The organism is Xenorhabdus indica, assembly GCF_014467235.1.
GTDB classification, from domain to species: Bacteria; Pseudomonadota; Gammaproteobacteria; order Enterobacterales; family Enterobacteriaceae; genus Xenorhabdus; species Xenorhabdus indica.
Genome location: NZ_NKHP01000005.1, coordinates 1 through 115,343 on the forward strand (window position 1 = coordinate 1; position 115,343 = coordinate 115,343).

At 42.4% G+C, this 115,343-nt stretch carries 104 protein-coding genes, 1 tRNA gene, 1 other RNA gene and 5 pseudogenes (1 of these 111 running past the window's edge); 58 read left to right on the plus strand and 53 right to left on the minus strand.

Going from position 1 to position 115,343, the window contains the following annotated elements; translation table 11 throughout:
* The first annotated feature begins 346 nt into the window (after window positions 1-346).
* Window positions 347-1,291: a VirK/YbjX family protein gene (locus Xind_RS05350; RefSeq protein ID WP_047684207.1), complete on the plus strand. Its 945-nt coding sequence runs from the start codon at window positions 347-349 to the stop codon at window positions 1,289-1,291.
* Between the two features lie 32 nt (window positions 1,292-1,323).
* Here Xind_RS05350 and Xind_RS05355 read toward each other — a convergent pair whose 3' ends face one another.
* A complete protein-coding gene (locus Xind_RS05355; protein WP_047684149.1) occupies window positions 1,324-1,920 on the minus strand; it encodes a GNAT family N-acetyltransferase in 597 nt (198 codons plus the stop codon).
* A 285-nt stretch (window positions 1,921-2,205) separates the two neighbouring features.
* On the opposite strand from Xind_RS05355, the gene Xind_RS05360 reads away from it, so the two are divergent.
* A complete protein-coding gene (locus Xind_RS05360; RefSeq protein ID WP_187649623.1) occupies window positions 2,206-4,227 on the plus strand; it encodes an oxidoreductase in 2,022 nt (673 codons plus the stop codon).
* 87 nt (window positions 4,228-4,314) lie between these two features.
* Here Xind_RS05360 and sstT read toward each other — a convergent pair whose 3' ends face one another.
* Complete coding sequence (gene sstT / locus Xind_RS05365) at window positions 4,315-5,559, minus strand: serine/threonine transporter SstT (protein ID WP_187649624.1); 1,245 nt, start codon at window positions 5,557-5,559, stop codon at window positions 4,315-4,317.
* Between the two features lie 681 nt (window positions 5,560-6,240).
* On the opposite strand from sstT, the gene Xind_RS05370 reads away from it, so the two are divergent.
* The 5 genes from Xind_RS05370 (at window position 6,241) to Xind_RS05390 (ending at window position 8,685) form a co-directional block, all read left to right on the plus strand.
* Window positions 6,241-6,909, plus strand: coding sequence for a DedA family protein (locus Xind_RS05370; RefSeq protein WP_047684158.1), 669 nt, complete (start codon window positions 6,241-6,243; stop codon window positions 6,907-6,909).
* 206 nt (window positions 6,910-7,115) lie between these two features.
* Window positions 7,116-7,421: an ElaB/YgaM/YqjD family protein gene (locus Xind_RS05375; RefSeq protein WP_047684160.1), complete on the plus strand. Its 306-nt coding sequence runs from the start codon at window positions 7,116-7,118 to the stop codon at window positions 7,419-7,421.
* Window position 7,422: 1 nt separating this feature from the next.
* Complete coding sequence (locus tag Xind_RS05380; protein WP_047684163.1) at window positions 7,423-7,821, plus strand: phage holin family protein; 399 nt, start codon at window positions 7,423-7,425, stop codon at window positions 7,819-7,821.
* A complete protein-coding gene (locus tag Xind_RS05385; protein ID WP_187649625.1) occupies window positions 7,814-8,107 on the plus strand; it encodes a YqjK-like family protein in 294 nt (97 codons plus the stop codon). Before Xind_RS05380 ends, Xind_RS05385 begins: the two co-directional genes overlap by 8 nt.
* 182 nt (window positions 8,108-8,289) lie before the next feature.
* A complete protein-coding gene (locus tag Xind_RS05390) occupies window positions 8,290-8,685 on the plus strand; it encodes a DoxX family protein (RefSeq protein WP_047684168.1) in 396 nt (131 codons plus the stop codon).
* A gap of 60 nt (window positions 8,686-8,745) precedes the next feature.
* Here the strand turns inward: Xind_RS05390 and Xind_RS05395 are convergent, their stop codons facing one another.
* The gene (locus tag Xind_RS05395) at window positions 8,746-9,639 is read right to left on the minus strand and encodes a LysR family transcriptional regulator (RefSeq protein WP_047684171.1); all 894 of its coding nucleotides are present in this window, start codon (window positions 9,637-9,639) and stop codon (window positions 8,746-8,748) included.
* 155 nt (window positions 9,640-9,794) lie between these two features.
* On the opposite strand from Xind_RS05395, the gene Xind_RS05400 reads away from it, so the two are divergent.
* Window positions 9,795-10,508, plus strand: a complete 714-nt coding sequence (locus tag Xind_RS05400) for a pirin family protein (RefSeq protein ID WP_047684173.1) — start codon at window positions 9,795-9,797, stop codon at window positions 10,506-10,508.
* Between the two features lie 67 nt (window positions 10,509-10,575).
* Here Xind_RS05400 and rnpB read toward each other — a convergent pair.
* Both rnpB and rsmI read right to left on the minus strand, forming a co-directional pair.
* An RNA gene (gene rnpB / locus Xind_RS05405) (RNase P RNA component class A) lies at window positions 10,576-10,973 on the minus strand.
* Between the two features lie 60 nt (window positions 10,974-11,033).
* Window positions 11,034-11,906, minus strand: a complete 873-nt coding sequence (gene rsmI, locus Xind_RS05410) for a 16S rRNA (cytidine(1402)-2'-O)-methyltransferase (protein ID WP_047684176.1) — start codon at window positions 11,904-11,906, stop codon at window positions 11,034-11,036.
* A gap of 63 nt (window positions 11,907-11,969) precedes the next feature.
* Between rsmI and Xind_RS05415 the strand changes: the two genes are divergently transcribed.
* The 4 genes from Xind_RS05415 to dolP are packed head-to-tail and all read left to right on the plus strand — an operon-like array spanning window position 11,970 to window position 15,421.
* Complete coding sequence (locus Xind_RS05415) at window positions 11,970-13,781, plus strand: penicillin-binding protein activator (protein WP_187649626.1); 1,812 nt, start codon at window positions 11,970-11,972, stop codon at window positions 13,779-13,781.
* Window positions 13,782-13,813: 32 nt separating this feature from the next.
* Window positions 13,814-14,203, plus strand: coding sequence for a YraN family protein (locus tag Xind_RS05420; protein ID WP_187649627.1), 390 nt, complete (start codon window positions 13,814-13,816; stop codon window positions 14,201-14,203).
* A 40-nt stretch (window positions 14,204-14,243) separates the two neighbouring features.
* On the plus strand, window positions 14,244-14,834 hold the full coding sequence (gene diaA, locus Xind_RS05425) for a DnaA initiator-associating protein DiaA (protein ID WP_047684188.1): 591 nt from the start codon (window positions 14,244-14,246) through the stop codon (window positions 14,832-14,834).
* Between the two features lie 11 nt (window positions 14,835-14,845).
* Window positions 14,846-15,421 (plus strand): division/outer membrane stress-associated lipid-binding lipoprotein, encoded by a 576-nt coding sequence (gene dolP / locus Xind_RS05430; RefSeq protein ID WP_047684191.1) that lies wholly within the window; start codon window positions 14,846-14,848, stop codon window positions 15,419-15,421.
* 174 nt (window positions 15,422-15,595) lie between these two features.
* Here the strand turns inward: dolP and mtgA are convergent, their stop codons facing one another.
* The 3 genes from mtgA to arcB form a co-directional block, all read right to left on the minus strand.
* On the minus strand, window positions 15,596-16,315 hold the full coding sequence (gene mtgA, locus Xind_RS05435) for a monofunctional biosynthetic peptidoglycan transglycosylase (RefSeq protein ID WP_047684194.1): 720 nt from the start codon (window positions 16,313-16,315) through the stop codon (window positions 15,596-15,598).
* Between the two features lie 4 nt (window positions 16,316-16,319).
* Window positions 16,320-16,973 (minus strand): isoprenoid biosynthesis glyoxalase ElbB, encoded by a 654-nt coding sequence (gene elbB / locus Xind_RS05440; protein ID WP_047684196.1) that lies wholly within the window; start codon window positions 16,971-16,973, stop codon window positions 16,320-16,322.
* 236 nt (window positions 16,974-17,209) lie between these two features.
* Window positions 17,210-19,561: an aerobic respiration two-component sensor histidine kinase ArcB gene (gene arcB, locus Xind_RS05445; protein WP_187649628.1), complete on the minus strand. Its 2,352-nt coding sequence runs from the start codon at window positions 19,559-19,561 to the stop codon at window positions 17,210-17,212.
* 687 nt (window positions 19,562-20,248) lie between these two features.
* Between arcB and gltB the strand changes: the two genes are divergently transcribed.
* From gltB to Xind_RS05460, 3 genes are all read left to right on the plus strand, one after another.
* The gene (gene gltB / locus Xind_RS05450; protein WP_187649629.1) at window positions 20,249-24,706 is read left to right on the plus strand and encodes a glutamate synthase large subunit; all 4,458 of its coding nucleotides are present in this window, start codon (window positions 20,249-20,251) and stop codon (window positions 24,704-24,706) included.
* Between the two features lie 9 nt (window positions 24,707-24,715).
* Window positions 24,716-26,134 (plus strand): FAD-dependent oxidoreductase, encoded by a 1,419-nt coding sequence (locus Xind_RS05455; RefSeq protein WP_047684203.1) that lies wholly within the window; start codon window positions 24,716-24,718, stop codon window positions 26,132-26,134.
* 562 nt (window positions 26,135-26,696) lie between these two features.
* Window positions 26,697-27,206 carry a hypothetical protein gene (locus Xind_RS05460; protein ID WP_222941738.1) on the plus strand — a complete coding sequence of 170 codons (510 nt, stop codon included), beginning with the start codon at window positions 26,697-26,699 and terminating at the stop codon, window positions 27,204-27,206.
* Between the two features lie 94 nt (window positions 27,207-27,300).
* Here Xind_RS05460 and sspB read toward each other — a convergent pair whose 3' ends face one another.
* The 5 genes from sspB to zapE form a co-directional block, all read right to left on the minus strand.
* The gene (gene sspB, locus Xind_RS05465; RefSeq protein WP_047686010.1) at window positions 27,301-27,783 is read right to left on the minus strand and encodes a ClpXP protease specificity-enhancing factor; all 483 of its coding nucleotides are present in this window, start codon (window positions 27,781-27,783) and stop codon (window positions 27,301-27,303) included.
* 3 nt (window positions 27,784-27,786) lie between these two features.
* Window positions 27,787-28,428 carry a stringent starvation protein SspA gene (gene sspA, locus Xind_RS05470; RefSeq protein WP_047686007.1) on the minus strand — a complete coding sequence of 214 codons (642 nt, stop codon included), beginning with the start codon at window positions 28,426-28,428 and terminating at the stop codon, window positions 27,787-27,789.
* 358 nt (window positions 28,429-28,786) lie between these two features.
* The gene (rpsI, locus tag Xind_RS05475; protein WP_021323578.1) at window positions 28,787-29,179 is read right to left on the minus strand and encodes a 30S ribosomal protein S9; all 393 of its coding nucleotides are present in this window, start codon (window positions 29,177-29,179) and stop codon (window positions 28,787-28,789) included.
* Between the two features lie 15 nt (window positions 29,180-29,194).
* Window positions 29,195-29,623, minus strand: coding sequence for a 50S ribosomal protein L13 (gene rplM / locus Xind_RS05480; RefSeq protein ID WP_038259580.1), 429 nt, complete (start codon window positions 29,621-29,623; stop codon window positions 29,195-29,197).
* Window positions 29,624-29,894: 271 nt separating this feature from the next.
* On the minus strand, window positions 29,895-31,037 hold the full coding sequence (zapE, locus tag Xind_RS05485; protein WP_047682050.1) for a cell division protein ZapE: 1,143 nt from the start codon (window positions 31,035-31,037) through the stop codon (window positions 29,895-29,897).
* A 192-nt stretch (window positions 31,038-31,229) separates the two neighbouring features.
* Here zapE and zapG point away from each other — a divergent pair, with 192 nt between their 5' ends.
* From zapG to degS, 3 genes are all read left to right on the plus strand, one after another.
* The gene (zapG, locus tag Xind_RS05490) at window positions 31,230-31,634 is read left to right on the plus strand and encodes a Z-ring associated protein ZapG (RefSeq protein WP_047682047.1); all 405 of its coding nucleotides are present in this window, start codon (window positions 31,230-31,232) and stop codon (window positions 31,632-31,634) included.
* A 286-nt stretch (window positions 31,635-31,920) separates the two neighbouring features.
* Window positions 31,921-33,300 carry a Do family serine endopeptidase gene (locus Xind_RS05495; protein ID WP_047682044.1) on the plus strand — a complete coding sequence of 460 codons (1,380 nt, stop codon included), beginning with the start codon at window positions 31,921-31,923 and terminating at the stop codon, window positions 33,298-33,300.
* A gap of 163 nt (window positions 33,301-33,463) precedes the next feature.
* Complete coding sequence (degS, locus tag Xind_RS05500) at window positions 33,464-34,522, plus strand: outer membrane-stress sensor serine endopeptidase DegS (protein ID WP_047682041.1); 1,059 nt, start codon at window positions 33,464-33,466, stop codon at window positions 34,520-34,522.
* A 105-nt stretch (window positions 34,523-34,627) separates the two neighbouring features.
* Here the strand turns inward: degS and murA are convergent, their stop codons facing one another.
* The 7 genes from murA to mlaF form a co-directional block, all read right to left on the minus strand.
* A complete protein-coding gene (gene murA / locus Xind_RS05505; protein ID WP_187649630.1) occupies window positions 34,628-35,881 on the minus strand; it encodes a UDP-N-acetylglucosamine 1-carboxyvinyltransferase in 1,254 nt (417 codons plus the stop codon).
* Between the two features lie 57 nt (window positions 35,882-35,938).
* The gene (ibaG, locus tag Xind_RS05510) at window positions 35,939-36,193 is read right to left on the minus strand and encodes a BolA family iron metabolism protein IbaG (protein ID WP_187649631.1); all 255 of its coding nucleotides are present in this window, start codon (window positions 36,191-36,193) and stop codon (window positions 35,939-35,941) included.
* A 149-nt stretch (window positions 36,194-36,342) separates the two neighbouring features.
* A complete protein-coding gene (gene mlaB / locus Xind_RS05515; RefSeq protein ID WP_081989033.1) occupies window positions 36,343-36,672 on the minus strand; it encodes a lipid asymmetry maintenance protein MlaB in 330 nt (109 codons plus the stop codon).
* 1 nt (window position 36,673) lies between these two features.
* Complete coding sequence (gene mlaC, locus Xind_RS05520; RefSeq protein ID WP_047682063.1) at window positions 36,674-37,303, minus strand: phospholipid-binding protein MlaC; 630 nt, start codon at window positions 37,301-37,303, stop codon at window positions 36,674-36,676.
* Between the two features lie 33 nt (window positions 37,304-37,336).
* Complete coding sequence (mlaD, locus tag Xind_RS05525; RefSeq protein ID WP_047682032.1) at window positions 37,337-37,846, minus strand: outer membrane lipid asymmetry maintenance protein MlaD; 510 nt, start codon at window positions 37,844-37,846, stop codon at window positions 37,337-37,339.
* 4 nt (window positions 37,847-37,850) lie between these two features.
* The gene (mlaE, locus tag Xind_RS05530; protein ID WP_047682029.1) at window positions 37,851-38,633 is read right to left on the minus strand and encodes a lipid asymmetry maintenance ABC transporter permease subunit MlaE; all 783 of its coding nucleotides are present in this window, start codon (window positions 38,631-38,633) and stop codon (window positions 37,851-37,853) included.
* A gap of 33 nt (window positions 38,634-38,666) precedes the next feature.
* Complete coding sequence (gene mlaF / locus Xind_RS05535; RefSeq protein ID WP_047682026.1) at window positions 38,667-39,482, minus strand: phospholipid ABC transporter ATP-binding protein MlaF; 816 nt, start codon at window positions 39,480-39,482, stop codon at window positions 38,667-38,669.
* 227 nt (window positions 39,483-39,709) lie between these two features.
* On the opposite strand from mlaF, the gene Xind_RS05540 reads away from it, so the two are divergent.
* The 12 genes from Xind_RS05540 to rnk all read left to right on the plus strand — a co-directional run bounded on the left by Xind_RS05540 (window position 39,710) and on the right by rnk (window position 48,964).
* The gene (locus Xind_RS05540; RefSeq protein WP_047682023.1) at window positions 39,710-40,678 is read left to right on the plus strand and encodes a calcium/sodium antiporter; all 969 of its coding nucleotides are present in this window, start codon (window positions 39,710-39,712) and stop codon (window positions 40,676-40,678) included.
* A gap of 59 nt (window positions 40,679-40,737) precedes the next feature.
* Window positions 40,738-41,706, plus strand: a complete 969-nt coding sequence (kdsD, locus tag Xind_RS05545) for an arabinose-5-phosphate isomerase KdsD (protein ID WP_047682020.1) — start codon at window positions 40,738-40,740, stop codon at window positions 41,704-41,706.
* Between the two features lie 120 nt (window positions 41,707-41,826).
* Window positions 41,827-42,390 carry a 3-deoxy-manno-octulosonate-8-phosphatase KdsC gene (gene kdsC / locus Xind_RS05550; protein ID WP_047682017.1) on the plus strand — a complete coding sequence of 188 codons (564 nt, stop codon included), beginning with the start codon at window positions 41,827-41,829 and terminating at the stop codon, window positions 42,388-42,390.
* Between the two features lie 19 nt (window positions 42,391-42,409).
* Window positions 42,410-43,003, plus strand: coding sequence for an LPS export ABC transporter periplasmic protein LptC (lptC, locus tag Xind_RS05555; RefSeq protein ID WP_047682013.1), 594 nt, complete (start codon window positions 42,410-42,412; stop codon window positions 43,001-43,003).
* On the plus strand, window positions 42,984-43,532 hold the full coding sequence (lptA, locus tag Xind_RS05560) for a lipopolysaccharide ABC transporter substrate-binding protein LptA (protein WP_047682010.1): 549 nt from the start codon (window positions 42,984-42,986) through the stop codon (window positions 43,530-43,532). Before lptC ends, lptA begins: the two co-directional genes overlap by 20 nt.
* A gap of 6 nt (window positions 43,533-43,538) precedes the next feature.
* A complete protein-coding gene (gene lptB / locus Xind_RS05565; protein ID WP_047682007.1) occupies window positions 43,539-44,264 on the plus strand; it encodes an LPS export ABC transporter ATP-binding protein in 726 nt (241 codons plus the stop codon).
* Between the two features lie 78 nt (window positions 44,265-44,342).
* A complete protein-coding gene (gene rpoN, locus Xind_RS05570; RefSeq protein ID WP_187649632.1) occupies window positions 44,343-45,818 on the plus strand; it encodes an RNA polymerase factor sigma-54 in 1,476 nt (491 codons plus the stop codon).
* Between the two features lie 23 nt (window positions 45,819-45,841).
* On the plus strand, window positions 45,842-46,129 hold the full coding sequence (gene hpf / locus Xind_RS05575; RefSeq protein ID WP_047682002.1) for a ribosome hibernation promoting factor: 288 nt from the start codon (window positions 45,842-45,844) through the stop codon (window positions 46,127-46,129).
* 207 nt (window positions 46,130-46,336) lie between these two features.
* Complete coding sequence (ptsN, locus tag Xind_RS05580) at window positions 46,337-46,804, plus strand: PTS IIA-like nitrogen regulatory protein PtsN (protein ID WP_047681999.1); 468 nt, start codon at window positions 46,337-46,339, stop codon at window positions 46,802-46,804.
* Between the two features lie 97 nt (window positions 46,805-46,901).
* Window positions 46,902-47,753, plus strand: a complete 852-nt coding sequence (rapZ, locus tag Xind_RS05585; RefSeq protein ID WP_038259562.1) for an RNase adapter RapZ — start codon at window positions 46,902-46,904, stop codon at window positions 47,751-47,753.
* 36 nt (window positions 47,754-47,789) lie between these two features.
* Window positions 47,790-48,062 (plus strand): PTS phosphocarrier protein NPr, encoded by a 273-nt coding sequence (gene npr, locus Xind_RS05590; protein WP_047681996.1) that lies wholly within the window; start codon window positions 47,790-47,792, stop codon window positions 48,060-48,062.
* Window positions 48,063-48,553: 491 nt separating this feature from the next.
* The gene (gene rnk / locus Xind_RS05595; protein WP_047681993.1) at window positions 48,554-48,964 is read left to right on the plus strand and encodes a nucleoside diphosphate kinase regulator; all 411 of its coding nucleotides are present in this window, start codon (window positions 48,554-48,556) and stop codon (window positions 48,962-48,964) included.
* Window positions 48,965-49,014: 50 nt separating this feature from the next.
* Here the strand turns inward: rnk and pmbA are convergent, their stop codons facing one another.
* Complete coding sequence (gene pmbA, locus Xind_RS05600) at window positions 49,015-50,358, minus strand: metalloprotease PmbA (RefSeq protein ID WP_047681991.1); 1,344 nt, start codon at window positions 50,356-50,358, stop codon at window positions 49,015-49,017.
* Window positions 50,359-50,549: 191 nt separating this feature from the next.
* Between pmbA and yjgA the strand changes: the two genes are divergently transcribed.
* Window positions 50,550-51,086, plus strand: coding sequence for a ribosome biogenesis factor YjgA (gene yjgA / locus Xind_RS05605; protein ID WP_047681988.1), 537 nt, complete (start codon window positions 50,550-50,552; stop codon window positions 51,084-51,086).
* A 75-nt stretch (window positions 51,087-51,161) separates the two neighbouring features.
* Here yjgA and Xind_RS05610 read toward each other — a convergent pair whose 3' ends face one another.
* A complete protein-coding gene (locus Xind_RS05610; protein WP_187649633.1) occupies window positions 51,162-51,425 on the minus strand; it encodes a BBE domain-containing protein in 264 nt (87 codons plus the stop codon).
* A gap of 160 nt (window positions 51,426-51,585) precedes the next feature.
* Here Xind_RS05610 and Xind_RS05615 point away from each other — a divergent pair, with 160 nt between their 5' ends.
* Complete coding sequence (locus Xind_RS05615) at window positions 51,586-52,539, plus strand: D-2-hydroxyacid dehydrogenase family protein (protein ID WP_047681982.1); 954 nt, start codon at window positions 51,586-51,588, stop codon at window positions 52,537-52,539.
* 125 nt (window positions 52,540-52,664) lie between these two features.
* Here the strand turns inward: Xind_RS05615 and Xind_RS05620 are convergent, their stop codons facing one another.
* The 10 genes from Xind_RS05620 to mreB form a co-directional block, all read right to left on the minus strand.
* On the minus strand, window positions 52,665-52,934 hold the full coding sequence (locus Xind_RS05620) for a barstar family protein (RefSeq protein WP_047681980.1): 270 nt from the start codon (window positions 52,932-52,934) through the stop codon (window positions 52,665-52,667).
* Between the two features lies 1 nt (window position 52,935).
* A complete protein-coding gene (locus Xind_RS05625) occupies window positions 52,936-53,409 on the minus strand; it encodes a ribonuclease (RefSeq protein WP_187649634.1) in 474 nt (157 codons plus the stop codon).
* Between the two features lie 183 nt (window positions 53,410-53,592).
* Window positions 53,593-55,038 carry a metalloprotease TldD gene (gene tldD / locus Xind_RS05630; protein ID WP_187649635.1) on the minus strand — a complete coding sequence of 482 codons (1,446 nt, stop codon included), beginning with the start codon at window positions 55,036-55,038 and terminating at the stop codon, window positions 53,593-53,595.
* Between the two features lie 17 nt (window positions 55,039-55,055).
* Window positions 55,056-55,904: a deaminated glutathione amidase gene (nit1, locus tag Xind_RS05635; RefSeq protein WP_047681973.1), complete on the minus strand. Its 849-nt coding sequence runs from the start codon at window positions 55,902-55,904 to the stop codon at window positions 55,056-55,058.
* A complete protein-coding gene (gene yhdP / locus Xind_RS05640) occupies window positions 55,901-59,734 on the minus strand; it encodes an AsmA2 domain-containing protein YhdP (protein WP_187649636.1) in 3,834 nt (1,277 codons plus the stop codon). The genes nit1 and yhdP overlap by 4 nt, the downstream gene beginning before the upstream one ends.
* 125 nt (window positions 59,735-59,859) lie before the next feature.
* A complete protein-coding gene (gene rng, locus Xind_RS05645; protein ID WP_187649637.1) occupies window positions 59,860-61,329 on the minus strand; it encodes a ribonuclease G in 1,470 nt (489 codons plus the stop codon).
* Window positions 61,326-61,913, minus strand: coding sequence for a Maf family protein (locus Xind_RS05650; protein WP_047681964.1), 588 nt, complete (start codon window positions 61,911-61,913; stop codon window positions 61,326-61,328). Before Xind_RS05650 ends, rng begins: the two co-directional genes overlap by 4 nt.
* 75 nt (window positions 61,914-61,988) lie before the next feature.
* The gene (gene mreD / locus Xind_RS05655) at window positions 61,989-62,477 is read right to left on the minus strand and encodes a rod shape-determining protein MreD (protein WP_047681961.1); all 489 of its coding nucleotides are present in this window, start codon (window positions 62,475-62,477) and stop codon (window positions 61,989-61,991) included.
* Entirely contained in the window at window positions 62,474-63,583 is a 1,110-nt protein-coding gene (gene mreC / locus Xind_RS05660; RefSeq protein WP_047682060.1) for a rod shape-determining protein MreC, read from the minus strand. The genes mreD and mreC overlap by 4 nt, the downstream gene beginning before the upstream one ends.
* Window positions 63,584-63,703: 120 nt before the next feature.
* A complete protein-coding gene (mreB, locus tag Xind_RS05665) occupies window positions 63,704-64,747 on the minus strand; it encodes a rod shape-determining protein MreB (protein ID WP_010847922.1) in 1,044 nt (347 codons plus the stop codon).
* Between the two features lie 768 nt (window positions 64,748-65,515).
* Between mreB and Xind_RS05670 the strand changes: the two genes are divergently transcribed.
* The 9 genes from Xind_RS05670 (at window position 65,516) to fis (ending at window position 73,390) form a co-directional block, all read left to right on the plus strand.
* Entirely contained in the window at window positions 65,516-66,490 is a 975-nt protein-coding gene (locus Xind_RS05670) for an oxidoreductase (protein WP_047681958.1), read from the plus strand.
* A 208-nt stretch (window positions 66,491-66,698) separates the two neighbouring features.
* On the plus strand, window positions 66,699-67,151 hold the full coding sequence (gene aroQ, locus Xind_RS05675; RefSeq protein WP_047681955.1) for a type II 3-dehydroquinate dehydratase: 453 nt from the start codon (window positions 66,699-66,701) through the stop codon (window positions 67,149-67,151).
* A gap of 29 nt (window positions 67,152-67,180) precedes the next feature.
* A complete protein-coding gene (accB, locus tag Xind_RS05680; RefSeq protein WP_047681952.1) occupies window positions 67,181-67,642 on the plus strand; it encodes an acetyl-CoA carboxylase biotin carboxyl carrier protein in 462 nt (153 codons plus the stop codon).
* 11 nt (window positions 67,643-67,653) lie between these two features.
* Window positions 67,654-69,003: an acetyl-CoA carboxylase biotin carboxylase subunit gene (gene accC, locus Xind_RS05685; protein WP_047681949.1), complete on the plus strand. Its 1,350-nt coding sequence runs from the start codon at window positions 67,654-67,656 to the stop codon at window positions 69,001-69,003.
* A 196-nt stretch (window positions 69,004-69,199) separates the two neighbouring features.
* Window positions 69,200-69,454: a YhdT family protein gene (locus tag Xind_RS05690; protein ID WP_047681946.1), complete on the plus strand. Its 255-nt coding sequence runs from the start codon at window positions 69,200-69,202 to the stop codon at window positions 69,452-69,454.
* The gene (gene panF / locus Xind_RS05695) at window positions 69,444-70,889 is read left to right on the plus strand and encodes a sodium/pantothenate symporter (RefSeq protein WP_187649638.1); all 1,446 of its coding nucleotides are present in this window, start codon (window positions 69,444-69,446) and stop codon (window positions 70,887-70,889) included. The genes Xind_RS05690 and panF overlap by 11 nt, the downstream gene beginning before the upstream one ends.
* Before the next feature lie 47 nt (window positions 70,890-70,936).
* Entirely contained in the window at window positions 70,937-71,818 is an 882-nt protein-coding gene (prmA, locus tag Xind_RS05700; RefSeq protein ID WP_047681941.1) for a 50S ribosomal protein L11 methyltransferase, read from the plus strand.
* A gap of 284 nt (window positions 71,819-72,102) precedes the next feature.
* The gene (gene dusB, locus Xind_RS05705) at window positions 72,103-73,086 is read left to right on the plus strand and encodes a tRNA dihydrouridine synthase DusB (protein ID WP_047681938.1); all 984 of its coding nucleotides are present in this window, start codon (window positions 72,103-72,105) and stop codon (window positions 73,084-73,086) included.
* Between the two features lie 7 nt (window positions 73,087-73,093).
* Window positions 73,094-73,390 carry a DNA-binding transcriptional regulator Fis gene (gene fis, locus Xind_RS05710; RefSeq protein ID WP_010847912.1) on the plus strand — a complete coding sequence of 99 codons (297 nt, stop codon included), beginning with the start codon at window positions 73,094-73,096 and terminating at the stop codon, window positions 73,388-73,390.
* A 314-nt stretch (window positions 73,391-73,704) separates the two neighbouring features.
* Here the strand turns inward: fis and Xind_RS05715 are convergent, their stop codons facing one another.
* Window positions 73,705-73,965 (minus strand): helix-turn-helix domain-containing protein, encoded by a 261-nt coding sequence (locus tag Xind_RS05715; RefSeq protein ID WP_187649639.1) that lies wholly within the window; start codon window positions 73,963-73,965, stop codon window positions 73,705-73,707.
* Between the two features lie 1,463 nt (window positions 73,966-75,428).
* Here Xind_RS05715 and Xind_RS05720 point away from each other — a divergent pair.
* A complete protein-coding gene (locus Xind_RS05720; protein WP_047685989.1) occupies window positions 75,429-76,871 on the plus strand; it encodes an SEFIR domain-containing protein in 1,443 nt (480 codons plus the stop codon).
* Window positions 76,872-77,258: 387 nt separating this feature from the next.
* Here Xind_RS05720 and Xind_RS05725 read toward each other — a convergent pair whose 3' ends face one another.
* From Xind_RS05725 to Xind_RS05740, 4 genes and pseudogenes are all read right to left on the minus strand, one after another.
* The gene (locus tag Xind_RS05725; protein ID WP_187649640.1) at window positions 77,259-78,071 is read right to left on the minus strand and encodes a hypothetical protein; all 813 of its coding nucleotides are present in this window, start codon (window positions 78,069-78,071) and stop codon (window positions 77,259-77,261) included.
* A gap of 1,052 nt (window positions 78,072-79,123) precedes the next feature.
* Window positions 79,124-81,456 (minus strand): annotated as a pseudogene (locus Xind_RS05730) (toprim domain-containing protein).
* Between the two features lie 243 nt (window positions 81,457-81,699).
* A pseudogene (locus tag Xind_RS05735) lies at window positions 81,700-82,904 on the minus strand (tyrosine-type recombinase/integrase).
* Window positions 82,905-83,068: 164 nt separating this feature from the next.
* A tRNA-Leu gene (locus Xind_RS05740) sits at window positions 83,069-83,153 on the minus strand.
* Between the two features lie 387 nt (window positions 83,154-83,540).
* Here Xind_RS05740 and ampH point away from each other — a divergent pair.
* Window positions 83,541-84,794 (plus strand): D-alanyl-D-alanine-carboxypeptidase/endopeptidase AmpH, encoded by a 1,254-nt coding sequence (ampH, locus tag Xind_RS05745; RefSeq protein WP_052189369.1) that lies wholly within the window; start codon window positions 83,541-83,543, stop codon window positions 84,792-84,794.
* Between the two features lie 445 nt (window positions 84,795-85,239).
* Here the strand turns inward: ampH and lptG are convergent, their stop codons facing one another.
* Window positions 85,240-86,316 carry an LPS export ABC transporter permease LptG gene (gene lptG / locus Xind_RS05750; protein WP_047678828.1) on the minus strand — a complete coding sequence of 359 codons (1,077 nt, stop codon included), beginning with the start codon at window positions 86,314-86,316 and terminating at the stop codon, window positions 85,240-85,242.
* Window positions 86,316-87,416 (minus strand): LPS export ABC transporter permease LptF, encoded by a 1,101-nt coding sequence (gene lptF, locus Xind_RS05755; RefSeq protein WP_047678831.1) that lies wholly within the window; start codon window positions 87,414-87,416, stop codon window positions 86,316-86,318. The genes lptG and lptF overlap by 1 nt, the downstream gene beginning before the upstream one ends.
* 280 nt (window positions 87,417-87,696) lie before the next feature.
* On the opposite strand from lptF, the gene pepA reads away from it, so the two are divergent.
* The 5 genes from pepA to mazF all read left to right on the plus strand — a co-directional run bounded on the left by pepA (window position 87,697) and on the right by mazF (window position 93,696).
* Window positions 87,697-89,205 carry a leucyl aminopeptidase gene (pepA, locus tag Xind_RS05760; protein WP_047678834.1) on the plus strand — a complete coding sequence of 503 codons (1,509 nt, stop codon included), beginning with the start codon at window positions 87,697-87,699 and terminating at the stop codon, window positions 89,203-89,205.
* 165 nt (window positions 89,206-89,370) lie between these two features.
* Window positions 89,371-89,865, plus strand: coding sequence for a DNA polymerase III subunit chi (locus Xind_RS05765; protein ID WP_047678837.1), 495 nt, complete (start codon window positions 89,371-89,373; stop codon window positions 89,863-89,865).
* 13 nt (window positions 89,866-89,878) lie between these two features.
* A complete protein-coding gene (locus tag Xind_RS05770; protein ID WP_187649641.1) occupies window positions 89,879-92,776 on the plus strand; it encodes a valine--tRNA ligase in 2,898 nt (965 codons plus the stop codon).
* A 159-nt stretch (window positions 92,777-92,935) separates the two neighbouring features.
* Window positions 92,936-93,181, plus strand: coding sequence for an AbrB/MazE/SpoVT family DNA-binding domain-containing protein (locus Xind_RS05775; protein WP_047678843.1), 246 nt, complete (start codon window positions 92,936-92,938; stop codon window positions 93,179-93,181).
* 182 nt (window positions 93,182-93,363) lie between these two features.
* Window positions 93,364-93,696, plus strand: a complete 333-nt coding sequence (gene mazF / locus Xind_RS05780; RefSeq protein ID WP_047678846.1) for an endoribonuclease MazF — start codon at window positions 93,364-93,366, stop codon at window positions 93,694-93,696.
* Between the two features lie 143 nt (window positions 93,697-93,839).
* Here the strand turns inward: mazF and Xind_RS24020 are convergent, their stop codons facing one another.
* Both Xind_RS24020 and Xind_RS05790 read right to left on the minus strand, forming a co-directional pair.
* Entirely contained in the window at window positions 93,840-94,184 is a 345-nt protein-coding gene (locus tag Xind_RS24020; protein ID WP_047678849.1) for an AzlD domain-containing protein, read from the minus strand.
* Between the two features lie 2 nt (window positions 94,185-94,186).
* Window positions 94,187-94,888, minus strand: a complete 702-nt coding sequence (locus Xind_RS05790) for an AzlC family ABC transporter permease (RefSeq protein WP_187649642.1) — start codon at window positions 94,886-94,888, stop codon at window positions 94,187-94,189.
* 281 nt (window positions 94,889-95,169) lie between these two features.
* Here Xind_RS05790 and Xind_RS05795 point away from each other — a divergent pair, with 281 nt between their 5' ends.
* Window positions 95,170-95,943: an amino acid ABC transporter substrate-binding protein gene (locus Xind_RS05795; RefSeq protein ID WP_047678855.1), complete on the plus strand. Its 774-nt coding sequence runs from the start codon at window positions 95,170-95,172 to the stop codon at window positions 95,941-95,943.
* Between the two features lie 156 nt (window positions 95,944-96,099).
* Here the strand turns inward: Xind_RS05795 and Xind_RS05800 are convergent, their stop codons facing one another.
* The 3 genes from Xind_RS05800 to Xind_RS05810 form a co-directional block, all read right to left on the minus strand.
* Window positions 96,100-96,861 (minus strand): enterotoxin A family protein, encoded by a 762-nt coding sequence (locus Xind_RS05800; protein WP_047678858.1) that lies wholly within the window; start codon window positions 96,859-96,861, stop codon window positions 96,100-96,102.
* 61 nt (window positions 96,862-96,922) lie between these two features.
* Window positions 96,923-97,234, minus strand: a complete 312-nt coding sequence (locus Xind_RS05805) for a hypothetical protein (protein ID WP_156115316.1) — start codon at window positions 97,232-97,234, stop codon at window positions 96,923-96,925.
* 634 nt (window positions 97,235-97,868) lie between these two features.
* Window positions 97,869-98,027, minus strand: coding sequence for a transposase family protein (locus Xind_RS05810; RefSeq protein WP_367961226.1), 159 nt, complete (start codon window positions 98,025-98,027; stop codon window positions 97,869-97,871).
* Between the two features lie 402 nt (window positions 98,028-98,429).
* Between Xind_RS05810 and Xind_RS05815 the strand changes: the two genes are divergently transcribed.
* The 4 genes from Xind_RS05815 (at window position 98,430) to Xind_RS05830 (ending at window position 101,485) form a co-directional block, all read left to right on the plus strand.
* Window positions 98,430-99,137, plus strand: coding sequence for an amino acid ABC transporter permease (locus Xind_RS05815; RefSeq protein WP_047684606.1), 708 nt, complete (start codon window positions 98,430-98,432; stop codon window positions 99,135-99,137).
* Window positions 99,121-99,885: an amino acid ABC transporter ATP-binding protein gene (locus tag Xind_RS05820; RefSeq protein WP_047684604.1), complete on the plus strand. Its 765-nt coding sequence runs from the start codon at window positions 99,121-99,123 to the stop codon at window positions 99,883-99,885. The genes Xind_RS05815 and Xind_RS05820 overlap by 17 nt, the downstream gene beginning before the upstream one ends.
* A gap of 78 nt (window positions 99,886-99,963) precedes the next feature.
* Entirely contained in the window at window positions 99,964-100,737 is a 774-nt protein-coding gene (locus Xind_RS05825; RefSeq protein WP_047684603.1) for an amino acid ABC transporter substrate-binding protein, read from the plus strand.
* Between the two features lie 244 nt (window positions 100,738-100,981).
* Window positions 100,982-101,485: a GNAT family N-acetyltransferase gene (locus Xind_RS05830; RefSeq protein WP_187649643.1), complete on the plus strand. Its 504-nt coding sequence runs from the start codon at window positions 100,982-100,984 to the stop codon at window positions 101,483-101,485.
* An 85-nt stretch (window positions 101,486-101,570) separates the two neighbouring features.
* Here the strand turns inward: Xind_RS05830 and rraB are convergent, their stop codons facing one another.
* Complete coding sequence (gene rraB / locus Xind_RS05835) at window positions 101,571-101,993, minus strand: ribonuclease E inhibitor RraB (protein ID WP_047684598.1); 423 nt, start codon at window positions 101,991-101,993, stop codon at window positions 101,571-101,573.
* Window positions 101,994-102,224: 231 nt separating this feature from the next.
* On the opposite strand from rraB, the gene argF reads away from it, so the two are divergent.
* Window positions 102,225-103,238 (plus strand): ornithine carbamoyltransferase, encoded by a 1,014-nt coding sequence (gene argF / locus Xind_RS05840; protein ID WP_047684596.1) that lies wholly within the window; start codon window positions 102,225-102,227, stop codon window positions 103,236-103,238.
* 345 nt (window positions 103,239-103,583) lie between these two features.
* Window positions 103,584-104,699: an alpha/beta fold hydrolase gene (locus Xind_RS05845; RefSeq protein WP_047684592.1), complete on the plus strand. Its 1,116-nt coding sequence runs from the start codon at window positions 103,584-103,586 to the stop codon at window positions 104,697-104,699.
* A 106-nt stretch (window positions 104,700-104,805) separates the two neighbouring features.
* Here the strand turns inward: Xind_RS05845 and Xind_RS05850 are convergent, their stop codons facing one another.
* The 4 genes and pseudogenes from Xind_RS05850 to Xind_RS24030 form a co-directional block, all read right to left on the minus strand.
* On the minus strand, window positions 104,806-105,426 hold the full coding sequence (locus tag Xind_RS05850; RefSeq protein WP_187649644.1) for a LysE family translocator: 621 nt from the start codon (window positions 105,424-105,426) through the stop codon (window positions 104,806-104,808).
* Between the two features lie 494 nt (window positions 105,427-105,920).
* Window positions 105,921-106,706: a nucleotidyltransferase domain-containing protein gene (locus Xind_RS05855; RefSeq protein ID WP_047684587.1), complete on the minus strand. Its 786-nt coding sequence runs from the start codon at window positions 106,704-106,706 to the stop codon at window positions 105,921-105,923.
* Between the two features lie 23 nt (window positions 106,707-106,729).
* A pseudogene (locus Xind_RS24025) lies at window positions 106,730-106,912 on the minus strand (RtcB family protein); the annotation flags it as partial.
* 63 nt (window positions 106,913-106,975) lie between these two features.
* Window positions 106,976-107,191 (minus strand): annotated as a pseudogene (locus Xind_RS24030) (hypothetical protein); the annotation flags it as partial.
* A gap of 400 nt (window positions 107,192-107,591) precedes the next feature.
* Between Xind_RS24030 and Xind_RS21095 the strand changes: the two are divergent.
* Window positions 107,592-107,843, plus strand: a pseudogene (locus tag Xind_RS21095) (MBL fold metallo-hydrolase); the annotation flags it as partial.
* A gap of 88 nt (window positions 107,844-107,931) precedes the next feature.
* On the opposite strand, the gene Xind_RS05870 reads toward Xind_RS21095, so the two are convergent.
* Window positions 107,932-108,684, minus strand: a complete 753-nt coding sequence (locus Xind_RS05870; RefSeq protein WP_187649645.1) for a hypothetical protein — start codon at window positions 108,682-108,684, stop codon at window positions 107,932-107,934.
* A gap of 160 nt (window positions 108,685-108,844) precedes the next feature.
* Between Xind_RS05870 and Xind_RS05875 the strand changes: the two genes are divergently transcribed.
* The gene (locus Xind_RS05875; RefSeq protein ID WP_047684544.1) at window positions 108,845-109,195 is read left to right on the plus strand and encodes a hypothetical protein; all 351 of its coding nucleotides are present in this window, start codon (window positions 108,845-108,847) and stop codon (window positions 109,193-109,195) included.
* A gap of 58 nt (window positions 109,196-109,253) precedes the next feature.
* A complete protein-coding gene (gene pyrB, locus Xind_RS05880; RefSeq protein ID WP_047684541.1) occupies window positions 109,254-110,192 on the plus strand; it encodes an aspartate carbamoyltransferase in 939 nt (312 codons plus the stop codon).
* A gap of 368 nt (window positions 110,193-110,560) precedes the next feature.
* Here the strand turns inward: pyrB and Xind_RS05885 are convergent, their stop codons facing one another.
* The 3 genes from Xind_RS05885 to Xind_RS05895 form a co-directional block, all read right to left on the minus strand.
* Entirely contained in the window at window positions 110,561-110,860 is a 300-nt protein-coding gene (locus tag Xind_RS05885) for a PhzF family phenazine biosynthesis protein (protein ID WP_187649646.1), read from the minus strand.
* Between the two features lie 206 nt (window positions 110,861-111,066).
* Window positions 111,067-112,032 carry a methyltransferase gene (locus Xind_RS05890; RefSeq protein ID WP_187649647.1) on the minus strand — a complete coding sequence of 322 codons (966 nt, stop codon included), beginning with the start codon at window positions 112,030-112,032 and terminating at the stop codon, window positions 111,067-111,069.
* 274 nt (window positions 112,033-112,306) lie between these two features.
* Window positions 112,307-115,343 carry the 3' portion of a cytotoxic necrotizing factor Rho-activating domain-containing protein gene (locus tag Xind_RS05895; protein WP_187649648.1) on the minus strand. It continues 1,778 nt past the right edge of the window, so the window shows 3,037 of its 4,815 coding nt (coding positions 1,779-4,815); its start codon lies off the right edge, out of view — the gene reads right to left on this strand; it ends in the stop codon at window positions 112,307-112,309.

Consider the following 115,343-nt stretch of genomic DNA (forward strand, 5'->3'; position numbering starts at 1 on the left):
TCAGTCCATTTTGGGATTTTTTTGATTTGGCGATTAATCAGATCGCAAAAATTGGACTGAGTTCCCTCCAAGTGATCTACTATTTTGAAAGCTTATTTATAACACTACATATCATTAGCAAATAATGACAAAAATAAAAACATAAAGTTATGGCTAACGAATTAACTTATTCAATGTTCATTGAACAAAAAATAAAACAAAGTAATACTGATAAAATAGAAAAATGAAAATTTAACTGAAAATCAACATAGTAAAGTTAAATTAATCTGTTTTTAATACGTTTTGATATATCCAATAGAAAAATGGTAAAATAATGCGCTGTCTATTATTTTGGATTTTACAATCAATGAAATATCTACAACAATCTAAAACTACAACATATTCAGGCGTGAAACTGTTTACCGATCTTGTCGGACAGCGTGTTTCTCCCGGAGTATATTGGGACTCATCCAGTTATCGTGCAAAGTTCGCTTTACGCAGCCTTTTTACGCCTATCTCTACACTTAAGCTACTGGACAGAATTGCTAATACTCCAATTTATCTGGATATTTTAAAGAAACAGCCTAGCTTACCTTGTAAATTACATCGCCCATATCTGAGTATTAACTTCAAGCGTAATCAGATTGTCGGTGCACTTAGTGAGCATTATAGAATTTTATTTCAACAGATAACACCCACTGTTATTAATAAGATATTTAATACTAATTCTTATTTACTGGCCACTATCCAGGGGAAAAATGAATCATTTAATGTATATATAGATTCTTTAGACAACCTGAATAAAGAAGGTGAACTTGCGCTATATATGACTACAGAAAAAAATGTCACTTTGGCAAAATGTGCATTCACCTTATTAACTATTAATGGCAAACAAACATTGTTTATTGGTGTCTTACAAGGCCCAGCCAAAAGGGATAATTCTCTGGATGTTATCCGTAATGCAACTAAAGAGTGTTATGGCCTGTTTCCTAAGCGTTTATTGATTGAATCTATTTGTCGTTTTGCTGAACATACGAATTGTGAACAAATCTTAGCTGTCAGTAATGAAACACATATTTATCGTAGTATCCGCTACTGGCATAAGAAAAAGCACCTGATGGTAGCGGATTATAATGCTTTTTGGGAGTCTCTGAATGGCATCAGGAAAGAGAATAATGATTTCCATCTGCCATCCAATATCGAAAGAAAATCATTGGATGAAATCCCCAGTAAGAAACGCGCAGAATACCGTCGCCGTTATCAACTACTGGATGATTTAGATAGCCATATCAAAGCTTCTCTCACCAATTAGCCATCATTAGGAAGTCGTTCCTGATGTGATGCTTAGCGGGGCTTCGCCATTAGCCAGATAAGATGGCTTTTTATGGCAGGCCACTCGCTACGAAGAATGCTATATACGCAAGTATCCCGCATTGAACCATCCCTTGTTCGTGAATGGCAACGTAGAATACCATCCAATTTTGCGCCTAAACGCTCAATTGCCCTGCGACTCTGGTGATTCAGGAAGTGAGTTCTGAATTCCACAGCAACACAATCCATTTTTTCAAACGCATATTCCAGTAACAAGAATTTTGCCTCTGTATTAACAGGCGTACGTTGAACTGATTTTGCATACCATGTCGAGCCAATCTCCAGTCTGGGAAGATTGGCATCGATATTCATATAAGTCGTCATTCCAATTGCTACATTCCTTTGATTATCAATAACGGTAAAAGGCAACATCTTTCCCTGCGCATGAAGAGCTAAACGACGCTCAATTTCTGCTTTTACCCCATCCGGCGCTGGCACACTGGTATACCACAATTGATGTAATTGTCCATCTTCAATGGCACGCGCGAATTCATCATGTCGTTCCTGCGTCAAAGGTATTAAAGTGACATTCTTTCCAGTCAGAGTGATCCATTCGGTTATGTTTTGCATCGTGTTACTGTCCTTATCTTAAATAACCATTAAGTTACAACGAAATATTTTTTGTTGCTATAACCTTCGTTTTTCAAATTACTACTTTGTTGACGATATCTTGAAATCTGTTGGGTATAGATGATTTCATGATATCTGTCACAATCAATTAACAAAGTGATTCCAATCGGGCTGGAACCCTCTAAATTTGATAGCAATCTCATCCGACCACTTAGCTAACAGCTAAGTCATATTGAAAACAATAATACTGTGTGTGAGTCGTCAAATTATTCGATGGAGAATGTAATGAGCAATTACCCTCATCTGTTTACCCCGCTGGATTTAGGCTTTACTACCTTAAAAAACCGTGTCTTGATGGGCTCAATGCACACAGGGCTTGAAGAACATCCTAATGGAGCCGAGCGATTGGCCCAATTCTACGCAGAGCGGGCTGCTGGTGGTGTAGCGTTGATAGTCACAGGTGGTATCTCCCCCAATCCGCAAGGCGTTGTTGCAGCAGGAGCAAGCATTCTAAATAGTGAAGATACTTTGCCCCATCATAGGATCATTACAGATTCAGTACATCAGGCTGGCGGTAAGATTGCCCTGCAAATCTTGCATACCGGGCGTTATAGCTATCAGAAAAACCTCGTTGCTCCTTCAGCCATTCAGGCTCCGATCAACCCCTTTATGCCTAAAGAAATGTCCGACGCGGATATCCAACAAACTATCAGGGATTTTGCTCACTGCGCTCAGCTCGCACAACAAGCCGGTTATGATGGCGTTGAGATCATGGGTTCAGAAGGCTACCTCATCAATCAGTTTCTGGTTGTCCGTACTAATCATCGTCAGGACAAATGGGGAGGAAGTTTTGAAAACCGTATGCGCTTTGCCGTGGATATTGTCAAAGCAGTACGCGCTATTGTCGGAAAACGCTTCATTATTATCTATCGCCTTTCTATGCTGGATTTAGTGGAAGATGGCTCCAGTTGGCAGGAAGTCGAACAATTAGCACTGGCGATTGAACACGCTGGTGCTTCCATCATCAATACCGGTATCGGCTGGCATGAAGCCCGTATTCCAACAATCGCCACAATGGTGCCCAGAGCCGGATTTAGTTGGGTCACCCAAAAGCTGATGGGGAAAGTCAGTATTCCCTTGATCACAACGAATCGTATTAATGATCCCCATGTTGCAGAACAAATCCTTAGTGAAGGCTGCGCAGATATGGTTTCTATGGCTCGCCCTTTCCTGGCAGATGCTGAGTTTATTTTAAAAGCTGAACAGAACCGTGCAGATGAAATCAACACTTGTATTGGCTGTAATCAGGCGTGTCTGGACAGAATATTTGTCGGGAAACTGACTTCATGTCTGGTGAACCCACGAGCCTGCCATGAAACAGAATTTATCGCCGAACCGGTGAAACAACCCAAAACTATCGCAGTGATTGGTGCCGGACCGGCTGGCTTATCCTTCGCTGTTACTGCCGCCAGTCGCGGACACCATGTCACGTTATTTGAACGAGAAAACAGAATTGGCGGGCAATTTAATATTGCCAAACAAATTCCCGGCAAAGAAGAATTCCATGAAACACTGCGCTACTTTGAGCGCCAATTGGCATTGAATGGTGTTGAAGTAAAACTGAATCATACCGCAACATCAGACCAGCTTGCTTCGTTTGAAGAAGTGGTCGTTGCCACCGGTATCACGCCACGGACACCGAATATTGATGGTATTGAACATGAAAAAGTGCTGACTTATCTGGATGTATTAAAACATAAACGTGATGTTGGCCCATGTGTTGCCATTATTGGTGCTGGCGGTATTGGCTTTGATACAGCGGAATATCTGAGCCAGAGTGGACAGAGTAGTAGCCTGAGCAGCCACGCATTCAGTCAAGAATGGGGTATCGACCAGACGCTTTCCCATCGTGGTGGATTACAGCCAGAAGGTGCGCACATGGAACCCTCACCACGAAAAATCTATCTATTGCAGCGCAAGGATGCCAAAGTCGGGGAAGGCTTAGGTAAAACTACCGGTTGGGTTCATCGGGCCAGCTTACTGATGCGGGGGGTCACTATGTTAAACAGTGTGCAATACCTGAAAATTGATGATCAAGGGCTGCATATCCTGCGCGATGGTGAGCAACAATGCCTTGAGGTGGATAACGTAATTATCTGTGCCGGTCAGGAACCATTGAAAGAGCTTTACCAACCTCTGCAAGCAATGGGTAAAAACGTATATTTGATTGGCGGAGCCGATGTCGCCGCCGAATTGGATGCCCGCAGGGCAATTGATCAAGGAACTCGACTGGCAATTAAGATTTAGTAAAAAAATAAAAGGCTAATAATAGGGGAACGGTGATAACAACCGAACGGTTCATTATCACCGTCTTATTTCTGCGACTGATACAAATTAACGCTCTGCTAACTGTTCCGATGTTTGTCTTGCTTCTTCTGCCTGACACACCGCAGCCGTAAAAAGTACGTCTGTTGAGGAATTCAGTCCCGTTTCAGCCGAATCCTGCAATACACCAATAATCAAACCTACTGCTACAACCTGCATAGCAATCTCATTGGAGATACCGAACATGCTACATGCCAACGGGATCAACAAGAGTGATCCACCCGCCACACCTGATGCGCCACATGCTGCAATTGCTGAGACTACACTTAACAGTATTGCCATTGGGATATCAATAGCTATGCCCAGGGTATTTACCGCTGCCAGCGTCAATACGGTAATAGTGACAGCAGCTCCCCCCATATTAATCGTTGCTCCCAAAGGAATTGAAATAGAATAAGTATCCTCATCCAGATTCATACGACGGCACATTGCCATGTTAACCGGAATATTAGCTGCCGAGCTACGGGTAAAGAATGCAGTTACGCCACTTTCACGTAAGCAGGCAAAAACTAAAGGATAAGGATTACGGCGTATTTTCCAATAAACAATCAATGGGTTAACAACCAGTGCAACAACAATCATACAACCCAATAGTACAACCAACAGTTGTGCATAGCCAAACAACGTTTCGAATCCTGTTGTGGCGATAGTGGAGGCAACCAAGCCGAAAATACCAAGGGGAGCCAGACGAATAACAACACGAACAACTAGGGTCACGGCTTCGGCCAGATCCTGCACCATTGATTTAGTTGATTCCTTTGCATGGCGTAAAGCGATACCCAGACCAATCGACCATGCCAGAATACCAACATAATTACCTTTCAATATCGCATCAATCGGGTTAGCAACGACGTTGAGCAACACTCCTCTGAGCACTTCAACAATATTTTCCGGTGGTGACATCTGGGCATCATTAGTCGCCAGAATTAATGTTGATGGAAACAGTATGCTGCCGATAACAGCGACCAGTGCTGAGAAAAAAGTTCCGGCAATATAGAGAATCAGAATTGGTCGGATATTGGTTTTCTGACCTTTTTTATGGTTTGCAATAGAAGACATTACCAGAACCCACACCAGGACTGGTGCGACAGCTTTCAAAGCACCAACAAAAAGGGTTCCCAATAGACTGACTGATTGCGCGGCAGAGGGCATTGCCCAGGCCAGTAATACCCCTGCAACTAATCCAATAATAATTTGAGTGACGAGGCTTCCTCGTACAATATACTGCACAAAGCCTTTTTGTTGTTTTTCCATAATCTATCCATTTGATATTTAGGCTTAATAAGCCTGTTGTTTTTATGTTTGCTTTTCCAGTATAGAAAAGTACAGAGAGCGAAAAAGAATAATTAATAAAAATCTACAATCAGCTCAACAATTGATAACAAAATCGTCACATTTGTGTGATCAAAACGACAGATTCGCTGTTTAATCAGATATTGGCGAAATGCAAAGAAAAACAAAAAACTAAAGTTTTTATTTTAATTCAAATGGTTAAATGAATGATTAGTTTTGGGTACAATACTTGTGATCGACATTAACGCCAATATTATTGATGGATTAATTTCGCAATCGGCCGATAAACGATGAATTTTGTATCTGGAAAAATCAGGAATTCAGGCAGATGAAAGAGTAAATAAGTAAATAGTGCGGTTTTGTGAAAATCTCATAAAACAATTAATCAATTGATATACCTGAGTGATTTTATTTCCCCCCCTTATTAATGTTCAATTGCTCACCAAAATTTTCTGTTTCACTACTAATGATTTTGTTAGAGTGTCACTATCACTTATTAATGCCTTCTGAAAGGCATTTAAAGGCACTTTATTGACAATCTTAATATAATGCTTTGTATTTTCTTGCTATATAATAGAAATGCACCATAAACACACCATAAAAGTAAGATGTAATCCTTAACCCGCGTTTTAGGAACATTTGATGGAAATTGTAACAGACCTCATTTATGCACTTTGGCACCAAGATTATGAAACACTCGCTAACCCGTCATTGGTATGGGCAATCTACCTTCTGCTCTTCACAATCCTGTTTCTGGAAAATGGCGTGTTACCCGCAGCATTTTTGCCAGGTGACAGCTTACTCATATTGGTTGGCGTCCTGATAGCCCAAGATGCAATGTCGTTTCCCACCACGTTAATCATCCTTACTACCGGTGCAAGCCTCGGTTGTTGGGTAGGTTATCTTCAAGGAAGGTGGCTTGGTAACACCAAATTAGTCCGGGGCTGGCTATCACATCTTCCTTCGCATTATCATCAACGCGCCCATAATCTGTTCCACCGTCATGGGCTATCAGCCTTGCTAATTGGTCGCTTTCTTGCGTTTGTCAGAACATTGCTGCCTACATTAGCAGGTCTTGCAGGATTGAATAATGCACGTTTTCAGATGTTCAACTGGTTAAGTGGTTTCTTGTGGGTAATTATCCTGACGACTCTGGGTTATGCTCTTGGTAAAAGCCCCTTGTTCCGCCAGTACGAACAATACCTTATGAATTTTCTGGTGTTATTACCCGTAGTTCTGTTACTCATTGGCTTAATTGGCAGCCTGACGTTCATCTGGCGTAAGAAACGCACAAATAACTCTATTCAATAATTCCAAATTTAATAACTCTAACTTCCACATCGCCCTGTAGCATTACGGCAGGTAACTTGTTACAGGGGCTTTCTCCCGCTATTCTTGGTAATCATTTAGGATTAATCTGCCATATTAGATGACAATTTTTCACCATTCAGACTTTAAACTCCGCATAAAAACGTCTATGTTAGAAATTCATCCACCGTATATATGAGGAGAGTTCCATGCCACAGATGAAAAACTCTGAAGAATTACGTGCTGAATTGCAATCCCTTGCGGATACGTTGGAAGAAGTTCTAAACAGTTCCGAGGATAAGTCCAAAGCTGAGTTGGAAAAATTACGCAGCAAAGCAGAAAAAATGGTCAAGGATGCCCGCACAGCTTTTAGTGATGCCAGTGATAAACTGACAGATCAGACAAAAGAAATAGCAAGCTGTGCAAACAGTTATGTCCGTGACAACCCCTGGACTAGCGTAGGTATCGGTGCCGCCGTGGGTATCATATTGGGCGTATTACTGGCAAGACGCTGAAATGACCCAATCATCCCATTCACAAGGTCCGGGAAAAGGAATATTTAATACCTTACGGCGAGTGGTAACTCTGGTTGTCGGTATGGTTGAGACTCGTATTCAGCTTGCAGCCGTTGAGTTGGAAGAGAGTGCAGCCACACTGGTACAATTATTGTTGCTGGTAGGGTTCACGCTGCTATTTGCGGCCCTTGGTATAATATGTCTGTTAATGTTGGTCTTTCTGGCTGTCGATCCGGCCTACCAGACTACAGTCATAGCCATTGCAGCAGGAACTCTGCTACTTCTCGCCGTGTTTGGCACAATTTGGGCTATCAGGAAATCCCGTCGGCTGACTTTTCTCAATGCAACTCGTGAGCAACTCAGGATAGATCGCAAGATGTTGGAGAATGACCATGAATAAATCACGGCGTCAGCAACGAGAACGGAAAAAACAAGCATTATTACAAGAAATTCAGCAGCAAAGACAATCTCTCTCAGCTTATGGCCAGCATTGGCTTACCATCACCCGCTCTTACGATCATGGTTGGCAGACACTACTCTCTTTCAAACCTTATTTTGCTATTGGTAGTGGTATATTACTGCTCTATGGCATTCGTCATCCCCGAAAACTTTATCACTGGTCACGTCGCCTGATTAGCATTTGGACACACACCAATATCCTACGCAATATATTGAACGGGCGTTAATCATTTTTATTGCTTTTGTCCTTCTTCAAATCCCTTTATGTAAATTGGGTTATTTTTTCAAAAAAATTGTACTAAATTGTTAATATTCCTTACTATCAACCCGTAATACCTCTCCTTAGAATACTCTCCATCAAGAAAATATTAGCTAATTGTGCTTTTAGAACACATACCTGGAGATGTTCATGAAAAAATTTGAAGATAGTGGCTTATTAGTAGCGCGTATTTTAATGTCAATCCTGTTTATTATTGCAGGCTATGGAAAATTAGGCAGTGCTTACGCTGGAACGCAAGAATTCATGGAAGCCATGAAAGTTCCTGGAATTCTACTGCCACTCACTATCTTACTTGAACTCGGTGGCGGAATTGCCGTGTTGTTAGGGCTGCTGACCCGCACTACAGCAGTGTTTACTTTTATTTTCTGTATCCTGACTGCAATTCTGTTCCACTCTGATTTTTCAGATGGCATGAACCAGACTATGTTCCTGAAGAATTTCGCTATCGGTGCGGGTTATCTCATGCTGGCAATGATAGGGCCAGGCAAATTCAGTATTGACGGTGTACTGAATAAGAACTGGTAATTGCCTGCTATTACAAAAAAAGCCCCTTGCCTGTTTACCTGTAAGAGGCTTTTTGATTCATTATTTCATAAATAATTTGGGGATTTCTCGCAGACACCAGGTCTTAGCTTCCCCCATCCTGTCACGCCGCCATGCCATAATAATGTTAGTTTCATGGATATATTCCGAACCAATAACCCGCAGACGCCCTTCTGCAATATCATTTTCCACCATCGGATATGGCATTGTTGCAACTCCCAACCCCGCCAACAATGCCCGTCGTTTATCTTCCAGTGAACTAACCGTTAGGCGTGGTTGTTTATCCAAAAGTTGAATTGTCAGTACCGGGCGTTCCCTTGCTGTATCAGCCACGGCTATCCCACGGTACTTAACCCGTGTGGCATCAGATAACGGTTCTGGTTCAAGATGAATAGGATGCTCCACACTGGCAACATAGACGTTTTTTATGGAATAAAGTGCTCGTGAATTGGTTTCCGCAGATGCCCTGAAATGAATATCTGGTGCAATCACAATATCTGCATGGCCCGTTTCCAGTCGTTCCCAGGCGCCAGCCAACACTTCGGTCATTAATGAAAGCTGAGTATGCGCTTTATTTGCCAGCCTATCCACAAGAGGAAATAATGACTCAACGGGAAACAGCGCTTCACAGACAATGGTCAGTTGAGTTTCCCAACCACGGGCAAGAGCTTGTGCATCTGCCGTAAGTTTGTCCGCCGCTTCAAGTAATAGCCTGCCCCGATCAAGCAACATTCTGCCGACATTAGTAAACTTTGTACGATGCCCAGAGCGGTCAAACAACACCACATCCAGCTCTTCTTCCAGTTTCTGCATGGTATAACTTAATGCAGAAGGCACCCGCCCCAATTCATCCGCTGCTGCGGCAAAACTTCCTCTCCGATCTATCGCATCCATCACCCGTAAAGATTCCAGTGTAAGCGCTCGTTCTTTCCCCATGCTCTTTACCTATATAGCTCTCAATCAGTAAATTTGAATATAGAGAACAGATTAACTGGCTAACATTTCAACGTCCAGAGAATTAAGATCAAGTGCAATAGGTCTATAACAAATAAATATATGGCAAGCAGACGTATGGTAAAGAGATAGTTGTCATGATAATAACCAGAACAGCAAATCAATGCGGGAAAGCCGATTATGGTTGGTTAAAAGCCCGTTATACTTTTTCATTCGGCCACTATTTTGACCCAAATTTTTTGAACTATGGCGCACTTCGGGTACTTAATCAGGAGAGCCTTGCCCCAAAAGCAGAATTCAAGCCAAAGGCTTATCCCCATGTCGATATCCTGAATATTATCCTGCAAGGAGCAGCCGAATACCGTGACAGTGCCGGAAACTATACTCAGGCCCGTCAAGGAGAGTGCCTGCTATTCTCTACCCGTCAGGATCTGCGCTACAGTGAGCACAATATCAGTAATAAAGTACCGCTGAACCGCCTGCAACTCTGGCTTAATGCCAATCCACATCAGGCACCACAATCCGTGCAGCGTAGAATGTTATCTGATCAACCCTTGACTCTGTTGGCCTCGCCCACAGCCGAAAAAAACAGTATGTCCCTGCGCCAATCAACCTGGATAAGCTTTCTTATGCTGCAAGCTAATGGCACCCAGACAATACCTCTGCAAGGGGGACAGGCTTATCTGCAATCTATCAATGGTAACGTTGAGATCCATGCTCAGAGCCATACCAGCGACCAGTTTAATGTGAGTATCAAATGTGGGGATGGGATATTTATTCAAGACGAGCCACAACTGCGCCTGCGGGCAATCTCTTCATTTCAGGGCTTGCTAATCGATTTGGGGAGCTAATATCTCTGCCTGAGTATCAGTCTAAAATGAATAAGCCCTATAAAGCAGAGGCTCTATAGGGCTGAATCTGTGGAGTCGGCCGATAAGCCGGGTTCTGTCGTGGACAATCATTCATCTAGGCCAGAACTTACGCGCTGGCTCAAGCAACCTACCCGGGTTCGATACGGGCCGTACCATGTGAACCTCTATTTGGTCTTGCTCCGGGTGGAGTTTACCGTGCCACGAACTGTTACCAGCCGCGCGGTGCGCTCTTACCGCACCCTTTCACCCTTACCTGATCTCAGCTTCTTACAAAGCTGAGCCATCGGCGGTTTGCTCTCTGTTGCACTGGTCGTAGGCTTTCACCTCCCAGACGTTATCTGGCACCCTGCCCTGTGGAGCCCGGACTTTCCTCCCCTTTACTCCTTTACTTCCGAAAGAGACTCCCGAAAGAAACAGTAAAGCAGCGACTGTCTAGCCAACTCCGGCGCGAATTATAAGGGGTTTATCACCTGATGTATAGGGGTTTTCATGTTCCCGCTACTTTCATGTACTTTCTTCGGTTTGCTCAAGAGCATAACGGTATAAAGCATTTTTCTTTACGCCATGAATGTCTGCCGCCAGTGCCGCAGCTTTTTTTAGCGGAAGCTCTTTTTGTAGTAATGCCAGTGTTCGCAAGGCTTCTGGGGAGAGACTATCATCTGCTGGTTTGCGATATCCTTCAACAATCAGCACCATTTCTCCCCGCCGGCGGGTTTCATCTTCTCTGATCCATGCCAGTAACTCTCCAGCAGGCATTCCCTGAATAGATTCCCATGTTTTTGTCAGCTCCCGTGCTAATACCACATAACGATTTGCGCCCCACACTGTGACAATATCTTCTAAACTGTCCAACAAGCGATGTGTGGACTCATAGAAGATCAATGTCCGCGGCTCCTGCGCCAAATCGCGTAATACATCCCGGCGCCCTTTACTTTTTGCCGGCAAAAAACCTTCGTAACAAAAACGATCGGAAGGCAGCCCTGCGGCAGATAATGCCGTAATTGCTGCACAAGGCCCTGGCAATGGGACAACATTAATACCAGCTTCACGGCAACGACGGACAACGTGATACCCCGGATCATTGATCAACGGTGTTCCGGCATCAGAGACAAGAGCAATACTCAGACCTTGCTGCAATTTCGCAATTAATTGATCTGCTTTCTGCTGTTCATTATGATCATGAAGTGCGAACATGCGCGCATTAATGGCAAAATGCTGAAGCAATAAGCCAGTGTGTCGCGTATCTTCGGCTGCAATCAGATCGACATGTTTAAGAACTTCAAGTGCACGCTGAGTGATATCCCCCAGATTTCCAATAGGGGTTGGTACAACATACAGCGTAGATGTCGTAACCACTGCTCGATTGGGTTGATTCATTGTTTCATCCGAATGACCGATTTAAAATTGAGCATCTTTGAAAAAAACATCACTGGATACAGTATGCTTCCCTCAATTTTTGTGCGTTTCAAAACTGGTTTAGTCTGCTCAGCACTGCTGACGACTATGATTATTGCAGGGTGTACCATGCCTAAACCGCAAGGGCAACCACCTTCTGAGCCAAAAGACAAGATCAGCGCAGAGATTAACCACTATCAAGCGATTATTGATGCTGCTGATAACCAGCCTTCTCTGGATGTCATCCGTGCTTATATTGCACTGGAACCACATGCAGTAAATGAAGCTGCACATCAGAAAAACATTGATGATACATGGCAGGTATTGACGCATCTGACTTCACAACAACTGAGCGAACTGGTAATTAATGCCAATGAATATACGCTTCAAGGATGGTTAGATCTGCTCAATGCTTATCAAACCAATAAGCAGGATCAGGATAAACTACGTTCTGCTATTCGTGACTGGCAAATTCGCTATCCGGATAACCCCGCTGCTCGGAGTTTACCTGCTGCCCTGCAACAAATGCTGTTTATCCCCACAGATCGTCAGGCCAGCATAGGGCTGTTTCTGCCTCTGAGTGGTCAGGCAAAAGCGTTTGGTGAGGCGATCCGCCAAGGCTTCCTTGATGCACAAAAAGGCTTACCACAACCCGAACTACCTGTGAATGCAACTGATTCTGCCAATATTAGTTCCGTTAATACCAGTACAGCAGCACAATTTACGATCAGCCCGGTTCCTGTCAATGATCATCCTGTGAAAATCTATGATACCAGCAGCCAGCCTCTGGCTAATCTGTTGGCACAAGCTGAACAGGATGGGGTTACTCTGGTAGTCGGGCCATTGCTGAAACCTCAGGTTGAGCAATTGGCACAGCTCAATACATCATTAGATATTCTGGCGCTTAATAAACCAGACATATTGCAAGCTCATTCTAATATCTGTTATTTCTCCCTGTCACCGGAAGATGAGGCTAAAAGTGCCGCCCTGCATATCTGGCATCAACAGAAACATAATCCACTAGTGTTAGTACCGCGTACGGTATTGGGTGATCGAGTGGCAAAAGCCTTTGCAGCCGAATGGCAGAAATTAGGCGGTTCCGACGCCTTACAACAATCCTTCGGAACAACAACAGAGATGAGACAATCCATGAACCGTGGTGTTGGGATTCGTTTATCCGGCACACCAATTGCTGTCAGTCCTTCTTCCGTCAATACTTCCACTCCTGATATTGACGAACCACAAGCTAATAAGAACTTATCCGTTGCTGTTACCAGCACTTCACGTGAGCAAATTGATGCGGTTTACATCGTTGCGACAACGGATGAATTAGCGCTGATCAAGCCAATGATTGATATGGCAATCAGTTCTCGTGAAAAACCCGCGCTTTATGCCAATTCACGTAGCAATAAAGCAGATGCCGGGCCAGATTTTCGCCTGGAAATGGATGGTATGCAATTCAGCGATGTTCCATTATTAACAGGAACGAATATTCCCCTGATGAAACAGGCTGCAAGTAAATTTGGTAATGATTATTCTCTTATGCGCCTTTACGCGATGGGAATTGATGCCTGGTCATTAGCCAATCATTTTACTCAGTTACAACAAGGTATCGGGTTCAATATGAATGGGGCATCCGGAGAGCTTTCCATCACCGAGGGTTGTACAATATCCCGTCAGCTACCGTGGATGCAATTTAATAATGGACGTATTAAGGTTGAAAGCCGTCTGACGGAAAATAACCCCGCTGACACGACTGACAGCACGATTAACAGTACCTCAGACAGTATTTCTGCCATTGACAATACTTCTGTTCAGAATATAAACAAAAATATTGCTATACAGCCGGTACAATAAATTATTTTTTCCTTTTAACGGGTAATTTCAGGATGAAAAAAAACCAAAATAATCGCTATGCGCAGGGATGCCATTATGAACAGCAAGTTAAACAGTTTTTGCAGCAACAAGGTCTTGTCTTTGTCGCAGAGAATGTGAAAATTCGTGGCGGGGAAATTGATCTGATCATGCGTGATAAACAAACATGGGTCTTTGTCGAAGTTCGTTTCCGCCAAAATGCACAATACGGCGATGCCGTTGCTACAATTACCCGAAGCAAGCGCAGAAAGATATTGCGCACCGCCTCGTTCTGGCTTTACCAGCGTGATGAATGTTTTGAGACTGCGGCTTGCCGCTTTGATGTCTGTGCAATTACCGGTCAAAAATTTGAATGGCTGAAAGATGCTTTTAATTTAAATGAAAACCTATCTGATAGGTTCTGAATTTACTCGATCAATAAAATAGAAATATATAGGTCATAACGTGCTGGATAGAATTAAAGTCTGCTTTACCGAAAGTATTCAAACACAAATCGCAGCAGCAGAAGCATTACCCGACGCGATATCCCGCGCCGCAATGATGATGGTTCAGTCACTGCTGAATGGCAACAAGATCCTGTGCTGTGGTAATGGCGGCTCAGCCGCAACAGCACAACGTTTTGCAGCCAGTATGATAAACCGATTTGAGACAGAGCGACCAAGTCTGCCAGCGTTGTCGCTGAATGCTGATAATGTGGTAATTACTGCTATTGCTGGCAGTAAACAGCCAGAAGAAATCTACGCTAAACAAGTCAGAGCACTGGGGCAGACCGGAGATGTTCTGCTGGCTATCTCTACACATGGAAACAGCCGGGCGATTATCAAAGCAGTAGAAGCCGCTGTTACCCGTGATATGACTATTGTTGCATTGACGGGTTTTGATGGCGGTGAACTGGCAGGGTTGTTGGGGCCACAAGATGTAGAAATCCGCATCCCTTCCCATCACAGTGTCAGAATTCAGGAAGTGCACATGCTGACAATTAACTGTCTGTGTGACTTAATCGATAATACGTTATTCCCTCATCAGGATGACTAAGGAGCCAAATAATGCGGTTATTTTCTCTATTATTGGTATTTTGTAGTGCAATGTTATTACAAGGATGTATTGGTGCTGCCATCGTTGGCTCTGCTGCTATTGCAACCAAAGCAGGCACCGATCCCCGTACAGTCGGGCAACAAGTTGACGATACCACTTTAGAAGCTCGTATCAGTAATGACATCAGCAAAGACCCACAAATTAAGTCCCGGACTCGTATCGTTACGACCGTTTATGAGGGTAAGGTGCTATTAACCGGCCAGAGTCCAGATATGCAGCTAGCGGATCGGGCCAAGCAGATAGCATCAAAAGTTGAAGGGGTTAGTGTAGTTTATAACGAAATCAGACAAGGCAATCCTGTTACACTCAGTACTGCATCTTTAGATACCTGGTTGACAACGAAAGTACGTTCGAAAATTCTGGCCAGTGATGCGGTGAAGTCATCAAATATTAAAATTGTGACTGAAAATGGCGAGGTCTTTTTATTCGGCATTGTTACCAGGCAGGAAGGGGCTGATGCTGCGAAGATTGCCAGTGAAACTGACGGGGTTAAACGTGTAACCACCGCGTTCATTTATCTTGATTAGATTTCGATATTAAAAATAGCGATTAGCACGATACAACTCACGGTATCAACAGTAAAACATCACAGTTAATTTTTTCCAACAAGCTCTGTCAAACAAACTATTCCAAACAAAGCGGCACAAAAAGAGCTGCTTTGTTTGGGTTTTTCTACTGCTTCCTGAGCACTGCATTTCAAATTATTTGCTCAATTTATTTGATCTTAGGTAATTCTGTCCCCCTAATAACTGCATTTGCCGTAAAATCCATCGCTGACGTTGCAAGACATAAGTAGAAGGCATATCAACCCTATAGCGGAGAGGATTAGGTAACACTGCCGCCAAAAGAGCGGCTTCGGAGGCTGTCAATCGACTGGCTGGTTTGCTGAAATAGTGTTGAGCAGCTTCTTCCACACCAAAAATACCATCACCAAATTCAGCAATATTGAGATAGACTGTTAAAATACGTTTCTTCGTCCACAGTAGCTCCAGAACAACCGTCATTCCCGTCTCCAGCCCTTTTCTCACCCAACTACGCCCTTCCCACAGAAAGAGGTTTTTAGCTGTTTGCTGAGTTATGGTGGAAGCACCACGGATTCGCTTCCGATACTTTTTGTTATGTTCCACAGCCATTACTATCGCTGGAAAATCAAATCCCCAGTGTTCCGGAAACCGTTGATCCTCGGCAGCAATCACGGCTAATGCCATATAAGGTGAAATTTGATCTTGATCTACCCAAGTTGAGCGAGAAACATAAGATAAATTAATTGACACTAACGCACTGATTTGTTTTTCCAGCATCACCATAGAAAACGGCACCGGCAGAAATGAAAATGTGATTACAGCAACAAACCACAAAAGAGTGATCATGCCCACAATTTTTTTCAACCAGTGCCATAATATTGAAAAAGGATTTCTCATCCTATTACTCAATCATTTCCAATATTTTTCTGACCAATTTGTCTATCCCAATTTCAGCCTCAGATAAAGATTGAGCAAGCATATAAGCTGGCGTTGTGACAATTTTATTTTCAAAATCAACAACAATGTCATCAACCGGACACGCTATATGAATCCCTCCCATTTTTTCTATCTGTGCTACCGTTTCGGGATCATTACCTATAGTGACTTTTATCGGTTTATCTAATATTTTGGGAACCATAACGGGGGCAATACACATAAAACCCATTGGCTTACCTTTTTGGTGCATATTTTGCACAATTCTTAAAAATTCTTTATTTATTTCACAGTCAGATCCTTTAAATGCGAAATTACATAAATTTTTAGCCACACCAAAACCGCCGGGAACAATCAATGCATCCAAAGTATTAACATCAACTTCAGATAATGGCTGAATATTACCTCTTGTTATACGGGCTGATTCTTCCATTATGTGACGGATTTCTTGTTTTTCTTCTCCATTAAGATGATTAATTACATGATGTTGTGATTCATCAGGCGAAAAAAAAGTCACTTCAGCGCCCAAACGGCTCAAAGAGAGCATAGTTAAAACGGATTCGTGGATTTCACTACCGTCATAGACCCCACATCCACTTAATATAACTGCAACAGATTTCATATTTCTCTCCATTTGTAGTAGATTAATGCTTAACCCCTTAGAGGGTTAAACACCAATCTTCATCACAGATTTTAATGAATCTTGTAACAAAAAATCTTATCTTTGCTATGTTGGTACTTGTATTCTGTGTGGAAGAATTCTTTAATTGCTCGCGCCTAAAATAAATCTTAGATAAGCGGGCAAACAAGTTTCCCTGGTGTTGGCGCAGTATTCGCGCACCCCAACTTCGGTTGGGGTTATTTTTTTGTAGCGTCCGCCAGCCAGTTTCTCAATGTTTCTGTATCATGTTTCCATTCCTGACTCAGCTCATCTACCCACTCCTGCACGTTATCCCACCACGCTGGTAAATCTGGTGACTGGATCTGCTGTGCTAATTGTTGTAAATGACGTAATCCGACAGAACCGACAGCACCCTTGATTTTATGAGCCTCTTCCGTAATTCCTTTTTGATCCTTTGCTGTCATATTCGATTCCAGTAAGGCAAGGTAGTTCGGCATCATATTTTCAAAGATGGTCAAATTATCAGCTATCATCTTCGGACCGACCAAGTCGATATACTGATTGAGCATTTCTAAATCAAGTAGTTCATCAATGAATTCTTCACCCTTTTTCAAGGTCATTGTCTCCGGTAACAACGGTTCAGATTCAGCCGGTTTACCCCAGAATTTGTCCATTACGGCAGTCAGTTCTTTAACAGAAAGAGGTTTATTGAGAACTTCATCCATGCCTGCCTCAAGATATTCTTTTTTATCTTTCAAAACATTGGCAGTCAGAGCGATCAGAGGAGGGAGAGTGTGATTCTGGTAACGTTTATGCAATTCACGAGCAATATCCCATCCAGTCATATCCGGTAATTGGATATCAAGCAGCACCAAGTCATACTCATCGGGATCAAACATTTCCAGAGCATCACGGCCATTCATGGCGACATCTACACTATTACCGAGTTTCTCCAGGACAGAACGGGCAACAATGACATTCAGCTCAATATCCTCAACCAACAGGATATTCAGCGCGGGTAACGGCAGTGAATCTTCTTCTTCCTCTCCTACAGCATTTTCATCAATCGCAGGGGCAATCACAGACAAGGTAAAACAAGATCCCTCACCTACTGTACTCTTAACCGTAATATCACCGTCCATAGCTTGTGCAAGCCGTTTGGATACAGCAAGACCGATCCCTGTCCCCGTGGCCGGACGGCCGCCAGCACTGTCTCTCACCTGATAATACATGGCGAAGATTTTTTCTAGCTCATCAGAGGGAATACCAATACCGGAATCAGTGACTTCAAACAGCAGGCGATCTTCTTTTTCACACCAGATACGCACTCTGATTTCACCTTTCTGAGTAAATTTCACAGCATTGCCAATTAAATTCCACAGAATTTGGCGCAAGCGAGTACCATCAGCCAATACCTTAGTGGGTAATGGCAATTCTGGTTCTAAAACAAACCGAATTCCTTTCGGTTGTGCCAACAATCCAGATAAATTCTCCAAATCAGCCATAAAACCAGTAAAATCAATCGGCTGAGTGTCAAGTTGGATCTTACGGCGCTCAATTTTATCTAACTCAATAATATCATTAAAGATATTACCCAAAGTTATCGCACTGACGTGAATTGTTTTCAGATAGTTGCATTGTTCAGATGTCAGATTCGTATCCATCAGGATACGGCTTAAGCCGACAATGCCATTTAAAGGCGTACGAAGCTCATGGCTAATCGTAGAAATAAAGGTAGTCTTATCCCTGCTGGCGTTCTCTAACGCGTCCTGATAACGTTTACGCTCCGTTATATCGCGTCCAAATCCCATCAGACCATGACGTCTACCGATACGATCATAAAAAGGAACTTTTCTCAGCTCAAAACAGGCCTTGCGTCCATCGGGATAAACCAACCATTGTTCATAAGTCAGCGAGACGTTATGACGAAAAACTTTTTCATCCGTTTCCATCACCTTGCTGGCAATTTCCTTGTCGTAAACGTCTATCGGTGTCAGACCAATCAGTTGTTTTTCGCTTTTGCCTGTCAGCAGTTCCATCGCTCGATTACAGCCAGAAAACTCATTATCTTCATTGCGGTAATAAACTAGATCAGGTGAAGCATCAAGGAATGAACGCAACAGAACCGATTGCTGTTCAAGTTCAATCTGTGTTTTTTCACGGTACTCCATTTCTAATTTCAATTTGTCCAGCAATACCAAATGCGCTTGTTCTGCTTTTTCCCTTTCGCTGATTTCTTGATTTAATTGAGTAATATTGTCTTTTAGCTGCTGATTCAATATTGCATCACGTTGACGCATTTCCTCCAGTTTTGCCACCAAACTGGATAAGCGTTGACGGGACTCTTCAAGTTGCTCCACGACAATAGAGAGAAAATAAACCGCCCACGGCGTAATTAATAAACCAAAAAAGATGGAACGGATTAAATCGATACGTTGTACTTCCCCATGCAAGACAAATGTCACTGCCATTTGCATCGCCATTGCCAAAATCACCAGAACAGATGCCAGTAGTAACGAAAAGCGTACTAATCCCAGTTTCATCATTAAATCAACGTAATATTGGGCAAGCCCCCTGATCAGCTTCATAACAACTCCAAGTAAAATCACCAGATTGAATCATAACTTAAATAAAGCCCAACTTCGTTAAGGGATATTGCTCTTAATCCCCTTAAAAGAATAAAAAATCAAAAAAACAGAATATTAAATCAAACCCGATTTTAGTTACTTATAAAAGAATAAAAATCAATCAATCATTTACTCTTAACGAACACAAAATACACAATAACATGCCAATAAAATTCATAAATAAAGATTAATATTCTAAAAAAAGTCATTTTATAAGCATATTTAAAATACATACTATGGATAAATTAGTGATATAACTCACATCATCTCTAAGTCATGATCTGAGTCACATAATAAGGCAATAACCATATTTTTATTTTAATTCAAAATGATATGTATTTTTCAATGACATAAAACATGATCTGGCATTATTTGACCTGTTTTATTTTTCTCGCTAAGTTGGGAATTCACTGAAAATTACCGGTTGGTTATTTCTCCAACTCATATTTATGCAGTGACCTTATACAAAAACACAATATCATTTCGCTCTGCTGTTTTTATTAACGGTTATGACTGACAAATAGTTATTACCGATAAAACCTAACAAATGGTATTTGACTGAGGGCGCAATTCAGACGCCTGTAGCAATAATAATCTATATCATCTCGTGAGTGATGTAAGAGTCGGACAGAACTTGGGAGCTTTACCATGTTGTATGACAAATTACAGGAAAAAGATAACTGTGGCTTCGGATTAATCGCACATATTGAAGGAGAACCAAGCCACAAGGTTGTGCGCACAGCAATACATGCACTTGCCAGGATGCAACATCGGGGAGCAATTCTGGCAGATGGAAAAACAGGTGACGGCTGCGGCTTATTAATGCAAAAACCTGACCGGTTTTTCCAGATGATTGCCAATGAACAATCATGGCGACTGGCAAAAAACTACGCTGTCGGTATGTTGTTTTTGAGCCAGGATAGCCAGATAGCCCAATCATGCCGCGATATTATCGAACAAGAATTAGAAAATGAAACGCTGTCCATTGCCGGATGGCGAGAAGTCCCTATAAATCGCGATATCTTAGGCAACATCGCACTGTCAAGCCTTCCCCGCATTGAACAAATTTTTGTTAATGCCCCTGCCGGATGGCGATCACAGGATTTAGAACGTCGTCTATTCATTGCCCGTCGCCGTATAGAGAAACGTATTACCGATGACGATTTTTATATTTGCAGCCTCTCCAATCTGGTCACGATTTACAAAGGGCTATGTATGGCGGCTGATCTGCCTCGCTTCTACTCGGATTTGGCAGATTTACGCATGGAGTCAGCGATCTGCCTGTTCCATCAGCGGTTTTCAACGAATACCGTCCCTCGCTGGCCATTAGCACAGCCGTTTCGTTATCTGGCTCATAATGGTGAAATCAACACAATCACCGGAAATCGCGAATGGGCCAAAGCGAGAGCCTATAAATTCCGCACGCCTTTGATCCCTGACTTACACACTGCGGCTCCTTTTGTCAACGAAACGGGGTCAGACTCCAGTTCACTGGATAATATGCTGGAACTATTTCTCAACGGCGGTATGGATTTGATCCGCGCAATGCGCTTACTGGTTCCTCCTGCATGGCAGAATAACCCGGATATGGATGACGATCTGCGGGCTTTCTTCGATTTTAATTCCATGCATATGGAGCCGTGGGATGGTCCGGCGGGTATCGTTATTTCTGATGGGCGCTATGCAGCCTGTAATCTCGACCGCAACGGTTTACGGCCGGCACGTTATGTCATTACGAAGGATAAACTGATCACCTGTGCTTCAGAAGTCGGGATCTGGGAGTACCAACCCGATGAAGTCGTAGAAAAAGGACGTATCGGTCCAGGTGAATTAATGGTAATCGATACCCGGAAAGGCCGAATTCTTCATTCTGCCGAAACCGATAACGATTTGAAAAGCCGCCATCCTTATAAAGAGTGGCTGGAAAAGAATGTCAGGCACCTGATTCCTTTCGAGAAATTACCAGAAGAACAAGTTGGCACCCGGGATTTGGATGATCGCATGTTGGCAACCTATCACAAACAGTTTGCCTACAGTAATGAAGAACTGGATCAAATCATCCGCGTACTCGGCGAGAATGGCCAGGAAGCAACAGGTTCAATGGGGGATGATACACCATTTGCCGTACTTTCCAGCCGCCCACGCATAATCTATGACTATTTCCGCCAGCAATTTGCTCAAGTGACCAATCCTCCCATCGATCCGCTGCGTGAAGCACATGTTATGTCGCTGTCCACCCGCATAGGCCGGGAGATGAATGTCTTTTGTGAAGCTGAAGGACAGGCCCACCGCCTGAGTTTCGCATCCCCGGTACTGCTCTATCCTGATTTTGTGCAACTGACAACACAGCAAAGCTCTTATTATCGCGCAGAAACATTGGACTTAACGTTTAACCCACAAGAAACTAATCTCAAGACCGCAGTTTCAACCCTGTGCGAACAAGCAGAAAAACGTGTCCGTAATGGTGCAGTATTGCTGGTCTTATCCGACCGTAATATTTCTCCAGAAAGATTACCGATCCCTGCCCCAATGGCAGTTGGTGCCATCCAGCACTGTTTAGTGGAAAAAAGTTTGCGTTGTGATGCCAACCTGATAGTCGAAACTGCCAGTGCCCGCGATCCACACCATTTTGCGGTATTGCTTGGCTTTGGTGCTACCGCTGTTTACCCTTATTTGGCGTATGAATCATTGGGCAAAATGGTCGATGATGGCACAATCAATACCCCATATGCCCGTGTGATGCTGAATTATCGCAATGGTATCAATAAAGGGTTATATAAGATTATGTCCAAAATGGGCATCTCCACGATTTCGTCCTATCGCTGTTCTAAGTTGTTTGAGGCCGTCGGCTTACATTCTGAAATAACAGATCTCTGCTTCAATGGGGTTGTCAGCCGGATTGAAGGGGCTGATTTCAACGATTTTGAACAAGATTTGCGTAACCTTTCCAGACGGGCGTGGCTGCACCGTCATACGATCGATCAAGGTGGATTACTGAAATATGTCCACAATGGGGAATATCACGCTTATAACCCTGATGTCGTGAGTACATTACAAGCAGCCGTTCATAGCGGCAAGTACAGTGATTACCAGAAGTACTCACAATTGGTCAACGGCCGCCCTATCACAACATTACGCGATCTGCTGGCAATCGCGCCAAAAGGAGATCCGATTCCCATTGAAGAAGTCGAACCCGCCGAAGCACTGTTCAAACGTTTTGATACCGCAGCGATGTCAATTGGTGCGCTAAGCCCTGAAGCACATGAAGCACTGGCTGAAGCAATGAATACACTGGGTGGTTTCTCCAATTCCGGCGAAGGTGGAGAAGATCCTGCTCGCTATGGTACGAAAAAAGTTTCCCGGATTAAGCAAGTTGCCTCTGGGCGTTTTGGTGTCACTCCCGCTTATTTAAGCAGTGCCGATGTCATTCAAATTAAAGTTGCCCAGGGAGCAAAACCCGGTGAAGGCGGACAATTACCGGGAGATAAGGTAACACCTTACATCGCCAGACTACGTTATTCGATTCCCGGTGTGACATTGATTTCGCCACCACCGCATCACGATATTTATTCTATCGAAGATTTGGCCCAATTAATTTTTGATCTGAAACAGGTCAATCCCAATGCCCTGATTTCTGTGAAATTGGTTTCAGAGCCGGGTGTAGGAACCATCGCTACCGGAGTAGCAAAAGCCTATGCCGATTTAATTACCATCGCAGGCTATGACGGAGGAACAGGGGCAAGCCCTCTGTCTTCTGTGAAATATGCCGGTTGTCCGTGGGAACTGGGCTTAGTAGAAACTCAGCAAGCGCTGGTCGCTAATGGCCTACGCCATAAAATTCGTCTTCAGGTTGACGGCGGGTTAAAAACAGGTGTGGACATTATCAAAGCCGCTATTTTAGGTGCAGAAAGTTTTGGTTTTGGTACGGGACCAATGGTTGCGCTCGGCTGTAAGTACCTGAGAATTTGTCATCTCAATAACTGTGCAACCGGAGTAGCAACACAAGATGAGAAATTGCGTCAGTCTCATTATCACGGGCTGCCTGAACGAGTAATTCATTATTTCCGCTTTATCGCACAGGAAACGCGTGAAATTCTGGCTCAACTGGGAATGCGCAAATTAACAGATTTGATTGGCCGCACAGATTTGCTTGAAATACTGGAAGGTATCTCTTCCAAACAAAGCAAACTCAATCTTGAACCTTTACTGGAAACAGCACAGCCCCATGAAGGCAAAGCCCAGTATTGCACTGAAGATAACCCTTCCTTTGATCAGGGCGTGCTCAATAAAGCTATTATCAATCAGGCCCTGTCTTTTGTAAAAAAGGCGCAGAGTAAAAAATTCTATTTTGATATCCAGAATACTGACCGCTCTGTCGGGGCATCACTGTCTGGCGCAATTGCTGCAATACATGGTGATCAGGGGCTGGCGGGTAACCCAATAAAATTACATTTTACAGGAACAGCCGGACAAAGTTTTGGGGTCTGGAACGCAGGCGGAGTTGAATTGACATTAACCGGTGATGCCAATGATTACGTCGGCAAGGGCATGGCAGGTGGACAGATTGTTATTTTGCCTCCGGTAGGCTCTGCATTCAAAAGTCACGAAGCAACGATTATTGGCAATACCTGCCTTTATGGTGCAACTGGCGGAAAATTATTTGCCGCCGGATGTGCAGGTGAACGGTTTGCAGTAAGAAATTCAGGTGCCATCACCGTGGTTGAGGGTATCGGAGATAATGGCTGTGAATATATGACTGGTGGAATAGTCTGTGTTCTGGGTAACACAGGAGTCAACTTTGGTGCAGGCATGACAGGAGGATTCGCGTATGTTCTCGATGAATCGGATGATTTCCGCAAACGGGTTAACTCTGAATTAGTCGAAGTCCTCTCAATTGATACCCTCTCCATTCATAAAGAACACCTACGCGGATTAATCACCGAACATGTTCGCCTGACCGGCTCACAGCACGGTGAAAGTATTCTGGAAAACTGGTCACAATGGGTCAATAAATTCGCTCTGGTTAAACCTAAGTCCAGTGATGTCAGTGCACTGCTGGGGCACCGCAGCCGATCCTCCGCAGAATTGCGGATTCAGGCGCAGTAGGAGTTAAGAATGAGTCAAAATGTTTATCAATTTATCGATCTACAGCGTGTCGATCCCCCAAAAAAAGCGTTGAAAATTAGAAAAATAGAATTTGTGGAAATTTATGAGCCTTTTTCTGAAATTCAGGCACAGGCGCAAGCAGATCGCTGCCTCGCATGTGGAAATCCGTATTGTGAGTGGAAGTGTCCGGTACACAACTACATCCCGAACTGGCTAAAATTAGCCAATGAAGGCCGCATTATTGAAGCAGCAGAGCTATCCCATCAAACAAATAGCCTGCCGGAAGTTTGCGGGCGGGTTTGTCCACAGGATCGTCTTTGTGAAGGTGCCTGTACACTGAATGACGACTTTGGTGCCGTCACTATCGGTAATATTGAACGTTATATTAACGATACTGCTATTGCGATGGGTTGGAAACCCGATATGTCACACGTGAACACGACAGACAAACGAGTCGCTGTCGTTGGAGCAGGTCCTGCTGGATTGGCATGTGCTGATGTTCTGACACGCAATGGTGTACAGGTTGTCGTTTACGATCGACATCCTGAAATCGGCGGATTGCTCACATTTGGTATTCCTGCGTTTAAACTGGAAAAAGAAGTCATGAGCCGGCGCAGAGAAATTTTTACCGAAATGGGTATCAAATTCTGTCTGAATACAGAGATAGGGAAAGATGTCACACTTGCTGAACTCACAAAGCAATTTGATGCCGTCTTTTTGGGCGTTGGAACTTATCAGTCCATACATGGTGGCCTGGAAAATGAAAATGCCGGCGGGGTATATGATGCTCTGCCTTTTCTAATTGCCAATACCCGTCATTTAATGGGCTATGAAGAATTACCGGAACAACCCTATATTGATATGAAAGATAAGCGGGTTTTGGTTCTGGGTGGTGGTGACACAGCAATGGACTGCGTACGTACTTCTGTTCGTCAGGGTGCAACCGATGTGATCTGTGCCTATCGGCGGGATGAAGACAATATGCCGGGTTCTCGCCGTGAAGTGAAAAATGCCCGGGAAGAAAGTGCTGAATTCCAATTCAACCTCCAACCAGTCAGCATTGAAGTCAATGATAAAGGCCATGTTCGAGGTGTCAAAGTAGCTAAAACACAATTAGGTGCAATGGATGAAAAAGGCCGACGCCAGGCTGAAATCATTCCAGATTCAGAGTTTATCATTGAAGCTGATGCTGTGATTATGGCGTTTGGTTTCAAACCACATACGATGCAATGGCTGGATGAATATCAGGTCAACCTTGATCAACAAGGGCGTATTATCGCTCCCGAATCCAGTGATTTTCCTTTCCAAACCAGCAACCCTAAAATTTTTGCTGGTGGAGATGCTGTCAGAGGTTCTGATTTAGTCGTCACTGCCATTGCTGAAGGCAGGGGAGCCGCCTCCGGCATTCTTGATTACCTTGGGGTTTAATTTCATTTTATCCTAAATTTTTCTCCGGTCTTTTGATCGGAGAAAATCTCACAAAATAGACTCTCACTGCTTTTTTGTTGTCATCCTAAAACCACCTCTTGTTGGATTTAGTGATCATTTTCATTTGATTGATGAACTCTATCAATATATAAATAATTGATCGTTAATACCGATCAATTTATTGATCTTTTTTGATTCATCTGGTACATTTTTTGTGTGTACAGAAAATTGTGCTCTAAAACCACCACCTCCTATGGAGATAGTGATGATTTCCCTTTTACTACCATGATCATTGTATTTTTTTATGTTATGCGACTATTCTTATATCCCAAAAGTAAATATTTGAATTTAATATCTTGGTTAATCTTAAAAATAGGTTTGATTTCTTTTTAAAGAAAGATTTCAGCATATGGTTCCAGGATATAAAGAAGATATGAGGGATTAATGAAATAAGATGATGATTTATACGTAAATTACAGATTTGAAGTCTGCTCTTTCAAGTAAACTAATTAAATAATAAACAATTTAAAATTAATTACATAATAGTAGCCCCGAGAACTAAATGCGTTTACTAACTAAAATACCTCTGCTCTCTTTCATACTCTTAATTAGCTCCCCTTCGGTCGCTGGTTTATCCGCTCCTACAGAAATCAGACAGCAAGTAAAAGAGAGGGGAGTGAATTCCATCGTTGCTGAAATAGGTGAGCAAGGTAAAAGGAATGAAATCGCTCATTATATTACGACCGGAAATCCTGAATGGGTAAAAATCGCTTTTGAATTAACTCCCAACATACATCAAGACTTTTCCAAACAGATTTTTAATTCCTTATCTTTTGCCCTGATTAATAATCCTGTTGAAGTTCTAACACTGGCAAACAAACGCAAACCTTCCTTATCAAGTGATATCTGTAATATCCCACCAACATTAATAGGTTTGGAAAATAAAGAGCAATTTGTTCGAAATGTAGCTAAAAGTTTAAACGCAGCCAAAAAATCAGCAAGCAGAAAGGATAGAGAAAATATAGAGATATGTCAGTGGGAGTTGAACCAGTCTTACACTGAATATTTATAATACAATATTAATAGCTAATAAATACCACTAAAAATAAAGGAGATGAAAATCTCCTTTATTTTATCGGCTTATTAGCACTACATGGTTTATGTGCCTATTTTACCACACGTAATGTCGGGCGGCCTTTTGGTGGTTGAGGTGGTTCATCATCCGGAGAATTATTATCACGCTGTGTTTTCATATCACGAATCAGCACCAGATTATCAGCCACCGGAGAATCGGAATCTTCCTGCCCAGACCCTGCTTCATAGGCTACCTCTGGCTCAAACATCATTCCGGCCCCATTTTCACGAGCATAAACTGCGATCACAGCAGACATAGGAACAGAAACCTGACGCGCAACCCCACCAAAACGAGCATTGAAGCGAACTTCGTCATTGGCTAATTCCAGATTACCAACCGCCCGTGGGGAAATATTCAGGATGATCTGCCCGTTCTGCGCATATTCCAGCGGAACGCTTACTCCATATTGAGTAACATCCACAACGATATGCGGAGTCAAGTCATTATCCAGCAGCCACTCATAGTGTGCCCGCAGTAAATAAGGGCGGCGGGGAGATATTTGAGTCATACCCATACATTAACTCCGTGACTGTAAACGTATTTCACGCTCCGCTTCTGTCAATGAAGCCAGAAACGCATCACGTTCAAATACACGTTGCATATAGACTTGAAGATCTTTGGCGCCCGGGCCAGATAACTCAACACCCAGTACAGGTAAACGCCACAACAGAGGGGAGAGATAGCAGTCTACCAAACTGAATTCATCGCTCATGAAGAAAGGCATCTCTCTGAAAATAGGTGCTATTGCTAGCAACTCTTCAGCAAGCTGTTTCCGTGCAGCATTGGCTTCCTGCATATTCCCTTCCTGAATTTTGTACATCAGGGAATACCAGTCTTTTTCAATTCTGTGCATCATCAAACGGCTGGAGCCACGTGCAACAGGGTATACAGGCATGAGCGGTGGATGCGGGAAACGCTCATCCAAATATTCCATTATGATGCGAGAATCATAAAGAGTCAGCTCACGATCAACGAGGGTAGGAACCGTCTGATATGGGTTCAGGTCAATAAGATCCTGCGGCAGATTGCCTGCTTCAACGTGTTCTATTTCAACGCTGACCCCTTTTTCCGCCAGTACAATTCGCACTTGATGGCTAAAAATGTCGGTCGGGCCGGAAAACAGAGTCATTACCGAACGTTTGTTGGCAGCGACAGCCATGAAAACCTCCAAGTTTATCTAAAAAAAGGAACGAACAGCCCTTCAATGAACAATGGCTATTCTCGCTCATATTCTCATCCGGCTTCGCGCTTATTATCCGAGGATTATAGACAAATCAGGCAAACGCATGGATAAGGCAAAAAATTGTCACTAGTCTACCAGATTTTGAACATTTTGTGGGGAAGTAGATTAAGAATTAATGATGATATATCGGAGTTCAGGAATTTATCTCTGTAATATGCTTTTTTTTCTGGAAAAAAAAGAGTATTCACAAAGGTAGGAAAACCCAAAGATAAAAAACCCGCCATAAAAATGGCGGGTTTCAACATTAATCCAATGCCACCATTGTGGCAAAAAATTAACGCTTGGAGAACTGTGGACGACGACGTGCTTTGCGCAGACCCACTTTTTTACGTTCAACTTCACGAGCATCGCGGGTAACGAAGCCAGCTTTGCGAAGATCAGAACGCAGAGTCTCGTCATAAGCCATCAGTGCACGGGTGATACCGTGACGGATTGCGCCTGCCTGACCAGAGATACCACCACCTTTAACAGTGATGTACAGATCCAGTTTGTCCAGCATGTCAACCAGCTCAAGTGGCTGACGAACAACCATGCGCGCAGTTTCACGACCGAAGTAAACTTCGAGGCTGCGTTGGTTGATGACGATGTTACCGCTACCTGGCTTAATGAAGACACGAGCGGAAGAGCTTTTGCGGCGACCAGTGCCGTAGTATTGATTTTCAGCCATTGCCTATAATCCCGATTAAATGTCCAGAACTTGTGGTTGCTGTGCCGCGTGGTTGTGCTCACTGCCCGCGTAAACTTTCAGTTTACGGTACATTGCACGACCCAGTGGCCCTTTTGGCAGCATGCCTTTAACCGCGATTTCAATGACACGCTCAGGACGGCGGGCAATCATCTCTTCAAAGGTCGCTTGCTTGATACCACCGATGTGGCCAGTGTGGTGATAATAGATTTTGTCAGCACGTTTGTTGCCAGTTACAGCAACTTTCTCTGCGTTAACAATAATGATGTAATCACCAGTATCAACGTGCGGAGTGTATTCCGCTTTGTGCTTGCCGCGCAGGCGACGAGCTATTTCAGTTGCAAGACGGCCCAGAGTTTTGCCATCTGCGTCAACAACATACCAGTCGCGTTTTACGGTTTCTGGTTTAGCTGTAAAAGTTTTCATTAAAGCTTACCCAATTATAAGTTACACGTTGGTGAACGCTCGAGGTTCAGAAACTTTTTTGAGGTTCACACGACTCATGTCCAGCAAACCTACCCCTTCGAATAGCCTATGCCGGCACTAATGCAAGTTTTTCGGGAAATAAAAAATCCTGCTGTAACGTGGGGTCGCAAGATTATAGAGAAGTCGCTATAAAAAATCGACCCCAAATTCAATAATTATCTCACTAGATAACGGTAAGCCTGGCGAAATCTCTCTATAATTTCACCGAATATCAAGGCAGATGCGGGCGCTGCAAATATTCCTCACTCTGCATTTCCTGTAAGCGCGACAAGCAACGCTGGTACTCAAAACGGAGTAATTCTCCCTGATAAATCTCTTCCATTGGTGCTTCTGCATTGATGATCAATTTCACGTGACGTTCATAGAATTCATCGACTAATGCAATAAAACGCCGTGCAGCACTCTCATTCAATACCGTCATCACCGGTACGTCATGCAGCAAAACAGAGTGATAGAGCTTAGACAAAGCAATATAGTCCAATTGGCTGCGGGGTTCCTCACACAACGTCTTGAAATTGATTGCCAACACACCATCAACACTGTTAATCGCAGGCATCTTACGATGGTTAATCTCTAGTACCGGCGTTGGCTCACCTTCCCGCCCGGCCAGACGCAGGAAAACCTGATGCATTTCTTGGTGGGTACTTTCCGACAGTGGCGTCAAATAAAGATGTGCCTGAGTGAGTGTCCGCAATCGATAATCAATTCCGGCATCAACATTCATCACGTCACAATATTTCTTGATTTGTTCAATCGCTGGCAGGAAACGCGCGCGTTGTAACCCGTTCCGATACAGTTCATCTGGTGGGATATTTGATGTTGCCACCAGTGTAATTCCTCGTCTGAACAAAGCTTCTAACAATGTGCCGAGGATCATGGCATCCGTAATGTCAGAAACAAAAAATTCATCAAAACAGAGTACATCCGTTTGTGCTTTGAAACCATCCGCCACAATTTCCAGAGGGTTTTCGTGCCCCTGTAATTCAGTTAATTCTTCATGTACCCGCAGCATAAAACGGTGGAAATGAAGACGTAATTTCCGTTCAGTAGGCAAGCTCTGGAAAAACATATCCATCAACCATGTTTTTCCTCGTCCCACGCCTCCCCACATATAAAGCCCCTGAACCGGACGAATCTGTTCTGTTGATGAACGCTTCAACAATTTACTCAATAGGCCTTTCAATCCGTTTGCTTTCCCGCCATCTGAATATAAGGTACTACTGGCAGAAAACTGCACGAGATCATGATAAATCATATCCAGACGGACAACTGTATTGTGTTGCACTTCATCAGGTTGATATTGACCATCAGACAACGCAATTTGGTAAAGAGACGAAGGTGTAATCGGTGACATTAACGTGGTAATCCTTAAAAATTTTTTATTCCCGGTCTACATACCTTGGGTATAACTCACAACCTATCATGACAAATTCGTATAAAATTAACATCTCAGGTGATATATAAATTAATTAAATAATAATCAATATTCCACTCTGACTGAATTAACGGTTATAGTGATAGCTGTGATGTTAATAAAGGAGTTGCCATGACTTGGGAATACGCACTGATCGGATTAATTATTGGTTTTATCATCGGAGCACTGGCTGTCCGTTTTGGCAGCACAAAATTGCGTCAGCAAAATGCGGTACAAGCAGAACTGGAGAAAAATCGGGCAGAACTTGAAGAATATCGTAAAGAGCTGGTTAGCCATTTTGCCCGCAGCGCCGAATTGCTGGATAATATGGCTCGTGATTATCGCCAGTTGTATCAGCATATGGCTAAGAGCTCCAATGAGTTGATGCCAAACATGCCTGTACAAGATAATCCCTTTAATTACCGTCTTAACGAATCCAAGACCGATTCTAATCAAATCGTCACCGATATGCCTCCGCGAGACTATTCTGAAGGTGCATCAGGCCTGTTTCGTCCAATTCAAGATCAAAAACAATAAATCGCCTTGCCGTGGTAACAACCAGTACCACGGCAAGCTACTTTATCCTGTTATATACGTTTGTTTTTTATTTTTTATTCAGGTAAATCCCTGTAAAGACATTCAACAAAACTACATTATTAGTGAACTTTGCTAAATACTTGGTAGTCATAACTGCAACGAAACAATTATGATTGAGACCTGTCTCAGTTAGAGTAATTTCTTAGAAAGTAGAATTTTCTTATGAGATAGGAATTTTAAATACGATTTTCCTTTTCTGGCTTAGGTATGTAAGAGAACGTATTCAATGAAAAGTAAAAACACATTGCTCAGCGCACTCGCGATCAGTATTGGATTATCTTTGGCTTCGGTTCCAATGGTAAGTAACGCAGCTTTACCTGCTGCCATGGCCTCTCAAGAATTGCCGAGCCTGGCTCCAATGCTGGAAAAAGTTCTTCCTTCTGTCGTTACCATACATGTTGCTGGTACTGAGGTGCAAACCCAACAGCTCCAGCTACCAGAAGACTTCCAGTTCTTCTTTGGGCCAGGTTTTCCGCCAATGGAAAAAAGAAGCCGGCCATTCCAGGGATTAGGTTCTGGTGTCATTATTAATGTTGATAAAGGGTACGTACTTACTAACAATCACGTCATCAACAATGCGGATAAAATTAAAGTTCAGCTAAATGACGGGCGTGAATATTCTGCCAAACTCCTCGGACGTGACCCACAAACTGACATTGCTCTTTTACAGTTAAAAGATGCCAAAAATCTGACTGCCATCAAATTTGCTAACTCAGATCAGCTACGTGTCGGTGACTATGCTGTTGCCATCGGCAACCCATTTGGGCTAGGGCAAACCGTTACCTCAGGGATCATTTCCGCCCTTGGCCGTAGTGGCCTGAATCTGGAAGGTCTGGAAAACTTTATTCAGACCGATGCCTCCATTAACCGGGGTAACTCTGGTGGTGCTCTGATTAACCTGAAAGGGGAGCTGATTGGTATTAATACTGCTATTGTCGCACCAAGCGGTGGCAATGTTGGTATTGGCTTTGCAATCCCAAGTAATATGGCCAAGAACTTAGCCGATCAGCTGATTGCTCATGGTGAAGTAAAACGTGGCCTGCTCGGTATCAGAGGCACCGAAATGTCAGCAGATATCGCCAAGGCACTGAATATTGATGCGCAACAAGGTGCATTTGTCAGTGAAGTCACGCCTAAGTCTGCCGCGGCTAAAGCAGGTATCAAGCCAGGAGATGTATTGGTTTCCATTGATGGCAAAAAAATTAATAGCTTTGCTGAGTTAAGAGCGAAGATTGGCACTACTCTTCCAGGTAAAGAGGTCACAGTTGGTTTACTGCGTAAAGGGAAGCCAATGGAAGTCACTGTCATACTGGAAAACAGTGAAAATCAGACAACTAAAGCGGAAAAACTGAGTATTGCTCTGCAAGGTGCAACTCTCAGCACTGGCATCGTGAATAACACTCCTGGTGTAAAAGTCGATGCAGTTGCCAAAAATTCATCAGCGGCAATGGTAGGTTTGCAGAAGAATGATTTGATTATCGGTGCTAATAATGTTCGAGTTAAAAATATCAATGAACTGCAAAAAATACTGGAAGAAAAACCATCCGTTATTGCCCTGAATATTCTGCGTGGTAGCGATAACATTTACCTATTGCTGCATAATTAATCGATTATACCTCTATGAATTTCAGATTGTAGTGTGACAACAAAACAGTGTGACAACAAACAACCCGAAAGATAAAAGGTATAGAAAAGGCAGACACAGCATAAGCTGTGTCTGCTCGCTTCTGTGCTATGCTTTTTTAACTTATTGATTATTGAATAATGCCATGCTGATCAAATTACTGCGCTCCATATTGGTAGGATTACTTATTGCAGCGATTTTACTGGTTGCCATACCATCACTGCGTCCCAATAAGTTAAATAATTTCCTATACAGCAACGACACAGAAGAACCTTCCAGTTACAGTCAGGGCGTTCGCCGGGCAGCACCTGCTGTCGTTAACATCTACAGCACCAGTATAGGTAGCTTTTCTCATGAACCACGGGAGCTTATCCCTCTGGGTTCTGGTGTCATCATGAGTGAGCAGGGTTATATACTCACTAACAAACACGTCATCAATAAAGTGGGATCTATTATTGTGGCGTTGCAAGATGGGCATTTTTATGAAGCACTGTTGGTCGGCTCTGATGGCCCGACCGATCTGGCTGTTCTCAAGATAAACGCTGAAAATCTCCCGGTGATCCCGATCAATCTCAAACATACTCCCCATGTGGGCGATATCGTGCTGGCAATCGGCAACCCTTACAACTTAGGGCAGACAATTACTCAGGGTATTATCAGTGCAACCGGACGTGTCGGACTCAGCCCGACACGGCGACAAAATTTTCTGCAAACAGACGCGTCAATTAATCAGGGTAGTTCAGGCGGCGCGCTGGTTAATACCTTAGGAGAACTGGTAGGCATTAATACGCTGTCATTTGATAAGTCTGAATTTGGTTCTACACCAGAAGGATTAGGATTTGCTATTCCCACAGGGCTTGCAACAAAAATCATGCAGAAATTAATCCGTGATGGACGAGTTATCAGAGGATATATTGGTATTTCAACAAAAGAACTGCCCAATATTCGTTCTTCAGGGACCAATATCCATCAAATTCAGGGAGTTCGGGTTTTCCAGCTTTTACCGGGCAGCCCCGCCAAAAAAGCAGGCATTCAAGTGGGGGATATCATCATCAGCTTCAACCATCAGCCTGCAATTTCACCTCCCGAAGTCATGGATCAAGTTGCTGAAATCCGCCCCGGTAGCATCGTTCCTGTTACCGTTTTGCGCGATGGTCAAACCCTCACTTTCAACGTTACGATTGAGGAATTTGATGAACACTGAGATCCATCATTAGATGGGAAACGCTCAGGTTTTCAGTGCAATTCTTTCCCTAATTTTCTCTCGCATATTCTCTCCCCCACATATTGGGGGGAGAATATATTTATCCTACTTAATACGTTCGATATTGGCACCCAAACCACGCAGCTTATCTTCAATATGCTCGTAGCCCCGATCAATATGGTAAATACGATCAACGATGGTTGTTCCTTCTGCAATACAGCCAGCTAATACCAAACTGGCAGAAGCGCGCAAATCCGTTGCCATCACCTGAGCACCAGATAATTTTTCTACGCCGTGGCAAAGTACAGTGTTACTTTCAATTTCTGCATGTGCGCCCATACGAATCAATTCAGGGATATGCATAAAACGATTTTCGAAAATAGTTTCGGTGATCATGCCCGCACCTTCAGCAACGATATTCAGTAAACTAAATTGTGCCTGCATATCAGTCGGGAAGCCCGGATGTGGTGCAGTGCGAAATGTGACTGCTTTTGGTCGCTTACCATGCATATCCAAACTAATCCAGTCATCACCTACCTGAATATCAGCTCCGGCTTCACGTAATTTAGCCAGAACAGCATCCAATGTATCTGGCTTAGCCTTGCGACAGATAACCTTTCCGCGGGAAGCCGCCGCTGCAACAAGAAAAGTTCCTGTTTCAATGCGATCAGGTAATACACGATAGACACCACCACCTAAACGCTCGACACCTTCAATCACAATGCGATCAGTGCCTGCACCCATAATTTTTGCACCCAATGTATTCAGGAAATTGGCCGTATCTTCAATTTCAGGTTCACGTGCTGCATTTTCAATGATGGTTTTACCTTCCGCCAGTGTTGCTGCTGTCATGATAGTTACCGTTGCACCAACGCTTACTTTATCCATAACGATGCTGGCACCTTTTAAACGGCCATCTACAGACGCTTTAACATACCCTTCTTCCAGTACAATCTTTGCACCAAGTTGTTCTAGTCCGGAAATATGAAGATCGACAGGACGGGCCCCGATAGCGCAACCACCGGGTAAAGAAACCTGTCCCTGCCCAAAACGGGCTACCAGTGGCCCCAATGCCCAAATAGAAGCACGCATGGTCTTAACCAGCTCATAAGGTGCACAATATTTATTGACTCCTCTGGCATCAACAAATACCGAACCATTACGTTCTACTTTCGTTCCCAAACGGTTCAGCAGTTTGATTGTGGTATCAATGTCTTTTAATTCAGGAACATTCTGTAATTCAACTGGCTCTTCCGCCAGCAACGCTGCGAACAGAATTGGTAATGCGGCATTTTTTGCCCCGGAAATAGTCACCTCTCCTGACAAGCAGGTAGGCCCTTTCACTCGAAATTTATCCATCTGTCATGATTCTCTTATTTAATTCAAAGTGTGCTGTTCGCGGCGATGCAAACAACCTCAAAAGCCCTGGAGCTTGCGGTCACGTTGCCATTGTGCTGGTGTGTAGGTTTTAATTGACAAAGCGTGAATGCGGTTATCAGCGATGTATTCCATCAGGGGTGCATAAACAGTTTGCTGTTGTTTGACACGGCTTAGTTCACCAAAAATTTCACCCACTGCAATTACCTGAAAATGGCTACCATCACCACTAACGATAACTTCATCAAGCACCAACTTTTCCATCAGTACTTTTTTAATTTCATTAGTATCCATAGTTTGCTCACACTCGCTGTTAAAATAATAGTAGACGCCTATCGTAATGGAATCCAGGCGACTCTTAAACCATGAAAAACGCCCTTATAAGACAAGGACTCATAAGGGCGATATTATACCCACCATCTTTCTGGTGAGTTATTCTCAGATTATAAATGGCCTGCAAACATACTTTGCAGACCATAAAGCGCAATAAGCGTTTTCAGGCGCTCCCCTATACCAGAAAATGTCAACCCTTTGCCTTGTTGCTGCCTGTCGCCTTTTATGCGAACAAATAAGGCCAGCCCCGTGGAATCCACATGTCCAAGTTGGGAAACATCAATATTGTCTATTTGCGCCAATACGCTGCCTCTTTCCTGCCAAAAGGATAGCAGGCTATCGCGATCCAACGTACCTTTCAGAAACAGCGTGTTTCCTTCTTGTTCCCAACTTAACTGCATTATTCTATCAGGCACTTTATCCTTTTTTCGGCTTTTCATATCACTTTTTCTTTTCCAAAGTGATTGGAACTTGTGCACTGATTTTCAGTTGCTCAGTTAAACCATCAATACCTTTCTGGCGCAGAATTTCCGACCACTCATTCTGTTTTGTCGTAATCATGCTCACGCCTTCTGCTATCATATCGTAAGCCTGCCAGTTTCCGGTTTTACTGTTTTTTCGCCACTGAAAGTCGAGACGAACAGGTGGTTGACCATTAGGATCTGTGATGGTGACACGGATCGCTACGATGGTCTTATCACCCAGTGGTTGTTCAGGAGCAATCTGGTAATTTTGTCCATGATACATTGCCAGAGCCTGACCATAAGCTTGCTCCAGATAAGACTCAAACGCCTTGAAATAAGCATCACGCTGCTCTGGTGTTGCTTGCTTGTAGTAAGGCCCTAATACCAATGCCCCTGCATATTTTGCTTGCACATAAGGCATTAATTCCTGATGCACAATCTGACGCAGTATTTCAGGATTTGCCTGAATCTGCGGCTGTTCATTCTTCAAGCGAGAGAACGTTTTTTCTGCTGCATCTTTCATTAATGCATAAGGGTTGGTTTGATCAACAGCACTAGCGAATGGTGCAACCACCAGTAAGGCAACCATAAGTAATCGCTTAAACATCATTAGCATTTCTCCTAAGCAGTGGATTATGGGTTAATGTGCCTGTGCGGGCGCAGCAGAAGACTGGTGATCTCCGCCACCACTCTTGTACAGGAACTGACCAATTAAGTCTTCAAGAACCATCGCAGGTTTGGTGTCCTCAATTCTATCTCCATCTTTTAGCATGGTGACGCCCAAATCAGGATCATCAAACCCGACATTCAACGCGACATATTGTTCACCCAACAGACCAGAGGTCCGAATAGAAAGAGAACTGGAACTGGGAATGTTGTCGTACTGCGTGAAAATATCCAGCTCGACCTGTGGAGTATAGGTTTTCTTATCCAGCCAGATTTTCCCTACCCGGCCAATAACAACGCCCCCGATTTTGACAGGAGAACGTTCTTTCAATCCACCAATATTGTCAAATGCAGCAGTGACACGATAAGTGGTCTGGCTACCAAAAGACCGAATATCAGCGACTTTCAGACATAAAAAAATGATTGCTGCCAGTGCAATTACGACAAAACTTCCAACCCAAATTTCATTTTTCTTACTTTGCATCGAATTAGTTCCCAAACATCAGTGCTGTCAACACAAAATCCAAGCCCAATACTGCTAACGACGCATGAACCACTGTGCGCGTCGTTGCCCTGCTGATCCCTTCCGATGTTGGGATAGCGTCATAACCATTGAACAGCGCGATCCATGTAACCGTGATGGCAAAAACTACGCTCTTAAGAAAACAATTAAGTATATCTTTCTGCCATTCCACCGCTGACTGCATGGAAGACCAGAAAAAACCACTATCAATGCCTTTCCAATCTACACCGACCATCACACCGCCCAGAATGCCAACTGCAACAAAGATCATCGATAACAAAGGCATACTGATAAAACCAGCCCAGAAGCGTGGGGCGACGACCCGACGTAATGGGTCAACTGCCATCATTTCCAAACTGGAAATTTGTTCTGTCGCTTTCATCAAGCCAATTTCTGCGGTCAATGCAGAACCTGCGCGACCCGCAAACAAGAGTGCCGTCACTACCGGGCCTAATTCTCGCAACAGCGATAAAGCTACCATCATGCCAAGACTACCTTCAGCACTGAAAGTTCTCAGCACCAAATAACCCTGCAATGCCAAAACCATGCCAATAAATAAACCTGAAACAACAATAATCAGCAGTGACTGTACCCCTACGCTATAAAGCTGCTGACGCAATGATAACCATTGTCTGGCAGGTTCCGGTTTACCAATAATTGCGCTGAACAGCATGAACCCCGCACGGCCGAATGAAGCGGCAACTTCAATCGCTCGCCTGCCTAATGTTGCCAATGCCCGTGTTAACATCAACATTCCATTATCCTAATAACTATTTTGTTACTAACTAATTTTATTAGCTAATAACTCGGTTTTATAATCCCCCGCAGGGAAACGGAAAGGCACTGGACCATCAGCAATGCCATCAAGGAACTGTCGTACCTGTTGATCCTGATTCATTTTCAATTGCTTCGGTGTACCTTCTGCAATGACCTTTTTTTCAGCCACAATGTAAGCATAATCAGCAATACTTAATACTTCAGGAACATCATGAGAAACCACAACACAGGTGACACCAAGAGCGTGATTAAGTTCATCGATCAACTTTACCAGAACACCCATTGTAATCGGATCCTGACCAACAAATGGCTCATCAAACATGATTAAATCAGGATCTAGTGCAATCGCTCTCGCCAAAGCTGCCCGCCTTGCCATACCCCCAGACAACTCCGAAGGCATCAATTGAGCAGCACCACGCAATCCTACTGCTTCCAGTTTCATCATTACCGTAGTATAAATTAACTCTTCGGGCAGATCGGTATGCTCACGTAATGGAAAAGCAACATTGTCAAAAACATTCAGATCCGTAAATAACGCACCTGACTGAAATAACATGCTCATTTTCTTACGGACGGCATAAAGGCGAGGACGGGATAATGCAGGGATATTATCGCCATCAAACCAAATCTCACCACGCTCAGGACGGATTTGCCCACCAATCAAACGCAGCAGAGTCGTTTTTCCAATACCAGAAGGGCCCATGATGGCGGTTATTTTCCCTTTGGGGACGGTCAAATTAATATCAGCAAAAATTGGGCGTTGACCACGGGTGAAATACATTCCGCTGATCTCAATAAGATTTTCTGTTTGTTGACTCATTATTGATAGCCCTTAATTGTTAATAAACTAATTGCTTACTGTTTCCAAATAATCAGTGATGCATACTACAAAAAAATTGCCAAATTTGCGTTAGTAAAGTGATAGCAAATTTTACTTTTTATCGTTCGACCTTCAGAATATATAACTCTGACTAAATAAATATTTTTGTTTATAAATCAACCAACACTGGCATTGTGCTCAATTAAATCTTATCTAAGGAACACATCATGTTTCTGACTATTGTACTGCTCATTACTGGGTTGATTTTACTGGTGTACGGTTCTGATAGATTAGTATATGGTGCTGCGGTATTTGCCCGCGCATTAAAAATACCCCCTTTTATTATCGGCCTGGTGGTCATGGGAATCGGCACCTCTTTGCCAGAATTGATGGTATCTGTCACCGCAAGCCTGAATGGGTTACCAAACATGGCTGTGGGTAATGCAATCGGTTCTAATATTACAAATTTACTGTTAATTACCGGCGCTGTCGCACTTATTCGTCCAATAACAGTACAATCAGAAATTTTGCGGCGAGAATTACCTTTGATGTTGTTGATTATAGGGTTCGCAGGCTACTTATTGTCCAATAACTACCTGAGTCGTTTGGATGGCATTGTTCTGTTGTTTACCGCTCTATTTTTCATATCAATAATGATAAAAATGACAGCAAACTCCCAATGTAATGATAGCGACAACTACACACGGGAACGGGACTCAGAACTGCCCATTGAAGGCAACAAAGGAATCGCGCTGCTTTGGGTTGTTTTAGGATTAATTATCTTACCGATATCTACCCGCATGGTAATTGATAACGCCACCGTAATTGCACATATTTATGGTATCAGTGATCTGGTTATTGGACTGACAATTTTGGCTGTGGGAACAAGCCTGCCTGAACTTGCTACTTCTATTGCTGCGGCCATTAAAGGTGAAAATGATATGGCAATAGGAAATATCATTGGTTCTAATGTTTTCAACATGACCTTTGTATTAGGTATTTCCAGCATATTTTCACCCAGTGTTATTTCACCCTATGCCTTTTCCCGGGATTTTTGGATCATGATGGCAGCAAGTGTACTATTCACGCTATTCTGTGTGAGGAGAAAACATCGGTTGAACCGATTGAACGGCGCGCTATTACTTGGCTGTTTTATCGCTTATTTTGTCATACTTTTTGTGATGTCTGGTGATTAATATCCGGTAATTAATGTACTGAATAATTACCGATTGAATGGGAAGGAGTGGGAGTAGAAATGCCTAAGATCGATTTTCAGCAAGCGGGTAAGAGAGTATTACATATCGAACTCGACGGATTGACGAGATTGGAACAGTACATCAATGATGATTTCAACAAAGCCTGTGAATTAATGTTTGACTGCGAGGGCAAAGTCATTGTCATGGGGATGGGTAAATCCGGCCATATAGGAAGGAAAATGGCGGCAACATTTGCCAGCACCGGAACTCCGTCGTTCTTTGTCCACCCCGGAGAAGCCAGTCACGGTGATCTCGGCATGGTGACCCCAAAAGACATTGTCATAGCAATTTCCAATTCCGGTGAGTCCAATGAGATCCTCGCCTTAATTCCGATACTTAAACGGCAAAAAGTCCCGCTCATCTGTATGACAAATAACTGTAACAGTAGTATGGGCAAAGCCTCTGATGTCCATCTGTGCATCAAAACACCACAAGAAGCCTGCCCATTAGGATTGGCACCCACAACCAGTACAACCGCAACGCTGGTCATGGGCGATGCCCTGGCCCTTGCACTACTGGAAGCCCGTGGTTTTACCGCAGAAGATTTCGCCCTTTCCCATCCCGGTGGTGCACTTGGACGCAAACTTTTGCTACTGGCCAGTGACCTAATGACCACTGATGATGACATTCCCCGAGTACCTCACACTGCCACCCTGCGTGAAGCATTAATAGAAATCACACGAAAAAAACTAGGCATGACTGTCATCTGTGGTGATGATATGCAGATCGATGGTATCTTTACTGACGGGGATCTACGCCGCGTTTTCGATATGGGTATCGATTTAAACAACGCCAAAATTTCTGACGTTATGACCACAGGGGGTATCCGCATCAAACCGAATGCGTTAGCTGTTGATGCCCTGAATCTGATGCAATCACGCCATATTACCTCCCTGCTGGTTACAGAAGGCAACACCTTGCTTGGTGTATTACATATGCATGACCTATTACAAGCAGGAGTTGTATAAAAACCCGTCATATAAATCTGGTAAGATAGTAATAAACAGGTCTGCAACCAAGGGCCTGTCACAATTTAATACTGGTTATAACACAATGCTAGTGACAATAATGTAGTAGAGAATTTCTGAATGAAGCAAAACGAATATCTGGATACCTGTTATGGCCCAGTAAATAAAGAAATTATCGCGAAAGCCAAAAAGATCCGTCTATTGATCTGCGATGTTGATGGAGTCATGTCGGATGGCCTGATATACATGGGCAATGAGGGCGAAGAGCTGAAAGCCTTTAATGTTCGTGATGGTTACGGTATCCGTTGTTTAATTACCTCCGGTATCGAAGTTGCAATTATAACTGGTCGCCAAGCCAAGTTGCTGGAAAATCGCGCAAAAACTCTTGGTATTACCTATCTTTACCAAGGTCAGAACGATAAGATTTTGGCGTATCAGGAACTGTTGGATAAACTAGCGCTACAACCTGAACAGGTTGCCTATATCGGCGATGACCTGATTGATTGGCCTGTCATGGCTCAGGTCGGATTATCGGCCGCGGTGGCCGATGCTCACCCACTCTTACTGCCGAAGGCCGATTATGTGACTCAGATTGCTGGTGGTCGTGGGGCAGTCAGAGAACTTTGTGATTTGGTGCTTTTCGCTCAGAATAAGCTTGAAGATGCCAAAGGGTTATCAATATAAAATATGAACTGAAAAAAGAATGAGCAGAACTCAATCCTGGCTGATCGCAATACTGACTTTGATTGTGCTTGCATTGATTGGCTGGAATTTATCCAATTCAAATCAAGACACTTCATCACCAATTTTAGATGGCAGTTATCCTACTTACCAAACAGAGGAAGCCATCACATTTGTTTATGATCCAGGGGGTAAATTGGTTTATAAACTAGTGGCAGATGATGTTAAAAATTATACGGAAACAAAACTGACTTGGTTTACCAAGCCAATATTGACGACTTTTGATGCTAACAGCGCATCCAAATCCCCGAAACCAACATGGACAGTACACGCCAATAAAGCAAAACTTACCCATGATGATATGCTCTACTTATATGGAGATGTCCAGGTGGACAGCTTGAATGACGCATCACAATTGCAAAAGATCACAACAGATAATGCAACGGTCAATCTCGTGACTCAGGATGTTGCTTCTGACGATAAAGTCACTTTAGAGGGAGTCGGACTGCAATCTGTTGGCATGAGAATGCGCGGCAATCTACGAGACAAAACTGCTGAATTGATTGAAAAGGTAAGCACTCGCTATGAGATTCCACATGAAGAACCTAATCCGTAATACCCTGATTACCAGTACACTGGTTGCAGTTAGCCTGCCTGCGCTGGCATTGAAAGATGACACGCAAAAACCCATTACCATTGATTCAGCCAGACAATCTTTGGACGTAACGGGGAACGTTGCCACATTTACGGATAATGTTATCGTAAAGCAAGGTTCTATCGATATTCGGGCTGATAAGGTTGTTGTTACCCGCCCTGATGGTGATTCGAAAAAAACCGTTATCGAAGCCTATGGCAATCCTGCAACATTTTACCAATTACAGGATGATGGTAAACCCATCAAAGGCCATGCTGCAAAGATGCGCTATGAAATGGGTAGCGAGCTAGTCACACTGACAGGCAATGCTTATCTTGAACAGCTCGACAGTAACATCAAAGGCGATAAAATCACCTATTTAGTGCCAACACAGCAAATGGAAGCCTTTAGCGATAAAGGTAAGCATGTCACCACCGTCCTGTTACCTTCCCAGTTGCAGGAAAAAGGCCCTGGTGTTAACAACACTGATGTTAATAAAAAGAGTAAATAACGACGTATGGCAATATTAAACGCGGACAATCTGGCAAAAGCTTATAAGGGACGTAAGGTCGTTGAGGATGTCAGCCTGAAAGTGAAATCAGGTGAAATTGTGGGCCTGCTTGGGCCAAACGGTGCAGGTAAAACCACAACTTTCTATATGGTTGTCGGTATTGTGCCACGTGATGCAGGTACTATCACTATAGACCATGAAGATATCAGCCTGCTACCTCTGCATGAACGTGCCCGCCGGGGTATCGGTTACTTACCACAGGAAGCCTCTATCTTCCGTCGGCTGAGTGTGTACGATAATTTAATGGCGGTTCTTGAGATCCGTAAGGATATCAATCAGGAACAGCGCAAAGCGCGCGCCGAAGAATTGATGGAAGAGTTTCATATTTCTCATTTGCGTAACAGCCTTGGTCAATCGTTGTCCGGTGGTGAACGCCGTCGTGTGGAAATCGCCCGAGCACTGGCAGCAAATCCTAAATTTATTCTGTTGGATGAACCTTTTGCAGGAGTTGACCCTATTTCTGTTCTTGATATTAAAAAGATCATTCAACACCTACGGGACTGTGGTCTGGGTGTTCTGATTACTGACCATAACGTCCGTGAAACACTGGATGTGTGTGAACGCGCTTACATTGTCAGTCAGGGGCATTTGATTGCCCACGGTACACCAGAAGATATCCTCAGCAATGAGCAAGTTAAGCGCGTTTATCTGGGTGAAGGCTTCCGACTTTAAGGCTCATTATCAGGCAAAATTCAGGGGCATTCAGTTTAGGAGCATTAAGGATTCAGTTCAGGAGGAAGTGAGATCGTTATGAAGCAAAGTTTGCAACTCAAACTCAGTCAGCAATTGACGATGACGCCGCAACTTCAGCAAGCTATCCGTTTGTTGCAACTTTCTACGCTTGAACTTCAACAGGAGCTCCAACTGGCTTTGGAAGCCAATCCTATGCTTGAGCAAGAAGAACTACATCAAGAAATTGATATCCAAGGCTATTCCGATGCACAAACAGCCCCTGATGCAGAAACATATCCTGATAGCGAAACGAAAGTCATGGATACACTTGAAGCCCTTGAGCAACGGGATATGCCTGAAGAGCTTCCTCTTGATACCAGTTGGGATGAAATTTACACTGCGGGTCCATCCCTGGGAGCAAAAAGTGACTACAACGCAGATGACTTTCCCGTTTATCAAGGTGAAACAACCCAGTCATTACAAGATTATTTAATGTGGCAAGCTGCATTGACTCCGTTTACTGAAACAGATTCAGCCATCGCCACATCGATCATTGATGCCATTGACGAAACAGGCTACCTGACAGTCCCTGTCGAGGAGATCCTTGTCAGCATTGGTGATGATGAACTGACATTAGAAGAAGTCGAAGCCGTACTCAAGCGAGTACAACACTTTGATCCCATTGGTGTTGCGGCACGTAATTTACGTGAATGTCTGCTGATCCAACTTGCAATGCTACCAGCAGAAACACCTTACCTGAACGAAGCAAAACTGGTTACCAGCAAGTACCTTGAACTATTGGGCAACCGGGACTTTCGAAATTTGTTGCGACAGAGCAAATTAAAAGAAAGTGCATTAAAAGCAGCAATTGATATTATTCAGTCACTGGAGCCGAGGCCCGGATTAATGGTGAATACCGGAGAATCCGAATACGTTATTCCCGATGTATTAGTCCAGAAAGAGAATGAACGCTGGCAGGTCAGGCTGAATACCGATAACATCCCTCGTCTGCGCATTAATCAGCATTATGCTGCACTAGGGCAACAATCTCATAATGAGAGTGACAGCCTGTTTATCCGTAATAACCTGCAAGAAGCTAAATGGCTGATAAAAAGTCTCGAAAGTCGCAATGAAACGTTATTGAAAGTCAGTCACTGCATTGTGGAGCGACAGCAAGATTTCTTTGAATATGGTGCGGAATACATGAAACCACTGGTACTGGCTGATATCGCCTATCAGATTGACATGCATGAATCCACCATTTCCCGTGTGACAACCCAAAAGTATCTGCATAGTCCACGCGGGATTTTTGAATTGAAATATTTTTTCTCCAGTCACGTTAATACTGATAGCGGAGGCGAAGCCTCTTCTACGGCGATACGGGCACTGGTGAAAAAATTGGTCGCGGCAGAAAACCCGGCCAAACCACTGAGTGACAGTAAATTGACAAACTTACTTGCCGAACAAGGCATTCAAGTAGCACGTCGAACTGTCGCAAAATATAGAGAGTCGTTATCCATCCCGCCTTCAAACCAACGTAAAAAATTGGTTTGAACAACACAGAGAAGGAAAACACTATGCAACTCAATGTTACAGGCCACAATCTTGAAATCACTGATGCACTACGCAATGTTGTAAACACAAAATGCGGCAAATTGGATCAATATTTCGATAAGATTAACCTTATTCAGGTCATCCTCCGAGTGGAAAAGGTGCAGAAAATTGCTGAAGCCACGGTACATGTCAATGGAGGAGAGTTGCATGCGAGTTCAGAGCATGAAGATATGTATGCAGCAATTGATGCGCTGGCGGACAAACTGGCTCGTCAATTGACCAAACATAAAAGTAAATTGAGACAACATTAACAGTTTTCAGACAACGGGACTGTCATAAGATTAGCACTGTTCTATCTATATCCAATAGACTTCCGGTTGCATCAAAGTAGGCAATAAATGAATGCAGCTAACGAAAGAAACAACCAGAAGGCTCAATGGCATAAGCATAAATAGTGTTCTGATACCAGATGTCTAAACTCAGGCATCTGGTATTACAGACCCTAAGTGAATAAAGAAATGAACAACGAAACAGATTTACCACTAAGTTCAGTGCTTTCATCCGAATGTACGCGTAACAACGTACCTTGTTCGAGTAAAAAGCGCGCCTTAGAGATTATCAGCGAATTGGCATCAAAACAGCTTAATTTGCCAGAAAATGCCGTATTTGAAGCCATTCTTTCCCGCGAAAAAGTGGGTACAACAGGTATTGGCAGCGGGATTGCCATTCCTCACGGCAAGCTGGAAACAGAATGCTCAAATAATGCCGTTGGTGTATTTTTGCATCTGGAACAACCGATTACCTTTGATGCTATTGATAATCAACCTGTTGACTTGCTATTTGCTTTATTGGTTCCATCTAACCAGTGTCAGATCCATTTGCATTCACTCTCATTGATTGCAAAGCGACTGTCAGATAAAAATCTCTGTCGTCGTTTGCGTTCAGCACAAAGTGATGAAGAACTATACAAAATCATTACTGAATAAATAACGATGACAATTGCGGTTACAATTGATTGTTGAAAAGCAATAAAAAACAGCAGCGGTTCTAACGAACCGCTGAGATATTAAGGGGAGTCATCTCATGGTGCTGATGATAGTCAGCGGTCGTTCTGGTTCTGGTAAATCCGTAGCCCTGCGTGCACTGGAAGATATGGGGTTCTATTGTGTGGATAACCTGCCGGTCGTGTTACTTCCGGAGCTGGCTAATACATTAGCTGAGCGTGATATTTCAGCAGCAGTCAGTATCGACGTGCGAAATATGCCGGAGTCACCCGAAATTTTCGAAGAAGCACTGACAAAATTACCCGACAGCTTTTCACCTCAGCTTCTGTTTCTTGATGCAGATCGTAACACATTGATCCGTCGTTACAGTGACACCCGGCGCCTGCATCCACTCTCAAGCAAAAATCTGTCACTGGAAAGCGCTATCGACAAAGAGAGCGACCTACTGGAACCACTGCGTTCGCGGGCGGATCTGATCATTGATACGTCTGAGATGTCAGTTCATGAACTGGCTGAAATGCTCAGAACGCGTTTATTGGGTAAACGTGAACGTGAACTGACAATGGTGTTTGAATCTTTCGGCTTCAAACACGGTATTCCGATTGATGCAGATTACGTTTTCGATGTGCGCTTCCTGCCAAACCCACACTGGGATCCAAAACTGCGCCCAATGACAGGGTTGGATCGCCCTGTTGCCGCATTTTTGGATCGTCATACAGAAGTGCATAACTTCATTTACCAAACCCGCAGTTATCTTGAACTCTGGCTGCCGATGCTGGAAACCAATAACCGCAGCTATCTGACAGTTGCCATAGGTTGTACCGGCGGTAAACACCGTTCAGTTTATGTGGCAGAACAGTTAGCTGATTACTTCCGTTCCCGTGGTAAAAATGTGCAATCACGTCACCGCACACTGGAAAAACGTAAGTAACCGAATGTAACGCAACCAAACAAAATAAAGCAGGCCATGACAGTCAAACAGAGACTTGAGATCAAAAACCGACTCGGTATGCATGCCCGGCCTGCTATGAAATTGCATGACCTTGTGCAGCAGTTTCAATCTCAGGTCATTCTGCGCAACAATAATAATATTCAGGCGGAGGCTCATAGTGTTATCGCTATGCTGATGCTGGATTCCGAACAGGGTAGTTACATTGAAGTTGAAGCAACCGGACCGGATGAACAACAGGCTCTGGCGGCTATTGTCGAACTATTTAATTCTGGTTTTGACGAAGAATAGGATAAACATAAGATAGAAAGCCACGCTCACATATTCTGCTAAACTAGTTATCTCTTTTTTTACTGAGTAGCAAAATGAAACTCATTCGTGTATATCCTGATTCATTTGTATTCGAAGAGCCACATCGGAAAGTATCAGGGAAAAATCGGCTAACCATCTCATGTCATGGAAATAGAGAGCAATTACTCATAAATAAAATTTCGTATAAACCATTACAGATTTCCCTACTTATTCATGCATTTTTCCCAAATCTCTTCATCTCTCTTTCAAGAGCAGTAACAAACACAGTATCTAAAACCAATAAAAAATGTAATCCAATATAGTATCTGGCTAAATCTTATTTCATTAACAACACAAAACAGTTCGTGATCATGATCTCTTTATTTTCACGTCAGAACAGCCTAATATCACTTTAATCACATTTGAAAATAACACCCCCCTCCTTGCGTTGCGGGGTGTTATTTTGTATTGAGCCTAATTTGGAGCGTGGTATGACAAAACCTAAAATTATTATCAATGAATTAGATGCAGAACGTTTAGATTCTCTGTTGGAACAACCTGCGTTTGCTAATAGTAGTATCGCAGATGCACTAAATGAAGAGCTGGATAGAGCTGAAATTGTGCCACCAGTAGAAATACCCGCAGATGTTGTCACAATGAACAGTGAAATTAAATTTGTTGATTTCAGTAATAATGAAGAACGGATCCGCACTCTCGTTTACCCGTCTTCTCTGCAAGACAGTACAAAACAACTGTCCGTGATGGCGCCTTTAGGTGCAGCACTTCTAGGATTACGGGTAAATGATGAAATAACCTGGGAATTGCCAAATGGAGAAAAAACCCGAATAAAAGTATTAGAAATACTTTATCAGCCTGAGGCGGCAGGTGAATATCACCGTTAATTCACAGCCAGCTCAGTAGAACCAAACTGGCTGTTGTTGATTGAGTATCCCTATTGACCGGCGATACTCATTTCCGGCAATAGTATTGATCCACACTGAATGTTACTTCGTGTTTCAATATCATTACCTATTGTTACCATATTTGCCCACATATCTTTCAGATTGCCTGCGATAGTGATTTCACTGACCGGATATTGTATTTCGCCATTTTCGACCCAAAAACCGGCCGCACCGCGAGAATAATCCCCAGTCACAGCACTAACACCCTGTCCCATCAGTTCCGTCACCACCAGACCGTTTCCCATTTCCCGGAGCAGACCTGCAAAATCCAGCCCTTTCCCCGCGATACGCCAGTTATGAATTCCACCTGCATGGCCTGTACTCGCCAGACCCAGTTTACGGGCAGAATATGATGTCAACAGCCATGACTGCAAAACACCATCTTTAATAATTTCACGCGGAAGTGTACGCACACCTTCACTATCAAAAGGCGTAGAAGCCAACCCTCTCAGCAAATGGGGTTGTTCTTCAATGGTCAACCATGAAGGCAGGATCTGCTTACCCAAACTATCCAGCAAGAAAGATGACTTACGATAGATGCTGCTGCCGCTGATCGCGCCGACTAAATGACCAAACAGGCCAGTAGCGACTTCGGCAGAGAAAATCACAGGTGCTTTCATCGTCGGCAGTTTACGCGCACCTAAACGAGACAATGTACGATGTGCACTTTCTTGCCCAACCCATTCTGGCGATTGCAACTCATCAAAACGACGGCTCACAGTATAAGCATAATCACGTTCCATATTGCCATCCTGCTCTGCAATCACGCAGCTCGACATGGAATAGCGGCTTGAACAATAGCTCTGTAACATACCGTGGCTATTACCAAAGACCCGAATGCCATAATGGCCATTAAAACTACCACCTTCGGTATTGGTAATACGCTGATCTGCCTGTAATGCAGCCTGTTCGGCACGGGCAGCCAACTCAATTGCCTTATCAGCATCTAAATCCGCAGGATGGAACAACTCCAGCTCCGGGGCCTCAAACGCCAATAATTCTTTGTCTGCGGGACCAGCACAGGGATCAGGTGAAGTATAACGGGCGATATCAATGGCAGCCTGTACAGTACGTGCAATGGCTTCCGGGCTTAAATCGGTAGAAGAAGCACTACCTTTGCGCTGCTGATGATAAACGGTGATCCCTAATGCACCATCACTATTAAACTCAACATTTTCGACTTCACTGAAACGGGTGCTGACACTAATCCCCGTCGTTTTATTGACTGCGACTTCCGCAGCATCACTGCCTGCTTTCGCTAATTCCAGAGCGTAAGAAACCGCATCTTCCAGTTGTTTGCGCTGCTCCGCAATTTGTTGATTGGTCACTATCATTAATTAACCACATGAATTAAAGAGAATATTTATCAGGAAAAATGCGTGTTTCGGCTTTCAATATTAATGCCGAGTGGTAATCAGACAATTTTCCCAGTTACAATACACGATATTAGGATGTTAACACCCACCGGACGATAGGTCATGTTCCAAAGTGTACCTTATCCGGCCTTTTTAGAAGGAAAACGATTATGGCAAAGCAGCCTGAAGATTGGCTCGACAATTATCCTGCTGAAGAGGAAGAAGAAGAGATAATCTGGGTCAGTAAAAGTGAAATCAAGCGGGATGCTGAGATACTGAAAAAACTAGGGGCAGAGCTGGTTGAATTGAGCAAGAGCGAGCTGGAACGCATCCCGTTGGATGAAGATCTGCTGGCCGCGATTGAATTAGCACAGAAAATCAAGCGTGAGGGTCGCCGTCGTCAATTACAATTGATTGGCAAATTATTGCGGACTCGTGATCCTGAGCCAATTACCACTGCACTGGATAAATTGAAAAACCGTCATAACCAGCAGGTTGTGATACTACATAAGCTGGAAGAGTTACGGGATAAGTTACTTGAGAGCGACAGCGCCCTTGAAGAAGTCGTAGCACTATATCCGCACACAGATCGCCAGCAACTGCGGACGCTGATACGCAATGCTAAAAAAGAGAAAGCAGCGAACAAGCCACCGAAATCCTACCGTCAGATCTTCCAATATCTGAAAGAGTTATCTGGAACAGTATGATGTTCTAACCGCCATTTCTTTAAGAAATGGCGGTTACTTAAATACAAAAATCGCGTAAAACATGGAAATATTTCTTTAAAGGAATGGATATCTCATGTCAAAAAAATTATTTTTATCAAATGGTTTCTTAACTTCAATACGCTCTTTTGAAAAATGTTCACCATAATAAAGAGTTAACCAATTTGGGTCTATATCTTTATACGTATTATCCAGATACTTCATATCAATATCTGGATAATTGATATAACATCCCTGAAATGACGTATCCTTACCCTTATATTTTTCATATGGCTTTCCACCAGAGTCATAAAAATACCCACAGTAAACACCCGAATCCAAATGATACAATTCATAGCCTGCTTAGGCTCCTTCCAATAATTCTGGAACTGCAATTTAAGAAAAGACTCCCTTTGATAAAGTAAAATTTATACATACATAAATAATCTATAATATAAAACCTTTACCAAGCTCTTTCAAATTCGTAAAAAGGATATTTTAAATGCCATTAGTTGTTATTCCCGATGATTATCAATCTGCTACAAGACAAATTCAGGCTTTATATCAGAATAGTAATTTTGAGGTTATCAGTCTCGGTGCAATTGATCGCGATTCAAAAGCTGACGAACTATTATCAAAAGCTGATGCCCTTATTCTGATCCGTGAAAGAACGTTGATTGATGAAAAGTTTTTATCCAAAACACCTCATTTAAAACTTATCAGCCAGACTGGAAAAGTGGCTACCAATATCGATCTGGAATTGTGTAAACAACGAGGTATTGCTGTCGTAGAAGGGACTGGTTCACCCATTGCAGCCGCAGAATTAACCTGGCTGTTAATCCAAAGTTCTATCCGTGGATTCATTGCTTCAGTGGAAGCAATGAAAAAAGGCTATTGGCAAACTGAGCTGGGAGATACTGTTGTCGGCAAAACGCTTGGGATCCTGGGCTATGGGAAAATAGGTCAGTTAGTTGCAAAATATGCGCGTGCATTTGATATGAAAGTTCAGATATGGGGATCGGAACATTCACAAGAAAAAGCTCGTCAGGACGGTTTGAGTGTCCCTCATTCCCGCGAAGATTTTTTTAAAACATCAGATGTCATCACTCTGCATCAACGACTGGTTAAAGAGACCACGGGCAATGTCACATTGGCTGACCTTACTCATATGAAAAATAGTGCTGTATTAGTCAATACAGCAAGATCCGGGTTGATAGAGGCAGGTGCACTTGAGAAAGCCCTCGATCTGGGTACTCCGGGTTTTGCAGCACTGGATGTTTTTGATATTGAACCCATTTGGGATATCAATCACTCTTTATTAAAACGAGATAACGTCCTGTGCAGCCCACATATCGGTTATGTCACTAAAAGCTGTTATGACATTTATTTCGACAGTGCATTGAAGAATGTTGAGAAATATTTTTCCGGCGATGATAGCCATGTCATTAATCAATAATCAATAATCAATAATCTAGGCAACCTAATTTTAAGTCAGTTTGAAGCTAAAATTTTATACGGAAATTTAAAGACACCTCCGCGTTTCGGCGAACACGGAGGTGTTGTCATAAGACAGAGAAGAACTTAATTTTTCACATTAAAACGTAATTCGCCTTCCAGCTCTTCTTCAGCCTCTTGAAACAAGAGTACCAGTGCAGCAAAACGCGGTCGTTTCTGCACATCCAGGCAGATAAAATTAATATCAACTGGCAGCCCAATTTCACCCGTTACTGCATCCCATAGAGCATCTAAGTTCGCACCAAAATGATCATCAAGATCGAAGCACTCCTTGAACTGACTATAGAAGGCTTCTAAATCAGGGATATAGTCAAAATCGAATTCCACTTTTTTCATATCATTCTTCCAGCTTTGTGAAAGTCTTGTAGTGATCAAGTGTCAAGTAGATAAGACCATCATTAGAATAGAGTAACCTGTTACTACCCCGGTGCCCACATTTATAATTTACATCCGCTTCAAACCACTGGCGATCCTTTTGATTTGGCAACTTATTTTCACGATTGGAAAACCGATCTCCACCAATTGCTTTTCCCGGTAATACTTCGCATAAGTTGCCCTTACGAGTGTCCCAACCGAGGCGACGAGCCTGTTTTTTTGTGATGTAATAGTCAGGCAGCCTACTATGCTGATGTACATAATCCGCAACCCGATGATGCTCAGTCAGAATATCAATCTGTTGAGGCGGAACGTTTCCCGCTATCGCAACAGCTTGCTGAGTTTTATCAGAGCCAGGTAATCCAATATCTTTGATAAAAATAATGGATATAACAACCAAAATCAGTAATACACCTGCCAGCACCTTTCTTTTCATAACATTCTCCACGCTTATTTGACCAGGCTACAACCCAATAGATTTCAAGGTGCATCGCGGCAGCAAGGACGCAAATCCCCAGAAGCATAGAATTATGTGACTGGGGTGAGCGAGCACATCCAACAAAGCTGCAACTTGAAAGACGACAGAGATACTCAAAAAAACAGGTATATTCAAAAAATGTTAAGCTGTTCCGCCTACAGTCAGGTTATCCAGTTTTAATGTAGGCTGTCCAACTCCCACAGGGACACTTTGGCCTTCTTTACCACATACACCAACCCCCTTATCAAGGGCTAAGTCATTGCCAACCATCGAAATCTGCTGCATGGCCTCAATGCCTGAGCCAATTAACGTTGCACCTTTTACTGGCTTGGTGATTTTGCCATTTTCAACCAAGTACGCTTCTGATGTTGAGAAAACAAACTTACCAGAAGTGATATCCACTTGACCACCACCAAAATTCGGTGCATACAACCCATAATTAACACTGGCAATAATCTCTTCTGGTGTAGAGCTTCCTGCCAGCATATACGTATTAGTCATGCGCGGCATCGGTAGGTGAGCATAAGATTCACGTCGCCCGTTACCTGTCGGTGCAACTCCCATCAAACGTGCATTCAGTTTGTCCTGCATGTAGCCCTTCAAGATACCATTCTCAATCAGGACATTGTATTGCCCCGGAACACCTTCATCATCAATAGACAATGAGCCACGGCGGCCTTCAATCGTACCATCATCAACCACAGTACACAGTTCAGATGCTACTTTTTTCCCAATCTGACCAGAGAAGACAGATGTACCACGGCGGTTGAAGTCACCTTCTAAACCATGACCCACCGCTTCATGCAATAAAACGCCCGGCCAACCGGCTCCCAATACAACCGGCATTGTTCCCGCCGGAGCAGCAATAGCAGAAAGGTTCACCAACGCCATGCGAACCGCTTCACGGGCAAATTGTTCTGCCAACGTCTGTCCATCTTCGGCTTGCAGGAAGTATTCATAACCATAACGAGCACCACCACCACTGGAACCACGTTCACGTTTGCCATCTTCTTCAACTAATACGCTGACAGAAAGACGTACCAGTGGGCGAATATCAGCAGCCAACGTCCCATCCGTCGCTGCAACCAATACCTGCTCATAAACACCGCTCAGGCTGGCATTCACTTCCTGCACTCTGTGATCTTCTGCACGTGCGATTTGATCAACATGATGTAACAGAGCAATTTTTTCTTCCCTGCTCATGCCTTGCAGCGGATCTACAGCCGGATACAAAGCATTATGTGTCACAGCACCCAATGTATGTGCGGTGCCATTACCCGTTTCCCTTACAATACTGCGTGCTGCTTTTGCACTCTGCTGCAAAGCATTCAATGTGATTTGATCAGCATAGGCAAAACCCGTTTTTTCACCACTAATCGCCCGAACTCCCACTCCTTGATCTATATTATAAGAGCCATCTTTGATGATGCGATCTTCCAGAACCCATGTTTCGTGGTAGCTGGATTGAAAATAGAGGTCAGCATAATCCAGACGACGTTCTGCTAATTGCCCCAAAACAGAAAATAAATCTTTATGACTCAGTTCATTGGCAGTCAGTAAATGTTCACTGACATAAGTTAAACTCATAGTGATTACTCTTTATCTTAATTTGTATTCTTTTTTATCAAAGAAGTCAGTTGTGGACGGAAGCGGTTATGTTTCACCACTTTGATCTGCTCACGCATGTGGATCAAACTGTCCCGTCGGATATTGAGCTGTAGCGCACTGACAGTCAGAGGATTCTTCTTGATGACTTCTCCCCAACCACTTACCGCCATTGAATGTCCCCATGTTCTGCGAGTACCGTGTACCCCGACTTGTGCAGGTGCCAAAATGATACATTGGTTCTCAATTGCGCGAGCTCTTAAAAGTGGTTCCCAGTGTGCCTTACCCGTCAGTCTGGTAAAGGCAGCGGGTACAGAAATCAGCTCAGCCCCCTGCTCCCGTAATGCCTGAAACAGCCCTGGGAAGCGCAGATCATAGCAAATAGTCATACCCAAACGACCAACTGGTGTATCAACAACAGTGATATGTTCCCCTCGTTGGTAGATGGAGGATTCATTATAGGAACCATGTTCATCCTTGATATTGACATCAAACATGTGGATTTTGTCATAACGAGCACGAATCTCACCCTGATCATCAAACAATAAGCTACTGCTGGTTATGCGGCTCAGATCTTCCCGGCTGACCATCGGCATTGAACCAATCAATAACCAGATACCATAACGTTGCGCAATTTCACTTACAGCTTGCTGTAATGGGCCTTTTCCCTGCTCTTCTGCGTGTTCGCGGTAAGTATCTGCATCAGCAAACAGTAATGCATTTTCCGGAGTCAGAACCAGTTTTACTGTTTTGGGCAACTGCTTAATCTGCTGTTCAATTTGCGCTAAATTATGTTTAATGTTCGTACCACTGCATAATTGTAAGAGTGCAACATTGACGTTTTTCATGACCCTTTATTCTCCTTAAGCTGACGTAAAACTTCATCAATTTTAGGCTGTTCCAGATTACCCGTTAGCCGATAGCGAATGACCGATATCTTACTCCACAATGGGCCTAATGCTTTCGTCGCCGCAAAAACAGCAGCGCCTACCATAGGATTAACCGCAAATGCTGTCGCCACACCAACTGTTGCTGATATTTCCGGGGTGATCACCAACTCCATATTAAGCTGATGACGGATAAAGTTTATCTGGCCTTTTCCATGAATGTCCGCTTCCAGCCCATCAATGCGGAAGTTATCGGTATACATGACACCATTTTTTATCGCGGCATCGCCACTTATAGAATCAAAGTTAAAATCATTACTGAATGTATCACTGAAATCCAACTGTAATTTACGTAACAATGCATCAAAACTAACTAACCTTAATAGTTGTCCTGCTCTGCCACCACCTAGTTTTGCTATTGCTCCTTTCCCCATTTTTCCTGTTAAAACGCCATTGAGCGTTTTAACATCAGGGTTCCACGGTGTATCCTTCCAGTTCAGGTCAAAATCAAACTTAAATGAAGCGCCAGTAATTGGAACAATAAATCCGAGATAGGCTGCCATATCATCAAAACTTTTCCCGGATACCTGGCCCTTAGCCCAAGTATAATTACCCATATTACTTTCACTCCAACGCCCAGATAATGTCAATTTACCAGCACTGTTTTCTACCCGTCCATTAGTCAGACTCAAGGCGTCACCTTCTGGTGTTATCGTCCCTGAGATTTTCCCAACATTTAATCCGGCAAGCCAACATCCATCACATTTAACGTTAAGTGTAGGCCAATGATTCAGAGCATATTTTGGCGTTTCCGCTACGTTTGAAATTAACGGACCATTATCGCTGGAAGAGTTATCCGAAAACATAGGGTTATAATAGAGATAGTTGAGTGTTGCCTGCCATACTCCACCGACGTTAATCAGCAGATCACCATTGATTTCTTCTCCAATTGCATTGACATGCAGACTATCTGGTTGGTTAGCCGCACTGAGTATAAGATTATGCCAACGTTGTCCTCCGATATCCAAATAAGGCGTTGATATTTCAAATAACTCAGGCCATATCAGGCTATTATCTGCTACTGATTCAGCTTTTAACGCTTCAATCAGTGCCAGCCATTTTTCACCCTCAATCGCAGGTAATTTTAATGCCAGCATTGGCTTTTCCGGTAAATCAGGTAGACCATTATCATCCGTATTTAAAGTGCCTCGCTGTAAACGGACATAATTTTTCCCCAATAACCATTGGCTATTGAACGCATATCTTTTCCCCAATGAACCGATAACCTGAAGTTGGTTTGTGTCCCCTGTAGCCTGAAGATTAATATTATTCCATGCCCGTAAAGATTCTGTTTCCAGTCCAACCAGTGTACTGTTGATATGTGACAAATCAGCATTGATTACAACCTGATATTCTGCCCCATGTTGTAACGGCTTGCTTTGTGAAGGCTTGACCTGTGGAGGGATCATAATGTTCACTTTTCCCTGCCAGTTCAATTGCCCTGATAGCTGACGACGAATTTTAACCGGAAGTTTCGGTAATGTTGCTGCAGGCCAGCGAGCATCCAAATCCACATTGACCCGATAATATCCCGGTAAATCCTGAGTGGTAAATCGCAAAGAGAGGGGGTTTCCAAGCCAATGAGCAGAAAGCGTGTCACTTTGCAACGTGCCATTATCAAAGCGGAATTTACCACTAAGGTGCTCCATCTTGCTATCTAATGGCTTGATAAACAAATCGGTATTTTTCAGTACAACCTCTCCACTTGCATGAGTTGTACCATTTTCCAGAAGAACATCCAGATGAAATTTTCCATCAACCTGACCGTTAAGTTGCAAATTATCTAGCGTACTACCAACCGTTTCTGTCAATGGACTATGATGAAAATAATTGTGGATATCCTTTCCATCTCCAGATATTTCAGCGTCAATCAATAACTTCTCTTTACCGTAATCGGGGATAACAGCCGAGATCCGGGAGGCATTAACTTTTCCCAATCTCGCTGTCTTTGCTTGCATCTGTAAGCCGTTATTCTGGAAATTCAAATCAAGATCCAGGTCAAACAGGGCTGGCCAATCAGGCTGATACTGGAATGTCGCATGGCGCAGAGGAACCCATACCTGAAACTGACCATTATTCTGCTTGAATGGGAAATCATGAGGATTTCCCTGAAAGATCAAAGTAGCATTATCTACCTTTCCTTTGATCAACGACGCTGTTAAATATTCTGTCAACGATTCGCCCATCAATGGCTTGGGAAAATAACGCCATGCATCACCCGCATCATCCAAACGAATTCCAGCCAGTATCCCTAGCATTGGTTGCTGATTTTGGGATTCCGTGTAATGAAAATCCCCGTTTATCCATAATGACCTGGCCTGTAAATCCAGCCCCTGGCTCCATATCTTCAAACCATCCCGATCATTTTTCCACGTGATTTTTCCTTCACTGCTGGCAATATCAAATGGTGCCTGGAACATAGACCGGTAATCAATGAGGCTGTTTTTCAGCTCAAACCTAAAGTTTCCCCACTGTTTATTTCCTTCTAATGCACCACTGAAATGATTGACTGAAGGTAATTTTTTCCAACGAGACCAACTGACATCCTGCCATTTGATGGCAATCTCCGCGCTATCAGGTAATTCAGGGGTGATATCAAGGGCAAGACTACTGACTAATCCTTTGAGTTGCCGATATTGCCAGTCTTTAACAATATCGGGGGTCGCAAAAGAAATCATCGGCAACATCCCGTTCAGGCGTTCAAGCTGAATATTTTCAGCGCGAACCCGCCAATGATCTTTGTTCTGATATTGCCGCGTCTGCATAGCATACAGTATCGCAATACGGCCTGCGGGCCATTGCAGACCATTCGTTTTCAGGCTTGCCAGATTGGGGATATCAAACAGCCAGCCTTCTCCCTGACGACGCATTTGCAGGAGTAAATCATGGACGGCAAGCTGATGTTTTTCATCACCCACATGCCAATTGGCATGCCCCTGCTTAAGTTGCAGATATCCGTTATCAATCCTCCCATTTTTCAGGGTAATCCAACTGGCCAGACTGAATCGGGCATCTTCCAAACCGGTATTGTCTTTTAACCAGCGGCTGAGCCACAACCGCATATCGATATCATCAGCCTGCAAATAAATCGTGCCGCTATCTAAAACACGATTAATATCTTTCAGGTCAAATTTAACCTGCACAACACCTTCCTGTCCGTTAATCGAAGACAGATTAATATTGCCTTGCGCACGATGACGATTATCTTTATTCAGCCATGTCAGTTGCGGCAATATCAGCCGGATCTTCTCTCCCGATGGAGTCGGAAAGGTCAGGCTGCTGTCGTGCAAATCAAAATGATTAAACCGTTCAAGGAAAAGGGAGGATAAACTATCTGGCTTGGGAAACAGGCTTTCACCTTCCCCATCCAATAATGGTTTATCATAATCAACCTGAAGCTGGTAAAAGGAGAGATCACGAAAATGCCAGTGCCGTTGTAGCAGTGAACGCCAGATATCCAGAGAAAGCGTCACTTTTTTGGCTTTAACATCCGTTTCCCCCGTTACAGCACGAAGATCACGAACTTCCAACTGGGGGCCGAATGACTGCCAATTTCCGTTGATATAGCCAATTTCGATAGAAATATCCGTCAATTCAGAAATCTTATGCGCCAATTGCTGACGATAATCATTAATATGTGGCAGGAAAAAACGTAACCCGCTGACAAGCAAAGCCACAATGATAATGACTATTGCGGCTGTCGCTAATAATATTCCGAGCAGTCGCCTCACTCATTTCTCCTTGGTTGTCAGCATATTTCTACCCAATAGATTTCACGCCACATTTCAAAATGATTGTAGCCAAACAGAGAGGCAACCTGAAAAATATGAAGTATCACTGCAATCCCGTGTAGTAATTACATCATAACAACGTCAAATTGTTCCTGGCTGTAGAGTTGTTCTGCCTGCACTTTCACGGGTTTGCTTACAAAAATTTCTACCTCGGCTAAAGCATGAGAGTGTTCCCCTTTAAGGGCGTCACTCACAGCATGGGATGCGTAAACCAGAAAACGATCTGCATTAATGGCGCGGTGAACACGGACAATTTCCCGTAAAATTTCATAGCATACTGTTTCAACAGATTTCACGGTGCCACGTCCCTGACAAATCGGACAGTTATCACACAAGATATGTTCAAGACTCTCTCGTGTGCGTTTTCGTGTCATTTCCACCAGCCCAAGCTGGGAAAAACCATTAATGGTCGTTTTCACCCGATCTTTGCTTAATGCCTGCTCTAAAGAAGCCAATACTCTACGGCGATGTTCCCCATTACTCATATCGATAAAATCAATGATAATGATCCCGCCTAAATTACGCAGCCTTAACTGGCGCGCAATCGCTTGAGTCGCCTCAATATTAGTATTAAAGATAGTCTCTTCTAAGTTGCGATGCCCAACAAAAGCGCCGGTATTAATATCGATAGTTGTCATGGCTTCGGTTTGATCAATAATCAGATAGCCACCCGATTTTAATTCTACTTTGCGTTCCAATGCGCGCTGAATTTCATTTTCTACACCGCACAAATCGAATATCGGCTGAGTGCCTTGATAATGGTCCAGCTTGGCATTCATTTCAGGAATATATTCATCAATGAATTCTTGCAATTGCAGATAGGTCTGACGGGAGTCAACCCGAATACGATCAAGAGAGGCTCCGGCAAAATCACGCAAAATACGCTGTGCCAAAGCAAGCTCACCATATACTTTCGTTTTAGTAATATTGCGTTTCTTACGCTCAATAACCTTACGCCACAGACGTTTTAAAAAAGCCGCATCCTGCTCAATTTCTTCTTTTCTCACGCCTTCTGCGGCAGTGCGGATAATAAATCCACCATACTCATCGCAATAATCCATCACGATGGATTTCAGGCGTTCACGTTCTTCTTCGCTTTCAATTCGCTGAGAAACACCAACATGAGAGGCTCCCGGCATAAATACCAGATAACGTGATGGCAGGGTAATGTCCGTTGTCAAACGGGCGCCTTTCGTGCCAAGAGGATCTTTCACTACCTGAACAAGCAGATCCTGCCCCTGACAAACCAACTCAGCAATATCCCTGACATTGAAGTTTTTCCGTTCCTCACCGGCTATACATTCCGTATGAGGCATAATGTCGGATGCGTGTAAGAAAGCCGCTTTTTCTAACCCGATATCGACAAAAGCCGCCTGCATACCGGGCAGAACACGGCTGATACGTCCTTTGTAAATATTGCCAACTATTCCCCGTTTAGCTTCCCGTTCAATATGAACTTCTTGCAAAATACCGCCATCTATATAAGCAACCCGCGTTTCAGATGGTGTTACATTGACCAATAACTCTGCTGTCATGAATGATCCTTCCCATCAGCTAACGCTAAAAATCGTTTGATTAATTCATACGTTTCCACCAATGGTAAGCCGACAACAGCATGGTAACTGCCATTAATCTTTCTGACAAAGCAACCGCCTTTACCCTGAATGCCATAAGCACCGGCCTTATCCATTGGTTCCCCAGTTGCAATATATTCCCGTATTTTGCGCCGGGATAAATGGCGAAACATCACATCTGTAATGACTAACTCACTTAAGGTATGCTGATTGTTCGATAAAGCAACAGCAGTCATGACTTGATGGCACTGCCCTGACAGTTCTTGCAGCATTTCAGCAGCGTGCTGCTCATTACGGGGTTTTTCCAGAATGCGATTATTCAGAACAACAATCGTGTCCGCACCCAGAACTGGAAAATTCTCCGGCGCAATCCTCACCCCCGCTTGCGATTTTTCTCTGGCCAACCGATTAACATAGTGCTGCGGAGACTCCCCTTCTTGCCACTTCTCTTCGACCTGTGGTGTCAGGATCTGAAAATTAAAGTCCAACAATTCCACCAGCTCACGCCGCCGTGGTGAGCCAGAAGCTAAATAAAGGGTTTTCATAGTGAGTCATCCTTTCTATCAGTTCATTGACAAGAGTTCATTGAAAAGCCGTTCATTAAAAAGTAGAGCTCGCCTTTAACGAACTGAAAATTGGCGACGGATTTTCCGCATTAATAAGAATAGCCAAGGCCAGAGAATACCATTGACAAGACCATTCCAGAATACTTCAGGATGGAAAATAATCTTTGGTATCAAGGCATGAGCCAGAAAAACACAGAAGTTTATCAGTGTCGAAAGTACCATCACAATCAGGGACTGTTGCCAGAGTGCCATATTGCGAATGAGCTGAAATTTGAACGCAACCAAAAAACTAATCAGACTGAAAGCCAGCGCATGAGCTCCCAGAATACTCCCCTGTAATAAATCCATCAGGATACCCAGAATAAAACCAGTTCCAACACTGACACGGTGAGGGATCGCAAGGAGCCAATAGATCAGACACAACACGAGTAAGGTAGGCCGGAACATATCAAACTGCTCCGGCCACGGCATACTCTGTAGCACCATTGCGATCAGGAAAGATAACCAGACAACCCAACGGCCACGCCCTTTATACTGACTCATCCACGATTCTCCGCGGCTGGCAACTTACTTGATGATGCTGCCGGAGATGACGGTCTTGTGACGGGGAATGATGCTCGATTTCCCTCTTTCTCTCTTCCGCCTTTCTCTGTTTTATTTTTACCTTCACCTAATTGTTTTGTCGGAACTTGTTCTGTCGAAAATTGTTCTGTCGGAAACTGAGGCTTAGCATCAGAGGGATTGGGCAGTACCTGCGGTAACATCTGCATCAAACGTTCATTTGCTGCTCGGTACACTTCGGAAGGCGGCAATGGTTCAGATGGGTTATTATCCGCCCCCCATAACAACAATAGATAACGCAAGCGTCGCAATTCTGCCAATGGACGTGCATGAATAACCGTATGGGCTCGCTGATTATCTATTCTGACAGAGGAAACCACTGCTACAGGATAACCTTCCGGGAAACGGCCACCAAGGCCGGATGTCACCAGCACGTCACCAACCCGGATGTCTGTATCACTTGGTAGCGGTTCAAGGTGAAGATCGTCCGTACATCCCGCACCACCGGCAATCACTCGAATATCATTACGCAGTACCTGAACCGGCAATGCATGGGTTGGATCGCAAATCAACAACACCCGGCTGCTTAATTGACTTACTGAGATAATTTGACCAACGACGCCACGATCACTGATAACGGGTTGCCCTTCATAGACGCCATCTTTCGCTCCCTTATCAATAACAACTTGATCGCGATAAGGATCCATACCACCAGAAATCACCTGTGATACCATCATATGTTCATCACTGCGTAAAGGTGACCCCAATAATTCACGCAAACGGGCATTTTCTTGTTTTAATTGTCCTAACAGTAAAAGATTACTGTTCTGTAATCTCAACTCGTTGCGCAGGGTGTTATTTTCCAGTTCAAGTTGTTTACGGGTGGCCAAAGAATCGGAAACGCCATCTAAGAATTGGCGTGGACCATTGGCAAGAAAATAAAAAGGACTCACTGCCGTATCCATATAACTACGGATTTTATTGAAAAAACCAAAACGGCTGTCTACCACAACCAGAATAATGGCAATAATAACAGCAAAAAAGAGTCGTAATTGTAGGGAAGGCCCTCTGCTGAAAATCGGCTTCATAAGTTGCGCATTGTTGAGCTGTTTTGTGTCATAAACAATAAAAGAGTCATAAATAATAAACTCTCGGATAAACAGCAAGGAGGTACTGATAAAAACACCTCCCAGCCCGCAGAGTTATTTTCAGTCTTCGCTGAACAAATCGCCACCGTGCATGTCGATCATTTCCAGCGCTTTACCGCCACCTCTGGCAACACAAGTGAGAGGATCTTCAGCCACAATGACAGGAATCCCTGTTTCTTCCATCAACAAACGATCAAGATTGCGCAGCAGTGCGCCACCGCCTGTCAGCACCATGCCACGTTCTGAAATATCAGAAGCCAACTCTGGTGGACATTGCTCCAATGCCACCATGACTGCACTGACAATACCTGTCAGCGGCTCCTGCAAAGCTTCCAGAATTTCATTAGAATTTAGTGTGAAGCTACGAGGCACACCTTCCGCAAGGTTACGACCACGTACTTCGATCTCACGAACTTCATCTGTCGGATAAGCAGAACCGATTTCATGTTTAATGCGTTCTGCTGTCGCCTCACCAATTAATGAGCCATAGTTGCGACGAACATAGTTGATAATCGCTTCATCAAAGCGATCTCCACCAATACGGACAGAAGAAGAATAAACCACACCATTGAGGGAAATCACTGCAACTTCAGTTGTCCCCCCACCAATATCAACAACCATGGAGCCTGTCGCTTCAGAAACAGGTAAACCTGCACCGATTGCTGCGGCCATAGGCTCTTCAATCAGAAAGACTTCTCGTGCACCTGCACTTTGGGCAGATTCACGAATGGCGCGACGCTCAACTTGCGTAGCACCCACAGGCACACAGACCAGTACACGTGGACTCGGACGCATAAAACTGTTGTTATGAACCTGTTTAATAAAATGCTGCAACATTTTTTCCGTGACATAAAAATCAGCAATCACACCATCCTTCATTGGACGAATGGCTGCGATATTTCCCGGAGTACGTCCCAACATCTGCTTTGCTTCCAGCCCCACGGCTGCAACGCTTTTTGGTGAACCTGCTCTGTCTTGTCGGATAGCAACAACAGAGGGTTGATCCAAGACAATTCCCTGACCTTTGACATAAATAAGGGTATTGGCAGTACCCAAGTCAATGGACAAATCATTGGAAAACATGCCACGAAATTTCTTTAACATAACGAAAGGATAATCCTGCAAGCTGGGGACGGATGTTGTCCGTCTACTCTACCAACCACATGAAGCAGCGACAAGGCGCATCACTAACTACTTTTTACTACTTCAATGAAAGTGGCTACGTTATTCACATCAGAAACACGATATTCTACGTTACTTTTTTCTGACAGAGCAGAAAAAAACTGCATAAAAATGGGTTAATTCCACCAATAACCCCATCACTAAATCCCAAAATATCCCAATGCGCTAAAAACCAACAGTATAGTGTATATATGGTGTATCCTGCGATGTTGCTATCTCACTTTTTCCTTTTCTATGTTGACCTATAATGATTTCAGCAAGTTCAACCAGAATTCACTTTTTATCAAAAATTTTTATCTGCTCTGATATTGCTATCCAGTAATTTCAATAAAGGCAATTTATTGAATGTCAGAATGGCTCTCAAAAGCCCATGAAAATCTGTGAAAAAATTATTCACTGCAATTGTTCCTGAAATACATGAGTAAGGGATAAATTTGCTGATTATTGAGCCATTGCGGTATAAAAACGAAAGGTATTATTAACATTCTGATGGTTACCCAGAACATTTTTATCTTTTACAATGTCATCTTAAACAAAATAATTAATCACCATTTTGCGACTTTCCATCACAATATTGCAGCCTATCCATTTCCGCATTTTCAATTTTATCTATATTGATGATGTCATAAGAGATGAAATCATAAGAATCGTGATGGTGTCGGACATAAAACCCATCAATGGAGAGGAATTATGAAAGCTTTATTGCTTGAACAGCACGGTACACTATCAGCTTCTATTCAGGACATTGATACCGCTCAACTTCCACCCGGTGACGTTACCGTCGATATTCACTGGTCAACTCTCAATTATAAAGATGCCCTTGCTATCACTGGCAAGGGGAAGATTGTCCGCCAATTTCCGATGATACCGGGGATCGACTTTTCCGGGATTGTCCGTCATTCAGAAGATCCCCGTTTTCATGTAGGCCAGCAGGTTTTATTGACTGGCTGGGGGGTAGGGGAAAATCATTGGGGCGGCTTGGCACAACAGGCCAGAGTTTCAGGGGAATGGCTGACACCATTGCCACAAGGGTTAACTACCAGACAAGCCATGATTATCGGTACAGCCGGTTTTACTGCCATGCTATGTGTTATGGCGCTGGAACAAGGAGAAATAACACCTGAAAGCGGGGAAATTGCCGTTACGGGTGCCAGCGGTGGTGTCGGTAATACTGCGATTGCCTTATTGTCTCTGTTGGGATATTCCACTGTCGCCATCAGCAGCAAACTGGAAAATCAGGAGTATCTATTTTCACTGGGAGCAAAAGCAATCCTGCCTGTCTCCGATTTCAATCAACCCTCCCGTCCACTGGAAAAACAACGCTGGTCAGGTGTCATTGATACTGTTGGCGGTACAATTCTGGCCAAATTACTGGCACAGGTTTCTCACAACGGCACGGTAGCAGCCTGTGGTATGGCAAGTGACATTAATATTCCTACCACTGTTATGCCATTTATTCTGCGTAATGTTCGTTTACAAGGCGTTGAATCAGCCACAGTACCCGCCGCCAAACGACCTGAGATTTGGAAACGATTACAAGAACTGTTGCCTGATTCCTTTTACCAACAAACAGCCAATGAAATTTCATTAGACCAGGCAATCGAATATTCCAATAAGCTGGTCAATAATCAGATAACAGGCAGAACACTGGTGAGGATACGGTGAAACGAACCTATAACTCCAAGATTATAAAACTAAAGCAGATAAAACTGTGCTGATAAGACCAGTATTTAGCTGCTAAATGTCACGATATGTTTATAATGTCGGGCTTTATCGTCAAATCCACAAATATTGATAGCAGAAAGAGATGACAAACCGTTGACATCGAGTTATCTTGAACGATTGTTGACAGATTGCCGGAGATACCCGCACAATGGCAGACAAGTTTCGCATTTTACTCTTGAATGGCCCCAACCTGAACATGTTGGGAACACGAGAGCCTGAGACCTACGGTAAGTTAACGCTTGATGACATCGTCAGCAAACTGTCAAAAGAAGCTCAGCAATCGGGAGTTGAATTATCCCATCTGCAATCCAATGCAGAATTCGAATTGATTGAGAGGATCCATACAGCGCGGGGCAATACTGATTTTATTCTGATTAACCCTGCGGCATTTACACATACCAGCGTGGCGCTACGCGACGCACTTCTGGCGGTAGATATCCCATTTATTGAGATTCATCTCTCCAATGTGCACGCCCGCGAGCCGTTCCGCCACCACTCATATCTTTCAGATATTGCAGTTGGCGTGATCTGCGGTTTGGGTGCCGATGGTTATCGTTTCGCATTACAGGCAGCGGTCAACCGATTGTCTACATTCAACTAATTACATAAATAGAGTACGGAATCACACTCATGGATATTCGTAAGATAAAAAAATTGATCGAGCTGGTTGAAGAATCTGGCATTTCTGAACTGGAAATTTCTGAAGGTGAAGAGTCAGTTCGCATCAGTCGCACTACGGCAACTCAGGCCATACCAGTCACTCAACAATACCTTTCTGCCCCTGTTCAACCGCCTGTACAAGCTACCACAACAGCGCCGGCTGTTCCTGTCGCAGCAGAAAAACCAGCAGAGATCAGCGGCCATATAGTTCGTTCACCAATGGTTGGTACGTTCTACCGTTCACCAAGCCCAGATGCGAAACCTTTCATTGAAGTCGGTCAACATGTTAATCAAGGGGATACCCTGTGCATCGTTGAAGCCATGAAAATGATGAACCAGATCGAAGCCGACAAAACTGGCGTAGTTAAGGCGATTCTGGTACAAGACGGTCAACCTGTTGAATTTGACGAGCCACTGGTCGTCATCGAATAACGAGGCGCTCCATGCTTGAGAAAATTGTCATAGCTAACCGCGGTGAAATAGCACTGCGTATTCTGAGAGCCTGTAAAGAACTTGGTATCAAAACTGTTGCTGTACACTCTGCGGCAGACCGTGACCTGAAGCACGTCCTGCTGGCAGATGAAACTGTCTGTATCGGCCCGGCTGCATCGGCAAAAAGTTACCTGAATATTCCGGCTATCATTTCTGCGGCTGAAATCACCTGTGCACAAGCCATCCATCCGGGTTATGGGTTCCTGTCTGAAAATGCAGACTTTGCTGAGCAAGTCGAGCGTTCCGGCTTTACTTTTATCGGCCCGAAAGCAGAAACGATCCGCCTGATGGGGGATAAAGTTTCTGCTATCAGTGCCATGAAAAAAGCAGGTGTTCCATGCGTTCCTGGCTCTGACGGCCCATTAGGAAATGATACAGAGAAGAACAAATCGATTGCACAGCGTATCGGCTATCCGGTCATCATTAAAGCATCCGGTGGCGGTGGCGGTCGTGGTATGCGTGTTGTTCGTAGTGATAAAGATCTGGAACAATCTATTGCCATGACTCGTGCAGAAGCCAAAGCCGCTTTCAACAACGACATGGTTTACATGGAAAAATTCCTTGAGAACCCACGTCATGTTGAAATTCAGGTACTGGCCGATGGTCAAGGTAATGCTCTCTACCTCGCTGAGCGTGACTGCTCCATGCAGCGCCGACACCAGAAAGTCGTGGAAGAAGCACCAGCACCGGGTATTTCGGCAGAACTGCGTCGCAGCATTGGTGAGCGCTGTGCTAACGCCTGTCTCGAAATCGGCTATCGCGGGGCAGGTACATTTGAATTCCTGTATGAAAACGGTGAATTCTACTTTATTGAGATGAATACCCGTATTCAAGTTGAGCACCCGGTTACAGAGATGATTACCGGTGTTGACCTGATTAAAGAACAGCTACGCGTAGCCTCTGGTCTGCCTCTTTCCATCAAACAGGAAGATATTGTGATCGAAGGTCATGCGATCGAATGCCGTATCAATGCTGAAGATCCAAAAACTTTCCTGCCAAGTCCTGGCAAGATCACCCATTTCCACTCTCCGGGTGGTTTCGGAGTACGTTGGGAATCCCATATCTATGCGGGATATACCGTACCGCCTTATTATGATTCTATGATCGGCAAACTAATCACTTACGGAGAAACCCGTGAAGTGGCGATTGCACGTATGAAGAACGCATTGGCAGAGTTAATTATTGATGGCATCAAAACCAATATCGATCTGCAACTGTCCATCATGAATGACGAAAACTTCCAGAAAGGCGGAACCAACATCCACTATCTGGAGAAAAAACTCGGCTTACACGATAAGTAAAGTGTCTTTCTGACATTCATTATGGTCCTGCATAAAATCCCATCTATTAACAGATGGGATTTTTTTATTCTCAGGTAGCTTCATACACTTTTGATATTGTGACGGCACATTTTCTTCTGAATAAATCTGTATGTTACCGTACAATTCCTTCCCTAGTTTTATATCAACTGTTTTATGTAAATTCCCCGGAGAACAGATGGACAGACGATTTGTTCAATCCCATAAAGAAGCTCGCTGGGCAGTATTTCTGACGTTAGCTTATCTTGTGGGTTGGTTGCTGAGTGCCTATTTACCCGGTAATACAACTGGATTCACCGGATTGCCACTCTGGTTCGAACTGGCCTGTTTAATGCTGCCGATGTTATTTATCATCCTCTGCTGGATGATGGTAAAATTTGTCTTCAAGGAGGTCCCATTAGAGGACAATTTGGTGGATGATAATGCAAAATGAAGTAATTCTGCCTCTGATGGGATATCTGGCGCTGGTTTTTCTGCTATCTCTCTATGCTTACCGCCGCCGCCAAACAGGTGCATTCCTGAATGAGTATTTTCTCGGCAATCGATCAATGGGTGGTTTCGTCCTGGCTATGACCATTACCGCGACTTATATTAGTGCCAGTTCATTCATTGGTGGCCCTGGCGCTGCTTACAAATACGGTATCGGATGGGTTCTTTTGTCCCTGATCCAATTACCGGCAATATGGCTTTCCCTCGGCGTATTGGGGAAAAAATTTGCCATTCTTGCCCGTCGTTATAACGCCGTTACTCTAAACGACATGCTGTACGCCCGCTATCACAGCCGCCTTCTGGTCTGGTTTGCCAGTGTGAGCCTGTTAGTTGCTTTTGTCGGTGCAATGACGGTACAGTTCATCGGAGGTGCCCGTTTGCTGGAAACCGCTGCCGGTATTCCCTACGGTACTGGGTTACTTATTTTTGGGGTCTCTATCGCACTCTATACCGCATTTGGCGGATTCAGAGCCAGCGTCCTCAATGATGCATTACAGGGGCTGGTTATGTTGTTAGGAACAGTGCTATTGCTGGCTGGTACTATCTATAAAGCCGGAGGACTGTCAGAAGCTGTTTCAACACTGCGCACTATTGACCCCAATCTGGTTTCACCTCATGGTGCTGATAATATCCTTACAGCGCCATTTATGGCTTCCTTCTGGGTACTGGTTTGCTTTGGCGTCATCGGGCTACCACATACCGCCGTGCGCTGTATCTCTTATCGTGACAGTAAAGCCGTCCACTGCGGTATTATCATCGGCACGGTCGTTATGGCTATCCTGATGTTTGGTATGCACCTTGCAGGCGCATTGGGGCGCGCGATCATTCCTGATCTGACGATCCCTGATCAAGTGATCCCTACTTTGATGATCAATGTCCTGCCCCCTATTGCTGCCGGAATTTTTCTGGCCGCGCCAATGGCAGCCATTATGTCAACGATTAATGCCCAACTACTCCAATCTTCGGCAACAATCGTCAAAGACCTCTATCTAAATTTGTTCCCACAACAGATCAAACAGGAAAAAAAACTGGCACGTATTTCCAGTTTTTCTACCTTGTTTCTGGGAATATTGCTGCTACTGGCAGCATGGCAACCACCTGAGATGATTATCTGGCTGAACCTGCTGGCATTCGGTGGATTACAGGCCGTTTTTCTCTGGCCACTGGTATTAGGCCTGTATTGGGAAAAAGCTAATGCACATGGAGCAATAACCTCCATGCTGGCCGGGGCAGTAAGCTATACACTCTTGGCGACTTTCAACATTCACCTCTTCGGATTCCATCCGATAGTGCCATCATTACTGCTGAGTTTACTGGCATTCGGGATCGGAAACATTTTTGGGAATAAACAACCACAACAAACCGCCGTATCTCAGTAACGACGATATCATTTTTTCACACTTATCCCGTTTTAAAGAGAATTTTTATGCCTTGGATACAACTAAGATTAAACACTACAGGACAGCAAGCTGAAGCACTTGGTGATGAACTAATAGAAAGTGGCGCAGTGTCTGTTACTTTTCAAGACAGCCACGATACACCGATTTTTGAGCCTCTGCCGGGGGAAACCCGTTTATGGGGAGATACCGATGTGATCGGTCTGTATGACGCTGAAACCGATATGAAAGCGGTTATCAGCCAGCTAGAACAGATTCCTCAACTTGGTAAAGGATTTATCCATAAAATTGAACAACTGGAAGATAAAGACTGGGAACGTGAATGGATGGACAACTTTCACCCAATGCGTTTTGGTCATCGCCTGTGGATCTGCCCAAGCTGGCGGGAAGTTCCGGATCCTGATGCCGTTAATGTCATGCTAGATCCGGGCCTGGCATTCGGAACAGGCACACACCCAACCACATCTCTTTGCCTGCAATGGTTGGATGGTCTTGCTCTGGAAGGTAAAACAGTGATCGATTTTGGGTGCGGTTCAGGCATTTTGGCCATCGCAGCCCTGAAACTTGGCGCTAAACATGCTATCGGCATTGATATTGACCCTCAAGCAATTCAGGCAAGCCGGGATAACGCAGAACGCAACGGTGTTTCCGAACAACTAACGCTCTATTTATCTAAAGAGCAACCTGACAACTTAGAATGTGACATTGTCATTGCCAATATACTGGCTGGCCCGCTGCGTGAACTGGCACCTATCATTGGCTCACTACCAAAATCAGGTGGCTTATTAGGCTTGTCCGGGGTATTGGCAAGTCAGGCAGAAGGTGTTGCTGAAGCCTATGGTAATGAATTTATTATCGATCCGATTGCAGAACAAGAAGAATGGTGTCGCATTACCGGGGTTAAAAAATAATCAATAAATACCTATTGAAAAACGAGATTATCCACTAAAATAAATCCTTGGTGGGTCAATTGGTGTTAATACGTTCTATTTATCATGATAAATGCAGGGAACAATAAATTTCATCAAAAACACATAACTTCATGTTATTTAAGGATAATAAACCAAGTTTGAAAAAATCAACTGGAAAAATTCTGCTATAAATGTCGTTTCGCTCAAAGTTTGGCCTTTCATATCTCGTGAAAAATGCGTAATATACGCGCCCTTAGTCACAGTTGGCCACTCTTTCTTCGCCTATGCGTATCGGACAATACCAGTTGAAAAACTGTCTTATTGCTGCCCCTATGGCTGGCATAACGGATCGCCCGTTTCGATCATTATGCTATACCATGGGTGCAGGTATGACAGTTTCAGAAATGCTTTCTTCCAACCCTCAGGTTTGGAAGACAGATAAATCCCGGCTACGTATGGTTCATAGCGACGAACCCGGAGTGCGTTCTGTACAAATTGCCGGTAGTGATCCCGATGACATGGCAACAGCGGCGAAAATCAACGTCGCCAATGGTGCTCAGATCATCGATATCAACATGGGGTGCCCAGCCAAAAAGGTAAATCGTAAATTGGCAGGCTCTGCATTACTGCGTTATCCAGAACTGGTCCAAAAAATCCTTTCTGAGGTAGTCAATGCGGTTGATGTACCTGTTACATTGAAGATCCGTACAGGTTGGTCACCGGAAGAACGGAACTGTGTAGAAATTGCCCAATTGGCTGAACGTTGTGGTATTCAAGCTCTTACAATTCATGGCAGGACTCGAGCCTGTCTGTTTAATGGCGAAGCTGAGTACGACAACATTCGGACAGTTAAGCAGACTGTTGCCATTCCAATTATTGCTAATGGCGACATTACTGACCCGCTAAAAGCCAGAGCAGTGCTTGAATACACCGGGGCTGATGCCCTGATGATAGGCCGTGCTGCTCAGGGAAGACCCTGGATCTTTCGGGAAATCCAGCATTATCTGGAAACAGGAGAATTGCTGCCACCGATGCCTCTTGGCGAGGTGCAGCGTTTGATGAGCGAGCATGTACGAGAGTTGCACGACTTTTACGGTCAAGGCAAGGGAGTTCGTATTGCACGTAAACATGTATCTTGGTATCTCAAGGAACATGCTCCTGATGACCAGTTTCGGCGCTCATTCAACACCATTGAGGATGCCAGCGAACAGCTGGAGGTGTTGGAAGCATACTTCGAAAATTTTTGCGTAAATAAAGAAAAGAGCTGACAGAACTATGTTCGAACAACGCGTAAATTCTGATGTACTAACCGTTGCTACTGTTAATTCACAAGATCAGGTAACTCAAAAACCTCTGCGTGACTCAGTTAAACAAGCACTGAAGAACTATTTTGCTCAACTAAACGGTCAAGACGTTAATGACCTGTATGAGCTGGTACTGGCTGAAGTAGAGCAACCACTGTTGGACATGGTGATGCAATACACCCGTGGTAACCAAACCCGCGCAGCGCTGATGATGGGAATCAACCGCGGTACTCTGCGTAAGAAACTGAAAAAATACGGCATGAACTAACCCTAGTCTAGTAACATGTTGTTAAATTGGCACTTTTTACTATGTAGAAAGTGCCTTTTTACTTAGAATTACCCCACCGATTACCCCACCGAAAAATCCTCAGCACAAAAACTCACAGAACAACATGAGTACCAAAGAAAAATAAGAATTAGATGTGTTATAGAGGTCAGTACACCAAACGTTCCAACCTTGTGAAAAGTTACGATGTATTTCGTCTGGAAGCATTGAGATGAAAGTTACAGATGTTTCTACCAGTGAGAAGATACCCCGTTACGGCTATCTTCCCGATGATTTTCAAATGGAACTAATTATTTTTATGATTTATCCCGAACCTTGCGCTCAATCAATTCACCATACGAATCAAAATAGCGGCTGGGCCAGATTTCAGAGGGATGTATTTCGAGATAGTTAGCAATAATCCATTCGCCTTTCGGCCACGGACGACTGAGAGTATTTGCCAGTGTAGATGAGCTGAGTCCAGATTCACGAGAAACAGCCGCTAAGGTTGTACCGCGCTTACGCAGTGCAGCAATAATATCGGCTTGATGCCAATCATTTCTGATGTTGTTATTCATTCCTGCTACCCCTTCCATTAATTAATATTGATGGTGGCGATTCAGACAGGGTTTGCAGACCGGATGTATCCAACCGGTGAGGCCGAAACCTCCCCTGCCTGAACCACCATTGAAAAGGCGATAGCAGACACACTGGTAGAAATTTCCTACCAGTGGGATACATTCAAGGCTGCAAAACCTTGACCACTGGATTTTGCCAATGGCGGGAATACTTTAACTGATTGTATTATCGGACTCAATAACCGAACGACTAAGTTTAATGACTATAAACTCATTCAACATAACACCCAGCGTTTCGAATACGGTCAATTCTTTAATCAATCAGCTCTATTTATATCTAACAACATGCAATCTCTGGCGCGCGACCATACTGGCAAAACAGAAAATACCAGTCTTGCCCTTGATCGATATCTGTGCGCCAGAGTGAACGCAAGTTGAGGTGTTGCGGGGTATCGGTTGAGTACGCGGTACTGCCGCCTGTATGAACAGGTCATCCCCACCGGCTAAAAGCCAGCCTCGATATCGTCAAGTTCTCCTTTTGATACTATCTCTATAAAATGCAGTGTCAGATTCACTGTGTGGTTAATTAGGCCAAAGCCTGTCAGGGTTGTGTTGTCCTTTTGCTGCGGCGTCACTTTCAGCGGTAAATCCGCAAAAAGTGACGCCTTGAGTTCCGTGAACGGTTAGCAAAAGCAGTGCGAACATTGAAATGCCAGTAGGTACCGCAAAATGCCGCAAGATGAAGAATCAAACGGTAGTAATGAGTTAAATGCTTATATGTAGAAAAATTGTCCGCTGAATATTTCAGACGGTGATCGATCGTGATAAGTATGAACCGGATGTACTAAAGCCATCCTGTTATTCATTGAAGATAAAGAAAAATAAGGTTTATGTTGATATAAAAGATAAGTGTATGACCTAATGTTCATTACACTTGATTGGCAATATAAAAACACCTTTTGGGTGTATTTTTTCGTTTAAGAAACCTTCATTGCCGAACAGGTTAGAGTGTTCATCCTTGGCAATATCTGCTTCCAAAGGTGCACAGATGTACCGCAATATTTGCTATCCCTTTCAGGCTACGGGAGTTTTGTTTCGCCGTTCAATGTTGATCCTTGCAGGCGATGGATCACTGATGTAGGCAAGATATTAACGGCTATTGGTAGGCAGGGTCAACTTCCTATTTGTTAATCTACCTATTAATTCTGATTTCACAGTGTTCTCAACTCTAACCATTTTCTCTAACTCATTTATAGGTTTTTCATAGCTTTTTATTCTATTTATTCTCATGTTAAATATTGCGTTCAGCACTTCTCATTTGCTAGTTAAAACATGAGGAATATCAAATTGCAAAGCAACTTACAGATGAAAGAACAATACCTAGCATCAGTAGGTTACAAGCTTTATGATAAGGTATGTACTTTAATGACTACAGTTAAGATTAATTAAGGAATCACGTATTGATGGACAGTCCAAAATTATTTATTTCTTATAGCTGGTCTACTCCAACTCATGAACAATGGGTAATCGCACTAGCTAATGAGCTAACCGAGTCTGGTGTTCATGTAATTCTTGATAAATGGGATTTAAAAGAGGGTCAGGATTCCTTTGCCTTCATGGAAAGAATGGTTACAGATCAAGACATAACCAAAGTGGCTATCATCTGTGATGAAGTTTATGCATCTAGAGCTGATGGCAGGTCTGGTGGTGTTGGTACTGAAACACAAATAATTTCGCGTGAAGTATATGAAAATCAGGATCAAGGCAAGTTTGTTGCAATCATTGCTGAGAAAGATGATCTAGGTAAACCATACCTACCAACATACTATAAGTCACGTATATATATTGATTTGAGTGAGCCAGATAACTATGTAGATAACTTTGAAAAGCTATTGCGTTGGATTTACGATAAGCCTCTTTACATTAGGCCTGAAATAGGTAAGAGGCCATCATTTCTAGATGAATCAAATGGAATATCACTTGGAACAACAGCCAATTATAAGAGAGCTATCTCTGCCATCAAAGACAATAAGCCATTTGCATCAGGCGCAATTGATGAATATTTAACCACCATTGTAAGTAACCTTGAAAAATTCAGAATATTCAATAAAGAAAAAGATAGTAAGTTTGACGATCAAGTTATCGATAACATTGAAAAGTTTATTCCTTATAGAAACGAAGTAATTTCATTATTTATTGTAATAGCTCAATATGCACCCACAGAAGAAAATATACTGAAACTTCACCATTTCTTTGAATCTTTGATTCCATATATGAGTCGGCCAGAAAATGTTAATAGCTGGAACACATGGGATTTTGATAATTTTAAGTTTATCATTCATGAACTATTTTTATATGCAGTTGCTATTTTCATAAAGCATGAAAGATTTACAGCGTTAAACCAGTTGCTAATACAGCAATATTATGTAGGTAGAAAAGTAGATTTTGGACGAAATACAATGGTTGGATATCAGGTATTTCGCGAACATATAGAGTCTCTAGAGCACAGAAACAATAGATTAGAACTAAGACGTTTATCCTTACATGCAGATCTTCTAAAACAAAGAAGCAAGCAATCAGGTATTGAATTCAATTATCTAATACAAGCTGATTTTATCCTATTCATGAGATCAGAAATTCAAGAAGGTGATTTATACAACCGTTGGTTTCCAAATACTGGTATATATATTAATCGTTTTTACGGTGCTTTAGAAGTATTTGCTAGAGCATCCTCGAAAACATACTTCGATAAGATGAAGTGTATTCTTTTAATAGATAAACCTTCAGATTTAGAAAAATTAATACTCGAATATAAAACAAATATACAAAGGTTACCTAGATGGGAGCACGAATCATTTAATCCAGCAACATTACTTGGCTATGATCAACTTGCTACCAAGATATAAAAGTTAACTCATAAGAAAAATTGTTTATTTTTTTGATATTTACCCTAAATAGCTTTTCAAAATGATAGGAGTACTCCTTACCCCGCGTGACACGCGGGGTAAGGAACGCCGCATGCTGATACTCTCACTATTATGAAAAGGTATATAGTTTTACCTGTTATTTTCCTTACAAATACGTAATACGAATAGCAGGTTTAAATATATGGTTTTATCATGTTATAATTACCAATATGACAGATAGGATGCAAACTAGAATATATGATGCTTGGCATACACTATTAAATAAATACCCGTAAAAAATTAATTAAATAAAAGTATTGTATAATAACAAAAGCACCTATTCAGGCGCTTTTCATATAATTAATAATTGAATCATATTATTTGGGGTTATTCTTCTTTCGGGGTGTAATTCCAACCGGACGAACCACCGAAAGTAGCACCACCATAACCACTGCTTTGAGTGCCTAGCGTACCCGAAGATTTAGCACCAACACCAAGTGCTCCTTGCACTTTACCTGCTCCATTTAAAGGAATTAATCCTTTAGTATTCCTCATCTGCTGCTTAAAACTCCATGTAACATCAGTGATAATCATGCTTTTCTTAAGTGTATCAATATCATTCATATATATTCGCAATGAATACGGGATCGTAAAATCCTCAGTATAATTGATAGAAAATATATTTTTTCTTTTAAAAACTGCGCTGCCCGCGAAATTAAGTGCTTTAACGGAGTGAGTTGTACAATTCACTCCAGTTACATCATAAGTATCAATTATTTTCCCAAATCTCTGAGTGGATTCGGGTGCGGAAGTTCCACCTATATTTTTACCTGTGTACCATAGCCCTTTAAAATACCTAGTTATTGCAAAAATATCAGCATCTCTAATATTATAAACTTGAGCTTCCATTCTATAAAGCTCAGTTGACATATATTCTATTGCTTCATTATTTTGCAACCAAATCAAAACACCATCACCAGTTATTCCTAATGGCCCAGTATCGGCATAACGACCATAGGTAAATACACTTATTCCACTTTCGGCATGAACAGAAATAAATGTATGGCCTGTACCCTTTGTTTCTACCCATAAAAAAACACCCTTAGGTAGCCACCGACAAGTCGTGTCATACATATTTAATGTATGAGAGTCGAATTTGTCTAAAATTCTTGATTGTCTGATTATATCCCTATTATTCATTTGTTTTTTATCCTTGCAAGAATATAAATAATAACCATTGAGACAGGAAATGAAAATAATACCAAATGCATATCATAATTTTTAATAAATTTAAAAAAATTCGGTAAATTTAAGACGTAAATAAACGTAGATATATTATTTATTAGGGCAATTAAGAAGACAGAAAAAATCATTCTCAAACTGTACTTTAATTTATTTCGGAAAAAGAATATTGTGGCACATAAGACAAACAGAAAATTGTTAGCCAGCATTACATAACCTGTGATCTGAATGAAAAAAGACAATTCAGATGGGGTGTACTCCTTGTTTGTCCACAGAGTTATTACTTCTTTTATAGTTAAATCAATAGAAATAAATCCTACATTACTAAAAATAAATAAAATTGTTATTATCAGTATATTGAGTAATGACTTAATCCACATTTAACCCTCCCTATCATTTTTGCCAGTTCTAAAACCAACCTAGCTAAAAAATTCTTTATCTTACCAATAGTAATTGCATGTTTTTGATACACCGCAGGACAGGATATACCAGAATTATTTATATATTCTAGTATAGGTGACAATAAAGCATGAAAATCGTGATTAATATCGTATATTAAACAAATAGATATGGTTACCTGTGTTACATTTTGTTTAAGACGATAGATTCAAACCACACTGACGCGCTACGCTTGTCTTCTCTGAGTTACCGGGTTAATGTATTAGCCCGGAACTCAGAGATCCGAAAAAACACCTGCCAGAGAAAAAATTTTTATCTACCCCCCTATTAAAGAATTAGTAATAAAACTGTTCACCCTGTTCACCTTTAAATATTTTTATTTAAATTCATATTATTAAGTGGTGATGACTTGAAATCAAACTCATCACCACTCTTCACCCAACCGTTCACCTTGAACCGGAAAATAAGGTGAACAGTGATGAATAGTTGTGAACAGTTTTAAAATAACTATTCACCCTGTAATATTTTGATATATCTGGTTTAAATTATAGGGTGAATAGTGGTGAACACTTTTTTATATTTCTTTGGAAAACGATTATAATCAGAAGAAATTATTCTTCTGGCAGGCTATCCTTTGTCAGTTTCGGCATCCATTCGATAGCAGCATCAATATCTAGGCTCAGATTGCTACGAATACCTTGTTTGCTTTTCTTGCGCAGGTAATGCTGACCGTACTCCACCAGTGCGCCCGGCATATCCATACCAAAACGAGTTACAGAAACAGGTTTATTCAGGTTATTACCTTTCATTAAGCAAGGTAGGCGTGATAAAGATATTTACGGGGATTGAACGGCATAATTTCTGCATTGCCGATTAACAAACCGTCAGTTTCATGGGAAGCTATAAGATAACCGCAGAAATCGACCAGTGAATCTGTGCCACGCTTAATATCCAGCGCTTCTGCTGATTTCTGTTGCTCTGCCAATAAGTGCCTTGCAGCTTGTGGATCATCGAACCGATGCAACAAATGCCGGATAATAACAGGCAATTCTGCCGCGATTTTATCCCGTAGGAGTGGATCATGCTCGTTTTCTGGCACAACTTCGGAAAAGTTGAAAATCACACGGCGGCGCGATACTCCACCACTGCGATCACTGAAACTCATGGCATTATTGTTTACTGCCAATACCACCGCTGGAATACGAGTTGAATAGGGCTGTTTGTGCTTCGGATCGATAGCAACTTCATCACCACCCGTGATTGCCTTGATGCCGGAACCATCGCCCACATAGCGAGTTTGGTCTGGCAGGATAATCAGCGAATAACCGACAATCAACGCCCGTTCCCGTGAGTTTTCCAGTGCTGCCATACTTGCGGAAACGGTATTACCTTTACCTGCCAGCATGGAACAAATTTCGGCAAAGATACTTTTGCCACTGCCTCCGGCTCCGGTGACTTCCAGAAAAAGTTGCCAGTCATAACGATTCGCCAGCACCATAAATAACGCAGCAAGTACCCGATCAAATTTGTTTTCGCAATTGGCTGTTGCTCGATTAAGCCAGCGCCAGAATTGTGGCGCATGGTCTTGGAGGGTTTCCCCCGAAACAGGGGACTTGAACGGAATATCATTAGCAAGCAATAGCCAATCACTTTTATGATGAAGTCGGAACTGGCACGTTTTCAGGTCAAACACACCATTATTGAACCCAATTAAGTGGCGTTCTGGCGGTTGCATCATGGGAAGCTGTAATTTCAGGGCATCCACGGCAGAGCTGATACCATGTGGTGAGTACGGTAGTTTCTCTTCCATAAAAGCAGCGACCATTTCCCGTTTTAAATCGCGGTCACTGACTGGACGCCAGACAATGCCGTCATAGTGATGTACGGTTTCCGAAGCGCCATCCAATGCTAAATCTCCATCATAGCGCGTCAGTAATACTTCTCCGCGTTGGCTGGATCCCATCTGACATAATGTCAGTTTTGAAGGTTCGGCATCATTAAACTGTATGGTCACTTTTTTCTTTGACGATTTAGGCTGATAAATCCCTTGAGAAAAAGCCTGCTTTGCCATATCCACACCATGTTGCTGGCGATAATCGTCCCAATCGGCTTTGTACTCAGTTGGTGGTAACGTTACCCATCCATTTATTATTTTGGCGGTTTTTTCTGCTGCAATTTTGCCAACATTCTTTTTCGGTTTACCGTTCTTATCCAACTCATCGGGAAGATGCCAATCATTATCTGCGGCAATAATGATTTTCGAATCAGGCCAGTGTTCTCGGACTGATTGAGCGACAGAGAACAAATTACCTGCATCTATTGCAGCCAGAACGGTGCCTTGATGTAATTGGCTAACGGTCAATGCCGTGGCGTAACCTTCGGTAATGATCACTGTGTCTGGATGTTCTCCCAACTTTGATAATGCAATAAAAGCACTTTTCTTTTGGCTACCAGACAGTAATTTCTTTGTTCCATCCAGTTTGATGATCTGCGCACCTGTAACTTTTTTATCCAGTGTGATCAATGGCAATAATAACGAACCATCTTTCAGTAATCGCTGGTTAGAACAATGCAATCCTTTTGCGGTTAAATAGGGAGATTCTCCGGCGACAGTTAGCGTCATTAGTGCCGCTACTCTTTCGGCAATTGGCTGTGTTGTTTGAATGGTTTCTTTGGCTGGTTTATATTCTGGCAAAGGCAACGCCAGCACGTTAGCCACAACTTTAGCAGCTTCCGTAATCGAGATCCTGTTGGTTTTTGCCACTAAATCCAGTCCATCGCCATAGTTTGGGGCGTCACACTGGCGGCAATGCCAATTGCCATTATGGTGATCATCAATAAAGTGAAAATGGTCAGTACCGCCGCAAATAGGACAGGCGCCATGTTTGCCTTTTGCGGGAATATCAACACCACAGGCAGGTAGAAGATTTTCCCAATGATACATAGCAGATTTTTTCACGGATTGGATTAGGTCGAGCGGTTTTTGTCCGCCTGTTTTATCTGAATGTGTAAATTTAGGGTGAGTTTGGGTATGCTGTATATCAGCCATCATCGTTACTCCTAATAACGGTCATTGGTTAGACGCCTCAGATGTGTATCAGCACACTGGGGCGTTGTTTTTTTATGTCATTCTTTTATGCAATATGTAATTGGTTATCCCATAAGTAAAAAATTTTCGTTGATCAAGCTACTGATTTTTTCTATCACGAAACGGTTTGGCAAAATCATAAGGAGTTACAAATTGCTCCTTGTTAGCATCCAGATAATCCGCCCACCATTGCACCATCAGCCGCCGTTCATCCAAATGTTTGGATGTGTGAATATACGCCGCCCGGACATTATTTCTTTCTATATGGCTTAGCTGGCGCTCGATTGCGTCATCACTCCACAGGCCAGACTCTCCCATTGCACCACGTGCCATTGTGCGGAATCCGTGTCCGCAAACTTCTGTTTTGGTGTCATAGCCCATTGTACGTAACGCATTATTGACGGTGTTTTCACTCATTACTTTCTTTGGATCGTGATCGCCGGGAAACATTACCCCACTTTCTCCGCTCAGGTTGTGCAAAGTTTCGATAAGCGAAATAGCCTGACGACTCAACGGTACAATGTGTTCTGTTTTCATTTTCATACCACGTTGAGAATGCTTAACACCATCAATGGGTTTTCGTGTCGCGGGTATATGTCAGACAGCCCTTTCAAGATCGATTTCTTCCCAACGGGCGAATCTTATTTCACTGGAACGAACAAATGTTAATAAAGTCAGTTCTACTGCAATTTTGGTCAGTAAGCGCCCACGGTAACAGGAAAGACGAGTTAAAAATTCAGGTAGGCGTTCATGAGGCAATGCAGGGTGATGTTTGGGTTTTACTATGGTGAGAGTGCCAGCCATATCATTGGCAGGGCTATATCGTGTTTGCCATCAGTATCAACGGCTTGGATCGGTGCTAACAGTTGGCTGGTTCGCAAAGCGCGAATATCGAGAGTACCAATGTAGGGGAAAATGTATTGCTCGAAACCTCGCATAATTCGGTCTCTATGGTCTTCACTCCACCGTTTATTGCTGGCGTGCCATTCACGGGCGATCCGTTCAAAGGTATATGCACCCTTTGATTCGGCTTGTGCGTCTTTTTTCTCTGCTTTGGGATCAATCCCTTGAGCGAGCAATTTTTTAGCTTCATCCCGTTTAGCGCGAGCATCAGCTAATGAAACGGCAGGATAAACACCAAAGGCCAACCGATCTTCTTTTTTGTCGGTGGGACGGTGATACTTCATGCGCCAGTATTTAGAACCGCGCGGCGTGATTTCGAGATATAAGCCAGCGCCATCCGCTAATTTATAGGATTTATCTTTAGGTTTCGCAGTCTCGATTTGTCGGGCGTTTAGTTTCATTTTTGGGGCACATTTAAAATCGAAGTGTAGGTGCCCCAGATTATGCCCCTTGCTACATGTTGATTGCAACAGACTGGAGTAGACGTCAAAATAACGTAATTTTTTGACTTATTGGGATTTTCAGGGAGTTTGTAGACTTGGGTAGACGTTAGGAAACTAACGAATGGTGCCGAAGGCCGGACTCGAACCGGCACACCCGAAGGCGGTTGATTTTGAATCAACTGCGTCTACCGATTTCGCCACTTCGGCACTGAAGGGTTCGGAAAACGAGGGTCATTATACTTGTCAGAAGACCATTCGCAACACTTATCCTTCCAATTTTGTTCAAGTGCTGAAAAAAAAGGCAAATCTATCTGTTCCGCCACAAAAAAGCACAAATCTCAACCTTCATTCATTCTATTTAACATCAATCAACCCGTTATAACGCCTTATCACCAATAGACAACCCTTAAACACCTTATATAATTCAAAGCAAAACACTGTCGTGAGGTAAATAATTATGACTCTTATCAATTGGATCTTCGCTGGTATTCTGTTGGGTTTCATTATCGGTGCTGTTATTGCGATATTTAAAAAGAACAAATAACGGTTTTGTCCCACTCACTTGATTACGCTCCCTGACTGGTTAATCCAAAAATGAACAAACGGCTCTATAAATTTTGTATAGTTTCCGCTCTTTCATTGGCGCTTTCAGCTTGTGCTACCTCTGGTCATTCACACCAGAGCAAAACTCAGCGCCCAAGTTCACAGTCCACAACAAAATGGGAAGTGTTTGACGGCAATGCCTCCAGCCGAAAACTAGCTTCAGCACTGGTTGAACAGTATGCCCAGTCAATCTTTGATGAAGGTAACCCGTTAGGTATGGCAATGGTGGTTATTGATAATAATCAGGTCATGCATCGCAGTTTTGGAGAAACTTATCCAGGGAGTGGCATTAAGCCAAGTCAGAATTCTTTAATTCGTATCGCTTCTCTCACCAAATTGATGACCAGTGAGGTGATGATCAAGCTGGCAGAGAAAAAACGGATTAGGATCACCGACCCATTGCAAAAATATTCTTATTATGGCGTGCATGTACCAAACTTTAGCGCAAATCAACCAATTCGGTTATATCATCTGGCAAGCCATACCAGTGGGCTACCACGGGAACAACCTGGCGGAAAGTGGGGGCGTCCGGTGTTTATCTGGCCAACACAATCCAATCGTTGGACTTGGCTGAAATCCGCTGAGATAAATGCTGTTCCTGGCACAACGGCTTCTTATTCCAATCTGGCCTACGATTTATTGGCAGATGCGCTTTCCAAGGCGACAGGAGAACCTTACCCTCGCCTTCTGCGAGAAGAAATTACCCATCCTTATAAGATGAAAGATACCACTCTGACTCCTACCCAAACTCAATGTGCCCGGTTGATGGAAGGGGTCAAATCCAGTCCCTGTATCAGTACTATTGCCGCAGCAGGCAGTGGAGGAATTTATTCTACCCCCGCCGATATGCAGCGTTGGATGCAACAGTTTTTATCTTCTCACAATCAGTTGAGGAAGCAGACAGCCAGCCGTGAACAGGGTATCTACTTTAAACGCGCCGATTTGACGTCAATCAAAGGAATGGATGTGGCAGGCCAGGCCGATGGTATCGGACTCGGTTGGGTTTATATGAATAGCAAGAAAGATATTCCGGGTATCTATCAGAAAACTGGCGGTGGTGGCGGGTTCAATACTTATATGGCGATGATCCCTGAACAGAATATCGGAGTATTTTTGGTAATGACCCGCAAAGAACACAGTAAGTTCCATCGTGTTACTAAGGGTGTGAATGAGCTGATCACTGCGCTGGCACAGAATCACAATTCAAATTCAGCACTTCCCTCATTGGTAAAAAGTAATCAATAAAAAATACCAAGCTGAGCTTTACTGGCGTAAGCTCAGCTTGGTTGCATTATCACTATCCTATTTTTGGACATTATCATTGTTCTTTTTTACATATTCTTCTATCGCTGAAGGTCTAAAAATCATTCTCCATGCGTTAATGGGTTCATAATCAGATGCTAATATTTCTTTCTTAGAACTTATTGCCTTAATTTTTCCATTAGTAGCAATCTGGAGAATGTAGCTGCAAAAGAATCGGTAAACCACCCCTTATCCGTTGAATGGCATGAAGATTTGGTATCATTGCTTTCGCCAGCAAATCATTACTCCGAGCCATTATGCCGGGAACAATATCATAAAAACGCTTATGGAATAAAATAGAAATCACGATATTTAATGATGAAAAATCACTCTCACTTTTGAAAACGAGAGCGATAAATCAACTTAATGATATGTCAGTTTGACACGGTTATTTTCGGTACAAAAGTAAATAAATACTCACTACAAAGAATAACAAACTTGGCAACAGTGCTCCCAATACGGGTGGCATACTATAAACCAAGCTGAGTGGGCCGAATATCTCATTCAGGACATAAAAGATAAAGCCAGTACTTATCCCCACTACAACCCTTAATCCCATAGGAACACTACGCAATGGGCCAAAGATAAAGGAGAGTGCCATCAGCATCATGACCGCAACGGATAACGGGGCAAAGATCTTTTTCCACATATTGAGTTCGTAGCGCCCGGCATCCTGCTGACCCTGTTTCAGGTAAGTAATATATTGATGCAGACCACGAATGGAGAGTGCAGCAGGTTCAAGAGCAACAACCCCCAGTTTTTCTGGTGTCAGCCAACTTTTCCAGTCAGCAGAGATACGCTGCGAACCAGTGATCCGACCGAACTGACTTAAATCAGACTCTTCAACCTGAGACAACTTCCACTGCTTGTTGTCCTGATCATACACAGCAGACGCTGCATACCTCACGGATAACAGTTTTCTTTTATCATCAACATGATAAATACTTATACCATTCAGGGAATTATCTTTACCCACATTCTGAATATAGACAAAATCCTGACCATCCTTTGTCCAAATCCCTTTAGCAGTGGAGACTAAAGAACCATCATACATCTTTTGAGAACGGAAGTTACGGGCAATTTGTTCACCTTGTGGAGCCACCCATTCACCGATAACCATCGTCAGCAGAACCAGGGGGATCGCGGTTTTCATTACCGAGCCAGCCACTTGTAAACGGGTAAAACCAGCAGCCTGCATGACGACCAGCTCACTGCGGGTTGCCAACGCGCCCAAGCCCAAAAGTGCACCTAACAATGCTGCCATCGGGAAGAAAATCTGGATATCTTTGGGAACGCTCAGCAGCGTATAAATACCGGCAGAAAGAGCAGTATATTCCCCCTGACCGACTTTACGAAGCTGATCAACAAATTTGATGATGCCTGACAGTGACACCAGAGTGAACAGTGTCATCAGAATGGTTTGTAGGATCGTCCGCCCGATATATCTATCTAATACACCAAACATCACGCCGCTCCTTGAGTCTTAAAGCGTGAACGCAGCTTACGCATTGGGACGGTATCCCATACGTTGAGCACCAGTGCCAACGCAAAATACACACCGTTCACCAGCCACATCCAAAACAGAGGGTTAAGTTTGCCCTTACCGCCATTGGAATGGAGAGAACTTTGCAGCAGGAAGAAAATCAGATAGAGCAACATGGCTGGCAACATACTGAGCACACGTCCCTGACGCGGGTTGACTGCACTGAGAGGAACAACCATCAGCGCCATGACCAAGACAGAAACAATCAAGGTTAAACGCCAGTGGAACTCTGAGCGGGAATCCGGATCGTTGCCATGCCACAGCTCATCCATTGATTTTTGTTCAACTTTGCCGCTGTCAATTTCCGGGCTTTGGTGCCCTATGACGGCCCGATAGTTTTGAAATTCTGTGATGCGGAAATCACGTAACAATGCAGTACCTTCGTAACGAGTTCCTTCATGCAGTACCGCTACCTGATTGCCATTCGGTAACTCTTCCATATGCCCACCATCAGCAATAACCACAGAAGGCCTCTGGTTATGTACTGGTCGAAGCTGAGCAAGGAATACATTCTCAAAATTATTTCCTTTGACGTCACCGATATACAACACCATGTTACCATCTCTGGACGGTTTGAACTGCCCTTCCATTATCGCCGCAAGGCTTGGGTTTGCTTTTGCATCCGCCAGCACTTGTTCCTGATATTTAGATGACCATGGCGTGAACCAGATAACATTGGCCGCTGCCAGCATTGCGGTAAGCAGAGCCAGGATGAGCGCTGATTTCACCAACACACCTTTACCTAAACCACAGGCATGCATGACGGTGATTTCGCTTTCCGTGTAGAGTTTGCTAAATGTCATTAATACCCCAAGAAACAAACTCAGAGGTAAAATTAGCTGCGCCATTTCCGGCACACCTAAGCCTAACAAGGATAAAACTAAATTTGCGGGAATATTACCTTCTACTGCCGCACCCAATACCTCAACTAATTTCTGACAGAAAAAGATCAGCAATAAGATGAAAAGTATTGCGATTTGGCTTTTCAGGGTTTCCCGTACCAGATATCTAATGATGATCACGCTTATTACGCCTGTGAAAACTTGTCTTTTTGCAGGAAAGTCGCTAACTTCGTCGTATATCTACCATTTATATGAATCAGTTTGGCTTTCCCATTGCTAAAATGATACCAAAGCATTCCATATATTCGTTCTCAATTAGAGCACAGTTATCGTTAGTTAAGTATCTAAAATTAATATGCTTAGCTTAACATAACAGAGAACTTTATTTGGGATGATTTAACGCGGAACGTGGTATTTTAGCGATTGTATCTGTCTTTGTCTTTAAGATTCAGGAGAACGCATGGAGTTTAGTGTAAAAAGCGGTAGCCCGGAAAAACAACGCAGTGCGTGTATTATTGTCGGCGTATTTGAACCGCGCCGTCTGTCCCCTATCGCAGAGCAACTTGACAAAATAAGTAACGGTTATATTAGTGCCTTACTGCGCCGCGGCGAACTTGAAGGCAAAGTGGGCCAAACCCTATTGCTGCATCACGTTCCTAACGTGCTGTCTGAACGAATTCTGTTGGTTGGATGCGGAAAAGAGCGTGAACTGGACGAGCGCCAGTACAAGCAGATTATCCAGAAAACGATCAGCACCCTTAATGAAACCGGGTCAATGGAAGCGGTCTGTTTCTTGACAGAATTACACGTCAAAGGGCGCAATAACTATTGGAAAGTACGTCAGGCTGTCGAAACAGCAAAAGAATCTCTGTATGTTTTCGATCAGCTTAAGAGCAGTAAAAATGAACTGCGTCGCCCTTTGCGTAAGATGGTTTTCAATGTGCCGACTCGCCGTGAATTGACCAGCGGTGAACGCGCTATTCAGCATGGTCTTGCCATTGCATCCGGTATTAAGGCGACAAAAGATCTGGTCAATATGCCACCCAATATCTGTAATGCTGCGTACCTTGCATCACAGGCACGCCAGCTTGCTGACAGTGCTGACAATCTGATCACCAAAGTGATTGGTGAAGAACAGATGAAAGAGTTAGGCATGAATGCCTATCTGGCAGTGGGACAAGGTTCGCAGAACGAATCTCTGATGTCAGTGATCGAATATAAAGGCAGCAAAGATCCCAATGCGAAACCGATCGTGTTAGTGGGTAAAGGGCTGACTTTCGATTCCGGCGGTATTTCTCTCAAGCCAGCCGAAGGCATGGAAGAGATGAAATGCGACATGGGAGGAGCCGCTTCTGTTTATGGTGCGATGCGCGTTGTTGCAGAACTGCAATTACCTATTAACGTTATTGGGGTATTGGCAGGATGCGAAAACATGCCCGGTGGTCATGCTTATCGCCCTAGTGACATTTTAACCACCATGTCCGGTCAGACTGTTGAAGTCACGAATACGGATGCGGAAGGCCGTCTGGTATTATGTGATGCGCTGACATATGTTGAACGTTTCGAGCCAGAACTGGTTATTGATGTTGCTACTCTGACAGGCGCTTGCATGGTTGCGTTGGGAAACCACTACACAGGCTTAATGTCCAATCATAACCCGCTTGCACATGAGCTACTGAACGCGTCAGAACAAGCGGGTGATCGTGCATGGCGTCTGCCACTGGGGGACGAGTATTCCGAACAGTTAGAATCCAATTTTGCGGATATGGTCAACTCGTGCGGACGTCTTGGCGGCGCAATCACTGCCGGTGCTTTCCTGTCCCGATTTACAGCTAAATACAACTGGGCACATCTGGATATTGCCGGTACAGCATGGCGTTCAGGTAAGACAAAAGGAGCAACGGGTCGTCCAGTTGCACTATTGTCACAATTCCTGTTAAATCGTGCAGGTCTGAATGCGGATGATTAATACCCAGACTAGCCATTTTTTGCATAAAGGCTAACGCAAAAGGTATTAAAAAAGTCAACGGGATTGAGGGTATTGCGACAGCAATACCCTTTTCCGTCACTTTGCCTATCATTTTTTCTGTAACTTGTTTTCTGTAATCATGAGACATTGTCAGTAAAAGAATTTATGAAAAATGCTACTTTCTATTTATTGGAAAAGCTGTCACCGGAAAAGCTGTTATTGGAAAAACCGTTACAGAAAGAATCATCGTCTTTTGATGAATTGCAGCCGCATGAATGGCTGGCATGTCAGTTGGCTGCTGATCAATGGCGTGCAGGGAAGCGGGTTCTGATTGCTTGTGAAAGCCAACAGCAGGCCGAAAAACTGGATGAAGCACTATGGCAACGAGAGCCAGGTCAATTTGTGCCACATAACCTGGCTGGAGAAGGCCCCCGCTATGGTGCCCCTGTGGAACTTTGCTGGCCGCAAAAAAGAGGCAATGCTCCCCGTGATATTTTGGTAACACTACTTCCTCATTTTGTAGACTTTGCCACAGCTTTCCATGAAGTGATAGACTTCGTCCCTATTGATGAAAATCTGAAACAGTTAGCGCGCGAACGATATAAATCTTATCGTAGCGTCGGCTTTAATTTGACCATGGCAACCCCGCCAACCTATTAAATATCAAGATACAATGGAAAAGACACCCGCTACTAAAACGCAATCTGAGCCATCTCTCGATAAAACATACAATCCGACAGAGATAGAGCAACCTCTTTATAACCACTGGGAAAAGAGCGGTTATTTCAAGCCGAATGGCGATACCCGCCGTGAAAGCTTCTGCATCGTCATTCCGCCACCAAACGTGACCGGCAGCCTGCATATGGGGCACGCATTCCAGCAAACGATCATGGATACTATGGTGCGCTACCAACGCATGCAGGGCAAAAACACGCTATGGCAAGTCGGTACTGACCACGCAGGCATCGCAACGCAAATGGTTGTCGAGCGCAAAATCGCAGCAGAAGAAAACAAAACCCGCCACGATTACGGCCGCGATGCTTTTATTGACAAAATTTGGCAGTGGAAAGCGGAATCAGGCGGCACTATCACCAACCAGATGCGCCGCCTGGGTAACTCTGTGGATTGGGAGCGTGAACGCTTCACTATGGATGAGGGTTTGTCAAAAGCCGTTAAAGAAGCCTTTGTTCGCCTGTATCAAGAAGATTTGATTTACCGTGGCAAACGCCTGGTTAACTGGGACCCTAAACTGCGCACCGCGATTTCTGATCTGGAAGTCGAAAACCGCGAAGTTAAAGGTTCTATGTGGCATCTGCGTTATCCATTAGCAGATGGAGCCAAAACTGCCGAAGGCAAAGACTACCTGATTGTTGCTACTACCCGTCCGGAAACTATGCTAGGGGATACCGGCGTTGCTGTTAACCCGGAAGATCCGCGTTATAAGGATCTGATTGGCAAAGAGATTATCCTGCCACTGGTCAACCGTCGTATTCCTATCGTAGGAGATGAGCATGCAGATATGGAAAAAGGCACCGGCTGTGTGAAAATCACTCCGGCTCACGATTTCAATGACTATGAAGTCGGTAAACGCCACAGTCTGCCAATGATCAACATCCTGACCTTCGATGGTGATATCCGTGAAGCCGCAGAAGTTTTCAACACTAATGGTGAAGTTTCTGACAGTTACTCGACCGAGATCCCTGCTGAATACCGTGGCATGGAACGCTTTGCTGCGCGTAAGGCGATTGTCGCTGAATTTGAAAAACTGGGCCTGCTGGTAGAAATCAAACCTCATGATCTGACCGTACCTTACGGTGACCGTGGCGGCGTGGTTATCGAGCCAATGCTGACTGACCAATGGTATGTGCGCACAGCACCACTGGCAAAAGTGGCGATTGAAGCGGTTGAAAACGGCGATATCCAGTTCGTACCAAAACAGTACGAAAACATGTACTACTCCTGGATGCGTGATATTCAGGATTGGTGTATTTCCCGTCAATTGTGGTGGGGCCACCGTATTCCGGCATGGTATGACGCACAAGGCAATGTTTATGTTGGACGTGATGAAGAAGAAGTCCGCCGCGAAAACAATCTGGGTGCAGATATTACACTGACTCAGGACGAAGACGTACTGGATACCTGGTTCTCCTCTGGCTTGTGGACATTCTCTACCCTCGGCTGGCCTGAGCAAACTGAAGCGTTGAAAGCCTTTCACCCAACGAATGTGCTGGTCAGTGGTTTTGACATCATCTTCTTCTGGATTGCCCGCATGATCATGATGACCATGCACTTCATCAAAGATGAAAACGGCAAACCACAAGTACCATTCAAAACTGTCTATATGACCGGTCTGATCCGCGATGAAGAAGGCCAGAAGATGTCAAAATCCAAAGGGAATGTTATCGACCCATTGGATATGATTGACGGTATCCCGCTGGAAACCCTGCTGAAAAAACGTACCGGCAATATGATGCAGCCACAAATGGCAGAGAAAATCCGTCAGCGTACTGAAAAACAGTTCCCGGAAGGCATTGAAGCCCACGGCACTGACGCCCTGCGTTTCACTCTGGCAGCACTGGCTTCTACTGGCCGCGATATCAACTGGGATATGAAACGCCTGCAAGGTTATCGCAACTTCTGTAACAAGCTATGGAACGCCAGCCGTTTTGTGCTGATGAACACCGAAGGGCAGGATTGTGGCCAAAATGGTGGTGAAATGTCACTGTCACTGGCAGATCGTTGGATTTTGGCTGAATTCAACCAGACAGTAAAAGCCTATCGCGAAGCATTAGATACTTACCGTTTCGATATCGCCGCCAATATTCTTTACGAATTCACATGGAACCAATTCTGTGACTGGTATCTGGAACTGTCCAAACCTGCCATCAACAAAGGTACTGGAGCAGAAGTTCGCGCAGCGCGTCATACTCTGATCGAAGTGTTGGAAGGTTTACTGCGTCTGGCACATCCAATCATTCCATTCATCACCGAAACTATCTGGCAACGTGTGAAAGTGGTTAAAGGTATTGATGCGGATACCATCATGCTGCAACCTTTCCCTGAATTCGATCAGGCGAAAGTTAATGAACTGGCACTGAACGATCTGGAATGGATCAAGGAAGCGATCATTGCGGTACGTAATATTCGTGCAGAAATGAACATCGCACCAAGCAAGCCGCTGGAAGTTTTGCTGCGTGATGCAAATACTGATGCACAACGTCGTGTGGCTGAAAACCTTAACTTTATTCAGGCAATGGGCCGTCTCTCTTCTGTTACTGTATCGGCAGCAGGAGAAGAAGCACCAGTTTCTGTGACCAAACTGATCACCGGTGCAGAAATACTGATCCCAATGGCGGGTTTGATCGATAAAAACGCAGAACTCGCTCGTCTGGATAGAGAAATCGAGAAGCTGGATAAAGAAATCAACAGCATCGAAGTCAAACTGGCTAACGAAGGTTTTGTCAGCCGAGCACCAGAAGCCGTTGTTACCAAAGAGCGTGAGCGTCTGGCAACAAACAATGCTGCTAAAGAAAAATTACTGGCACAAAAAGAGACCATTGCTGCTTTGTAATATTTCTTGAATTTAATTAAGCCACTGCAAAAAATGCAGTGGCTTTTCTTCCTCAAATTCATTGGTTCACATATTCAACTTTATATATCTACCATGTTGACACATGGATACTTTCTACTTATTGTATCTACAATGTAGAAACGTTACGAGGGTATAGCAATGTCACAAGCAGTAATTAAAAAGTGGGGCAATAGCCCATCGGTAAGGATCCCGGCTGCAATTATGAAAGCCGTATCTTTGAGCATTGATGATGCCGTTGATATTATGGTAGAAAATGGACGTATAGTCATTGAGCCTGTGCACTCTAAAGAGTATACGCTTGATGCTTTGCTTTCCGGTGTTACAGACGAGAATATTCATGAAGAAATATCTTTTGGTAAACCCGTGGGTAAAGAAGCATTATGAATGATCTTAATATAATGGGGTATATTAATATCAACAAATATACCCCCCAAATTATACTATATTGTCTTGATACTGTTATTTATTCAACAGTTCTCCTTTCCCGTAAATAATATCTAATGCTGTTTATAGGAATCGGTGACATTTTTTGGGTATTGAGTGTAGATAATGAAGGAAAAATCACAATGGTAAAAACCTATATACCAGATGCTGGTGATATTGTTTGGGTTGATTTTGATCCACAAGCAGGACATGAACAAGCAGGACATCGCCCGGCTTTGGTACTTAGCCCTGCAATTTACAATGGCAGAATAGGATTAATGCTGTGTTGCCCTATGACGACTAAAATTAAAGGCTATCCGTTTGAAGTTATGGTAGAAGGTGAGTGCAACAGCGTCATTCTAGCTGATCAGGTAAAAAGTTTTGACTGGCGTAAACGTAATGCCGCGAAAAAGGGAAAAGTACCCGCCTCCGTACTTTCAGAAGTTAGAGCAAAAGCTAAGGCATTAATAGGGTGATTTATTTTAGATAAGCAGATAAGTTAATTTTGAACGTCAGTATTTGGGATGGTAATTACTTTATCTGCATGTTATCACAGATAAATACAAAAGGATTTATTGTCTGAGTTAGAATAATCTGCTCACCATATCTTAATGTTGTATCAAAAAAACATATTTTTTTCATTCAAACACCATGATATTAATATAAATAATATAGATGATATAATTAGGCTCTTTAATATAGAACCCGTGCGTTTACTAATAAAATATGCAGTTATAACAGTAACTATTGCCAGCACATATTTAATTTCAAAGTCAGAAAGCAAATGGCTAATTTTTATATTATCAAGAGAGATATTCACGATAATACTGCCAAGAATAAAGCATACGGAATAGTCTAGAGATGTAATAAGAAAACCATCTTTTTTAATTTTTTTGTTACCTATTAAAAATGGTATCACCCTAAGAAAAAAACTCATGGCTCCCATCAATAAGATTATCATCATAATTATGCTCTCTCTTTAATTCTTAACTCATAAAATGCAATGCACATTCCGACTATAATAGGCATCACGATATCCATAAGTTGAATATTTATTTCATTTATGAATGGAGCACATATCCCTCCTATTAGCGTAACAAAAACAGACAAATCTTTTCCTGCCCGCTTAGCCGCAAGGGATGAAAAATGTATCGGAATTAACATCATTAAAAAAAGAGAAATAGAATCATAATTCAAATAATTTGAAGACACATACCCTAGCAACGTTGCCAAAACAGCAATCACAAAACTTGGTATAGATACACCTAGATAATAATTAAATTGAGATTTCCCATCAGAAATTTTCTCTGCAATTAGATGAGCATGAGTCACGGTGTATGTACTGGCGCTAAATGCTAACATTGACAATAATATCTTGCTTTTTGATATACCATGAAAATACTGTGACATGACCATAGACATCAGAAAAAAACGAAAGTTTATGATCAGAGTCAGTATTATCACTGATAAGAAAACTCCATTAGCAAGATAATTAACAACAGCTACCTGCAAAGGTGCAGCAAAAGTGAATACAGACCCTGCCATAGTTTCTATTAATGAAATTCCTTTATTTTGATAAAGAGCACCAACAGAAGCAAAAATAAGGAAAAAAGAAATACAGACGGGCAAAGAATCTAGCATCCCTTTTCTGAATAATGAGTTTTGCATTGAGCACCCACTTTTAATATCAATAAATTCGTACCAATAATCGCAACTTAAAAACATTACATTAAAAAATATGATGATTCAATGTTTTTAATGTTATCTTTCAAGCGAAATGGAATTAATCAATACCATTTATAAGAACAAACATCAATTATTAGCTTTTTATAAAATTTTCATATAAAAATTAAAACACATCATATAATTTCATATTATATAAACTATTTGGACGTAAAAACTGATTATGTATTATATTTGACAATAAATCTCATTATCAGGAAGGTGCAATGAAAATTGTAAGCAAAGTATTATTAGCAAGTATTCTCCAATTAAGCTTTACACATTTGGCTTATGCAAAATCGACCCTTGATAACATTCAATCCACAGGGGTATTCAGAATCGCAACAGAAGGGGCTTATGCTCCGTTCAGTTATCATGATGCTTCTGGAAAATTAACCGGATTTGATGTGGAAATCGGTCGCGAAATTGCTCAGCGCATGCAAGTCAGACCTGAATTTATTGAAGGTAAATGGGATGGATTAATCGCGGGCCTTGATGCCGGGCGCTCAGATGCCGTTATGAACCAAATTGCGATTACACCTGAACGCGAGAAAAAATATATTTTCTCTCTGCCTTATGTCATTTCTGAAGCCGTGCTAATTACCCGAACAGATAACAATACAATTAAAACATTCAGTGATTTGAAAGATCGGACTTCTGCCCATACCCTGACCAATAACTTCGCCCAAATTGCCCGTAAACACGGCGCCGAAATTATCGGTACAAATGGTTTCAATCAAGAGGTGGAACTTGTCAGTACAGGTCGTGCTGATGCCACCATCAATGACAAACTTTCCTATCTCGACTACAAAAAACATCGGCCAGAAGCACCAGTAAAAATAGTGGCAACTGATACCAACGCAGCACAAACCGCCGTGCTCCTGCGCAAGAATGACACTGCATTAAAAACCGCGGTTGATAAAGCCATTACTGAGATCAATGCTGATGGTACTTATCAACGTATTTGGGACAAATATTTTGGTGAAGAAATAACAAAATAATCAAACAGGGCCTGATGGACAGGGCAAACGGGCCTAACTGATATAGATGGAAATCCCACTGTGAAGGGCTTTCATCATATAACCATTATCCCACCCTGCCTTCTGACGCTTAGTTTTCACTCCACCGATTCAAAGGTGGAGTGAAGTTAAACACGATTATAAAAAACTGGCACTTAAAAAAGCGGTTATCGATAAGCCATCATGGCATTGCTTCCATTTTCTTAAAAATGGATATGTATGAGTACTGGCTGCCAGACGATCATAACGACGTGAAAAAGTCGACAAATTGAGAGCACAATAAGTTTCAGTCGTGACTACCTCTCTTGGTAATTGAGTGCTCGATATATAAGGGCTGACATTTGCTGTTGTTTCAAGATCCTGATACACCCTGTTAGATATATAATCACCTTCAACGTAAGCATTGCTAACCCAATCATACAGAAACTCCTGAGCTCCACGAATTTGTGTAACAGCAATACCTCTGATTGCCACATATTCTTCCTGATTTTCATAAACATTAATCAGTCTCAGATAATTTGTATTTCCTGTCTGAGCATAAAGGTTCTGTAATGATAAAATCACACTATAAAAATTAGTGGTTGGCCTTATGTCATAAATGTAGAAGGTCTGTCTATTCTCAAAATTGACGCCCCAATCAATAGCGACTTCTTCATTGGCAGTTGTTGAGACAAATGCTGAAGCAGCCGCCGCATGCTCTATATCACCGTACTCCTGAACATGCTCCACAATATTATTATTCGTTCCCCAGGGAGAAAATCCGCCCCCTGCTGTGCGAAAGATTCTCTCTGGAGGGCGGGTATCCATTCTATAAACTTTATTAACTTGTTGCTGAGCATAGGACTGCGATATATATAAAAATAAAACACATAATAAAGAAAAGAGTTTTAAAATTCTCATTAAATGCGCCTCCCTTAGAAATTTTCTAAATCTTCAGAGAAACCAGAAAAACAATTCACAATTATGGGAACCAGGCTTGTACTGAATTGAATTGTGCGCCTTCATAGGTGCCATAACCCCATGTGTTACATCGAACTCCAAATTCATCATCCAATAGTGCCACCTTCTGTCCACTGGCTTGGGCTGCCAGAATAGTGGCATAAGCGTTCTTTCCACTATCCTTATCAGTGCTTAACTTACCGTAAGCCCAAAAAATTTTGGTATCCCTATTATTCCAACTCCGTCCTGTTTCTGATAACCAAACCGCCCACTCATTCCAGCTATTAGCATTTGACCATACCCCAACAACATAACCTCTTCCACATTCTTTCATATATTTGACTCCGGAGACCATGAAAAGCGGTGTCTGAGCAGCAGGGTCAGGCTTTAGAGAATGTACTGCCTTTGTTATTTTCATATCATTTGAGCAAGCCGAACAACTCAGCACTATCATTATAGATATAAGTAACTTATATGTTTTCATAATTTTTATTTCTCCAAAAGAAAGATAACAATTTGCAAAGCAAATCCCTACCGTTTGAAAATAAGGGTTCGCTTAGGAAAAGAAGTAATACTACATTAAGGCTGTTTTTATTCAGCCCGAAAAGATATTATTACACTCTTCATTAAAATCTATTTTTAAAAAACAACCTGACAGCAGTAGTTAACCATTAGAAAATATAAAGATTGAAAAACAACATGTTTATATATTTTTTAATTATAGCAGAAATTAATGAAAATCAAGCCGTGAATAAAATCTCTCTCCATTATTTACATTGATGAAAAATGACATTATTTATTATTTATTATTTATTATTTATTATTTATTATTTATTATTTATTATTTATTATTTATTATTTATTATTTATTATTTATTATTTATTATTTATTAAATTATATTTTAAATTCATAATAAACAATATATTATGGTGCATTTAAATATATAAAAATATTATTACATTGAAATTTAATTTATTAGTAGATTCTCATAGACAAGAGCATGGCTGGGAATTCCATTGGACAGAAGAAATTGGCTGAACCAATCCTCTTTAGGTTTCCCGCATTCTTCAATGGCATTGAAACTCTCACAACCACAGATAACCGAACAAATCGCTATGGTGAGCATGTCGATAAAAGAATACTATTTGTACGGTTTGTACGGTTAAGCCAGTGGATCAGCGAGATTATGTACTGAAAGCACGCTGTTGATCCAATTGTTCAAGTTAGCCCATTTGCTCTGGTCTGATGAAACAGGCTCTTGATCTTTCCATATCAAGTGACACCATACTTCCCTTATATCCCTGACTCATCCATTAGTTCTAAGCTATAACTTTATTTTATATAACTATGATCTCTTATTGCCATATCATAAATAAAACAATCACATAAAAAATAAATACTTTTTGAAGTTAGGCTATATACCTAATGGATTTCAAATTGCATCGCAACGGCAAAGGCACGAATTTGCCAAACCAACAAAGAGATAAATAACTTGAAAGACGAAAAGTATAAAATATAGGAACAATATATGACTCCATCCTGGCTCAGCTTAGCGCTGGATTCCCTTTGGCCAATGCTTTACGCAGGCCTGACATTCACTATTCCCCTCACCCTGATTACATTTGCTCTTGGGCTTACACTGGGATTCATTGTTGCCCTGATCAGGCTTTATGGCCCTAAACCACTGGTTGCAGTCGTACGTTTTTATGTTTGGTTGATCCGTGGAACCCCCTTACTGGTTCAGCTATTCCTGATATTTTACGCCTTGCCTAGTATCGGCATTACATTGGAAGCATTCACTTCTGCCGTGATTGGTTTTACCCTGAATGTTGGTGCCTATACCTCGGAAGTGATACGCGCAGCTCTGAATTCTGTTCCCAAAGGACAATGGGAGGCTTCCCACTCCATCGGTATGAGTTGGTGGCAATCTTTACGTCGGATTGTGTTGCCACAAGCGGCAAGAGTTTCGATTCCTCCATTGTCCAATACCTTTATTTCACTGGTAAAAGATACCTCATTAGCTTCTGTCATTACCGTGCCAGAGATGTTCCTGGCTGCACAACGCATCGCTGCCGTGACATACCAACCAATGATCCTGTATACCGAAGCCGCTATCCTTTATCTGATCCTGAGTTCATTGCTATCGGCACTGCAAGTTCGTCTGGAAAAGAAATTCTCCCGGCAATACTCTCAAAATAGCAATAATAAGGAAGCCAAAGATGATTCAGCTCTCTAACATTGAAAAAAGTTTCGACGGGCAAAAAGTGCTGAAAAACATTAACCTGACTATTCAGGAAGGCAGTCTGACAGCGCTTATCGGGCCTTCTGGCAGTGGAAAAAGTACTCTGTTGCGTTGCATTAATCTGTTAGAAATTCCGCAAGCGGGTCAACTGATGATCGGCAAGGAAAAAATCACATTTACGGGTAAAGAACGACTACCTCACAAAGAAATCCAGCGCTTTAGCCTGCAAACGGGTATGGTATTTCAGAATTTCCAGCTTTTTCCTCATCTCACTGTAATTGAAAATATCATGGAAGGGCTGATTTGGGTACAGAAATGGCCGCGTGAACGCGCCAGAGAACGAGCAATCGAATTACTGGAAAAAGTGGATATGTCCCATAAGGCTGATGCCTGGCCAACCACATTATCAGGGGGTCAGCAGCAGCGTGTTGCCATTGCCAGAGCGATGGCCCCATCTCCCAAAGTATTACTATGTGATGAACCCACTTCAGCCCTTGATCCTGAGTTATCGAAAGAAGTCGTCTCAGTATTGAAACAACTTGCGGACGAAGGAACAACCATGTTAATGGCAACACACGATCTGCGTCTGGCGGCTAATCTGGCTCATGATGTTGTCTTTTTGGAATTCGGTGAAATTATTGAATCAGGAAGTGCCAGGCACATGTTTACCCGCCCAAATCAACAGCGTACCGTCGAGTTTATTTCAACCCTGACAGAAACCTTACCGGATTGGGAAATCTAGAGCACCGTGCCACCGTTAGTCTGAAAAAATTTAGTTTGAATAAGTTGATTTGAAGAAAAATTGCTTCGGAGAAAGACAATGAAAGTATTCTTGAAATTATTACTGGCTAGTGCCGCTGCCCTTGCTATTTCTGCTACCAGCTATGCCGGTAAAGATTTTGATGCCATAAAATCTTCTGGTGTCTTTAAGATTGGAACAGAAGGCACATATCCTCCTTTTACCTACCATGATGCCACCAACAAGCTCACGGGTTTTGACGTGGATATCGCCAGAGAAATTGCGCATCGCCTAAATGTCAAACCCGAGTTTATGGAAGTGAAATGGGATGGCCTGATTGCGGGGCTGGATGCCAAGCGTTTTGACGCCGTGATTAACCAAGTGGGCGTCACCCCAGAGCGGAAAACCAAGTACAGCTTTTCGATTCCTTACTCAACATCTCAGGTTGCCTTAATCATCAAGGATAACAACAACAATATTAAATCATTCGCGGATCTCAAAGGAAAACGCTCAGCTCAGTCTCTGACCAGTAACTACGGTCAGTTAGCAACATCTTATGGGGCTAATTTAGTCAGTACGGATGGCTTTAACCAATCCATTGATTTAGTTGTCACCGGACGAGCAGATGCCACCTTAAATGACCGTCTGTCATTTTTAGATTTCAAAAAACATCGACCTAACGCACCAGTTAAAATTGTTGCACAGCAAACTGATGCAAGTAAATCTGCCGTTTTATTGCGCAAAGGTGATCCTGAATTGGTAGAAGCTATCAATAAAATACTGCAAGACATGAAAGATGACGGAACCTATGCCCGTATTTCTGAGAAATATTTTGGCACTGATATTTCGAAATAATTCATCACTCAATTCGTAACACTACGGCATCGTTATGATGCCGTCTTATTTTATCATTTTAGTGAATTCTTTTTGTTTACTTATTTTTTCAATGAATATCAAGCTAATCATCATACCTCAACAACATCATGATAATCTGAAGCAGGATTTCAATATCCACGCTTTTTATTATCGTATTTTCCGAAACACACCTATTGTCTCGGATTATCCTTAACCAGAAAATAAAAATACAAAGAGTAAAAGAATGACCAAAATCACAACACACAACTACATCATCCGTCCCATCATCCAACAGGATAATGCAGACATTGCTGCTGTTATTCGTGAGGTATCTGCCGAACATGGTTTAACCGCTGACAAAGGTTTTGCTGTCGCCGATCCTATTCTGGATACCCTCTACGAAGTTTACAATCAGCCACGTAGTGCTTACTGGGTTGTTGAAATGGAGGGTAAAGTCGTTGGAGGTGGGGGAATTGCTCCACTGGCAGGCGGTGACAATGATACCTGTGAACTACAAAAAATGTATCTTTCATCGGTGTTGCGGGGAAAAGGCGTCGCCAAACAAATCGTACAACAATCTCTGGCGTTCGGCACAGAACAAGGTTTTACACGCTGTTATTTAGAAACTACGGCAGAGCTGAAAGCAGCCATTGCGCTATATAAAAAACTGGGCTTCAGCTATCTTGACGAACCATTAGGCAATACCGGGCACAGTGATTGCGAAGTCAGAATGATCAAGACACTATAACAAGCTCTATAGCTTATGGATTTCAATAAATGAGCCCCACGGTTTACGCGGGGCATATATTAGTCAGCCAATTCTTGAAAAGAAGTTAGTGAAGTCTGGGTTCATCTTCATCTGGGAAGAGAGCACCATTATCATCTTCATCATCCGGCGCATTCGGATCTTCAAAATATGTACCCCAACCATCGTAATTCACGCCGATTTTTTCAGCCAGATCCAACAGTTGCTCAACCTGTACATTAATCAGTTCAGCATCCAGACGGCTTTCACTGATCACATCGCAACACATCAAAACTACGCTATCTTCTGTTTCCAGCTCTTCCGCATCTGTCACTTCATAACCCAGTTTAAATGCTTCAACAGCCGCTTTTTCCAGACGATCAAAATCCTCTGCCGAAAAATGATGTTCAATGATATAAAGCGCATCAGGATCACTACCATCTTCCAATAATTCTTCGATGATCAAGCGAGTTTCTTCGCGCTGTTCTTCTAATGCATGTGGGTCTGCCATGCCAATCCCCCTGTCAGTTGGCTATCCTGTTTCGCATTCTCCCATCTTTTCCCTACAAAGGATATAGCTATCCAATTTTGTTAAACAGAAAATACAGGTCGTAAATGACTGAATCCCAATTATCCTAATAATCCTCAAATTACCGATTCACATTATAAGGGTTGTAATTAGATTTTTTATCGATATATAGTGAATATTAATTCAATATTTTTCCCATGGAGAAAATGCTGTATGAATCCATTTTTCCAACGCCACTTCCTGAGATTACTTGATCATAATCCCTCAGAAATTGATACACTTTTAACACTGGCAGTTAAATTAAAAGCGAATAAAAAATCCGGAAAAGAATTTCCCTTACTGGCAGGAAAAAATATCGCCCTGATTTTTGAGAAAGATTCTACCCGTACACGCTGTGCGTTTGAAGTTGCAGCCCATGACCAGGGAGCAAATATCACTTACTTAGGCCCCAATGGCAGCCAGATCGGCCACAAAGAGTCTATCAAAGATACCGCAAGAGTACTTGGGCGTTTGTATGATGGTATTCAGTATCGTGGCTATGGACAGCATATTGTCGAAACATTAGCGAAATATGCTGGTGTTCCTGTCTGGAATGGGCTGACAAATGAGTTTCATCCGACTCAACTGCTGGCAGATCTAATGACCATGCAGGAACATAGCCAAAAACCACTCACAGAACTAAAACTGGCCTATCTGGGTGATGCACGTAATAACATGGGTAATACAATGTTAGAAGCAGCCGCATTGACAGGTTTGGATCTGCGTTTAGTCGCTCCGAAAGCCTGCTGGCCAGATCCTAAGCTGGTGGCCGAATGCCAACTACAAGCCGAAAAAACGGCGGGTAAGATCATACTGACAGAAGATATTACAATGGGCGTTAAAGATGTGGATTTTCTCTATACCGATGTTTGGGTTTCAATGGGAGAACCTAAAAATGTCTGGCAAGAGCGGATTGACTTATTAAAGCCTTATCAGGTCAATATGGATGTCGTGAAATTGACAGAGAATCCGAATGTGAAATTTCTGCATTGCCTGCCAGCTTTCCACGATGAAGAAACGATACTTGGTAAACAATTAGCGGAAGAGTTCAATCTGTATGGTGGGTTGGAAGTCACTAATGAACTGTTTGAATCAGAACACAGCATTGTGTTTGATCAGGCAGAAAATCGTATGCATACCATTAAAGCTGTCATGGTAGCAACGTTGATACAAGAGCTGAATTTGTGATTTGATGTGACAACCATCAGCAATCCATCACTACTTAAATGACCATTTCACTGTTTTTGAACCACATTATCAGGCAGCCATGGGGATAACGCTTCCATAGTCTCTCCCCCATGATTTTTGAATTCAATTTACCGTGCAAGGCTGCCTCAATCCTCAAGCATTATCAAGGCCATCGGATAATACCATTTAATTATAATTTCATTATGTTACTTTCTGGTAGCGAAATAACCCATTATCTGTATTCTGAGACCCTCTCTAATCAAAAAATCATCTAATCTTAAGTTACCAGTTTCACAGAACGACAATCGATATATAAGATTAATTAGATGATGATAGGAGTTCGATATGACAGTATCATTACCAAATAACACGGAAAATGAATTACTGAAAATATGCCAGGAAGTACTACTCGTAGAATCAATGGGTATTAAAGATGATTTTTTCAGTCTTGGGGCAGATTCCATCTCATTAGTTGAAATACAAATTTCTATTGAGGAAAATTTAGGAAAGAAAATAGATTGGAGTGACGTACTTAGATTCAGAAACGTCGAATCCCTCGCTGCTTTTATTGATTCCAGTTACCGCCTTCCACCTCAAGACAGAAGGGAAATTGAATGGCATGGAGTAAAATATGCTTTTCGTGTTATTGGTGATATAAATACCACGACAGTAGTCCCCAAATTAATTATCGCGGGCGGTTTCCAGGATATGTACTCCTTACCTCATCTTGAATATCTTCTCAAAGATGACAGCCCTTTAATTATGGTTGATTTACCGGGAATAGGATCTGCGGACAATATTCCAGACAACAAAAGCTTTGAGTTTCTTGCCGAATGTACACGACATATTTTAGATGTTCTTTCCTTGCAGACAATAAACCTCATTGGTATTTCATACGGTGGGGCTATTGCCCTGGCTTTTACCTATCAATGGCCTGACAGGATTAATAAAGCCGCCTTAGTTGGCACAGCACTTACTCAGCCACTTCACATTCGAAACAGACTAAATGCAGCGTTACAATTACTCGTTGAGGGAAAATATGAGGAGTCTGTTGAGAAGATAATTTCAAGCCTTCTCTGTCTCGAACCAGGCATTGATATATTAGGAAAAGAAACGACCTATAAGCTTTTGAAAAAAACACTATTAGAATCAACACAACATCAAGGAGAAAGATATAAGCATCTCCAAATGCATCTTTTGAACCAAAAGAAATATGAGAGAGCAGTCAATTTTGACAAGCCCGTTTTATTTACAACCGGTGAATACGATATCATCACACCGCCTGAAAATGTTAAAATTTGCGCCTCTATTTTTCCAAACTCACTATTTACCACCATAAAAAAATCAGATCATCTCGTCATGGTGGAACGCCCAGATGTCCTGGCCGATCTCCTTATTCAATTTTTTAATGGGGAAGATTTAATCAAAAATAACTTAAACGATATTGAATATATCAATTAATAATGACTAAAAATAAGGATACACCCTACATAGCTGTCATTTTTCAAGTTACAGCTTTGTTGACTGCATCCATTTACCCTGAACACAAATTACCTTGAACACAAAGTTAGCGCCGACTTAACGCCAAATTAAACGCGAAAAATAAAAACAATCCGCCGGTCGTGCGATTCATCCATTTAATAACGTTCCCACGACGTAAGATGTGGGAAAGAGGCCGGGTAGCATAAATCAGGGCCAATGCCCATAGCGTGCCGAGTATGACGTGAATTGCCACTAATCCAAATGTCCAGATAATGGGTGAATGCCCCTGGGGAATAAACTGTGGTAAGAAGGAGACGTAAAATACACCCACTTTTGGATTCAACACATTTCCCAACATTCCTTTGACAAACCAATTCGACGTTTTCACAGAAGAAGCGTTTTCTCCACCAAGATCTAAGTTAGGCCGCCAGATCATCTGGAGCCCCAACCAGCATAAATACAATGCACCGCCCCATTTCAGAATGTTAAATGCCAGTTCAGATACAGCAATTAACGCCCCTAAACCAAATGCCACCATCGCTCCCCATATCAAACATCCGGTATCGATCCCAAGTGCAGCCTGAAAAGCTTTTTTCCCGCCTTCTGCTGCGGCTGTTCTTAAAATCAAAGCGGTATCTAAACCAGGGGTTAGCGTTAACAGTGTAGCCGCAACTGTAAAGGCAAGTAAGGAATCCAAAACTGTCATTTTTATCTCCGAAAATAAGAGCACGAAAGAATGCTTAATTATGATGTTATTTCATACTCATATATTCGACAGGAACAGTTTTTGTCAACTAAACTCCGTTACGAACCGAAAGCTGACACATTTGATATCCTCCCCCATCCTAAAGCTGCTTGAGTATAGTAAGGAACAGAGAATATATCAGAGCGTATTTATCTTACAGGTACATTAATTCCAAGTATATTAACTCCAAGTATATTAACTCCAAATAGTGCTGAAAGGCGTCTCCCTCTGCCGTTACAAGTTTTCAAACCCAACGCGGCACTCAATCAGGATTAATACCCGTGAATTAGGCAACCATAAACGCCAGCAGGGAGTCCATAACTATTATTTTTTATCCTTAAGGATAAAGGATAAGACAACATTTACTCATGAAGTTAAATCACACTTATCTATCGATTTGATCCATATTTCCCCTCAGTAATCGGCATTCTTTTATTTATTTTTTTGTTTTAGCATCATCTCATTACCCAACATTTCAAATAGTTATCAAGTAATTCCTGATTAAGTTCACAGTTATCGCTAAGCTCACAACGCGCCAATGTTTCATTAAGTTCAGATTCAATAAATGTGTGAATTTTCGGCTTACGCAAACCATATTTTGCCTCACTTGCAGATCGTTTAATTCGCAGCAGATCGGCAATTTCTGCTTTTAATTGAGGATCATGTACTGTTCCTTCCACCAACGTTTCAAAATCTATCGGCGGTACACCCTTGCCCATTTTAATCCAGTGGGCAGCCAATAACGGGCGCAATACGTAGAAATATTTTTTTAACCGGACTTCTTCACCTTGCAGATAACTACGGAAATTTTTCTTCGCCATTGAGAGATAGTGGTAACGCGCTTTAATGTCCGAAAAGAAATGTGGCACCAGCGTTTTCAATCCATTGGTTGCTGCCGCATTTGCCTGGTAGATGATGGGGGAATCCAACCATTCCATTAATGTTGGATTTGCCTGTTTCAGTAATTTTAAGGCCTTGCGTAACTCCCAACCATTGATATCCAACTTATCGTTAATTGACTGTTTAATAACATCCCGTCCTGCTTCTACTCTCAAATACCAATCCATAGGATGGACATAAATAAACCGCACGTCGTAATCACTATCGGGTGAAGCAAAACCCCACCCACGGCTACCCGATTCACAGGCGTACAATATGTGCACGTCATATTTTTTCTCTATCTTATCCAGTTCCCTCTTGATACGCTTTTTCATTACTAGACTGACTATTTCCCTTTCCATTTTTTCTTACCTATTTCTATTTACTATCCTTTTACACAAACGACCTGACGCAAAACATGTGCAACTTCCACCAGCGAAGACTGGGCTGCCATTACTGCATCAATATCTTTGTACGCCATCGGGATCTCATCAATCGCATCGCTATCTTTACGATACTCTACATGAGTAGTAGCTCTTTTCTGTTCACTCACGGTAAAGCGTTTTTTCATTTCCAGCGCGTCATGCCATAATCCTTTATCTCGTCCTCCACGGTTTATATTACGCCCATGTGATACAGCAGCTTCGATAGCATGACGAATATTCAACAAATTACCCGGTAAATCTGATGCCACCAGCGAAGTACAGGCTGCCATCATTACACAGCCGATATCTCCCCCAACTGCCGCCGGGATAATGGCACCAGTCTCTTGCGTCAATGAGTTATAACTGTTGGTTTTCATTTCAGTTGTTTTCATTTCAATTGTTTTCATTTCAATTGTTTTCATTTTTGCTCTCCTTTAATTGCTTAGAACTCCATGCGACTTCATCAGTGCGTTAACACTTATCGTTATTGCCAACCTTGTTATTACCAATCCTGTGCTAACTTTAGAAAAACATAAAAACATTTTTTATTATTTTGAAAAATAATCGTTTTTATTTTTACCTATTTTCGACAATAGTTTTTTCCATTTGATTTTCTTATCTTTTTGTATCGTTATTTGTAAATTAAGATAATCTAATGATAGGAATAGGGATGAAACGCAGAGTTGCTATTGGCGTTTTGGCTATAACATTAGACAAACGCAGACCAGATTGAGCATGGCCGTCCTGTACTCTTCCGCACCGTTTTTATCAACAGGGCCAACAGGAACCAGTCGCAGGATAAAGCGTATAGGAGAAAATGACATAGAATTGAGAGTACTGGGCACCAGAACAGGTATTCCCATTAAAGATCGCAATATCACCAGCCTTATTTTGGAATTACAAGCGATCCACAATGCATTGTGGATGATCCCCAAACTAGAGAAGGTTTTTATCACCCATTTACACGGTGATCATATCTTTGGTTTGCCGGGCTTATGGTGCAGCCGATCAATGGGAGGCCCTACAGCCCCTTTAGCATTATATGGCCCAAAAGGAATACGTCAGTTTGTAGAAGAGCATGATAAACACTGCACTTGTGCCCAAAAACCGAATCAGGATGGTGTTCCCCGTGGCCCGTGAATCCACTGGGTATAACTGCTAATTACATCATATTAAATAACTTAGAAAACTCCCCGGATAGATCGTGGTTAAATATACTGCGCCGATAATAATTTTCCCATAATGTTTCATCTGAAACCCAAGGCGGATAAATAGGTTCCTGATTCAACCAAAATTGTATTTTGCTAGCAACGTTTCTATTATTTCTGTGCCTGTAAACCCACCTCAGTTCTTTTGCAGTTATGGAATCTCTTGTTTTATCTACGACTTTTCTTATATTTATTTCATCAAGGATGAAGTGTATATGCATATCCCCAGTAAGTTGACAATTGCTCATTGTTACCCATGATAACCCTCCTTTACTTTTCCTTCCTATAGTTACATTATCCTTATTTATATTTTCATCAAGTACAGTATAATATTTATTATTTTTTCTAAGATGAGAATAGAAACTTTCTTTATATTCTCCATATTCCTCAAATGCAACAACATTAAGATAGCGTTTATATTCATTTGCCCTATTAATAAGACATTGAGTGGGGGTTCTTTGCCTATTTCCCATTGAACGCTTAAAATTATCTAAAAAAGACACCATTTCTCTCTCTTCAACCGGAATTAAATAATAATTAATCATTGCCGGTTTAGAGAATTCTTGTCCAGAAGTAGACTTGGTAAGATTATGTTTAACAATTTTAAATTTATCAACACGACTGATATAACGCTCTCTTTCATCAGTTAAACCGTATATCAGATCACCCTCAAAAAACGCATTTCTAAAAGGAGGAGAAAATGGCATATACCACCCTCTTATTTGATAAAAAAATCAATATATTTATATACTTAATAAAGTAACAATATATTATTCATCAAGATTATCACGGTCAACAATAGAACATTATTTAGCCAAAATAATAAAAAATGGCAATCAGTTTGGGTGACAAAAGCGAATATACCCAATGGATTTCAAGTTGCATCGCGACAAGGGAATGACAAACTGGAACACAGATGACTATGTGATAGGGATGAGTGAGTGCAGCCAACAAAGAAGCAACTTAAAAGACAAAGAGTATAATATCCTCCCTGGCTTTGTTCATGATCCACTGATTGAAATAAAAATTTCTTCCACAAACCTTGCGGTGAATACAATCGTGAGTATAATGCGCGACGATTTGCTGGGAGAAAACATGAAATACTGCGCCACAGATAACGTTGCAAAATATCAATCCAACAAAACACTGCCAACTGGCAGCCTGGACGTATTGTTTTTCCCATTGCTAAACCGATCATTTAAAAAGCCCCTCAATTGAGGGGCTTTTTTTTGTCTGCCCAGTCAAAGGCTAAAAGTCATAAAAGAGGAATGTAAACATGGCTAACCCGTTATATCGCAAGCATATCATTTCAATTAATGATTTGAGCCGCACAGATCTTGAATTGGTATTGCAGACAGCAGCAGCACTGAAAGCCAATCCACAGACTGACTTACTGAAACATAAGGTTATCGCTAGCTGCTTTTTTGAGGCCTCTACGCGCACCCGTCTCTCTTTTGAAACAGCGATTCAACGGCTTGGAGCATCTGTGGTCGGCTTCGCGGACAGTAGCAATACGTCATTAGGCAAAAAAGGAGAAACACTGGCTGATACTATTTCTATTATCAGCCAGTATGTTGATGCGATTGTGATGCGTCACCCACAGGAAGGGGCCGCACGTCTTGCTTCTGAATTTTCCGGTCATATACCGGTCATTAACGCGGGTGATGGTGCGAATCAGCACCCAACCCAAACTTTGCTCGACCTATTTACCATTCAGGAAACCCAGAACAAGCTGGATAACCTGAAAATCGCTATGGTGGGTGATTTGAAATACGGGCGTACCGTACATTCATTGACACAGGCACTGGCAAAATTTGAAGGTAACCATTTCTGCTTTATCGCACCGGATGCCCTTTCCATGCCGAATTACATTCTGCATATGCTGGCTGAAAAACAGGTGAGTTACAGCATTCACAATAACTTTGAAGATGTGTTGCCAGAGCTGGATATTCTATATATGACCCGTGTACAGAAAGAGCGTCTTGATCCTTCTGAATACGCCAATATCAAAGCCCAGTTTGTACTGCATGCAGCGGATTTGGTCAATGTCAAAGATAACCTGAAAGTATTGCATCCATTGCCACGTATTGATGAAATTACTGTTGATGTGGATAAAACGAGTTACGCCTACTATTTCCAACAGGCAGGTAATGGTATTTACGCCCGTCAGGCACTGCTGTCACTGGTATTGAATGAGAATGTCATTATCGCATAATAATGCAATAGCTTATTCACAAAAATAAGCAATCGTTAATATTATGACCAAGGGAGTGATGTTTTGGTCATAATATTATTTTTGAAAAATGCTTTACTCCATTCTCTGTTGTTGATGTAACTAAATGACTATTCCTGACTATAATAATATCTTTTTCAGAAGAGATATTATTCATGATTTCCGAATTTACATCCGCAGCATTAACTATTCATTAACTATTAAAGGTAAAAACAACAGTGAGACTAAAACAACGAACTTACTCATATCATTCCTGAATTATAAAATGGAAAAAATCGCACGCAGATTTCCGGCTGCGAGTTGTTCAGGTTTTTTACGAAAAACGGCTGTTCATCAAAAATTACTGTCCGTCAAAAACGGATAGCGCCACTGATGCATGTGACGGCATTACCACCGACCAGAATTTTCTCGTCAGTGACAGTCAGTTGAAGTTTTCCATCACGACCGGGTACTTGCCCTTGAGAGGAGCAGATCAAACCATCTTCAGGTAAGGTGACAGCGTGATGGCGTATAAATGCCGCTACACTGCCGTTACCACCACCACATACCGGACCGTCATTTCCACCATGTTCGCCATAGAGACAGATCCCAGTTACATTCATTTCGCGATCATGTTCCCGAAGTCGTACATAATCAGGGCGAGCTTGCAAGACTGAATTAATTCCCCTTAAGCAACGAGATACATCCAAAAAATCTGGTATACATCATAATAATTTATACCAGATTAATTAGATGATTATTGCCCCCCTGCTAATTCATTAAAGCCAGACTATTTCATGTTTAAAACAACAATTCACAGTGGTTGCATGAATACTCTGGGGTCTTATCCCACTTATCATAACATTTTAAATGTGATTCATGTTTTCTTTTTCATTTCAATAATATGCTTAGAAGAAGTGATTTTATATATATTATTGATATAAAACCCTGCATTATTTGCAAGTTCTTCATATTCAGATTGATAACATATATTACCCCTGAAAATAAGATCCATAAATAAATGAAAGGAAATATCCTTCGCATTATTTTCTTCTTTAATTGTGTCAATAACGTAGAGTATTGAATCATCACGCATAGCTTGATGGATATTCTTTAGAATATCGGTGGATTTATCGTTTGGCCAATTACGTAAAACCTGTTTCAGGAAATAAATATCATATCCTGCGGGTATAGCTGAGAAAAAATCACCATTAATAAACGTAATATCCTCTAATTCCTTTTCAATAAAATCATAGCGATCCATAACAGTACATTTAAGATGAGGATAATATTCTTTTATTTTTCTGGTTAGGTTTCCTTCACCACCACCTACATCAATAATCGATGAGACATTCTCCATCGGAATATACTTTATTATATTATCAAAAATTTCATCTGTGATGACTGCCATAAAATTATAAAACAATGACTTTAATTCCTTATTTTCATTCTTATTTATATAATTATAAAAGCTTTCTTTATGAATTGATTGAAAAACAGATTCATCATGTTGTGAGTTGAGGCAAGAAATATATTTTGGCCATATTTCCCATATAACAGGATTTAATTCAAATTTTATCTTCAATGTTTCATAACTATTAGGATCACTGAGTGATAAACACATTTCAGTGAGATAATATTGCTCATTATCCTTAAATAATACATTCAGTGACAACATATAATCTAACAGAATCTGGAGCCTATCAATTGATACATTACATAACTCAGAAAGTTGCTTTAATGTCTTCCCTTCTTTATTAGTTAGGTATTGTGGTACTTGACTTGAAACAAAAGCATATAACCCTGCTGACTGGCGATAGCCATCTATAATTTCTAAAAGCATTCTCAATGTCTCTTATGTTCAATTACAAGTTTATGTGTTAGTTACTCTATTTATTTTAAATTTATACTTCACCAAGTATAATTTAAATTATGAAATAATATATTAGTAAATTAAAAAAATTAATATTTATAATATAAAACTCATATAACAATAATTATTAACCCCCCGTAACTTTAATGAGCAATTTGAACCTATCTTGCTGGAATTGGATAAGCGGATAACAAAAAAATAAATCATGTAAATGAACAAAAAAGCAAATAAGTTTATCAAAAAACTATTCTTTCAGAATAAATTCTTCACCGGATAGTTTCTTAAACTTCACATTTTTACTCGCACCTCCACCTATATTGATTAATAAGTCCTCACTGTAGACCTTAATTTTTATTTTACCGCCATCCTTAGTTAATAAAGCATAGGAAAGGCCAATCCTTGGGTTGTCAGCATCAGCTAATGCCTGATTATAATCAAATATACTGACATGAGGATTTTGTTTCATAATTCGTGTTGTCTTACCTGCTGAAATACTCTTACCAAAATAGGTAATAACACTTTTTTCATATTGAGAAAATATATCAACAAGATCGTCATTAGACATATCTTCTCTTCCCATATTGTCAGGTAACGGTTTATTAGTTAATTTAAGATGATTTTCATATAAATTTGATACGCCATCACGACTCGTTAACCAGCCTTTATCCCCGACACGCTGCCCTGCATGATAAACATAGAAGTAGCCACCCTCAACGGCATAAGCCACTGTACATCCACATAATCTACCCGTAGTAATAATCAACGGCTTACCTTCTTTTATCTCACTTAGTGGCATTTTAATGGCCACTGTACCAGAGTGACCATTAACCACATTGATAAAGTTAACGTTATCACTCAGTGTAAATTTATCTCCCCATATTCCAGGCCTCGTACCATCGGTAGCTTTCGACGTTATGGCACTGCCTTTCCAAGTATTCATTACACCACGTAACTGGCCATTGTCATTCATCATGTCGTCCATGCTGAAAAGTTTACTGGCTGGCATAGAAATGATTTTATCATTCCTGATATAGTCAAACTTAAGATTGATATTATCAGTGCGGCTTCCGGTTGCGAGTCCCCTTCCTTCTAAAGGGCTAATATCACCATGTCTTAACTTCCCAATATCGGTATTTTCAAGTTCCATCGCTTTACCAGCATTTCCGCCGTTAAAGTCCCATAATAATGGCTTATTGGGTTCACGTTTCCAGGTATCGTATTTCTTAACAAATGCATGATAAAGGGCAGGACTAGTATCAATTAAACTGATTAATACTGTCATATAAGAAGAATTATCAGGATTTTTCCATACCCGCTCATTGGAAATCGCCAGCCTGTCTTTAGCCAACTGTTTTATGGCGGTTTTATTCAGCTCAGGTGCATTTAGTAATTTGTTAAAAACATCCGCCCCCCAACCATGTGCAAATACTTTATGCATCATATCCATATCACTAATTTGGGAATTCCTAAGTAATGGATCAGTTAGAGAAACCAAAGTGGAAATATCCAGAGAATCCCCTTGCATTCTTGGGTAATTAAAATCAGGAGAATCCTTATTAATGATATGGTAGCTTTCATGAATCAATGCCGTAGAAACAAAATCTTCAAACTTTTCTTTTGGATATTTCAGCCGATTATTAGCATCTACGATACCATCGATAAACGCAGTAATAGGTGTCTGTGTATGGCTGCTACTCGCAACATGATTAACATATTGGGTCTCAAAAAGGACAAAAGGATTTTCCATTTTATAGCCTCCCTGATAGACCATATCTGCGGAAGCTTTAAACTTATCCAGAACTTCACTTTGCTTTTTGATATTAGCCAAGTACCTGGCTTTAAAAGCATCAGAAGAGGAGCCAATAAAAATCTCAAAAGCCTTATTCACCTTTTGTACATCATCGGGCTTAGTACTTTTAACACGATGACTCGCTTTTCTTAATGTATTAATTGCTTTATCTTTTGCTGTCCAAACAAGTGAACGTATTTTTCGTGCCTGTTCCTCAGTGAGATGGGAAAAATGATTTATTTTTTTAGATGGATATCTGAGACTCCCCCCTTTTAACCCCACATCTGCATGTGTTTCCCATAAATTATTACTATTCAATCTGACTGGCGTTGCATAACTAAACTGACCGGGATGTTTAGGATCAATCACTCGCCATGTGTTATCCCAATTATCCCATTTTACCCGATAAACATCGTCGTTCTGTTTAATATAATAATTAAACTCCTGCATTGTTTGTGCATTATCTGGCCTTATTTTATATATGCCATTTTCAGGTGATATGTTATCCAATGATACATCTATTTGCCGCCATTCCCTCTTAAGACCAGACGTGCTTTTTGTGAGTTTATCATCCAGAAAATAGGATTGAACAATATTTATTTTTTTCTTTTCATTATATTTTAACCTGTACTTTCTATCTAAAAACCATCTATCTCTTCTTATGAGATTTTCTAATAACCACGGTTTAGTCCCTGAACCAGGAATATTTTTTATATTCGTTTTGATTATTTGAGGGTGCCCCCTATAGTTTAAATTAATACTCTTAAATTTAAACTTATTAGTGATATACCCTCTGTTCTCTCTGATTATTTTTCCGCCTTGAACTATCTTCCGACAAATCTCCTTGTTATTGAAAACAGAATCCATGACTGTTGAAACAGCAAAATTAATCAAAGCTTCTTTTTGTAATGCCTGACTCTCCTCACTGGTATTTGCTATTGCAGACTGTATAAGAGGAATGACCGTATTAGCCGTTATAGAAGTTACATAGCCCGCCATCGGACTCAGAGGAAGTACCATGGAACTAGCATCAAAAATCTCCCTCAAGGCAACAAGAAAATAATCAGAAATAATTTCACTACTTGAATAACTTATTTCATCCATGTGTTTGGTATATTTATCAAGAAATTCTTCTAATGTTGTTCCAGATGAACCTGGCAGTTTATTAATACCCTCATTGATGTAATATTTTACATCTTCATTATTTCTAAATCCGCTAATATATCTTTCATAATCCACTGAAATATCATCCAATCCCTTTACAACATATTCAACATCACTATTCATTAGATATTTTATATCTTTATTTCTATACTCTGTCTTATTAAATTCTTTTTGATCTATTTTAAGAATTAATTCATAAACCGAGAATTTTTTAATTATAGTATCAGAAATATTCTGGCATGATACAAAGTGTCTATTTATTTTTAGCTTACACTTATCAGGTATAACGGGTTCAATTTTAAGCTCAACTTGTTGTTCTAAATTAACC

Bases quoted from the DNA above. Each gene is read 5' to 3' on its own strand.
- Xind_RS05350 (WP_047684207.1), top strand. From the start codon at position 347: ATGAAATATCTACAACAATCTAAAACTACAACATATTCAGGCGTGAAA.
- Xind_RS05355 (WP_047684149.1), bottom strand. From the start codon at position 1,920: ATGCAAAACATAACCGAATGGATCACTCTGACTGGAAAGAATGTCACT.
- Xind_RS05360 (WP_187649623.1), top strand. From the start codon at position 2,206: ATGAGCAATTACCCTCATCTGTTTACCCCGCTGGATTTAGGCTTTACT.
- sstT (WP_187649624.1), bottom strand. From the start codon at position 5,559: ATGGAAAAACAACAAAAAGGCTTTGTGCAGTATATTGTACGAGGAAGC.
- Xind_RS05370 (WP_047684158.1), top strand. From the start codon at position 6,241: ATGGAAATTGTAACAGACCTCATTTATGCACTTTGGCACCAAGATTAT.
- Xind_RS05375 (WP_047684160.1), top strand. From the start codon at position 7,116: ATGCCACAGATGAAAAACTCTGAAGAATTACGTGCTGAATTGCAATCC.
- Xind_RS05380 (WP_047684163.1), top strand. From the start codon at position 7,423: ATGACCCAATCATCCCATTCACAAGGTCCGGGAAAAGGAATATTTAAT.
- Xind_RS05385 (WP_187649625.1), top strand. From the start codon at position 7,814: ATGAATAAATCACGGCGTCAGCAACGAGAACGGAAAAAACAAGCATTA.
- Xind_RS05390 (WP_047684168.1), top strand. From the start codon at position 8,290: ATGAAAAAATTTGAAGATAGTGGCTTATTAGTAGCGCGTATTTTAATG.
- Xind_RS05395 (WP_047684171.1), bottom strand. From the start codon at position 9,639: ATGGGGAAAGAACGAGCGCTTACACTGGAATCTTTACGGGTGATGGAT.
- Xind_RS05400 (WP_047684173.1), top strand. From the start codon at position 9,795: ATGATAATAACCAGAACAGCAAATCAATGCGGGAAAGCCGATTATGGT.
- rsmI (WP_047684176.1), bottom strand. From the start codon at position 11,906: ATGAATCAACCCAATCGAGCAGTGGTTACGACATCTACGCTGTATGTT.
- Xind_RS05415 (WP_187649626.1), top strand. From the start codon at position 11,970: ATGCTTCCCTCAATTTTTGTGCGTTTCAAAACTGGTTTAGTCTGCTCA.
- Xind_RS05420 (WP_187649627.1), top strand. From the start codon at position 13,814: ATGAAAAAAAACCAAAATAATCGCTATGCGCAGGGATGCCATTATGAA.
- dolP (WP_047684191.1), top strand. From the start codon at position 14,846: ATGCGGTTATTTTCTCTATTATTGGTATTTTGTAGTGCAATGTTATTA.
- mtgA (WP_047684194.1), bottom strand. From the start codon at position 16,315: ATGAGAAATCCTTTTTCAATATTATGGCACTGGTTGAAAAAAATTGTG.
- elbB (WP_047684196.1), bottom strand. From the start codon at position 16,973: ATGAAATCTGTTGCAGTTATATTAAGTGGATGTGGGGTCTATGACGGT.
- arcB (WP_187649628.1), bottom strand. From the start codon at position 19,561: ATGAAGCTGATCAGGGGGCTTGCCCAATATTACGTTGATTTAATGATG.
- gltB (WP_187649629.1), top strand. From the start codon at position 20,249: ATGTTGTATGACAAATTACAGGAAAAAGATAACTGTGGCTTCGGATTA.
- Xind_RS05455 (WP_047684203.1), top strand. From the start codon at position 24,716: ATGAGTCAAAATGTTTATCAATTTATCGATCTACAGCGTGTCGATCCC.
- Xind_RS05460 (WP_222941738.1), top strand. From the start codon at position 26,697: ATGCGTTTACTAACTAAAATACCTCTGCTCTCTTTCATACTCTTAATT.
- sspB (WP_047686010.1), bottom strand. From the start codon at position 27,783: ATGGGTATGACTCAAATATCTCCCCGCCGCCCTTATTTACTGCGGGCA.
- sspA (WP_047686007.1), bottom strand. From the start codon at position 28,428: ATGGCTGTCGCTGCCAACAAACGTTCGGTAATGACTCTGTTTTCCGGC.
- rpsI (WP_021323578.1), bottom strand. From the start codon at position 29,179: ATGGCTGAAAATCAATACTACGGCACTGGTCGCCGCAAAAGCTCTTCC.
- rplM (WP_038259580.1), bottom strand. From the start codon at position 29,623: ATGAAAACTTTTACAGCTAAACCAGAAACCGTAAAACGCGACTGGTAT.
- zapE (WP_047682050.1), bottom strand. From the start codon at position 31,037: ATGTCACCGATTACACCTTCGTCTCTTTACCAAATTGCGTTGTCTGAT.
- zapG (WP_047682047.1), top strand. From the start codon at position 31,230: ATGACTTGGGAATACGCACTGATCGGATTAATTATTGGTTTTATCATC.
- Xind_RS05495 (WP_047682044.1), top strand. From the start codon at position 31,921: ATGAAAAGTAAAAACACATTGCTCAGCGCACTCGCGATCAGTATTGGA.
- degS (WP_047682041.1), top strand. From the start codon at position 33,464: ATGCTGATCAAATTACTGCGCTCCATATTGGTAGGATTACTTATTGCA.
- murA (WP_187649630.1), bottom strand. From the start codon at position 35,881: ATGGATAAATTTCGAGTGAAAGGGCCTACCTGCTTGTCAGGAGAGGTG.
- ibaG (WP_187649631.1), bottom strand. From the start codon at position 36,193: ATGGATACTAATGAAATTAAAAAAGTACTGATGGAAAAGTTGGTGCTT.
- mlaB (WP_081989033.1), bottom strand. From the start codon at position 36,672: ATGAAAAGCCGAAAAAAGGATAAAGTGCCTGATAGAATAATGCAGTTA.
- mlaC (WP_047682063.1), bottom strand. From the start codon at position 37,303: ATGTTTAAGCGATTACTTATGGTTGCCTTACTGGTGGTTGCACCATTC.
- mlaD (WP_047682032.1), bottom strand. From the start codon at position 37,846: ATGCAAAGTAAGAAAAATGAAATTTGGGTTGGAAGTTTTGTCGTAATT.
- mlaE (WP_047682029.1), bottom strand. From the start codon at position 38,633: ATGTTAACACGGGCATTGGCAACATTAGGCAGGCGAGCGATTGAAGTT.
- mlaF (WP_047682026.1), bottom strand. From the start codon at position 39,482: ATGAGTCAACAAACAGAAAATCTTATTGAGATCAGCGGAATGTATTTC.
- Xind_RS05540 (WP_047682023.1), top strand. From the start codon at position 39,710: ATGTTTCTGACTATTGTACTGCTCATTACTGGGTTGATTTTACTGGTG.
- kdsD (WP_047682020.1), top strand. From the start codon at position 40,738: ATGCCTAAGATCGATTTTCAGCAAGCGGGTAAGAGAGTATTACATATC.
- kdsC (WP_047682017.1), top strand. From the start codon at position 41,827: ATGAAGCAAAACGAATATCTGGATACCTGTTATGGCCCAGTAAATAAA.
- lptC (WP_047682013.1), top strand. From the start codon at position 42,410: ATGAGCAGAACTCAATCCTGGCTGATCGCAATACTGACTTTGATTGTG.
- lptA (WP_047682010.1), top strand. From the start codon at position 42,984: ATGAAGAACCTAATCCGTAATACCCTGATTACCAGTACACTGGTTGCA.
- lptB (WP_047682007.1), top strand. From the start codon at position 43,539: ATGGCAATATTAAACGCGGACAATCTGGCAAAAGCTTATAAGGGACGT.
- rpoN (WP_187649632.1), top strand. From the start codon at position 44,343: ATGAAGCAAAGTTTGCAACTCAAACTCAGTCAGCAATTGACGATGACG.
- hpf (WP_047682002.1), top strand. From the start codon at position 45,842: ATGCAACTCAATGTTACAGGCCACAATCTTGAAATCACTGATGCACTA.
- ptsN (WP_047681999.1), top strand. From the start codon at position 46,337: ATGAACAACGAAACAGATTTACCACTAAGTTCAGTGCTTTCATCCGAA.
- rapZ (WP_038259562.1), top strand. From the start codon at position 46,902: ATGGTGCTGATGATAGTCAGCGGTCGTTCTGGTTCTGGTAAATCCGTA.
- npr (WP_047681996.1), top strand. From the start codon at position 47,790: ATGACAGTCAAACAGAGACTTGAGATCAAAAACCGACTCGGTATGCAT.
- rnk (WP_047681993.1), top strand. From the start codon at position 48,554: ATGACAAAACCTAAAATTATTATCAATGAATTAGATGCAGAACGTTTA.
- pmbA (WP_047681991.1), bottom strand. From the start codon at position 50,358: ATGATAGTGACCAATCAACAAATTGCGGAGCAGCGCAAACAACTGGAA.
- yjgA (WP_047681988.1), top strand. From the start codon at position 50,550: ATGGCAAAGCAGCCTGAAGATTGGCTCGACAATTATCCTGCTGAAGAG.
- Xind_RS05615 (WP_047681982.1), top strand. From the start codon at position 51,586: ATGCCATTAGTTGTTATTCCCGATGATTATCAATCTGCTACAAGACAA.
- Xind_RS05620 (WP_047681980.1), bottom strand. From the start codon at position 52,934: ATGAAAAAAGTGGAATTCGATTTTGACTATATCCCTGATTTAGAAGCC.
- Xind_RS05625 (WP_187649634.1), bottom strand. From the start codon at position 53,409: ATGAAAAGAAAGGTGCTGGCAGGTGTATTACTGATTTTGGTTGTTATA.
- tldD (WP_187649635.1), bottom strand. From the start codon at position 55,038: ATGAGTTTAACTTATGTCAGTGAACATTTACTGACTGCCAATGAACTG.
- nit1 (WP_047681973.1), bottom strand. From the start codon at position 55,904: ATGAAAAACGTCAATGTTGCACTCTTACAATTATGCAGTGGTACGAAC.
- rng (WP_187649637.1), bottom strand. From the start codon at position 61,329: ATGACAGCAGAGTTATTGGTCAATGTAACACCATCTGAAACGCGGGTT.
- Xind_RS05650 (WP_047681964.1), bottom strand. From the start codon at position 61,913: ATGAAAACCCTTTATTTAGCTTCTGGCTCACCACGGCGGCGTGAGCTG.
- mreD (WP_047681961.1), bottom strand. From the start codon at position 62,477: ATGAGTCAGTATAAAGGGCGTGGCCGTTGGGTTGTCTGGTTATCTTTC.
- mreC (WP_047682060.1), bottom strand. From the start codon at position 63,583: ATGAAGCCGATTTTCAGCAGAGGGCCTTCCCTACAATTACGACTCTTT.
- mreB (WP_010847922.1), bottom strand. From the start codon at position 64,747: ATGTTAAAGAAATTTCGTGGCATGTTTTCCAATGATTTGTCCATTGAC.
- Xind_RS05670 (WP_047681958.1), top strand. From the start codon at position 65,516: ATGAAAGCTTTATTGCTTGAACAGCACGGTACACTATCAGCTTCTATT.
- aroQ (WP_047681955.1), top strand. From the start codon at position 66,699: ATGGCAGACAAGTTTCGCATTTTACTCTTGAATGGCCCCAACCTGAAC.
- accB (WP_047681952.1), top strand. From the start codon at position 67,181: ATGGATATTCGTAAGATAAAAAAATTGATCGAGCTGGTTGAAGAATCT.
- accC (WP_047681949.1), top strand. From the start codon at position 67,654: ATGCTTGAGAAAATTGTCATAGCTAACCGCGGTGAAATAGCACTGCGT.
- Xind_RS05690 (WP_047681946.1), top strand. From the start codon at position 69,200: ATGGACAGACGATTTGTTCAATCCCATAAAGAAGCTCGCTGGGCAGTA.
- panF (WP_187649638.1), top strand. From the start codon at position 69,444: ATGCAAAATGAAGTAATTCTGCCTCTGATGGGATATCTGGCGCTGGTT.
- prmA (WP_047681941.1), top strand. From the start codon at position 70,937: ATGCCTTGGATACAACTAAGATTAAACACTACAGGACAGCAAGCTGAA.
- dusB (WP_047681938.1), top strand. From the start codon at position 72,103: ATGCGTATCGGACAATACCAGTTGAAAAACTGTCTTATTGCTGCCCCT.
- fis (WP_010847912.1), top strand. From the start codon at position 73,094: ATGTTCGAACAACGCGTAAATTCTGATGTACTAACCGTTGCTACTGTT.
- Xind_RS05715 (WP_187649639.1), bottom strand. From the start codon at position 73,965: ATGAATAACAACATCAGAAATGATTGGCATCAAGCCGATATTATTGCT.
- Xind_RS05720 (WP_047685989.1), top strand. From the start codon at position 75,429: ATGGACAGTCCAAAATTATTTATTTCTTATAGCTGGTCTACTCCAACT.
- Xind_RS05725 (WP_187649640.1), bottom strand. From the start codon at position 78,071: ATGAATAATAGGGATATAATCAGACAATCAAGAATTTTAGACAAATTC.
- ampH (WP_052189369.1), top strand. From the start codon at position 83,541: ATGAACAAACGGCTCTATAAATTTTGTATAGTTTCCGCTCTTTCATTG.
- lptG (WP_047678828.1), bottom strand. From the start codon at position 86,316: ATGTTTGGTGTATTAGATAGATATATCGGGCGGACGATCCTACAAACC.
- pepA (WP_047678834.1), top strand. From the start codon at position 87,697: ATGGAGTTTAGTGTAAAAAGCGGTAGCCCGGAAAAACAACGCAGTGCG.
- Xind_RS05765 (WP_047678837.1), top strand. From the start codon at position 89,371: ATGAAAAATGCTACTTTCTATTTATTGGAAAAGCTGTCACCGGAAAAG.
- Xind_RS05770 (WP_187649641.1), top strand. From the start codon at position 89,879: ATGGAAAAGACACCCGCTACTAAAACGCAATCTGAGCCATCTCTCGAT.
- Xind_RS05775 (WP_047678843.1), top strand. From the start codon at position 92,936: ATGTCACAAGCAGTAATTAAAAAGTGGGGCAATAGCCCATCGGTAAGG.
- mazF (WP_047678846.1), top strand. From the start codon at position 93,364: ATGGTAAAAACCTATATACCAGATGCTGGTGATATTGTTTGGGTTGAT.
- Xind_RS24020 (WP_047678849.1), bottom strand. From the start codon at position 94,184: ATGATGATAATCTTATTGATGGGAGCCATGAGTTTTTTTCTTAGGGTG.
- Xind_RS05790 (WP_187649642.1), bottom strand. From the start codon at position 94,888: ATGCAAAACTCATTATTCAGAAAAGGGATGCTAGATTCTTTGCCCGTC.
- Xind_RS05795 (WP_047678855.1), top strand. From the start codon at position 95,170: ATGAAAATTGTAAGCAAAGTATTATTAGCAAGTATTCTCCAATTAAGC.
- Xind_RS05800 (WP_047678858.1), bottom strand. From the start codon at position 96,861: ATGAGAATTTTAAAACTCTTTTCTTTATTATGTGTTTTATTTTTATAT.
- Xind_RS05805 (WP_156115316.1), bottom strand. From the start codon at position 97,234: ATGAAAGAATGTGGAAGAGGTTATGTTGTTGGGGTATGGTCAAATGCT.
- Xind_RS05810 (WP_367961226.1), bottom strand. From the start codon at position 98,027: ATGCTCACCATAGCGATTTGTTCGGTTATCTGTGGTTGTGAGAGTTTC.
- Xind_RS05815 (WP_047684606.1), top strand. From the start codon at position 98,430: ATGACTCCATCCTGGCTCAGCTTAGCGCTGGATTCCCTTTGGCCAATG.
- Xind_RS05820 (WP_047684604.1), top strand. From the start codon at position 99,121: ATGATTCAGCTCTCTAACATTGAAAAAAGTTTCGACGGGCAAAAAGTG.
- Xind_RS05825 (WP_047684603.1), top strand. From the start codon at position 99,964: ATGAAAGTATTCTTGAAATTATTACTGGCTAGTGCCGCTGCCCTTGCT.
- Xind_RS05830 (WP_187649643.1), top strand. From the start codon at position 100,982: ATGACCAAAATCACAACACACAACTACATCATCCGTCCCATCATCCAA.
- rraB (WP_047684598.1), bottom strand. From the start codon at position 101,993: ATGGCAGACCCACATGCATTAGAAGAACAGCGCGAAGAAACTCGCTTG.
- argF (WP_047684596.1), top strand. From the start codon at position 102,225: ATGAATCCATTTTTCCAACGCCACTTCCTGAGATTACTTGATCATAAT.
- Xind_RS05845 (WP_047684592.1), top strand. From the start codon at position 103,584: ATGACAGTATCATTACCAAATAACACGGAAAATGAATTACTGAAAATA.
- Xind_RS05850 (WP_187649644.1), bottom strand. From the start codon at position 105,426: ATGACAGTTTTGGATTCCTTACTTGCCTTTACAGTTGCGGCTACACTG.
- Xind_RS05855 (WP_047684587.1), bottom strand. From the start codon at position 106,706: ATGGAAAGGGAAATAGTCAGTCTAGTAATGAAAAAGCGTATCAAGAGG.
- Xind_RS05870 (WP_187649645.1), bottom strand. From the start codon at position 108,684: ATGCCATTTTCTCCTCCTTTTAGAAATGCGTTTTTTGAGGGTGATCTG.
- Xind_RS05875 (WP_047684544.1), top strand. From the start codon at position 108,845: ATGGATTTCAAGTTGCATCGCGACAAGGGAATGACAAACTGGAACACA.
- pyrB (WP_047684541.1), top strand. From the start codon at position 109,254: ATGGCTAACCCGTTATATCGCAAGCATATCATTTCAATTAATGATTTG.
- Xind_RS05890 (WP_187649647.1), bottom strand. From the start codon at position 112,032: ATGCTTTTAGAAATTATAGATGGCTATCGCCAGTCAGCAGGGTTATAT.